The organism is Mycobacterium sp. PTI7 (assembly GCF_056679845.1).
The window spans coordinates 1,311,607-1,421,932 of sequence record NZ_CM155252.1 but is presented as its reverse complement, the minus strand read 5'-3'; the positions used below and the strand labels follow the sequence as shown (position 1 = coordinate 1,421,932).

Genomic DNA, 110,326 nt, shown 5'->3' with positions numbered 1-110,326 from the left:
AGGTCGACGTGGTCGACACCGAGCCGGCGCAGCGACCCCTCGATTGCGCTGCGCACGTACTGCGGGCGACCGTCGAGGGCACGCGGATTCGTGTCGCGGTCCAGTGTGTTGCCGAACTTGGTCGCGATGGTCAGCGCGTCTCGGCGGCCGTGGATCGCCCTGCCCAGCAGTATCTCGCTGACCTCTGGGCCGTAGATGTCCGCGGTGTCGAACAGCGTGACACCCCGATCGATGGCCGCGTCGACGAGGGCCGTGGCCTCCCTCTGGTCCTCGGCGTCGGCCGACGAGCGAAAGCTCATGAAGCCGAGCCCGATCGAGCCGACCTCGGGGCCGTGGGTGCCGAGACGGCGGGTGGATGGTTGCGTCATGTCAGGATCCGTAGAACGGTCGACCGGAGATCGGTTCGGACTCGCGACCGTCGACGCCTCTGGGCACCTCGCCCTCGAGGGTGACGCGGTACAGCACGCGGTCGTAGTCCAGATGTCCGGCGTCGGCGATCGCGAGGTGCGCGGTCGCTCGGTTGTCCCAGAACGCGACACTGCCGGGCGCCCAGCGGAAGCGCACGGTGTACTCGGTACGCGTCGCCTCGTCCCACAGCAGCTGCAGGATGCGTTCGCTCTGGGTGGGCGTGAAGCCGCGGATGTCGCGCGGACCACGCGTGAAGCCGGGGCTGACGAACAGGGCGCGCTCCCCCGTCACCGGGTGCACGCGGACGGCCGGGTGGTACGCCGCGAGGTTGGCCTCCTGGATCTTCCGGTCGCGCTGACTGCCGGCGGCGGCCTTGCTGTTGAACTGGTGCCGGATGTCGAGCGTGTCGGCGAAGTCGCGGAGGTCCTTCGGAAGGTTCTCGTAGGCGGCGACGAGATTCGTCCACGCCGTGTCGCCGCCGAACGGAGGCAGGACGTGGGCACGGAGGATGGACGCCGCGGGAGGGTTGATCAGTGCCGTGACGTCGGTGTGCCAGCTGTTGTCGTACGAGGTCCGCTTGCGGCCGAGTTGGCGTTCGTAGCGCCGGCTGTCGATCGGGAAGATCTCGGGAAAGCCCTCCGGTGGGTTGTCCTCGTGGGGATGCGCCGGGGTGACCCTGCCGAACCGGCGAGCGAACGCGATTTGCTCTGCGTGGCCGATCTCCTGGTTGCGGAAGAACACGACCTTGTGGCGGTGCAGTGCATCCCGGACCTCGTCGATCACCGAGTCGCCCAGCGGACCCCGCAGGTCGATGCCGCCGATCTCGGCGCCGATGTAGCCGGCGAGGGGGACGACGTCGAGTGTCGCGTCGTGGGTGAGCGGTGGGCTGTCCTTGAGTTCGGTCATCCCGTCAGCGTCCAGCGTTACAGCGGGTCGAACAAGCCCGATCGGCTACGGGAACGTTTCAGTCGTCCTTAACTCGACGGCGATCACGGTGATTCCAATCCTTCTGCAAGGCAGACGGTTTGGCAATCATGGTGTGCGTGACTGAACTGGAGACCCGCCGGTTGGGCGACGACGGACCCGAGGTGACGGTTCTGGGCTTCGGAGCCATGGAACTGCGGGGCACGCCGCACCGCAATCCCCGCGTGCTCGACGAGGCGACTGCCGCCGAGGTGCTCACCACCGTTCTCGACGAAGGCATCACCTTCATCGACACGTCGATCGACTACGCATTGAGCGAGGAGCGCATCGGTACGTACATCGGCTCGCGGCGTGACGAGTACGTCCTCGCCTCGAAGGCCGGCTGTCCCCTGGACTTTCAGCCCGACGCGACACCGGGCCGCCCGCTCGACCACGACTACTCGGCGGCGAACATTCGCGCCGGGGTGGAGCAGAGCCTGCGGCGGCTGAGGACCGATCGGTTGGATCTCGTCCAGCTGCACATCAGCCCGTCGGTGGAGGTTTTGCGGCGCGATGCTGCGGTGGAGACGCTGAACAGGCTTCGCGACGAGGGCAAGATCATCGCCTTCGGGGTGTCGTCGACGCTGCCGGCGTTGGACGATCACCTCGGCATCGATGAGTTCTCGGCGTTCCAGGTGCCGTTCTCGGCGTTGGAGCGCGAGTTGGAGAGTCGCATCGAGCTCGCCGGTCGGCGGGGCTTCGGGATCATCGTGCGCGGCGGCGTCGCGCAGGGCGGCAAGCGGGAGAAGACGACTGCCGATGGTCGACCGGTGACGTGGGACGAGACGGGATTGGACGAGTTGCGCGACGGCGACAGCCGGCACGGTTTCCTGCTGAGGTACGCGATCACGACGCCCGGCGTCACGACGGTCATCGCGGGGACGGCCGATCCCGGCCACGTGCGCGACAACGTCGCCGCGGCCCGTCGAGGCGTGCTGGACGAGGACGTGTACGCCGAGGCCCGGCGCCGACTCGATGCGGCGGGAGTTTCGTCCGCCGTGATCGAAGAGGTGCCCGTGCGGTAATCGCAGCTCAGCGTGGGTCGCCGTGTGGACGCACGACCATGCGAACCGTATCGCGCGTGGGGGCTGTGCCATCGTAAGGCCATCTGCTGTCCATCCCCTGCGGAGGTGTCGGATGCTTGATCTGCGTCGCATGATGCTGCTCTGCGACCTCGCCGACCTGGGGTCCGTGACCGCCGTGGCGGAGCGCCGCGGCATCACCAGTTCGGCTGTATCGCAGCAACTCCGGGTACTGGAGGATGAGGCGGACGCGACCCTGTTCCGTAGGGAGGGGCGGACGCTGGGCCTGACCCGCAGCGGCCACGTGCTCGTCGAGCACGTCCGGCGGGTGCTGACGGCCGTCGACGAGGCGGTGAGCGCGGTGGCCGAGAGCCGTGATCACGTCTCCGGGCACGTCGTGGTCTCCGCGTTCAACATGGCGGTGTCCACGCTCGTCGCGCCGATGGTGCAGCGGCTGAGTACGTCCGACCCCGCATTGCGAATTCAGGTCCGGCAAGAGATCAGTGCCGATGGTCTGCGGCTGCTGCGTCAGGGTGAGATCGACGTCGCCATCACGTGCCGCTACGACTTCGTCGGGCAGGAGACGTCGACCGGAGTGGCCGGCGAGGCACTGCTGCTCGAGCCGCTGGTGCTCTTGGCTCCCCCGCGCGAGCACCTGCGGGTCCGCACACACGGACTGGCCGCGCTCGCAGACGGACCATGGATCAGCGGACCGCAGAACTCGGGCCTCAGCGACGCGGTGATGCGGGCCGGCGAAAAGGCAGGGTTCACGCCGCAGGTGAAGCATCGGCTGGTGGGCGCCCGAAACATTTGCGACCTCGCAGCCACGGAGGTGGGGTCCGCGATCGTGCCCCGGCTGTCGGTGCCGCAGTCGCTGGCCGGTCTGATCGTGCCGGATCTCGACCTCGGCGGGCGCACTCTCAGCGCCGTCGTGCGCGAGGGCCGACAGCGGGATCCGAACATCGCGCTCATCCTCCACACACTGCGGGCCGTCGCCGCCGAGACGCTGCAGAGCATGACGGCCGGGGACCTCAGCGTCGCGTCCTGACCGTGCCCGCTCAGAACGGTGGTTCGTCGGGGGTCTGGTCGGGGTCGCGTTCGGATGGTCGCCAGTCCGCGGAGATGTGTTCGTCCTCACGGGGGTCGTTGACCCAGATGCACCACGGGCTGGTGCTCGGTGCGCCGCCCTTGAGGTTGAGCAGTGTGCGGCGCATGTCGTTGCGCCACTTGCGGATGTCGATCTCGGCGAGTCTGGCCCGGTTGAGGGCGAGGGTCGCGTCGTTGGCGGCGCGTTTGGCGTGCATGCCGCGCCGGGCGGCGGCGGTGCGCATCGCCTTCTCCCGCCGCCGATTTCGTTTCCGTGGCCGAGGGATGCCGCACGTGGCGGCGATCCCGTCGAACAGTTCCGCGCCGTCGGGGGTGGTGCGGTACTCCCGTCCGGTCGGCGAGGTCCACACGATCGTCCCGTCGGCGAGTTGCACGTCCCGCCAGCCGCCGGGCCCGCCGAGGAACGTCTTGAGCCGGTGATGCTGACGGCAGTAACAGTCGAGGTTCGCGCACACCGTCCGGCCGCCCGCGCACGGATCGTCGTGGTCGAACGGCACGGTGTGGTCGACGTCGGCGCGCCACGCCGGGCGGTCGCAGCCCGGGAACCGGCAGATCAGATCCCGGCACCTGATCCACCGTTCCACCGCCGCGGACGGCTGATACCGCAGTGACGCCGCGACCTCCCTGCTCGACGGCGGCGGACCGACCGGCCGCAGGATCGCCTTCTTGCCGGCGATCTGGCGGACCTGGTCGGCGTCGATGACGCCGTACCCCTCCAGGTGCCCGGGTTCCTCGTCGTCGCCGTTCAGCGTCGCCTCGCCGGCGATCACGTTGATCACGAATCGCACCCCACCCCGCACCTCGGGGTCGGGCGGTTCGATCGGGCAGTCCGAGCGCCCGCACGCGCACCCCAGTTCGCGGCCCTCGGTGAGCGCCTCGATCGCATCGGCGCGGCGCTGCATCGTGGTGCGCGGGTCCTCGGCGCACACCGCGGCCGCCATCTCGGACACCCGCTTGTCGAACATCGCCGCCGCGGGTGCGGGCACCGACCCGCGGATGTCGGCCATCCCGTTGGGCTTCGCGGTGACCCGCAGGTAGCGATCGGTGTCGGCGGCCTGCCGGCGCTTCTTCGCCGCCTCCGGGTCCAGCCGGGCGATCGCGGCGTCGACGGCGTGGACGACCCGCCGCCGCGACCACGACGGCCAGGTCGAGATGGTGGTCGCCAACCGCTGGTCCAGCTCCACCATCGCGTCGTGGTCGACCAGTTCGCAACGGCGGATGACGACCTCGCAGGTGGGCCAGTCGACGCGGCCGTCGGCGAGCAGTGCGGCGATCTCGGGCAACCGCTCGAGTGCCTCGGCGTGGGAGACGATGGTGCCGGCCGTGGTGGGTGGCAGGTTCAGTGCGGCGCCGATCTCGGCGGTGGTGCGGGCGAACCCGGTGATCATGGCGTAGCCGGGGTCGTCGTCGACGCCCTCGGCCTCGGCGGTGCGGCGGCCCAGGAGTTCCCCGATCGCCGCCATCCGCCGCCCGATGATCGCGGACTCCTCGCGACGGCACTGCTCCACCACACTGAGCAGATCACCGTGTGATGTCTCAGGACATGGGTGACAGTTCTGTGTCAGGACATCGGTGACAGTTGGTGTGTCAGGACTTCGGTGACGGTTGGGTGGTTGTGGGGTGTGGGCCGCGGGGTCGTCCGTTGCCGACGTAGGTGATCCCGGGTGCGGGCCGGGTGTGTTCGATGAGGACTTCGCCGTCGAGATCGGTCGCGATGATGTTGTCGCCGTCGATGACGACCAGGATCTGCTCGAAGCTGCGTCGTCCATCGACTTTGTAGGTGACGCCGGCGAGGACGAAGGCACCGGCGGTGTTGAGGGTCTTGACCGAGGTTCCGTGGGGGAGGTCGGCGGGCGCTGGTGCGGGCCGGTGTGGCTTGACTACGGCATGGTCGAAGGACAAAGGGGCGGGCTTGGGGTGAGGCGCTGACGCTTTCGGGGTGGCTTCCCATGCCGTGCGGGGAGTGACGCGTCCCGGTAGCCCTTGATGGGGGCGCTCGGTGTTGTAGATGTGGTCGAAGGCGTCGACGTGGTGTTGGAGTTCGGTCAGCGACTCGGCGATGGGCTGCTTGTCGAGGTAGCGGAACAGGGTTTGGTGGAACCGTTCGTTCTTTCCTTGGGTGGTCGGCTTGTAGGGCTTGCCGGTGATCGCCTCCACGCCCAGGGCAGCCAGATGGGTGACGAGTTGGCCGACATGCCCGCGGCGCGACGGGTTCAATGCATGCCCGTTGTCGGACAACAATCGTTGTGGCACTCCATGTTCGGCGATGGCCTTGTCGACCACGGCGATCGCCGCCGTGGCGGTCTCGCCGAGCGCGACGTGGGAGGCGAGCGCGTAGCGGGAGTGGTCATCGAGGAGCTGAAAGATCACGCACCGCCGCCCACCGCTCAACACGTACTCGGTGGCGTCGAGTTGCCAGCATGCATTGGGGGCCGGATAGACGAACCGGCGCCACGCCGAGCGGGGCTTCTTCTTCGGCTCCAGGCGAGCCACGCCGGCCTCACGGAACACCCGCGCCAACGACGCCGTGGACGGGACCTGCTCTAGGCCCATCGCGTGCATCTTGTCGTGCACACTGATCGGCCCGTGATCCAGCCCGGTGGCCTCCAGCGCGGCGCGTACCGCAAGGGCCTGGTCCTTGGCCTCGTCACTCAACTTCGACGGGCTCGACTTCGGTCGCCGCGTCCTGGGTTCGAGCACCGCCGCCGGCCCGTCGGTCGCCGCACGCTTGCGCAACTCGTAGAACGACTTACGAGAGATTCCGTACTCGGCACAGAAGGTCGACACCGCACCCCGAGGAGCGTCATCGGGCCACTGCGAGATCGCCAGACGGACCAAAGGATCGATCGGTTCATTGACAGCCACCACCGAAGCCTTGGCGCACGAGTGTCACCACCAAGACCAACAGAACTGTCACCGATGTCCTGATGCAGAACTGTCACCGATGTCTTGAGAGATGACACTGAGCAGATCACCGGGCGAGGATTCGTCGAACACGTGTTCGATTCTACCGCCGCCCACCGACACCGGCCACCTTCCACAGAACTGGATGCTCGAGTGTGAAAGTGACGACGCGACAGGCCGATCCAGCGTCGCCACATTCACACTCGAGCGTCAACCCGCGCGGGCCGCCAGAGCCTTCGCCCGATCGCGCGCCGACATGGCTCCCCACACCCCGTACGTCTCACGCACCGACAGCGCATGCTCGCGGCAACGGTTCAGTACGGGGCAATCGAGGCAGATCTGCTTCGCCCGCTCCTCGCGTGCACGCAGGCCCGTGCGGCCCGAGTCCTCCGGGAAGAACACCTCCGGCGGCAGGCGACGGCAGTTCCCCTCGTACTGCCAGTCCCACTCCTCGATCAACGGACGCGGTCCACCCCGCTCATCCACGTGCGACGTCGTCATGACCGTCAGTGTCACCGCCGGCCCCACCCCCGCAGAAGACATCGACTCGCCGTGAATCGAGACCCGCCACTAAAACCCGGCGCGAGTCGAATGACGACGCGATCGGCACCGAGCGCCGTCATGCCTGGTCGGCATCGCAGAACGGCCTCCGGAAGCGCGTCATCACCGCGGCGGGCAGGATCGAGGCGGAATCAACCCGCCATCGCCCACCGTTGACCTCAGGACCGCGCCAGACGAAAGCGAGCACCGTCCGTGTCCTCACCCGCACCGTCACTGCACCTCGCCGTCGCCCTCGACGGCACCGGCTGGCATCCGGCGTCCTGGCGGGAGGTCGACGCGCGCCCCCACGACCTCCTCACCGCGCGGTACTGGGCCGACCTCGTCACCGAGGCCGAGCGCGGGCTGCTCGACTTCGTCACGATTGAGGACGCGCTCGCGTTGCAGTCCAGAGACGGGATCCGTCCCGACGACCGCACCGACCGCGTCCGCGGGCGCCTCGACGCCGTGCTGATCGCCTCGCGCGTCGCGCCCCTGACCCGGCACATCGGGTTCCTGCCGACCGCCGTCGTCACCCACACGGAGCCGTTCCACCTGTCGAAGGCCATCGCGACCCTCGACTACGTCAGTTCCGGACGCGCGGGCCTGCGGGTGCGGGTGGCGGCCGGCCCGGCGACGGCGCGGCACTTCGGCCGCAGGGACGTCCCCTCGGTCGACGAGCTGTTCGCCGAGGCCGTCGACTACGTCGAGGTCGTGCGACGGCTCTGGGACAGCTGGGAGGACGACGCCGTGATCCGCGACGTCGCCACCGGCCGGTACGTCGACCGCAATCGCCTGCACTACGTGGACTTCGAGGGCGCGTACTTCTCGGTGCGCGGGCCGTCGATCACGCCGCGACCCCCGCAGGGCCAGCCCATCGTCGCCGCGCTCACCCACGGCCGGCAGGCCGACGGCCTCGTCGCCACCAGCACCGACGTCGGCTTCGTCACTCCCCGCGACACGGCTCACGCCATCACGCGGGTCGGTGACATCGCCGCGCTGCGTCCCGACGGGCTCGAACCGGCCCGAGTGTTCGCCGACGTCGAGGTGCTCCTCGCCGACACCGACGCCGCGGCCGCCGCACGCCGTGATCGGCTCGACGAGCGGGCCGGCGCCGAACACCGCAGCGACGCATACAGATTCGTGGGCACGCCGGCGGGACTCGCCGACCTCCTGCAGGAGTGGCACGCCGCCGGCCTGACGGGCTTCCGACTGCGGCCCGCCGTCCTCCCCGACGATCTGACCCGGATCGTCGACGCCCTGGTCCCCGAACTGCAGCGGCGAGGGGCGTTCCGCACCGGGTACGGCGCGCGCACGTTCCGCGACGCCCTGGGACTGCCCCGCCCCGTCAACCGCTACGCCGCCGTCTGAGCGTCAGGGAGTACCGATGACCAAGCCCGTCAAGCAGATTCACCTCGCCGCGCACTTCCCCGGCGTCAACAACACCACGGTGTGGAGCGACCCGGCGTCGGGCAGCCACATCGAGTTCGACTCGTTCGTCCGATTCGCCCAGACCGCGGAGCGCGGCAAGTTCGACTTCATGTTCCTCGCCGAGGGCCTCCGCCTGCGCGAGCAGGGCGGGCAGATCTACGACCTCGACGTCGTCGGCCGGCCGGACACGTTCACGGTCCTGGCCGCGCTGGCGGCGGTCACCGAACGCCTCGGCCTGACGGGCACGATCAACTCCACGTTCAATGAGCCCTACGAGGTGGCCCGCCAGTTCGCCTCCCTCGACCACCTCTCCGACGGGCGGGCGGCGTGGAACGTCGTCACGTCGTGGGATGCGTTCACCGGCGAGAACTTCCGCCGCGGCGGCTACCTCGCCGAGGATCAGCGCTACACCCGCGCCGAGGGCTTCCTCGCGGCCGCCCATACGCTGTTCGACGCGTGGCACGGTGACGAGATCGTCGCCGACAAGGACACCGGGCGGTTCCTCGCCGATCCGCGCGCGGGCGAATTCGCCTACGCCGACGAGCACTTCGACATCGCCGGCCGGTTCGACGTCCCGCGCAGCCCCCAGGGCAGGCCGGTGATCTTCCAGGCCGGCGACTCCGACCGCGGTCGCGAGTTCGCGGCGTCGGCCGCCGACGCGATCTTCTCCCGGCACGGCACGCTGGCCGAGGGGCAGGCGTTCTACGCCGACGTGAAGGGCCGTCTCCACCTCTACGGCCGCAGCCAAGACGAGCTGCTGATCCTGCCCGCCGCCACCTTCGTGCTCGGCGACACCGACGCCGAAGCCGCCGACATCGCCCACGACGTCCGCCTCGCCCAGGTCTCCCCCGCGACCGCCATCAAGTTCCTCGAGCAACTCTGGAATCGCGACCTGTCCGACCACGACCCCGACGGGCCCCTGCCGACCGTCGACCCCGTCGTGGGCGAGAACACCATCGCCAAGGGCCGGGCCAGCGTCCGCATGCACCGCGATCCCGTCGCCGTCGCCAACGAGTGGCGCGCGAGGGCGGAGGCCGAGAATCTGACCACCCGGGAACTCATCATCGAGGTCACCGGCAGGCAGAACTTCATCGGCTCACCCACGACGGTCGCCGCCGAGATCGACCACCTGGTGCAGTCCGACGCCAGCGACGGCTTCATCCTCGTGCCGCACGTGACGCCGACCGGCCTGGATCCGTTCGTGGACCACGTGGTGCCGCTCCTGCAGGAGCGCGGCGTGTTCCGCAGCGAGTACACCGGCACGACGCTGCGCGATCACCTGGGCCTGGCGCAGCCGTCGCGCCGGGTCGGCGTCTGAGGCGTTCGTCGGACGCGTTTGGATGGCCGCACCCCGGCAATCCCGCGGCCATGATCGGATCACTGCGCACCGTCGTCGTCGACTGCCCCGACCCTCGAGCACTCGCCGACTTCTACGCCGGCCTCATCGGTGGGGACATCGACGCCGACGACTCCGACGACGCCTGGGTGGTGCTGAACGAGCCGTCCGGCACCCGGCTCGCGTTCCAGTCGTCACCGGAGCACCGACCGCCGACCTTCCCCGACGCGCATGCGTCCCAGCAGTTCCACCTCGACGTTGCCGTGGCGGACGTCGACGACGCGGAGCGCCGCGTGCTCGAGCTGGGTGCCCACCGGATCCCGGACGTCGGCGACGAGGTCGACGAGAAGTTCCGGGTCTTCCGGGATCCGGCGGGCCACACCTTCTGTCTGGTCTGGGGCGTCCGGGACTGACTCAGCCCCGCAGCTGCGGCAGCACGTCCTTCTCCCAGCTGGTGAAGAACCCCTCCAGGTCGGGCCCGATCTGCTGCACGTAGACCTCGTCGACGCCCGCGTCGAGGTAGGGCCGGATCTGCTGGGCATGCGCGTCCGGATCGGGTCCGCACGTCACCGATTCGCCGACCTTCTCGCGCGGCACCAGGCTCATCGCGTCGGCGAAGTCCTTCGGCCGCGGCAGCGTCTGGGCGAGCTGCCCCGGCAGGCTCTCGTTGGCCCACAGTCGGTGCGCGGCGTCCAGGCCGGCGTCGGCGTCGCGGTCCCAGCTCACCTTGGTGCCGGCCTGCACCGGCTTGCCGCCGCCACCGGACTCGCGGAAGGTCTTGATCAGGTCGGCGTCGGGCATGGTGGTGCAGAAGCCGTCGCCGATGCGCCCGGCGAGTTCGGCGGCCTGGGTGCCGAAGCCGGACACGTAGATCGGCACCGGCTGCTCGGGCAGGGTGTAGATCCGTGCCTCCTGCACCTCGTAGTGCAGGCCGTGATGACTGATCTCCTTGCCCTCGTGCAGCTTTCGGATCACCTCGAGGGATTCCTCCAGCATCTCCAACCGGATCCCCACCGACGGCCACGGATCGCCGAGCACGTGCTCGTTGAGCGCCTCGCCGCTGCCCACGCCCAGCACGAACCGGCCGTCGAGCTGGACGGCCGCGGTCGCCGCGGCCTGCGCGATGATCGCGGGGTGGATGCGGATGGTCGGACAGGTGACCGCCGTCGTCACGGGGAGCGACGTCGCCTCCGACAGCGCGCCGATCACGCCCCACACGAACGGACTCTGGCCCTGTTCGTCGTTCCAGGGGTGGAAGTGGTCCGAGATCCACAGGGCCTCGAATCCCGCCGCCTCGGCGCGCTTCGCCTGGTCGATGAGTTCCTTGGGACCGAATTGTTCACAGGACAGGAAGTAGCCGATCTTCGCCATGAGCGGTGCAGTACCCGCTCTGGTCCGGCGTATTCAGTCGAGGACGACGCGGAGCCGTTCCCAGCCCCGCACCGTCGACGTCGGGGCGAGCCGGGCCGTCGACTCGTCGATCCCCCAGTCGGGCCACCGGTTCAGCATCTCGTCGAGGGCAACGCGCCCCTCCAGCCGGGCGAGGTTCGCCCCGAGGCAGTAGTGCACGCCCTTGCCGAACGTCAGGTGCGAGATGTCGGTGCGGCGCACGTCGAAGACGTCCGGGTCGGCGTAGCGCCGCGGATCGCGGTTGGCGGCGCCGAACAGCAGCAGGACGGCACTGCCGGCCGGGATCGTCCGGCCGTGGCACTCGACGTCCGCGGCCACGAACCGGCCGACGTGCGGCCCGGTGGGTTCGAACCGCAGCGTCTCGTCGATCGCGCGGTCGAGCAGGGTGCGGTCGCGGTGGACGAGGCGGCGCTGGTCGGGGTGGTCGGCGAGCACCTTGGCGAGCCACCCGATGAGGCGGCCGGTGGTCTCGTTGCCCGCACCGGCGACCACCTGGGTGTAGTGCAGCACCTCGCGTCGGGTCAGCGTGCGGGTGACGCCGTCACCGTCGGTGAACTCGACGTTGAGCAGCGCGGTCATCAGGTCGTCGGAGGGGTTCTTCGACCGCCACTCGACGTAATCGGCGTAGATCCGGCCGTCGGCGATCGCATCGGGGTCCGACACCCGCATCGGTGCGCCGGGCCGAGTGCGTAGGCCGGCGTCGTTCGCGTCGCGCACGGCGATCTGCTCGGATTCCGGTATGCCGAGCAGCATCCCGATCACCCGCATCGGCATCATCGCCGCCAGCTCGGCGATCACGTCGAAGCCGTCCGTCCCGACGTGCGGGTCGAGGCAGCGCACGCAGTAGGCCCGGATCTGATCCTCGATGGCGGCCATCCGGCGCGGCGTGAACACCCGCGACACCAGACCGCGCAGCATCGTGTGCACGGGTGGGTCCTCGAACATCATCACGCCCTCCGGCATGTCGAAGTCCGAGGTGATCAGTTCGAGGATGTCGCTGCGGTCGTTCGAGAACGTCCGCCAATCCGCCAGTGCCCGTTCGACGTCCGCGTGCCGGGAGATGGCCCAGAAGCCGTACCGCTCGTTGTGGTAGACCGGCGCCTCGTCACGCAGCCGCGCGTAGACCGGGTACGGATCCGCGACGATGCCGGTGTCGTAGGGGTCGTAGTACACCTCGGCGCCGGCGGACGTCGTGGTCATGTGGCCTCCCTCGAACCTGAGCGACTGCACAGCACTCGTGGGGGAGCCTAGAGGCCGCCGATCCGCCGCACAGCTGTTTCGGGCTGACGGCTCCGGGGTAGCTCGGCTGCACGCCCGACCTCGGATCACCCGCACCCACCGCAGAGAGGCGGCTCGTGTCCGCACGCAGAATCCTGACCCCGATCATCGCGTTGCTCGGCATGCTCGCGCTCGCCGTGCCGCCGCTCGCCAGCCCCGCGCCGCCCACCGACGTCGCGCTCGCGCCCGTCGACCAGGGCCTGCTGTCCACGCAGGTGGAACCCGGCGTCGCCCGCATCGACACCACCATCCCGTTCCAGGGCGCGCTCGGCGCGGGGACAGGGATCGTGCTCACCCCCGGCGGGGAGGTGCTGACCAACTTCCACGTGGTGCAGGGTGCGGAGACCATCGCCGCCACGGTCGCGGGGCGCCGCTTCGACGCCGACCTCCTCGGCTACGACCGGAGCAACGACATCGCGCTGCTGCAGTTGCGCGGAGCCGGCGACCTGCGGGCCACCCCGCTCGGCAGCGTCGACGACCTGACCGAGGGCGAGTCCGTCGTCGCCCTCGGCAACGCCGACGGCACCGCAGGGCCGCTGACGCGCGAACAGGGCACCGTGACGGGGTTCGGACGCGAGATCACCGCCCGTGACGAGCTGACCGGCAACGCCGAGCAGCTCACCGGTCTCATCGAGTTCGGCGCACCCGTGCGCGCCGGCGACTCCGGCGGACCGCTGGTCGACGACGCCGGCCGCGTCGTCGGGATCACCACGGCCGCCTCCCAGACCTTCCAGATGCAGGCCGGGGGCGAGGGCTTCGCCATCCCGATCGACCGCGCCACCGCCATCGCAGGTCAGATCCGGTCCCGGACCGCCACCGACACCGTGCACATCGGTCCGCCCGCCCTGCTCGGCGTCGGCGTGAGCGCCGCCGGTGCCCGGCCCGGCTCCGGCGTCGTCGCACGCCAGATCATCCGCGGCGGTCCCGCCGATCTGGCCGGTCTGCGCCCCGGGGACCTGATCACCAGCGTGGACGGCGCCCCCGTCGACTCCGGATCGCTGCTGACGTCGGTCCTGGACCGGCGATCCCCAGGTGACACGGTCGACGTGACCTTCGTCGCCGTCGACGGCAGCCAGCGATCAGGACGGGCTACGCTCTCTGCCTGACCTGCGGAGTGGACCTTTCGAGCGGTGATCGGCCATCCTGATACGGACAGCCGAAACATCCGCGGAGGATCCCATCACCACGAACGCTCGATGAGCACCCCGCAACGCCTGTCCGACCGCTACGAACTCGGCGACATCATCGGGTTGGGCGGCATGGCAGAGGTGCACCTCGCCCGCGACCTCCGGCTCCACCGCGACGTCGCGGTCAAGGTGCTGCGCGTGGACCTCGCCCGCGACCCGCAATTCCAGCTGCGGTTCAAGCGCGAGGCCAAGAACGCCGCCGCGCTGAACCATCCCGCGATCGTCGCCGTGCACGACACCGGGGACGCCCAGACCTCCCACGGGCTACTCCCCTACATCGTGATGGAGTACGTCGACGGCGTGACGCTGCGCGACATCGTGCGCACCGACGGCCCGGTGGCCCCGCGGCGCGCCATCGAGATCATCGCCGACGTGTGTCAGGCCCTGAACTTCAGCCACCAGCACGGCATCATCCACCGCGACGTCAAGCCCGCCAACATCATGATCAGCAAGACCGGCGCGGTGAAGGTCATGGACTTCGGCATCGCCCGCGCCCTGTCGGATGCGGGCAACAGCCTCACCTCGACGGCGACCGTCATCGGCACCGCGCAGTACCTCTCGCCCGAGCAGGCGCACGGCGAGCCCGTCGACGCCCGCTCCGACGTCTACTCGCTCGGCTGCGTGCTCTACGAACTGCTCACCGGCGACCCGCCGTTCACCGGCGACTCCCCGATCGCGGTGGCCTACCAGCACGTCCGGGTGGAACCCACCCCGCCGTCGCAGCGGCGCCCCGGCATCAGCCCGGCGCTGGACGCCGTGGTGCTCAAGGCGCTGGCCAAGAAGGCCGACAAGCGCTACCAGAACGCAGCGGAGATGCGCGCCGACCTGATCCGGGTGCACGGCGGTGAGTCGCCCAAGGCGCTCGCCGACCCCCAGCCCCGGCAGACCTCCACCGCACGGCACGCCGCCGACACCCAACCGCGGGAACGGGATTCGACCGCGGTCCACGACACGCAGCCCGCGCCGCGACCGCCGGACGAACCGCCCCGGCGGTCGTCCACCCGCCGGCGGTCCATCGTCGCGGTCGCACTCCTCGCGGTGCTCGCCGTCGTCGCCGCCGTCTCGATCACCGTGTTCGGCGGGGTCGAGGACCAACGCGTGCCCGACGTCGGGGGCCGCACCGAGGCCGCCGCCGTCGCCGAGTTGCGCAGCCGTGGCTTCGACACGCGCTCCGAGGAGCAGACCGACGCGAACGTGCCGCGCGGCACCGTGATCGACACCGAGCCCGCCGCCGACGCCCAGGCCGGGTCGGGCGACGAGATCGTCGTGAACGTGTCGTCGGGTCCCCCGCAGCTGCAGATTCCCGACGTGAAGGACCTGACGCCCGCCGACGCCGAGAACCGGCTGCGCCAGGCGGGTTTCGAGAACCTGACCCGCACCACCGACCAGTCCACGCCCGAGATGAAGGACCGAGTGCTGTCCACCAGCCCGCCCGCGGGCTCGTCGACGGGCAACACCACCCGCGTCGAGATCGTCGTGGGCGGGGGCCCGGACAGCAAGCCGGTGCCCGACGTGAAGCGCCGGCCCGCCGAGGTCGCCGAGGAGATCCTGCGCGCCGACGGGTTCACGTCCCCGTTCCGGGTCGGCGTCGACAGCCCGCTGCCCGTCGGCGAGGTGGTCGACACCAGCCCGCCCGCGGGCCAGCTCGCCGCCGTCGACAGCGTGATCCAGATCCAGGTGTCGCTGGCCAATCAGTTCGTCATGCCGGACCTGCGGAACCAGTTCTGGGACGAGGCGCAGCAACGCCTGCTGAGCATGGGCTGGACCGGCGGCATGGACCGCGGCCCGGACGTGACGGGCGGCGACGCCAACCGCGCCAGGGTGGTCGCCCAGGATCCCCCCGCGGGCGCGGGCGTCGCCTTCGGCGGCAAGGTCACGTTGAGCTTCGGGTCCTGACCTCGCCGTCGTCCTCGTCGCCGTCTGATTGCTGCACGTCGTCGCTGCCCGGGACGGGTTCGAGTCCGCCCTTGGCGAGTTCGACGCCCACCGACGCCGGCCGGAACCGTCGCTCGGTCAGTCCCTCGATGAGCCGGGCGAAACTGCGCGTCAACGATTTCGGGACGTGGTCGGGGTCCATCAGGTCGTTCTCCGCCAGCGGGCTGCCCTCGTCGGCCACCGTGCGGCCCGTGAACGGCCGCAGCGTGCGCCCACTGCTGCGCAGCGTCTCGACCGTCGTCAGGAACGACCCGTTGAGCGCGAGTTCGTCGGAGAACTCCGCCACCGGCACCCCCAGGTGCTCGGTGACGAGGCGGTTGCGCAGCGTCGAGATCTCGCGGCGGACGTCGTCCTCCCGGTCGCTGCCCGGCTCGACCTCCAGCGCGACGTCGCACTCGCTGTCGAAGCCCATGGAGCGGTTGTTGAGGTTCGACGAGCCGATGCGCAGCAACCGGTCGTCGATCACCATGACCTTCGAGTGCACGTACACCGGGGTGCCGCCGTCGGTCACCGGCCAGTAGACGCCGAACCTGCCATGCTCGTCGGCCTCCCACAGCAGGTGCAGCAGCAGCTGCCGGGCGCTGTCCATCGACTCCTGCTCCAGGCGACTCTCCGAGCTGCGCGGCAGGACGACGACGATCTCGGGCCCGTCCGGCTCCCGCAGCCGCTCCGCGAGCGCCTCGGCCAGCCGCCGCGAGGCCAGGTACTGGTTCTCCAGGTAGATGGTGTCGCGGGCCGCCGCGATCGCGGCCAGGTTCAGCGCCTCGACCTCGCGCACCTCGTCGCGGTCCTCGAAGGTCGGCAGGGTCCGGGCGATCGCCACGTCGACGTCGGGCAGCGTCGGCGACAGGTCCCGCGGCCACACCACGTGCCGCGCCTCGATCTCTTCGAGCTGCTGCCCGGTCGCCCACTCCCACCGGTCGCGGGCGTGCTCGCCCAGCGCACGGGCCGCGGCGCCGTCCACCCCGAGCCCCACCTCGTGGCGCGGACCGTGGGTGCGGCCGCCGATCTTGCGCGTCTCGTCGTCGTCGGCGTGCTCGGGGGTGTCCCAGCGGTCGAGCGTGAAGTCGAGACCACCGCACAGCGCGAAGGAGTCGTCCACGACGACGATCTTCTGATGGTGCACCGACCCCACCGGATGCGCGGGATCGATCGCGAGGTGCAAGCGCTTGCTGCTGATCCGGTTCATCAGCGACACCGGCGTCACGCCGAACCAGAAGTCGTCGAACGCAGGCAGCAACTTCAGGTTCGACTTGAGTAGGTAGATCTCCAGCGCAGGCCGCTTCCAGACGATCCACTGCAGGAAGGCGCCCAGCTGATTGGGACCGGGAAGTGTTGTGGCGCCACGCTCGAACGGCGTCCTGGCGTCGAAGTCCCAGCCGACGAGCACGATTCGGTGCTGGGCCCGCAGCATCGCCGCCTTTGCGTGTCGGAAGTAGTCCGCCGCGTCGATGATGCAGGCGAATTGGTCCGCTCGGTCGACCCGCCAGCAGGTCTCGCCGGGGGTCAGGATCGGATCAACGCTCACGGTCGACCCACTCACATCGTGGTGTGGCGGGGCACGGACATGGAGTGAGTGAACCACACCCCCGGCGGCGGACAGCTACTCCGTAACGGACGTCACGGTACCGCTGGTACCGCCAACTGCGCGTCGGCGTCACACACGTGCCACCCGATCGACGTTTGGCGGCATCCGCTGGTGGGCAAATCGTCGGTGCACAGTGCTGCGGCCACTCGTTGGCAGCCCACGCAGATTCCCACCGTGCGCACCAAGCTGCCACGGCAGCTCGACGAAGGGATTGCACCATGGCACTCGACGACGACGACATCACCACCTCCGGCGCGGGCGGCGAAGGACCCGCCGACGGCGGCTCCAACCCCGGCGGCCACGACGGCGGCGCGGACGGCTCGGCCGGTGGCGAGGGACCTGCCGACGGCGGCTCGAACCCCGAGGGCCACGACGGCGGAGCCGACGGCAGCGCCGGTGAAGGCCCGGCCGACGGTGGCTCCAACCCCGACGGCCACGACGGCGGAGCCGACGGCACCGCTTAAATAGTCGTCATGCTGAGTCGCTGCATCGCCGCCGATCCTCGCGACTTCGCGGTGCAGCACTGGGGCCGCACGCCGCTGCTCAGCCGGTCCGGTGCGCTACCCCGCGACTTCGCCGATCTCCTGTCGCCCACTGCGGTCGACGAACTGATCGCCGAGCGCGGGGTACGCGCACCGTTCATCCGGATGGCCAGGTCTGGCCAACTCCTCGCCAAGGACTGCTACCTCGGTCCCGCCGGGTTCGGCGCCGAAATGCCCGACCAGGTCGACTCCGCGGGCGTGCTGGCACAGTTCGCGACGGGCTCGACGATCGTGCTGCAGGGATTGCACCGCCTGTGGCCGCCCGTCATCGACTTCGTCCGCGGCATGGTCGACGACCTCGGCCACCCCGTGCAGGCCAACGCCTACGTGACGCCCCGCGGCAGCCGCGGCTTCGACCCGCACTACGACGTGCACGACGTCTTCGTCCTCCAGGTGTCCGGGCAGAAGCGCTGGATCGTGCACGAGCCGGTGCATCCCGACCCGCTGCCGTCCCAACCGTGGACGGACCACCGCGACGCCGTCGAACGCCGGGCTGCCGGCGAACCGGTGATCGACGCGGTGCTGTCGGCCGGCGATACCCTCTACCTCCCGCGCGGCTGGCTGCACTCCGCCGAGGCGCTGGACACCACCTCGATCCACCTGACGATCGGCGTGTCCACGGTGACCGGCCTCGACGTGGTGCGGGAGATCGTCGACTCGCTGGCCGCCGTCGAGGACCTGCGCCGGTCGCTGCCGATGGGGATCGACCTCACCGACCACGACGAGATGGTCGCCACCGCGTCGAAGCTGATGGCCGAACTGGTCACCACCCTGCGCGACCGCAGCACCGAATTCGGCGAGCACGCCGCGACGCGCCTGTCCCGGCGGCACGCCGACCGCACCCGCCCCGTCGCAGTCCGGCCGCTGGCCACACTCGACGCGATCGACGCGATGGGCTCGGCGACCTTCCGCTGGCGCCACGGTCTGGTGGCCACCGTCGACGAAGCGGACGGCCGCGTGCACCTGCGCCTGGCGGATCGGACCATCTCGTTTCCGGACTACTGCGCGTCCGCCGTCCGCGCGCTGCACGCCGGGTCGGCCGCGGGGCCGACGTCACTGCCCGGACTCGACACCGCGGACGCGACGGTGCTGCTGCGCAGGCTGCTGCGCGAGGCCGTCGTCGTCCCCGCGGCGGGACGGTCGGCGACCACGGGATGACGGCGGTTCTCGAATGACGGAAGCGAAGCGGCCGCGGTGCAGCGATCAGTCGCTGCTGCGCGACGACCCCATGTACGGCACCGCGTCGGCCGGCCACTCGTGGGCGATGCTCGAATTGAGCGGCGCCTGGGGACATTCGGCGTTCCTGGGCTCCCCCTCGATCGTCGATCCCCAACTCGGGCGGTCGATCGCCCGGCACTTCGAGACCGCGGGCATGCGCATCGCCGCCATCCGCCGACCCGGCAAGCGCGACACCACGCCGCGATGGCGCTGGTTCATCGCCCACTCCGACGAGGGCCGCGAAGCGCTGTGGACCGGCGAGGTCGGCGGACCGGAGGAGTATCTCGAGTTGGCGCCCGACGGGTCGGACGGCCGACCGTGCCCGGATCCGCTGGTCGCGATCTGCGCGCACGGCAGGCACGACCAGTGCTGCGCGGTGCGGGGACGTGGCGCCTGCGCGGCGATCGCCGCCGACTATCCCGACATCACCTGGGAGTGTTCGCATCTGGGCGGTGACCGGTTCGCCGCGACGATGCTGGTGCTGCCCGAGGGGCTCTGCTACGGCCGGGTCGACTCCGCCGACTCGGCGGACCTGATCCGGCTGTACTTCGACGGGCGACTGCACAACGGCTTCCTGCGGGGACGGACGTCGTTGCCGCACGCGGTGCAGGCGGCGCAGTACTTCGCCCGTGAGGCGACGGGCGAGGACCGCATCCACGCCCTGTCGCCGCTGGACGTGGCGCACGACGACGGTCGGATCACCGTGCGGCTGCGCGGCCGGTCCGGTCCCGTCGACGTGGTGCTGACCGAGAAGATGTCCGATCCGCTGCTGTCGATGTGTTCGGCGAAGGTCGAGGGCAGCGTCCGGACGTTCGTCTTCGAGTCGATGAGCTGACCGGCTAGCGCGACGCCGTCGCGTACGACAGCGCTTCCGCCGCAACGGCTTCCGCGTCGTGAGTGTTGATCTGGATGCTGTCGTAGATGACCTTGAGCCGGTCGGCCTGCTGCGCCGGCGTCACGTCGGTCGACCGGTAGAGAGCGCCCGCCTCGCGCGCCCGGGACCGCACCAGCCGCGTCCGGTCGCGGCGCAGCGACTCGTACAGCGCCAACCGGTCCGGGACGTCCCGCGGCCCCGCGTCGGCCAGTGTCACGGCGAGCGTGATCGCGTCCTCGATCGCCTGGTTCGCGCCCTGCCCCAGGTGCGGCGTGACGGCGTGGGCGGAGTCGCCGAGCAGCGTGACGTGCCCGGCCGACCAGCGGTCGAGGGGCTCGCGGTCGTAGATCCCCCACCGGAACGTCTCGTCCATCGCGTCGATCACGCGCAGCACGCGATCGTCCCAGCCGCGGTAGGCGAGCGCGAGTTCCGCGACGTCGCCCGGTGCGGTCCAGGATTCCTCGACGTCGAGGGTGGTCGGTACGAAGGCGACGAGGTTCATCAGCCGCCCCGACGAGACGGGGTAGAGCAGGAAGCTCTGGCCGGGGCCGAGCCACATGGCGCTGACGTCCATGTCCACCACGCCGCGGACGCGTTCGGCGGGCAGCAGACCGCGGTAGGCCATGACGCCCTCGGACACCGGGCCCGCGGGATCGGTCACCGCGCCCTGCAGTCGCGAGTGGATGCCGTCGGCGCCCACCACCACGTCGGCCTCCACGGCACTGCCGTCGGCGAACTCGATCCGTGCCGCGTCCGGCGTCTGGACGACCCTCGTGCACCGGCGGCCCATCTGGAGAGCTGCGGACGGCAGCGCCTGGGACAGCACCCGCTGGAACTCACCGCGGTGCAGGAACCAGGTGCGCTCCGGGTCGCCGAGGGACAGTTCGGCGGGATCGGCGGGAAGTGCGTCACCGGTCGACGTGCGATAGGCGTAGGCCGAGACGCGACCTGCCACGGCATCGATCGCGTCACCGAGTCCGAGTTCGGTGAGTACGCGAGATCCGTTGGTGGCGATGGCCACACCGGCACCGAGCGCCTTCAGTTCGTGGGCCTGTTCGTAGACCGTGGCGTCGACGCCGCGGGCGCGCAGGGCGATCGCGGCGGTCAGCCCGCCGATGCCGGCACCAACGATTGCTACCCGTAGGGACATGGTCACGCCTCCGTGTTTCTCGTTCGTGTACCGATCGGCACACCATTGACCGTACGTGTACCGATCGGTACGGTAAAGGCGTGCCACGACCACCGGACGCCGACAAGCGCGCCGAACTCCTCCGCGCGATCGTCGACCATCTCGAGCAGACCGGGATCGACGACCTCTCGCTCGCCCCGTTGGCCGAGGCCGTCGGGACCAGCAAGCGCATGCTGCTCTACTACTTCGGCGACCGTGGCGGACTCATCGCGCAGGCCATGGAGTTCAGCCGGCCCGACGTCGGGCAGATGTTCGCGGGCGTCGACGGCCGCGAACGGCTCGCCGCGGCGGCCCGGGACCTGTGGCACGCGCTGACCCGCGACGCCCAGCGCCACCGGGTGCGCCTGCTGCTGCAGGTGCTCGCCCTGTCCACCACAGCACCCGAGACCTACGGCCCCTACGGCCGCCGAGCGGTCGAGGTGGTGCTGGACCCGATCTCGACGGCCTTCCGCGATGCGGGATTCCCGCCGAGCGACGCCGCGAGCCGCGCGACCCTCGTCGTGTCCGGGATGCGCGGACTGTGCCAGGACCTGCTGGTGACGGCCGACCGCACCCGCGTCGACGAGGCCGCCGAACTCCTGGTGCACGCCGCGGTGTTCGTGGACACCCCACCGACGATTGACAGCTAACTCCCAGCGCGAAAACACGATTCGCGGGTAACCAACGGTCATGATTCACGACCTCGTCCTCGCCGCCAGCCAACAGCCCGAGGCCGCGGGCTTCATCCTGCGGGGCATCAAGGGCATCTTCGTCGCGATCGGCAGTGTCATCGCGGCCATCATCTGCGCCGTCGTCGCCGCCACCAAGGGCCGCAGCGCACTTGGCTGGGGACTACTCGGGCTGTTCTTCTCGATCATCACGCTCATCGTGGTGATCGTGATCCCGTCGAAGAAGCGGTGACGACCGCCACGTCCCGGGATGGAATCATCCGGCTCGAACGGGTGTTGCCGCAGAGCGTGTCCCAGCCCCAGAAAGCTCCGCGCTGATGCGCCAGGGCCCCCTCGCCGGCCGCTACCCCGCCGTCGCCGCGATGGTCACCTTCGCGCTCATCCCGTACCTGGCGCTGTCCGCGGCGGTCGATCCGCTGGTGCCGATCATCACCGAGTCGCTGCACATGAGCGAACAGACGATGACCCTGAGTTCAGGACTGGGGAACGCCGCCTACGCCGTGGGCACCGTGCTGGCCGTCCAATTCGCCCAACACCTTCCGCAGCGCCGCATGCTGCTCTCGTACGCCGTACTGCTGGTCGTCGGATCGGTGACCGCCGCCGCGGCCCCGAACGCGCCGGCCTTCATCGTCGGCCACGTCCTGCAGGGCCTGGCCACCAGCATGCTGCTGATCGCCGCCGCGCCGCCGTTGACCATCGGCTTCCCGCGGGACAAGCTCCGCATCACCGCGGTCATCATGAACATGTGCGTGTTCGGCGCCGTGGCGCTCGGACCGTTCATCGGTGGCGCGCAGGCGGAGTCGAACGCGTGGCGTCCGCTGTTCTGGATCGTCGCGGGGATCGCCGGCCTGGCGCTGGTGCTCGCCGTCCTCACGTTCGAGGATGCGCCGCCCGCCGACCGTGACGCCCCGCGCGACCTGCCCGCCATCGCGCTGGCGGCCGTCGGCTGCACCGCGGCCTTCGTGGGTGCCGCGCAGCTGACGAGCCACGACTTCTCCGACCTGGCCGTGACGGTGCCGATGCTGGGTGGCCTCGCGCTCATCGTCGTGCTGATCGTGTACCAGTTCCGGGCCCGCCGCCCGCTGCTGACCGTGCGGACGATGCTCACCAGCGCGATCCCGGTCGCCGGCGTCGGCGTCGCACTGTTCGCCGCCGCCGCGTCGGTCGCGGCCACCGTGCTCACCGCAGCGGTGTTCCTGCAGACCTACAGCCCGGTGCACGTCGGACTGCTCTACCTGCCCGAACTCGGCGGCGCCGTGATCATGGCCTTCGTGTTCGGCTTCGTCATCTCGCGCCGCGCCATCCACTACCTGCCACTGGTGGGCATGTTCCTGCTCGCGGCCGGAATCGTCGTGTTCCGGTTCGCGCTGCCGGCCAACCAGCCACTGGCGCTGCTCGGTTCGACGCTGACGGGCCTGGCGCTCGGCGCCACCGTCGCGCCCGCGCTCTTCGTCGCGGGCTTCTCGCTGAAGTCGAACAGCCTGCAGCGGGTTTTCGCGATCATCGAACTGCTCAGGGCCGTCGCGGCGTTCATGGTGGCGCCGATCTTCGTGCACTTCGCCACCCGCGTGTCCGGCGACCTCGTCGAGGGCACCGGCATCGCGCTGTGGATCGGCTTCGGGCTCGCCATCGTCGGTGCCGTCTTCGGCGTCGCGGTGTACGCGCTCAGCGGGGCCCGCCCCCAGACCCCGGACCTCGACGAGTTCCTCGACGGCGACGAACCGGCCTGGTACTCGCCGCCGCTGTTCGCACGGCTCCGCCCCAACGCGTCGGCGGAACCGCCCGCGCCCGCAGCGCATCCCGATTCGGCGCCCACCCCTCGGCAGCCCGCACCCCACCGTGCCGGACGCGTGCTGTTCGCCTATGACGGATCGGACCGCGCCGCTCGTGCGATCACCCACGCCGTCGGTCGCGTCCCGAGCGGCGATGCGGTGGTGGTGTGCGTGTGGCAGCCCGTCGACGTCGGCTTCACCCCCACCGACGACCGGCACTTCGACGCCGACCGCGCCAGCGAGGTCCGCGCGGCCGCCGAGCGGACCGCGGCGCACGGCGCGTCACTCGCGCGCGACGCGGGCTTCGACGCGACCGGCGTCGCCGTCGAGGCGACGCCCACGTGGAAGGGCATCGTCGCCGCCGCCGAGGACCACGACGCCGCCGTGATCGTGCTCGGACCGCACCGGCGCGCCGGCCTCCTCGGACACCTGCAGGGCAGCGTCGCGTCCGCGGTCGCCGCCCACACGGAGGTCCCGATCCTCCTCGTCCCGGAGTCCGAGACGTCGGAAGTGCCTGCGACGCAGCGGTAGTTGGTGGCGTCGGGCAGCCGTCGAACGTGTGTTCTAATGTTCGGCATGACCGACATCCTGACCGAGGCACCGATCACCGACCTCGTCGCGGAAGCCCCCGCCGAGTCCGCTGCCCCCGCCACCGAGGCCCCCGTCCCCGCCGCCGAGGTGAAGCCCAAGCGGGGCCCGGCCAAGAAGTCGGCCGGACGGACCAAGACCGTCGAGCTGACCCTCACCGTCACCGGCACCGCCGATGGCGAGTGGCGCGCAGAGCTGCGGCACGGCAGCACCTTCCTGGCCCGTGACGTCGCCGTGGCGGCCGCCGCGGTGTCCCGGGCGGCCAAGGAGCTGCACGAGGACCTGGCGACGCCGCTCGACGCCGTCATCGAGGAGGCACGGTCGCAGCAGGCCGCCAGGGTCGCGGCTCTGGAGGCCGAACTCGAGGCTGCCCGACAGGCACTCGCCAACCTGGAGTGAGTCGGCCGGCGGGAGGTCGCTCGCGCCGAACGTGCACTGGTGGCGAGAAATTGGCCGATTCGTCGCCATGGCGTCACGCTCGGCGGGTATCGCGCGTCCGCAACTCCGGACGACGCCACGTGTGGTGGTCCCGGCTGGTTTCGAACCAGCGACCTTCCGCGTGTGAGGCGGACGCTCTCCCCCTGAGCTACGAGACCGGGGACTCCGTCGACACTAGCCCGACGGACGTAGAAGATTAACACGGCCGTGGGTGCGCCCGGGAATCCCGACAGCGGCGGCTCCGACACGACTCGGCTACAGCGGGCTGGTGTCAGCGAGCCCGCCGTAGCGCGGCCGAGACCTTTCGAGTGCGTGAAGAACCGTCCTGGCGAGGGGATTTGTGTCGCCTCGCCGGATTGCACTAGTGTCGTGCTTCGCAACGGCCGACGACCTCGGCCGCAGCGTGCGGACGTGGCGCAGTTGGTAGCGCACAACCTTGCCAAGGTTGGGGTCGCGGGTTCGAATCCCGTCGTCCGCTCGGAGGGTGCAGTGGCATCAACCCCGACGGTGGAGTGGCCGAGTGGTGAGGCAACGGCCTGCAAAGCCGTGCACACGGGTTCGATTCCCGTCTCCACCTCCGACGAATGAACCCCGGCGCGATTAGCTCAGCGGGAGAGCGCTTCCCTGACACGGAAGAGGTCACTGGTTCAATCCCAGTATCGCGCACCAGCACGGCCCAGGCCCGGTTTCGACCGGGCCTTCGTCGTCTCCGGAGCCGCTCTCGCCGAGCCCGGTCGCGCACCACACGACACAATGGACTCATGACCGGCAGCCTCGAATACCGCACGGGCACGGCGTCGGTCACCCTGCCCGCGAGCCTGGGCCCCGCACAGCTGCGCGACGGTGTCCGCGAGGCGCTGCAGTCCCAGCTCGCCGCGACCGGTGAATGGCTCGCACAGTACGACTACGGCCCGCCGCGGCGGGCCGACGACGACTCGTCGCGCAGCTACGACGTCATGTACCGCACCGGCCCGCCCGCGGGCGAGCAGACGGGTCCCGCGCCGGCGGACGTGCCGCCACAGCTCGGCGTCTGATCCGCTACGCGGACTCCCGGTCGAACGCGTCGTACGCGTCGGCGATCAGGTGGACGGTGGCATCGGGGTGCTCGCGGGCGACCGCCGCGAGCGCCTGCTGCGACAGCGGGCCGAGACCGGCGTCGACCGTCGGCACCGCGCCGTACGCGAGCGCAGCCGACAGCAGTTCGGCGAAGGTCCTACGTGAGGTCGGCGGTTCGGCCAGCATGCCGTAAACGCTACGGGCATAGCGCAATTCCGTCTCGTCGAGCCGACCACAATTAACCAGATCGTCAAACTGGCCGCCCCGATCAGGACTGCGATGGACGTCACGTGTCCGGCGATTGACCGGCAGATGAACGGGGTGGGACCCTCTTGCCGTGGCACATACGAGTGAGCAGACCCAGATCGAGCACGTCGTCACCCGGCTCAGCGCCACGTACCCCGCAGTCCCCCCGACGCGCGTCGTCGAGGTCGTCCAGACCATCCACGCGCGATTCGACGGCCGCCCCCTGCGCGACTTCGTGCCGCTCTTCGTCGAGCGCGGCGCCCGCCGCGAACTCGCCGCGCTCGACGCCTGACGTCCGAGCGATCAGTTCACGACCCCGTCACCCCGAAACGGGACACGTCGCGCCGCGGGACTGACACCATCGGGGCATGACCGACCGCATCGAAGTCCAACGCCCCATCGCCGCACCGCCGTCCGAGGTCTTCGCGCTGCTGTGCGACCCGCAGGGACACGTCGCCATCGACGCCACCGGCATGCTGCAGAGCGCCGACGGCGAGCCCGTGACCGCGAACGGCGACAGCTTCGTGGTGCACATGGACCGCGAGGCGCTCAACGACTTCCCGCTCGGCAAGTACGACGTCACCGTGCAGATCACCGACTACGAGAAGGACGCCCTGATCGCCTGGACCATCGAGGGCCAGATCAAGCCGCAGATCGGGCACGTGTACGGCTACCGTCTCGAACCCGACCCGTCGAACCCCGGCGGCACGCTCGTCACCTCGTTCTACGACTGGAGCGAGATCGACCAGCACTGGCGCGACGCAGGCATCTTCCCGGTGATCTCCGAGACGGCTCTGCGCGGCACGCTGGGCATCCTCGACCGCACCGTGCGCCGCGGGTACCCGAAGGGCTGACGTGTCGTCAACCGATGGTTGACGGCATCTGATCGTCAACCTAGGGTTGACGCATGGCTCCGGCACCCGACATCACCCATCCCGTCCGCCTCGACGACCTCATCACCGCCATCCGGCAGGCCCACGACGAACCGCTCGAGCGACTCACCGACGCCGTGATCGCCGGCCAGGCCCTCGGCGACGTCGCCGATCACCTCATCGGTCACTTCGTCGACCAGGCCCGCCGGTCCGGCGCGTCGTGGACGGACATCGGCACGTGCATGGGCGTCACGAAGCAGGCCGTCCAGAAGCGCTTCGTGCCCAAGGCCGGCACCGTACCGATGGATCCCAACGAGGGCTTCGCGCGCTTCACGCCGCGAGCCCGTGCGGCCGTCGTCGAAGCGCAGACCGTGGCACGCGCGGCGGAGAACGTCGAGATCACTCCCGACCACCTGCTGCTGGGCCTCCTCGGCGACGACGAGTCGCTCGCGATCAGGCTGCTGGCGAGCCAGGGCGTCGACGCGGCGGGCATCCGCGGCGCCGTCGAGCTGCCGCCTGCGACCGGGGAACGCCACGAACTGATCCCGTTCAACGGTCCCGCCAAGAAGGTGCTCGAACTGACGTTCCGCGAGGCACTCCGCATGGGACACGACTTCGTCGGCACCGAGCACGTGCTGCTGGCCCTGCTGGAGTCCGAGGAGGCGGACGGACCGCTGCACAGCCTGGGCGTCGACCCGCAGAGGGCCGAGGCCGAACTCGCCGAGGCACTGCGCATCCTCGCCGGCAGCACGGGGGAATAGACGGGCGGCGTCCCCGGTAGTTACACGCATGACCCTCCCGGACTCCGCTCGCGCACTCATCGGCGACGGCGTGGACGCCACGCTCGTCACCATCAACCCCGACGGCAGCCCGCAGGTGTCCCTGGTGTGGGTGGCACTCCGGTCGACGCCCGACGGCGAGGAACTGGTGAGTGCACACCTCAGCGAGTACCAGAAGACCCGCAACGTCCGCCGCGACCCGCGCGTCGCCGTCACGATCGTCGCGCCGCCCGAGCCCGGTCAGCAGCGCAAGTACCTGTCGATCCAGGGCACGGCCCGCATCACCGAGGGCGGCGCACCCGAGCTGCTCACCGAACTCGCCGAGGTGCTGCTGGGCTCCAGCGAGCACTTCCCGCCCGCGGGCGCGCCCGAGGGGTTGCTGACCCGCATCCGCATCGACAAGGTCGGCGGCTCGGGGCCCTGGGCGTCCTGACCGTCGAACCCGTCGTCGGCCGCACCGCGATGTGCCATCATGCGAGGCAGCACACGACGGGAGCGAAGAGTCCATGAGCAGTGGCATCGGCACGGCACCACCCACGCGGACCGCATCGGGACGGTGGCTCGCGCTGGTCGTCACCGTACTGGCCGCGCTCGGACTGGGCGTCGCCCCACCCGCCGCCGCCGACCTCAACCCGATCGGCAACCTGGGCGACACGCTGCGCGTCGAGTACCGCGGCATCGTCGCCGACGTGACCGTGCACGACGTCCTGCCCACCGCTCCCCCGCCCGGCTACGCGCCCACCGGTTCGCCGCGCTGGCGCTACGAGGGCGGACCGTGGCGGGCCGGGGTCACCGTGCACACCATCAAGACGCCCGCCCCCTACGCGCAGTCCCTCGGCTTCGCGTTCAACGGCGTCACGCCGTACGGAGATGCGTACGCGCCCAAGGCCACCGACGCACCCGACGCCCTGCAGTACGCGCTGCTGAACGCGCCGGCGGGATCCACCGTCAACGGCGCCGTCTACTGGCAGGTCTACCGCGACCTCGTCACCAACGTGGTGCTGCTCGACCCCAAGACCGGCGAGCACCTGGCCCAGTGGAACATCTGGCAGCCGGGCGCGCCGCTCCCCTGAGTCCCATGCCCACCCAGGTCACCCCGGCCACCGTCGCCGACCTGTCGGACCTCGCCGACGTCGCCGCCCGCACGTTCCCGCTCGCGTGCCCGCCGTCGGCCACGGCGGCCAACGTCGCCGACTTCATCGCGGCCAACCTGTCCCAGGAGCGCTTCGCCGGCTATCTCGACGACCCCGCCCGCGAGGTGCTCGTCGGCCGCGTCGACCACCGGATCGTCGGCTACGCGATGCTCGTCGACGGCGTCGGAGACGACGAGGACGTGCGCCGCGCGGTGCCCCTGCTGCCCGCCATGGAACTGTCGAAGATGTACGTCCTGCCCGACGCGCACGGCGCCGGCGTGGCGGCCGCGCTGATGACCGCGGCACTCGACCGCTCCCGCGACCGCGGCAACGTGGCGACGTGGCTCGGCGTCAACCAAGACAACGAACGGGCGCAACGCTTCTACTCCAAGCACGGCTTTCTGATCACCGGCACCAAGACGTTCCGGCTCGGCGCGGGCGTCGAGAACGACTACGTGATGCTGCGCAGGGGATGACTACTCCTGGCCGGCGTGCGTCAGCGCCAGCAGCCGCGACGTGGCGCGCAGGTACTTCTTCCGGAACCCGCCCGCCAGCATCTCCTCGCTGAAGACCGTGTCGAGCTTCGACCCCGACGCCACCACCGGGACGCCCGCGTCGTAGAGCCGGTCGGTCAGCGACACCAGGCGCAGCGCCACGCTCTGATCCTCGATGGGGTGCACGCCGGTGATGAACACCTCGGTCACCCCCTCGATCAGCGCGTTGTACCGCGACGGGTGCATGGTCGCCAGGTGGGCGCACAGCGCGTCGAAGTCGTCCAGCGTCGCACCGTCGACGGTCGCCGACCGCGCCCGCACGTCGTCGTCGCTGGGCGGCACCGGCGCGGGCGGCAGGTCGCGGTGCCGGTAGTCCGGGCCCTCGATGCGGACGGTCGTGAAGATCTTCGCCAGCGTGTTGATCTCGCGCAGGAAGTCCTGCGCTGCGAACCGGCCCTCACCGAGTTGCTCGGGCAGCGTGTTCGACGTCGCGGCGATCGACACCCCGCGCTCCACCAGTGCCGACAGCAGCCGCGAGATCAGCGTCGTGTTGCCCGGGTCGTCCAGCTCGAACTCGTCGATGCACACCACCACGTACTCCGACAGCAGCTCGATGCACTCGACGAAGCCGAAAACGCCTGCCAGCTGGGTCATCTCGCCGAACGTCGCGAAGGCCGCGGGGCCGGCGTCGGCGCCCGCCAGCCGGTAGTAGGTGGACGCCAGTAGGTGGGTCTTGCCGACGCCGAACCCACCGTCGAGGTACACGCCCACGCCGGGCAGCACCTCGCGCTTGCCGAACATCTTCTTCTTGCCCGCACGCCGCTGCGCCGCCTGGGCGCAGAACTCCTCGCACGACCGGACCGCGTCGGCCTGCGACGGCTCGCCCGGGTCGGGCCGGTAGGTGTCGAACGAGACGTCGGCGAACGTCGGCGGCGGCACGAGCTGGGCCACCAACCGCTCCGGCGTGACGCTCGGATGGCGATCCACCAGATGTGCGGTGGTGCCGGATGAAGTGGAAGGAGAAGCCCCGTGCATGCAGGCACCCTATCGACGTGTTGCAATTGTCCACGTGTCCGAGGCCGACGCTGCGACAGAGCTCACAGAGCTGGGAGCCGTCGGCTCCACGTTCGACACCGACGACGACGACCGCCTGGCGGCGTTCTACGCCTATCCCGACGGGCTCGAGCGGTGCTGGGTGCGGGCCAACATGCTCTCCAGCCTGGACGGCGCGGCCACCGACGACGGCACGTCCGGCGGCCTGGCCGGCCTAGGCGACCGCGCGATCTTCCACCGCATGCGCCGCGAGGCCGACGTCGTCCTGGTCGGCGCGTCGACCGTGCGGATCGAGAACTACTCGGGCGCCCAGATGTCGCCTGCCGCGCGCCTGGAACGGCAGCGCCGCGGCCAGTCCGAGGTGCCGCCCATCGCGGTCGTCACCCACCACGCCGACTTCGAGCACGACGCCAAGCTGTTCACCCGGTCCGAGGTCCCGCCCCTGATCCTCACCTGCACCGAGACCGTCGACGACGCGTCCCGCCGGTTCACCGACACCGCCGAGGTGATCGACGCCTCCGGCAAGCAGCCCGACCGGGTCGACCCCGTCCGGGTCCTGGAGATCCTCGACGGGCGCGGCCTGCGCCGCGTGCTCACCGAGGGCGGCCCGTCCCTGCTCAGCCTGTTCATCGAACTCGACCTGCTCGACGAGCTGTGCGTGACGATCGCCCCCATCCTGGTCGGCGGCAATGCCCGGCGCATCGCCACCGGCTCCGGCGAGGCGCACACCCGCATGCGCCGCAGCCACCTCCTCACCGACGCCGAGGGCTACCTGTACACCCGGTACGTCAAGGCCGACTGAGCCCAGCGTCCGGGTCGCCACCCCCGCGATCGCTACTGTGGTCAGCATGCGTAGGCGTCGTCACCCATTCCGGGCCCTCTGCCTCGCGACCGTCGCGTCGGCCGTCCTGGCCGGGTGCGCGCCGATCCTCGCGGCCAACCCACGCTTCGCCACCGACTCCGGGGCCGGCCCGCAGGGTCAGCCCGAGACCACCCAGGCACAGGCCGGCCCGCCCCCGATCGAGGCACCCAAGAACGAGCTGGCCTGGCAGGACTGCACCAGCCGGGTGTTCCGCGATGCGCAGGTGGCCGCGCCCCCCGGCGTCACCCTCGACTGCGCCGACTACGACGCCGACCTCGACTCGATCAACGGCGCCAGCGGCAGCGTGACCATCGGCGTGGTGCGCGCCAAGTCGGTCGCCACGCCGGCCGACGCCGGGCCGCTGGTGATGACCACCGGAACCGACCTGCCGTCGTCGGTGCAACTGCCGATGTGGTTGGCGCGCAACGGCACCGACGTGCTGCGGACCAACTCCATCATCGCCGTCGACCGCCGCGGCACCGGCACGTCCGGCGAACTCGACTGCCGCGACCTCTTCGACCGCCAGGAGATGATCGACCAGGCGCAGTTCGAAGCCGGCAACGACCCCGTCGCCAACCTCGGCGCCATCGTGCAGACCGCGACCACGGCCTGCACCGACACCATCGCCCCCGGCGACTCGGCCTACGACAACGCCCATGCCGCCGAGGACATCGAACGCCTGCGCAGCACCCTGGACGTGCCCACGCTCGCGCTGCTGGGCATCGGCAACGGCGCGCAGATCGCCCTCACCTACGCCGGCACGCACGCCAACAAGGTGTCGCGCCTCGTCCTCGACTCACCGCTGCCGCTCGGCATCGGTGCCGAGGCCGCCGTCGAACAGCGGATCAAGGGCCAGCAGGCCGCGCTGGACGCGTTCGCCGCGCAGTGCATCGCCACGGGATGCGCGCTCGGTCCGGATCCGCGCGGCGCCGTCGACGCACTGGTGACCGCCGCCCGCGAGGGCCGCGGACCCGGCGGCGTCTCCGAGTCGTCCCTCGTCGACGCCATCACCACGGCGCTCGCCTTCGACCAGACGGGATCGCGCGGCACCCTCGCCACGGCGCTCGCCGCCGCCCGGGACGGCAACACCGCCGACCTCACCACCCTGATCAACCAGGCCGAGACGTTGCGTCACACCGACGGCCAGTTCGTGAACTCCTGCAGCGACGCGCTGAGCCGGCCGACGCCGGACCGGGTACGCGAACTGGTGGTCGGCTGGGGCCGGCTGTACCCGCAGTTCGGCCGCGTCGGCGCGCTCGACCTCGTCGACTGCCTCAACTGGCCCAGCAGCACGCCGCCCAAGGAACCGCAGAACCTGCGCACCCCGGTGCTGCTCCTGGGCGTCCAGAACGACCCGATCGTCGGCAACGAGGGCGTCGCCGCCGTCGCCGCGACCGTGATCAACGGCGGGGCCGCCAACCGCCGCGTCATCTGGCAGGGCATCGGCCACGGCGCCGCGACGTCGTCGCCGTGCGCGCTCGGCCCGGTCCTCGCGTACCTGCAGAGCGGTGCACTGCCGAGCACCGACACGTACTGCCCCGCCTGACCAGACCCCCGCCGACAGCGTTATAGGGTGCGCTGGTGGCGGTAGCTGACTCCCTGGTACGCGCGTTCCGACCGCGTACGTCCGCGCCCGACACCGCAACCGTGCTGCGGTCGGTGTTGTGGCCCATCGCGATCCTGTCGATCATCCACCGCACCTACGTGCTGGCCACCAACGGCTACATCACCGACGACTTCGGGCCCGTCTACCGGGCGGTCGTCAACTTCAAGCTCGGCTGGGACATCTACAACGAGCACTTCGACTACGTCGACCCGCACTACCTGTACCCACCCGGCGGCACCCTCCTGCTGGCGCCCTTCGGCTACCTGCCAGTCGACGCATCGCGCTACTGGTTCATCTCCTTCAACACCGTGGCGATCCTGCTGGCGGCCTACTTCCTGCTGCGGCTGTTCAAGTTCGGCCTCGCGTCGGTGGCCGCGCCCGCGCTGCTGCTGGCGATGTTCTGCACCGAATCGGTCACCAACACACTGGTGTTCACCAACATCAACGGCTGCATGCTGCTGGCCGAGGTGCTGTTCTTCCGGTGGCTGCTCGACGGCAAGCGCAACCACGAATGGCTGGCCGGCGCCGCCATCGGACTCACCCTCGTCGTCAAACCCTCGCTCGCGCCGCTGCTGCTGATCCCGGTGCTCAACCGCCAGTGGCGGCCGCTGGTGACGGCGATCGGCGTACCGCTGGTCTTCAACGCCGTGGCGTGGCCGATGGTGTCGGACCCGATGAACTTCGTCACCCGCACCATCCCCTACATCCTGTCCACCCGCGACTACTTCAACAGCTCGATCCTCGGCAACGGCGTCTACTACGGCCTGCCGACGTGGCTGATCCTGCTGCTGCGCATCGCCTTCGGACTGCTCGCGGTGGCCACCCTGTGGCTGCTGTACCGCTACTACCGCGAACGCGACCCGCTGTTCTGGATGCTGACGTCCTCGGGCGTACTGCTCATCACGTCGTTCCTGGTGCTCTCGCTGGGCCAGGGCTACTACTCGATGATGCTGTTCCCGTTCCTCATGACGGTGGTGCTGGCGAACTCGACGATCCGCAACTGGGTGGCCTGGCTGGCGATCTACGGCTTCATGACCATGGACCGGTGGCTGCTCGGCCACTGGCCGACGACCGGGCGGTTCCTCGAGTACTCGAAGATCACCTACGGCTGGTCGCTGATGCTCATCGTGGTGTTCAGCGTGCTGTACTTCCGCTACCTCGACGCCAAGTCCGACGGACGCCTCGACGACGGCATCGATCCGCCGTGGATGACGGACGCGCGACCTCGCGCTAGCGTTGAGGGATGACCAGCCCGAAGATCCAGCTCACCGACGACGAGTGGCGCACCAAGCTCAACCCGGCCGAGTTCGCGGTGCTGCGCGAGGCGGCCACCGAGCCGCCGTTCACCGGCGAGTACACCGACGCGAAGACCGAGGGCGTGTACCAGTGCCGCGCGTGCGGCGCCGAACTGTTCCGCAGCACCGAGAAGTTCGAATCCCACTGCGGATGGCCGTCGTTCTTCGACCCGGCCGACTCCGACGCCGTGATCCTGGTGTCCGACGACACGCTCGGCATGCACCGCGTCGAGGTCATCTGCGCCACCTGCCACAGCCACCTCGGACACGTCTTCGAGGGCGAGGGCTACCCGACGCCGACCGACCAGCGGTACTGCATCAACTCGATCTCGCTGAAGCTGGTGCCTGCCGAGGGCTGAACTCCCACTCCGTCCCGCGGGCTGAACTCGAACTCCGTCCCGCGAGCAGACGTGAACTCCCCTGCTCTGCCGCAAAAGAGGGGAGTTGACGTCTGCTCGTCGTGAAGAGCTACGGCAGGCGGGCGATCAGGTCCTCGACGGCCAGGCGCGGGCCGGTGAAGAACGGCGTCTCCTCGCGGACGTGGCGACGGGCGTCGGTGTAGCGCAGCTTCCACATCAGCTCGACGATGCGGCCGAGGTCCGGCCCCTCGAAGGCGAGGATCCACTCGTAGTCACCGAGCGCGAACGCCGGCACCGTGTTGGCCCGCACGTCCGGGTACTCGCGGCCGGCCATGCCGTGCTCGACGAGCATCTTGCGGCGCTCGTCGTCGGGCAGCAGGTACCAGTCCAGCGAGCGGACGAACGGGTAGACGCACACGTAGTCACCCGGATCCTCGCCGGCGATGAACGCGGGCACGTGACTCTTGTTGAACTCGGCTGGCCGGTGCAGCGCCACCACGCTCCACACCGGATCGCTCGCACGGCCCAGCGTGGTCTGCCGGAACGCGCGGTAGGTGGCCTGCAGGTCCTCCACGCGCTCGGCGTGCGTCCACATCATGAAGTCGGCGTCGGCGCGGAAGCCCGCGACGTCGTAGAGACCGCGGACCACGACCCCGCCCTCCTCCTGGTGCTTGAGGAAGGTGGCCATCTCGTCGACGAGTGCGGACCGCTCGTCCTCCAACGCCTCCGGCCGGACCGCGAAGACCGAGATCATCATGTAGCGGGTCACGGAGTTGAGTGCGTCGTAGTCGAGCTTCGCCATGTCTCCTATCGTGCCACGGGCGGGACCGTCAGCCGCGCGGCCGCCCGGGTGCCCGACGCCACACACGCCGGCACGCCGATGCCGTCGAGATAGCCGCCCGCGACCGCCAGCGTCGGCGGCAGCCCGGCCCGCAGTTCGGCGATCAGCTCGGGATGTCCCGGACCGTACTGCGGCAGCGCGTCGATCCAGCGCTGCACGTGACAGTCGACGGGTTCCTGCCGGAGTCCGAACAGGTCGCGCAGATCCTCGGCCGCCCAGGCGAGCAGTTCCTCGTCGCCGGTGTTGCGCGCGATGCCGTCGCCGAACTTGCCGTACGACAGCCGCAGCAGTTCGGCGTTGCCGCGTCTGCCCCACTTGCGCGACGTCAGCGTGACGGCCTTGGCGTGCAGGCGCTCACCGCTGGCCACCAGCACCCCGGACTGCTCGGGCACCGGGGTGCCGCCGGGCAGTGCCAGCACCACCAGCGCACTGGACGCGACCTGGATACGGGTGGCCGCCGCGGCCGTCCGCGGCGCGACGCGCTCGACCAGCCGGGGCAGGCGCGGCGCGGGCACCGCGACCACCACGCCGTCGGCGTGCCAGTGGGATCCGTCGTCGTCGAGCAGGTCCCAGCCGGTGGCCGACCGCTCGATGCGCTGGACGCCGACGTGCATCCAGCGGAACGCGGCGCGGCGGACGAGTTCGTCGATCAGCACCTGGTAGCCACCGTCGACGGCGCCGAACACCGGCGCATTCGTCGGCGGCGGGATGCACTGCCGCACGGCGTCGGTGAGCGACGGCGCGCCGCGGTCCAGGGCCGCCGCGAGCGTCGGCAGCGCCGACCGCAGCCCGATGGTCGCCGCCGAACCGGCGTACACGCCGCCCAGCAGCGGATCGACCGACCGCTCCACCACCTGCCTGCCGAACCGGTCGCCGACGAGTTCGGCCACCGACGGATCCGCGCCCGGCCGCCATGCCAGCGGGCGCCGCGCCTCGCCCGCGACGTGCGCGACGGTGGGATCGTCGACCAGACCGGCCACCGACTCCGCGGTCGCGGGGATGCCCTGCAGCGTGCCCGCGGGCATCGGCAGAAGCCGTCCCCGCGCGTAGATCAGTGGCCGCACACCGGTGGTGCCGACCTGCCTGGACGCCATCCCCAACTCGGCGAGCAACGCCGACACCTCGGGCCTGCGCGCGATGAACGCCTCCGCGCCGACGTCCACCGGCTGGCCGCCCACGCGCTCGGTGCGCAGCACGCCACCGAGCCGATCGGCGGGGTCGAACAGCGCGATCGGCGCGTCCGGTCCTGCCGCCAGCCGCAGGCGGTACGCGGCCACCAGTCCGGAGATGCCGCCTCCCACGACGCAGTAGGCGCGCGGACTCACAACGAATGCACCAGCGCCACTGCATCGGTGACGATGCCGGGATCGGTGGCGGGCAGGACGCCGTGTCCGAGGTTGAACACGTGGCCGGTGGCGCCGGCGTCGACCGCGCGCCTGCCGTCCTCGACCACCGACCGGACCGCCCGGTCCACCGCGGGCCACCCCGCGAGCAGCACCACCGGGTCGAGGTTGCCCTGCAGCGCCTTGCCGGGGCCCACCCGCGGCACGGCGTCCACCAGGGCGGTGCGCCAGTCGACGCCGACGACGGAGGCGCCCGCCTCCCCCATCGCGCCCAGCAGCTCGGCGGTGCCGACGCCGAAGTGCGTCATCGGGACGCGCGGTCCAATACCCGAGTCGCTGCGCTCCTGCCCCAGGTGCTCAGCGAGCTCAGCGAACACCCGCGTGCTGTGCGGCAGCACGAAGCTGCGGTAGTCGGCCAGCGAGAGCGTGCCCGCCCAGGAGTCGAACAGCTGGATGGCGTCCACGCCGGCCTCGAGCTGCGCGCGCAGGAAGCCGATCGTCACGTCGGTGAGCGCGGTCATCAGCGCGTGCCACGTCTGCGGCTCGCCGAGCATCATCGCCTTGGTGTGCTCGTGGTTGCGGCTGGGACCGCCCTCGACGAGGTAGGACGCCAGCGTGAACGGCGCGCCCGCGAAGCCGATCAGCGGCACGTCGCCCAGTTCGCCGGTGAGCATGCCGATGGCGCCGGCGACCGGCGCGACCGTCGCGGGGTCGAGCGGGCGGACCGCGGCGACGTCGGCGGCCGTGCGGATCGGGTGGGCGATCACCGGGCCGACGTCGGGCACGATGTCGAGGTCGATGCCCGCCGCACGCAGCGGAACGACGATGTCGGAGAACAGGATCGCGGCGTCGACACCGTGCCGCCGGACCGGCTGCAGGGTGATCTCACAGATGAGGTCGGCGTCGAAGCAGGCCTGCATCATCGTGTTCTTGGCGCGCAGGGCCCGGTACTCCGGCAGCGAACGTCCGGCCTGCCGCATGAACCACACCGGGACACGGGTGGGCTTGCGGCCGCCGGCCGCAGCCAGGTACGGGGAGTCGGGCAGGTCACGGCGGGTATTCATCGCCATCCATGCTGCCATGCCGCGGCGCTACGGCGCGCCTGCGCCGCCACCAGGGGAGATCGGCTAGCGTCAAACGCCGTGACCTCCGCCGAACCGGCTCCATTCCGTGAAGCGGTCGCGGCGATGAACACCGCGACCGTGCGGCCGGAGATCGAACTCGGGCCCATCCGCCCGCCCCAGCGTCTGGCGCCCTTCAGCTACGCCCTGGGCGCCGAGGTCCGCCACCCCGAGACGGCCGTCGTGTCCGAGGACTCCCTCGGCGGCGAGGCCTTCGGCAGGCTCATCCTGCTGCACGATCCGGAGGGTGCGGAGGCGTGGGACGGGACCATGCGCCTGGTCGCGTACATCCAGGCCGACCTGGACTCCATGGAGGCCGTCGACCCGCTGCTGCCCGAGGTCGCGTGGAGCTGGCTGGCCGACGCCCTCGAGACCAACGCCCACGCGGTCACCGCGCTCGGCGGCACCGTGACGGCGACGACGTCGGTGCGCTACGGCGACATCTCCGGCCCCCCGCGTGCTCACCAGCTCGAACTCCGGGCGTCGTGGACCGCGACCGACCTCGTGCTCGGACCGCACGTGCAGGCCTTCTGCGAGGTGCTCGAGCACGCTGCGGGTCTCCCGCCGGCGGGCGTCACCGACCTGAACTCCCGCACGCGCGCCTGATGACGGACGCACCTCCACCGGAGGCCGACGACGGCCAGGACGACGCAGAACCCGAGATCGAGGCCACGCCGCTGCTGGCCCCCGCCGAGGGCGTTCCGGCGCTGGCGAGCTACCCCAGCGACATCGCCCGCGCCGCGGAGTTCCTCGCGTCCGGCCACGGGCCGTTCGCGATCGACGCCGAACGCGCCTCGGGCTTCCGCTACTCCAACCGCGCCTACCTGGTCCAGATCCGGCGGGCCGGCGCGGGCAGTGTCCTGATCGATCCCGTCAACCACGGCGGGGATGCCCTGACCGTGATGGCGCCCGTCGCCCGCGTGCTGGCCGAGGACGAATGGGTGCTGCACGCCGCGGATCAGGACCTGCCGTGCCTCGCCGAGATCGGCATGACCCCGCCGCGCCTGTACGACACCGAACTCGGGGGCAGGCTCGCGGGCTTCGACCGGGTGAACCTCGCGGCGATGGTGCAGCGCCTGCTCGGCCTGCACCTGGTGAAGGGCCACGGCGCGGCCGACTGGTCCAAGCGACCGCTGCCGGCGGAGTGGCTGAACTACGCGGCCCTGGACGTCGAGGTGCTGCTCGAACTGCGCGCAGCCGTGGCAGCCGTGCTCGAGGAGCAGGGCAAGACCGATTGGGCCGCACAGGAATTCGAGTACCTGCGCACGCTGGCGCCCACGCCGACGCGGCGCGACCGCTGGCGCAAGACGTCGGGTATCCACAAGGTGCGCAACCCGCGGACACTGGCCGCCGTGCGCGAACTGTGGACCACCCGTGACGGCATCGCCCAGCGGCGCGACATCGCGCCCGGACGCATCCTGCCCGACGCGGCGATCGTCAACGCCGCCACCGCCGACCCCGACACCGTCGAGAAGTTGACCGCGCTGCCGATCTTCGGTGGCGGCAAGCAGCGGCGCAGTGCGCAGGTCTGGCTCGACGCCCTCGCCCGGGCCCGCGTCACCGAGGACCTGCCGACGTCGTCGGAGCCGCAGACCGGACCGCCGCCCGCCGCGCGGTGGTCGCGCCGCAAGCCCGAGGCCGCCGCCCGACTGGAGGCCGCACGGGCGGGTCTCACCGAACTGTCGCAACGGGTTTCGGTGCCGCCGGAGAACCTGCTGACCCCCGACACGGTGCGCAGGCTGTGCTGGGACTGGCAGCCGGTGCCCGACGTCGCCGCCCGGGTCGAGGAGTTCCTCACCGAGGCCAGGGCTCGGCCATGGCAGCGGGAACTGACCGTGCCCGTCCTCGCCGCCGCCCTGACCGCCACGGCGGACATTCCGGCAACCGACGCACCCGTCGACGACGAGCCCGCCACCGAGGGGTAGTCAGCCCGCGAGCACGCGATCGACGTGGGCCAGGAAGTGCGTCAGCACCGCGTCGGGCGCCTCGATCTGCGGCCAGTGCCCGATCGCGTCGGCCAGCAGCACCACGTCGGCGTCGGGGATCACCTCGGCGTACCGGCGGGCCATGTGCGCCCCCGAATTCGGGTCGGCCGGGCCGTCGATCAACCGCATCGGCACGTCGGTCTCGCGCATGGCGCGCACCCACCGGTTGCGATGGGTGTACCGGTCGGCGACGAACCGGCCCACCAGATGCGTCACCGCCGCCCCGTCGTTGAACTCCATGATCTGGTGGAACTGTTCGAGCAGTCGCGGGCTGGGCCGGGTGTCGACGCCGAACAACTCGTCGAGGGTGCGGTCCAGCAGGCGACGGACCACCGGGCCGCTCCCGACCCGGGCGAACACGTCACCGAGTGGGGTGCGCGAGAGCAGCTTCTGCACCAGGCGCGGGGTGTACGCCTCGTTGAACATGCCGCCGTTGAGCCAGGTGATCGACTCGAGGTCCACGGGGCGGTGGGACCAGCCACCGAACTCGTGGCGCGCCAACAGTTCCTGGCCCACCGAGTCGCCGAGGTCGTGCGCCAGCACGTGACACTCCGAGACGTCGAGATGCGCGAGCAGCGCCTCGTGCACGTCGGCGTGATCGTGGACCGAGTACTGGTACGTCGACGGCTTGGACGAGAACCCCATGCCCAGCATGTCGGGCGCGACGACGGTGAAGCGTTCGACGAGCGTGGGCCAGATGGGCGCCCAGTCGAACGAGTTGAACGGGTAGCCGTGGATCAGCAGCAGCGTCGGCGCCTCGCCGAGCGGCCTGCCGGCCACGCGGTAGAAGACGTCGAAGCCGAGGTAGTCGAAGTACCGACCCGCGGCCTTCCAGCTCTCGAGTTCGGCGTCCACGTCAGCAGCCTATGCCGCACGGACCGCTAGTCGACCCGTCCGCTGATCTCGGACTCGCCGACCGAGCTGGCCAGGGCCGCCACCCAGCCGGTGATCTGGCGCGACACGTGCTGATCGGTCAATCCCACCGACGTCAGCACCTCGTTGCGGGACGCGTGGTCCTGGAACTCCTGCGGCATGGCCACGTCACGGCACGGCACGTCGACCTCCGCGCGGCGCAGCGCCGACGACACCGCCGACCCGATGCCGCCGTGCACGCCGTTGTCCTCCAGCGTCACCACCAGCTTGTGCGAGGTGGCCAGCTCGACGACGACGTCCGACACGGGCAGCACCCACCGCGGGTCCACGACGGTCACGCCGATGCCCTGCTTGCGGAGCCGCTCGGCCACCGACAGTGCCATCGACGCGAACGACCCGACCGCGACCAGCAGGACGTCGCTCGACAGTTCGTCGGCGGGCAGTGCGAGGACGTCGACACCGGTACGCCGCTCGGCGGCCGGGATGTCCTCGCCCACGGCGCCCTTCGGGAAGCGCACGGCGGTGGGCCCGTCCTTGACGTCGAGGGCCTCGCCGAGTTCCTCGCGCAACCGGGCGGCGTCACGGGGTGCCGCGACGCGCATGCCGGGCACGATCCCGAGCAGCGACATGTCCCAGATCCCGTTGTGGCTGGCGCCGTCGGGACCCGTCACGCCCGCACGGTCGAGGACCAGCGTGACCGGCAGTCGGTGCAGCGCCACGTCCATCATCAGCTGATCGAAGGCGCGGTTGAGGAACGTGGAGTAAATGGCGACGACGGGGTGCATGCCGCCCATCGCGAGACCGGCCGCCGACGTCACCGCGTGCTGCTCGGCGATGCCGACGTCGAAGAACCGGTCGGGGAAGCGCTGCCGGAACGCGCTCAGGCCGGTGGGTCCGGGCATCGCGGCGGTGATCGCGACGACGTCGCGGCGCTTGGCGGCCCGCTTGATCAGCTCGTCGGAGAACACCGACGTCCAGCCCGGCGCCGCCACCGACGTCGACAGCCCGGTGTAGGGGTCGATGATGCCGGTCGCGTGCATCTGCTCGGCCTCGTCGGCCTCGGCGGGGGCGAACCCCTTGCCCTTGCGGGTGACGACGTGAACGATCACCGGCGCGTTGAAGCCGCGAGCGTTGCGCAGGGCGGCCTCGACGGCACGCTCGTCGTGGCCGTCGATGGGCCCGACGTACTTGAGGCCGAGATCGGTGAACATGACCTGCGGCGACAGCGCATCCTTGATGCCGGCCTTGACGCTGTGCATGCACTGGTAGCAGATCTCGCCGATCAGCGGCATGCCGCGCATGGTGTCGCGGCCCTTCTCCAGCAGCTTCTCGTAGCCGGGCTGCAACCGCAGGGCGGCGAGGTGGTCGGCGAAGCCACCGATCGTGGGCGCATAGCTGCGGCCGTTGTCGTTGACGACGATCACCACGGGCCGCTTGGATCCCGCGATGTTGTTGAGCGCCTCCCAGCACATGCCGCCGGTGAGCGCACCGTCCCCGACGACCGCGACGACGTGCCGGTTGCGGTGGCCGCTGAGTTCGAATGCCTTGGCCAGGCCGTCGGCGTAGGACAGCGCGGTGCTGGCATGGCTGGACTCGACCCAGTCGTGCTCGCTCTCCGAGCGCGACGGGTAGCCCGACAGACCGTCCTTCATGCGGAGGTTGTCGAAGTCGTCGCAGCGCCCGGTCAGCATCTTGTGCACGTAGGACTGGTGTCCGGTGTCGAAGATGATCGGGTCGTGCGGGGAGTCGAACACCCGGTGCAGTGCGAGCGTCAGCTCCACCACGCCGAGGTTGGGGCCGAGGTGTCCACCGGTCGCAGCAACCTTGTGAATCAGGAACTGGCGGATCTCGGCGGCGAGACCGTCCAGCTGAGACTGCGACAGGTGTTGCAGATCGGCGGGGCCACGGACCGTCTCGAGCATCCACCCAGTTTACGCACCCGGGCCGTCGGCGACCCTTCATGGCTCATAGACGTCCGCCACAGTTTGAACCGGCCGTCGACCCATCGGTGCACGTCAGGCCAGCCCCCTGGCCGGACAGCACGGGCCCACGACGTTAGACTTCCGTTCCAGGTGTGCCGGGAAGTCTGGTCGGCGAGTCGATTCGCACTGTCCGTGACCCCCTACCGAACGAGGTGTCCCCCGTGACGAACCCCCGCCGTCCCCTGACCGCCGCGCTGCTCAGCCGCGGCTCCTGGGCCGAGACGTCCCGGGTGTCGGACGTGCTCCGCAAGGAGACCGTCGGCGGCGCCCTGCTCATGGTCGGCGCCCTGATCGCGCTCATCTGGGCCAACTCGCCGTGGTCGGAGTCCTACGACGCGCTGCGCGACCTGCACGTGGGCAGCGACGCGCTCGGCCTGCACCTGGACCTCAGTCTCGGCACGTGGGCCGCCGACGGACTGCTCGCCATCTTCTTCTTCGTGGTCGGCCTCGAACTCAAGCGCGAGTTCGTCGCCGGCGATCTGCGCGATCCGCGGCGGGCGGCGCTGCCCGTCGCCGCCGCGGTGGGCGGCATGGTGGTCCCCGCGCTGATCTTCGTGGCGTTCACCGCGCCCGCCGGGGACGGCGCCACCAGCGGCTGGGCCATCCCCACCGCCACCGACATCGCCTTCGCGGTGGCAGTGCTGGCCGTCATCTCGACGCACCTGCCCTCGGCGCTGCGCACGTTCCTGCTGACGCTGGCCGTGGTCGACGACCTGCTGGCGATCACCGTGATCGCCGTGTTCTACACCGAGGACATCGACGCCCGCGCCCTCGGTCTGGCGCTGATCCCGCTGGCCTTGTTCGCGGTGTGCGTCCAGCGGCGCATCCGGTCCTGGTGGCTGCTCGTGCCGCTGGCCGTCGCGACGTGGGCGCTGGTGCACGAGTCCGGCATCCACGCGACGGTGGCCGGCGTGCTGCTCGGCTTCGCGGTGCCGGTGCTGCGCAGCGAGCGGGCGGGCGGACCGGACGCCGGGCCAGGCCTGGCCGAGCACTTCGAGCACCGCATCCGTCCGCTCTCGGCGGGCATCGCGGTGCCGGTGTTCGCGTTCTTCGCCGCGGGCGTGACCGTCGGCGGTCTCACCGGGCTCACCGCCTCGCTGACCGATCCGGTGGCGATCGGCATCGTCGTCGGGCTGGTGGCGGGCAAGGTGATCGGCATCTTCGGCACCACCGCGATCCTCGCGGCCGTCACCCGCGCGTCGCTGGACAGCGCGCTCAAGTGGATCGACGTGTTCGGCATGGCGATGCTCGCGGGCATCGGGTTCACGGTGTCGCTGCTGATCGGCGAACTGGCCTACGGCCCGGACTCCGACCGCGCCGAACACGTCAAGATCGGCGTCCTCACCGGCTCGCTGACCGCGGCGATGCTGGCATCGATCGTCCTGCGGCTGCGCAACCGGCACTACCGCGCCGTGCACGAGGAGGAGTCGCGGGACGCCGACCTCGACGGCATCCCCGACGTCTACCAGCGGTCCGAGGACCTCAGGACCGACTGAGCACCGCGACGCACTCCACGTGGTGGGTCAGCGGGAACGAGTCGAAGACGCGCAGCTCCTCCACCTCGTAGCCGTTCTCCCGGTACAGGCCGACGTCGCGGGCGAACGACGCCGCCTCGCAGCCGATGTGGATGATCCGCGGCACCGCGGCGGCCGCCAGCTGGTCGATGACCTCGCGCCCGGCGCCGGTGCGCGGCGGGTCGAGGACGGCCACGTCGGCCCGGTCCTTCTCCGCGGCCAGCGCGCGTCGCACCGAGTCGGTCACGACCGACACCCAGCCGAGGTCGGCGAGTGCCGCCCGCGCCGCGCGCGCCGATCCGCGGGAGGTGTCGACGGTGACCACGCGGCCCGACTCGCCGACGCCGTCGGCCAGCACCGCCGCGAACACCCCGGCGCCGCCGTACAGGTCCCACGCGGTCATGCCAGGTTCCAGGCGGGCGTGGCGGGCGATCAGGTCGCTGTACAGCGCGGCCGCGCCGCGGTGCGCCTGCCAGAACGCGGTGACCGGTACGCGCCACACCCGGTCCCCCACCCGCTGCACCGCCTCGTAGTCGCCCTCGATCACCTGCGTCGGAGACGCCTTGCCGCGCTTGGCCTTCGGGCCGGTCCGGACGACGTGGCGCGCACCGTCGTCGTCGACCGCGACGTGCACCTCCGCGCCGGGCGGCCACCGCGACCCGTCGAGCCCGTCGAGCATGCCGTCGGGGAGTTGCGCGCACGACAGGTCGGTGACCAGGTCGGCGCTGTGATAGCGGTGGAACCCCGCCTGGCCGTCGGACGTCGTGTCGAGCCGCACGCGGGTGCGCCACCCGGTCGCGCCGTCGTCGCCGACGGCCTCGGCCGTCCCCGACCATTCGAACCCGCCCAGCCTGCCGAGCTGATTGCCCACCACGTCGCCCTTGATCCGCCGGGCGGCCGCGGGATCGGCGAAGGCGAGGTCGCAGCAGCCGGACCCGTCGACGCCGGCGATGGGACACAGGGAGTCGACCCGGTCGGGCGACGCGTCGAGGATCTCGATCGCCGACGCATGCCAGAGCTTGGCCCGTTCGTCGGTCACCCGCGCGATCACCCGTTCGCCAGGCAGCGCGTAGCGCACGAACACGACGCGGCCGTCGTGGCGGGCGATGCAGCTGCCGCCGTTCGCCGCGGCCTCGACGGTGAGTTCGAGCGTGGTGTCGCTCATTCCAGGAACCCGCGGCGCGCGTCGCCGGGCGCCGACTTGGGCTCCAGGTCCTTGAGCCGCTCCGACGAGTTCAGCTGGTAGGGCACCGACGTGACCATCACCTGCGGTTCGAACAACAGCCGTCCCTTCAGGCGCAGCGCACTCTGGTTGTGCAGCACCTGCTCCCACCAGTGCCCCACGACGTACTCGGGGATGAACACCGTGACGACCGTGCGCGGCGCGTCGCGGGTGATCCGCTTGACGTAGTCGAGCACCGGGCGGGTGATGTCGCGGTAGGGCGAGGCGACGATCTTCAGCGGCAGCGAGATGTCCGACGCCTCCCAGCGGGTCTTCAGTTCCCGCGCCTCCCCGTCGTCGATGCTGACGTGGATGGCCTCGAGTTCGTCGGGCCGGGTCGCGCGGGCATAGGCCAGCGCGCGCTTGGTGGGCAGCGTCGTATTGGACACCAGCACGATGGCGTGGTTGCGGCTGGGCAGCACCACGTCGTCGCCCGCCTCCTCGTCCGCGGCGGCGAGTTCGGTTCGGACGCTGGCGTAGTGCTTGTGGATCATCCGCATCACCACGAAGAAGAAGCCCATCACCAGGATCGCGATCCACGCACCCGCCATGAACTTGGTGACCACCACGATCACCAGGACGGTGCCGGTGCACACGCAGCCGATGGTGTTGATCACCCGGGACCGCTGCATCCGGCTGCGTTCGTCGCCGTCGGTCTCGACCGACAGCAGCCGCGTCCAGTGCCGCACCATGCCGATCTGGCTGAACGTGAACGACACGAACACCCCGACGATGTAGAGCTGCAGGAGCGCGGTCACCTCGGCCTGGAAGGCGACGACGAACGCGATCGCGGCGAACGCCAGGAACAGGATGCCGTTGGAGAAGGCCAGCCGGTCGCCGCGGGTGCGCAGCTGGTGGGGCAGGTAGCTGTCCTGCGCGAGGATCGAGCCGAGCACCGGGAAGCCGTTGAACGCGGTGTTGGCCGCCAGGCCCAGGATCAGGGCCGTGACGAACGCGATCAGGAACAGGCCCAGCGGGAAGTCGTGGAACACCGCGTCGGCGAGCTGCGCGATCAGCGTCTTCTGCTGGTAGCCCTCGGGCGCGCCGCCGAGCTGCTCCAGCGGGCGCTCGGCGATCTGCACGCCGGTCTCCTTGGCCAGCAGCGTGATTCCCATGAGCAGCGTGACGGAGATGCCGCCAAGCAGGAGCAGCGTGGTGGCCGCGTTGCGGGACTTCGGCTTCCGGAACGCCGGCACGCCGTTGCTGATCGCCTCGACACCGGTGAGCGCCGCCGATCCGGACGAGAAGGCCCGCGCCACCAGGAAGACGAGCGCGAAGCCGAGCACGTCGCCGTGCTCGGAGTGCATCTCGAAGTCGGCGGACTCGGCCTTGAGCGGCTGGTCAAGGGCGAAGATCTGGAAGAAGCCCCAGCCCAGCATCACGAACATGCCGATCATGAACGCGTACGTGGGAATCGCGAACGCCGTTCCCGATTCCCGGATGCCGCGCAGGTTCAGCGAGGCGAGGATCAGGATGAGCACCACCGCGAACCACACCTTGTGCTGGGCGATGAACGGCACCGCGGAACCGATGTTGGACATCGCCGACGACATCGACACCGCCACCGTCAGCACGTAGTCCACCATCAGCGCGCTGGCCACGGTGAGACCCGCCGTGCCGCCCAGGTTGGTGGTGACCACCTCGTAGTCACCACCGCCCGACGGATAGGCGTGCACGTTCTGCCGGTAGCTCGCGATCACGACGAGCATGACCGCGACGACCGCGAGCGCGATCCACGGCGCCATCGTGTACGCCGCGACACCCGCCACCGACAGCACCAGGAAGATCTCCTCGGGCGCGTACGCGACCGACGACAGCGCGTCGGAGGCGAACACCGGGAGGGCGATCCGCTTGGGCAGCAGGGTGTGCGCGAGCTTGTCGCTGCGGAACGGCGTTCCTAGGACCAGTCGCCGGGCGACGGTCGAGAGCTTGGACACGAGTGCCAAGGGTAAGCCCATGGGTGGCGGGCCGTCCGAATAGCTGTAGCGTTCTTCGTGCCCAGGCGTGGACATGGGGTGATCGACACACCCGCAGGAAGGACCGACGCGTGCGTGTTGTGGTGATGGGATGCGGCCGGGTGGGCGCATCGTTGTCCGACGGGCTGGCCCGCATCGGCCACGAGGTGGCCGTCATCGACCGGGACGGCACGGCCTTCCACCGGCTGTCCCCCGAGTTCCCCGGCGAGCGGGTGCTCGGCATGGGGTTCGACCGTGACGTGTTGCTGCGCGCGGGCATCGAGGAGGCCGGCGCCTTCGCCGCGGTGTCCTCGGGCGACAACTCGAACATCATCTCCGCCCGCGTGGCCCGGGAGACGTTCGGCGTCGAACGCGTCGTGGCCCGCATCTACGACGCCAAGCGCGCCGCCGTCTACGAGCGGCTCGGCATCCCCACGGTCGCGACGGTGCCCTGGACCACCGACCGGCTGCTCAACGTCCTGACCCGCGAGACCGAGACCACCAAGTGGCGCGACCCGTCGGGCAACGTCGGCGTGACCGAGCTGCCGCTGCACGAGGAGTGGGCCGGCCACCGCGTCACCGCGCTGGAGCAGGCGACCGGCGGCCGCGTCGCGTTCCTGATCCGGTTCGGCAGCGGGCTGCTGCCGGACGCGAAGACCGTGATCCAGGCCGGCGATCAGGTGTACCTGGCCGCCGTGTCCGGTCACGTCGCCGAGGCCATGGCCATCTCGGCCCTGGCGCCCTCCCCCGACGTCGACGACGAGTGAGGAAGCCGTGAAGGTCGCCATCGCAGGGGCCGGCGCCGTCGGCCGCTCCATCGCCCGCGAACTCGTCGAGAACCACTCCGTGACGCTGCTGGAGCGCAACCCCGACCACCTCGACGTCGACGCCATCCCGGCCGCGCAGTGGCGTCTCGGCGACGCGTGCGAGCTGAGCCTGCTCGAGTCGGTCAAGCTCGAGGAGTTCGACGTGGTGATCGCCGCCACCGGCGACGACAAGGCCAACGTGGTGCTCAGCCTGCTGGCCAAGACGGAGTTCGCCGTGGCCCGCGTCGTGGCACGCGTCAACGACCCCCGCAACGAGTGGCTGTTCGACGAGAACTGGGGCATCGACGTCGCCGTCTCGACACCCCGCATGCTGGCCTCGCTCGTCGAGGAGGCCGTGTCGGTCGGGGATCTGGTGCGGCTCATGAGCTTCCGCAAGGGCCAGGCCAACCTGGTCGAGATCACGCTGCCCGACGACACGCCGTGGGGCGGCAAGGCCGTCAAGCGCCTCGAACTACCCCGTGACGCGTCGCTGGTGACGATCCTGCGCGGGTCCCGGGTGATCGTGCCCGAGGACGACGAGCCGCTCGAGGGCGGCGACGAGCTGCTGTTCGTCGCGGTCGCCGAGGTCGAGGAGCAGCTCCGCGAGCTGATCCTGCGCACCGTCACCTGACCGGGTCACGGCCGCGGGCGCGCCACCCGTGCGGGCGGCGGCGTGACCCTGTCGTGGCACTGCGCGGTGACGTCGACCGGGACGTCGGCGACGCCGGGCCCGTTGCGGATCCCGATCGCGCTGATCACGCCGGCGAGCGCGAACAGTCCGGCCACGACGAGCACGACGCGATGGAAGCCCGCGAGGTCGAGCGCTCCGCCCGCGATGAGGCTCATCATCGCCACCGCGATGAGTCCCGCGATGCGCGAGACCGCGTTGTTGACCGCCGACCCGATGCCGCTCTGCCCGGCGTCGACGGCCGCGAGGATGGCCGCCGTCAGCGGTGACACCGTGATCGTCAGGCCCAGACCGAACACGACCACGCCGGGCAGCAGCTGGGTCCAGAAGTCGAACGGCTCGCCGGCGCGGGTCATCAGGACGAAGCCGAGCGCCGCGACCAGCGGCCCGACCGCCATGAACACCCGCGGCCCGTACGTGCCGGCCAGGCCGCCGAAGCGTGACGCCAGCAGGAACGACAGCACCGGCACCGGCAAGGTGGCCAGCCCCGCGAGCGTCGCCGACATGCCGACGGTCTCCTGCAGGAACAGCGCGACGACGAGCAGCCCCAGTGACACCGCGGCGTAGAAGAACACCGTGGCGAGGTTGCCGACGGCGAAGTTGCGCCGGGCGAACAGGCCCAGCGGCATCATCGGGTGCGGTGTCCGGTGCTCCCACCACGGGAACGCCGCGAGGCACAGCACGCCGACGGCGAGGCTCGCCGCGACCGCCGGATGCGCGAGCCCCAGCCGCTGCTGCTCGATGAGCGCGAAGACCGTGCCCGCCAGGCCGACGGCGCCCAGCACCGCGCCCACCACGTCGATCCGGCGGGCGGCGCCGACCCGCACGGGATCCGGCGGCAGGCGGGCGACGAAGAACAGCGTCACCGCCAGCGGGACCACGTTGATCCCGAAGACCCAGCGCCAGTTCAGCGCGTCCACCAGGATCCCGCCCAGCGGCGGCCCGATCACGAACGCGGTACCCGTCCACGCCGTCCACGTGCCGATCGCCCGGGCCTGCGCGGTGCCGGTGAACGTCGCGTTGATCATCGCCAGCGAACTGGGCACGAGGAACGCCGCGCCGACGCCCTGCAGGCACCGCGCCGCGACGAGGACGGCACCGGTGGGCGCCAGTGCGCACAGCACCGAGGCGACGGCGAACACCGCGAGCCCTACCCGCAGGACCCGCACGCGGCCGTACTCGTCGGAGATGGCCCCGGCGACCAGGATCAGGGCGCCGAGGGTGAGCAGGTAGCCGTCGAGCACCCACTGCTGCAGGGCGATTCCCCCGCCCAGGTCGGCGGAGATGGCGGGCAGCGCGAGGTTGACCACCGAACCGTCGAGGAAGGCGACGAAGGATGCGAGCACCGCGACGGCGATGACCGATCGCCCGGCCTCGGGCGCTGCTGGCATGGGTGCCCGTCAGTCGGTGGCGGCCGCGGTCTCGTGGGCGCTCAGCGCGCGCTGTGCGGCCCGGATCGCGAGGTAGGTGACCAGCGCGGCGATGGCCGTCAACGGCCACCCCATGGCAATGCGGGCGACGCCGAGCAGCCCGGTCTGATCCTCGTCGTAGAGCCGGTTCTGCACGATGAAGCGGGCGCCGAACACCACGGCCCAGAACAGCGTCGCGACGTCGAAGGCGCGGACCGCCTTGCGCACCCGCCGCCAGTCCCGGTCGTGGTTACCGACCCAGCCCCACACGTAGCCGACCAGCGGCCTGCGGATCACCACCGAGAGCGTGAACACGCCTGCGTAGACCAGCGAGGACCAGATGCCGAGCAGGAAGTAGCCCTTGGACTCGCCCACGACGTAGGCGATCAGCGCACTGATGCCGACGGCGAAGAAGCCCGATACCGCGGGCTGCAGCGATTCCCGGCGGATCATGCGCCAGATCAGGATGAGCGTCGCGACGCCGAGCGCGGAGTAGATGGCGGGCATCAGCCCGAACAGCGACGACACCGGCACGAAGACCAGCACGGGCAGCGACGAGTAGATCAGGCCGCTGACGCCACCCATCTGCTGCAGTACGGCCTGCGCGCTGAGCTTGTTCTCCGGCTCCGGCTGCTCGCCTGCACCGGCGTCGGTGTCCTCCGTCCCCGTGTCGGGGCGGGTCACTTCTGAATCTCGTAGTGCGGGTTGTAGATCGCCTTGCTGCCGTTCTCCAGCGTGCCGAGGCGACCGTGCACCCGGAGCGTGCGACCCGATTCGATGCCCGGGATGCGGCGCTGGCCCAGCCAGACGAGCATCACCGAGTCGGTGCCGTCGAACAGCTCGGCGCGCACGCCGCCTGCGCATCCCTTGGATGCCGTCTCGACGCACCTGAGCGTGCCCACCATCGTGACCTCCTGGCCGCGACGACAGTCGATGGCCTTCTGGGCGCCGGTGTGGGTGACCTCGTCGGACAGCTCTTCGACGTCGAGTTGTTCTGGGTCCTCCGTCAACCGACGGGTGAGTCGACGCAGATAACCTTCGGCCGTGGCCATGGTCTCTCCTGACCGCTGTGGCGGATCCACCGTGGATCCTCCCTGACCAACGCCACGGTAGACCTCTTGGTTCCGATTTGCCACGCCGCTCCCCGGGTGTCGGGAGCCCGTGCGCGCGGCCCGCACGGCACCATCGACGGATGGCCCTGGACCTGCGTGGGAAGACCGTCGTCGTGCTGCCCGGGACCGGCTCCGACGACGACTACGTCAACCGTGTGTTCTCCCCCACACTGCACGATCTCGGCGCTGCGGTGATCACCCCGCGGCCCGATCCGGGCGCGCTGGTCGCCGGGTACCTCGCTGCGCTGGACGACGCCGCACGCAGCGGTCCGATCGTGGTCGGCGGCGTCTCGATCGGCGCCGCGGTGGCCACCGCGTGGGCGCTGGATCACCCGGCGGACGCGGTGGGCGTCCTGGCCGCGCTGCCCGCGTGGACCGGGCCGTCACACACCGCGCCCGCCGCGGCCGCCGCCCGCCACACCGCCGAGCTGCTCCGCCGCGACGGACTGGCCGCCACGATCACCGACATGCGGGCGACGAGCCCGGCATGGCTGGCCGACGAGCTGACGAGGTCGTGGGCCGGCCAGTGGCCGGGGCTGCCCGACGCGATGCTGGAGGCCGCGGGGTACGGCGCGCCGACGGTCGACGACTTGACCGGACTGGCGGTGCCGCTGGGCGTGGCCGCCGCCACCGACGACGCCGTACACCCGATCGAAGTGGCGCTGGAGTGGGTGGCCGCCGCACCGCGGGCGGCGTTGCGCACCGTCACCCTCGACGACATGGGCGCCGACCCCGCCGTGCTGGGCGCGGCGTGCGTCGCTGCACTTCTGGAAGCCTGAGCACTTCTGGAAGCCTGAGCGTTTCTGGAAGCCTGAGCCGCCCGGGACTCAGCCGCCGGTGATGGTCCGCAGCTGCTGCATGGCCGAACCCTGCTCGCTGCGACGGGCCGCGGGCTCCGGCGGCGCCATCGGGTCCGGCGTCGGCGGCTGCACCTGGGCCTGCGCCTCGACCATCTGCTGGGCGCGGGCACGGAGGCGGTTGACCAGGGTCTCAGACAGCTGGAGCGGCAGCATCGCACGCACCGGCTGCGGCGTGTCGCCACGTCGGATCACCGTGTCCGCCAACGCCTTCCGCGTCTCGGCGGCGATCTGGTCGGCCAAGGGCGGCGGTCCGATCGCGGCGCCGCGCACCATCCAGCGGTAGCCGTCGACGCCGATGAAGCGCATCACGACCGGCTCGGGACCGTTGGTGACCACGCCGACGACCTCGCGCCCCCAGGGGCCGTCCTCGATCGTGACCTGCGCGCCGTCCTTGCGCAGCGAGTCGGCGATCTCGGTGACCACCTCGCGCCACAGGCCGCCGGTCTTCGGCGCCGCCCACGCGGTGACGTTGTAGCGCCCGTTGGGGGTGACCATCCACACCGCGGACGGCACGCCCTGCTGATTGACCTCGAACACCAGCTCGGCGGTCTCGTTCTCGGGGATGAGCACGGACCCGAGGTCGTGCCTGCCGACGGTGGCGACCGCGACGTCGTCGAAGTCGGTGATGTCGAACGGCCCGTCGAGGTCGTCGTCGGCGGCCACGTCCGTGGTGGCCGGCGTCTCCGATCCGCGAACCGCGTCGTCCTCGTCGCTGCGCTTGCGTCTACCCAGTGCCATTACAAACTCTCGTGTCCGCCGGAGGAACCGTGGCCGCCTGCGCCACGGGTGGTGTCTGCCAACCCTGCCTCATCGAAGGACATGACCTCGACGAGTTCGGGGAGTTCGACCCGCTGCACCAGTAGCTGTGCGATGCGGTCGCCGCGCGCGATCGCGATCGCCGCGTCGGGGTCGAGGTTGATCAGTGCCACCTTGATCTCGCCGCGGTAGCCCGCGTCGATGGTGCCGGGACTGTTGACGATCGACAGACCCACCCGGGTCGCGAGTCCCGAGCGCGGGTGGATCAAGCCGACCATCCCGTGCGGGACGGCCACCGCGATGCCGGTGGGTACCAGTGCGCGGTGTCCCGGCGCGAGGTGCACGTCGACGGCGCTGTAGAGGTCGACGCCGGCATCACCGTCGTGGGCGCGGGCGGGCATCGGCAACTCGGGATCGAGCCGCACGACCGCCAGAGAGGTGGACACGATGCACGAGATTACTCTTGGCCGGGTGTCCGAGACGCGTGCCGCCGCCGATTCCGTGCGCTACCGCGAGCGCCTCCGGGTGCCGTGGTGGTGGTGGCTGCCCGGGCTCGGCCTGGCGGGGATCATCGCGTTCGAGGTGAACCTCGGAATCGAGTCCATCCCGATGTGGATTCCGTTCGTGGTGCTGGGACTCGTCGCCGCCGCGGCGCTCACGTGGCTCGGCCGCGTCGACGTGCGGGTGGTCTCGGGTGCCGGTCCGGGCGGCGAGACGGAACTGTGGGCCGGGGGCGCCCACCTGCCGGTCAGCGCGATCGCACGCACCGCCGAGGTGCCGCGCACGGCGAAGTCGGCCGCACTCGGTCGGCAGCTCGACCCGGCGGCCTACGTCGTCCACCGCGCATGGGTCGGTCCGATGATCCTGGTGGTGCTCGACGATCCGGACGACCCGACGCCGTACTGGCTCGTCAGCTGCCGCCATCCGGACCGGTTGCTCGCCGCGCTGAACGCCTGACGCCGCTCAGGCCGCGCAGTCGGTGCAGACCAGCTGGCCGTTCTTCTCGCTGGCGAGACGGCTGCGGTGGTGCACCAGGAAGCAGCTGGAGCAGGTGAACTCGTCGGCCTGCTTCGGCACGACGCGCACCGACAGCTCCTCGCCGGACAGGTCCGCACCGGGCAGCTCGAAGGATTCGGCCGATTCGGATTCGTCGACGTCGACGGCGGCCGACTGGGCTTCGTTGCGCCGAGCCTTGAGTTCTTCGAGGCTGTCCTCGGAGACGTCATCGGTCTCGGTGCGCCGTGGCGCGTCATAGTCGGTGGCCATGTACCTCTTCCCCTCCAGAAATGCTGCGACAGAGCTTTGTACCAGCGCTGAACGCATCCACCAAACGATTCGTGCCCCGCAGGCCGTCGGATTGGTTGTGATTTATATCACAACCCAAAACGCCAGGTAGCGGTCGGTGGTGCCGAATGCCCTTAAGGTGACGGGGTGGTCGCGCACATCACCTCCGGAACCGCCTTCGACAAGCACGGCAGGCCGTTCCGTCGACGCAACTACGTCCCCGGGCTGGCCCTGCTCGCCGTGCTCGCCGTCGCCTCGCTGATGGTCTGGGTCGTCGCGTTCAACCAGCCCACCGACGTGCAGGAGGTGGCCGCCTGCAATGCGCCGCCCGCGCCCGCCAACGGCGACCAGCCGATCCTCGGCGACCGGGTCACCGGCGCGACGATGTCCGAGGTGGTCCCCGCCAAGCTCGCCGACACCAAGATCCGGGTGCTCAACGCGAGCGGCCAGGGCGGGCAGGCCGGCGAGGTCGCGGGCGCACTGCGCGATCTCGGCTTCGCGCCGCCGACCGCTGCCAACGACACCGTCTACGCCGAGAGCCGTCTGCAGTGCCAGGGCCAGATCAGGTTCGGCCCCTCGGGTCGCGCCGCCGCCGCAGCCCTGTGGCTCGTCGCGCCGTGCACCGAGCTGTACCAGGACCAGCGCGGCGACGACACCGTCGACCTCGCGATCGGCACCGAGTACTCCGAGTTGAGCAGCAACGACGACATCGAGGCGATGCTGTCGAGCCTGCGGCCCGACGCCACGCAACCGCCCGACGCGACGCAGCTCGAGAAGATCCACGCGTCGGCCTGCTGACCCGCCGCTAGCGCAGCGGCGCACCCGCCTCGCGCAACGCGGCACGCAGACCGTCGGACACTCCTGGCGCCGCGGCGATGATCAGTTCGCCCTCGCTGCCGTCCACCGGCGGCAACTCGACCATCGCGCCGGCCTCCTGCGCCACCAGTGCGCCCGCCGCCCAGTCCCACACGTGGACGCCGTCCTCGTAGTACGCGTCGAGCCGGCCGGCCGCGACCATGCACAGGTCGAGTGCGCAGGACCCGATCCGCCGCACGTCGCGGATCGCGGGCACCAGTCGGGCCATCACGTGCGCCTGCCGCTCGCGGCGGTCACGGTCGTACGCGAAGCCGGTCCCCACCAGCGCCAGCGACAGATCCGTCAGCGGCGTGCAGCGCAGGGGCGTGACCACCGAGCCGCGCCGCACCGTCGCCCCCTGCCCGCGCGCCGCCGAGAACACCTCGCCGGTGGCGACGTTGGCGACGGCGCCGGCCACCGACACGCCGTCGACCTGCACGCCGATCGACACCGCGTACGCCTCGACGCCGTAGACGAAGTTCACCGTGCCGTCGATCGGGTCGAGCACCCACAGCGGGCTGCCGGGACGGCCGAGCGCCGAACCGCCCTCCTCCTCGCCGAGCACGTCTTCCCCCGGCCGCACCTCCGCGAGACGCTCGCGCAGCAGCCGTTCGGTCTCGGTGTCGACGATGGTCACGGGGTCGGTGGGGCTGCTCTTGGACCGCACCGCCGACTGCACGCCCTCGACGCTCGCGTCGGCGCCGAACACCTCGGTGCGGCGGCGGCGGACGTAGTCGGCGGCCTCGGCCGCGAGGGCCTCGGCGACGCGGCGAAGTTCGGTCGGTTCGGTGTCTATGTCCGTCACCATCACATCGCAGCACAAAACCCGATCCGGTTGCGCGGCAGCCCGACGTCGCCCGAGGTGACGCACTAGTGTTGTGAGTCGCGTCGCACCTGCCGGCCACCTAACCCAGGAGTGCACATGACCGCCACCGACACCCCGTCCGCCGAACCCTCACAGCACCGCGGGTTCGGTGTCGACGTCGGAGGGAGCGGGGTCAAGGGCGGCATCGTCGACCTCGACACCGGCGCGCTGATCGGTGAACGGTTCAAGCTCGACACGCCGCAACCCGCCACCCCCGAGGCGGTCGCCAAGACCGTCGCGGCCGTGGTGCGGGAGTTCGGCTGGACCGGCGGCCTCGGCGTCACCTATCCCGGCGTGGTGACCGACGGGATCGTCCGCACCGCCGCCAACGTCGACAAGGGGTGGATCGGCACCAGCGCCCGCGACGTCATCTCCGCCGAACTCGACGGCCAGCAGGTGACGGTGCTCAACGACGCCGACGCGGCAGGCCTCGCGGAGGAGAAGTTCGGTGCGGGCCGGGACAACACCGGCGTGATCGTGCTGCTCACGTTCGGCACCGGCATCGGGTCCGCGGTGATCCACAACGGACTGCTGCTGCCCAACACCGAGTTCGGGCACCTCGAGGTCGGCGGCAAGGAAGCCGAGCACCGTGCCGCGTCGTCGGTGAAGGAACGCAAGGAGTGGAGCTACGAGCGCTGGAGCCAGGAGGTGACGAAGGTCCTGGTGGCGGTCGAGAACGCGATCTGGCCCGATCTGTTCATCGCCGGCGGCGGCATCAGCCGCAAGGCCGACAAGTGGATCCCGCTGCTGAAGAACAGGACCCCCGTCGTCGCCGCGACGCTGCAGAACAGCGCGGGCATCGTCGGTGCGGCGATGGCCGCGGACGTCGACGTCACCACGCCCTGACGCCTCAGACCGGTGCCGGCAGACCCAGCCCGATGTCGGACGTCACCCGCTGCGGTGGCAGGCCGGCACCGCGGCAGACGTCGACCACGTGGTCGGACTCGCGCGCGCTGAACACCACGTAGACCACCTCGTCGCTCGGCACCGACAGCGACACCAGCACGCGCACCGGGTGATCGGCCGGATCCGCATCGGAGGCGGCCCGCAGCGCGTCCACCAGTTCGCCGGCGACGGCGTCGGTCAGGTCGGCGCGGTACCACTCCGCGAGGTGACACCGTTGCGCATCCATCGGTCCGACGCTAATGCCGGCGAGGGTCCCGACGAATCGGGGATAACCCCAGCTTTGCCGGACGCGCGGATGATCAGTCCGCGATGGCGTCGGCGTGCCTGGCCAGTTCCGCCCGGGCCCGGACGCCCAGCTTGCGGTACACCCGACTGAGGTTGTGTTCGACGGTCTTCGGGCTGATGAACAGCGCCGCCGCGATGTCGCGGTTGCTCATGCCCGCGACCGCGAGCCGGGCCACGCTCGCCTCCGACGGCGTGAGCGCCGAGTCCCGTCCGCGGGCGACGTTGACCCGGGTCAGTTCGGTCCGCGCGCGCTCGACCCACGACGTGGCGCCCAGCGACTCGAAGGTGGTCATCGCCTCGGTGAGGGCGCGCGAGGCGACCTGCTTGCGCCGCTGCCGCCTCGCGAGCTGACCGAGGAACAGTCCCGTCCGCGCGCGCTCGAAGGGCATCGGCAGCCGCTCGTGCGCGTCCATCGCTTGACCGATCGCCTTCTCGGCGGCCACCAGGTCGCCCCGGGCGGCGAGCACCATGGCCCGGCACCGCGCGCCCACCGCGAGCATCCACGCGCGGTCGTGGAGGGCGCCGTTGCGCTCCAGCGCCGCGACGAGCGGCTCGGCCTCGTCGAGCCGTCCCACGGCCACCATCGCCTCGACGGCGTTCGGGATCCATTCGGCCGTGACGATCTCGGTGCCCTCGAGTTCGGCGGCGAGGTCGAGCACGGGCCGCAGAGCGATCAGCGCCGCGGCGTAGTCCCCCCGCGACACCTCGAGGAAGCCCAGAATGGTCGATTCCAGTCCGGCGAGGATGGGCTGCCCGAGGCGGGCGGACTCGTCGACGGCACGGCGGAGGTCGGCGCGCGCCTCATCGTCACGGCCGAGGTGGGTCTCGACCAGGGCGAGCTGGGTGCGGGCCATCACGATCGAGTGCGGGCTGCCCAGCTGTTCGGCGCGCTCCATCGCGTCGGCGGCGATCATGTGGGCGTCCCGGTAGCGGGCCAGCCAGACGTTGATCGTGATCAGATGCCATGACACCCACAGCATGTCGGCATCCGAGCCCTGCTCCCCGCAGCGCCGCCGGACGGCCAGCATCGCGCTGCGCGCCTCCTCGAGCCGGCCCGTCCAGGCCAGGGTGATCGCGTCGACCGCGCGGGCCCGGAACGGTGCGGGAACGTCGGCGTCGAGATCCTCGAGGTTCAGCGCCCGCCGCACCGCCTCCTCGTCGCGGCCCCTGCCCAGTCCGCACGCGACGTGCGCGTGCAGGGCCAGCGCCTGACTGATCAGCGGTCCGGAGCCGAACTCCTCGGCGCGGGCGACGGCGGCCCCCGCGTGCACCTCCGCCTCCTGCTGTCGGCCGGTCATCGTGTAGGCCAGCGCCAGTCCGAGTTCGGCCTGGATCCGCTGCAGCGGCAGGTCGGCCGCGTCCTGGGCCGCCCGCGAGAGCAGCTCGATGGCGCCGGCGTAGTCGTGGTCGTAGATGAGCGAGCCGCCGGCGATGATGCACGCCATCGCCCGCACCCGGCCCGGGGGGTGCGTGGTGAGGGACGGGTGGACGAGACGGCGGGAGCGGTCGGTGTCCCCCGACCGGAAGTGCTCCGCGGCGCCGCGCAGCCGTCGCGCCGGGGTGTCGCCACCCAAACCGATTGCCAGCTCGCACAATTCAGCGGCAGCCGCGGCCGCGCCGCGGACTCCGGCGGCACGGGCCGCCGTGTCGAGCGCGACCAGCGTGTCCGGATCGGCACTGGCGGTACCGAGTGCCAGGTGCCGCGCCTTGAGTTCGGGCTGGGCCTCGACCGCCGCGAGTGCGCGGTGCATGCGCCTGCGCCGCCCCGGTCCGGCCTGGGTGTACACGCCGCGTGCCAGCAGTGGGTGGGTGAAGCGGACGTGATCGCCGTCGATCGTGACGATGCCGTCGCGGGCCGGCTCGGCCAGCAGTTCCAGCACCCGCTGGGACGACGATCCGGTGGCCTCGGCGAGCAGGTCCACCGTCGGGTCCGCCACGCAGCCGGCCGCCAGCAGCATGTCGCTGACCGCCTCGCCGAAGTGGCCGGTGCGCAGCCGCATCAGTTCGGCGAGCGTGCTCGGCAGCACGTCGTCGCCGGCGACCGAGCGGCCGTCGACCGCACGGGCGAGTTCGAGCGCGTAGAACGGATTGCCGCCCGACGCCTCGGCGATGCGGACCAGCGTCGGCCGGGGCACGGCGCGGCCCAACCGGTGGTGGATGACGGCGGTCAGCGCGCCCAGGCTCATAGGTCCCACCCGGATCCGGTAGGCCACGTCGGGTGCGGTCATCTTCAGCCACGGCGCGGCGACCGCGCCCTCGGACGGCGTGCGCTCGGTCAGCACCATCCCGACGCGACCGGACAGGCGGCGGGCGACGTAGGCGAGCACCGGCTGGCTCGACGAGTCCAGCCACTGGGCGTCGTCGATCGCCAGCAGGACCGGCGTGCGCTGCGCGAGCGCGGTCACGATCGACACCAACGCCGCCCCCGTGACGCGCTGATCGGTGGGCGGGCCCTCGCCGTCGGCCCGGAGCAGCACCCGGTCGATCGCCAGCCGGTGCAGGTCCGGCAGCGCGTCGAGCACCTCGTCCTCGACGTCGGCGAGCAGGTCGGCGACGGCGGTGTAGGCCAGCACGGACTCGGCCTCACCCGCGCGCGCCGCCAGCACGCGGAATCCGGCCGCACGCGCCTGCTCGATCGCGGCGTTCCACAGCGTGGTCTTGCCGATCCCGGCCTCGCCGGCGACCACGAGGGCGCACGGGCGCGCGGCGGCGTTCGTCAAGAGGGCGTCGACTGCCTTCGATTCGGCAGTGCGAGCGACGGCTGCGACGGACACGTCGTCAATTGTGTCATCTAGCAAAGGAAAGGGCATCCGGTACGACGATCCGCCGATCATGGTCCGGTCCGGCATAACACCACTTACAATCGCAGGTCGCACGTCATGAGTCGATCGCACTCGCCTCGACGGTGCAATCATGGCTATGAAGTGTCTCGATCGGCAATCCGGCCACCCCGCGGTACGTCAGGGGGCACAATGGGCACGATGGAGGGCACGATCCGCGCCGACGGTCGCCTGAACCGCCCACGCCGCTGCCGTTCGACGCGACGCCACGATCGGATAAATGTCGCTCGAGGCGGGCGGGTGGCCGCTCTGTCGTTACAATGGACACCGGCGGCCGCACGACGGATAGCGGCGAGTATCCGAATTGATATCGACGCCACCATCTGACAGCCGACATACTTTTCGGTGGCGCACGCCCACGCCCCCGATTCCGCACGACCGAAGGGGTGCCCGTGGCAGCGACGAAGGCAAGTCCGGCAACAGAGGAGCTGGTGAAGCCGGTGGCCGCCAAGGCACCTGCGAAGGCCCCCGCGAAGAAGGCCGCTACGAAGACCGCGAACGGCGCCGCGCCCGTGAAGCGCGCGACCAAGACCGCAGCCAAGGGACCCGCGAAGAAGGCCGCCGCCAAGAAGGCCGGCCCCGCCACCCGCGGCAAGAAGGGTGAGGGCGACGACGTCGACGCCGCCGACGACACCGCGGGCGCCGAGGACATCGCGCCCGAGGACATCGACGAGGCCGACATCGAACTCGAGGAGATCGACGAGGACGAGGTCGTCGTCGAGGGCGCGGCCACCGGCGAAAAGGCCCCCGCCGCCAAGGTCACCGAGGCGGGCAAGGCCGAGACCGAGGACGGCGACGAGGACATCTCCGAGCCGTCCGAGAAGGACAAGGCGTCGGGCGACTTCGTCTGGGACGAAGAGGAATCCGAGGCGCTGCGGCAGGCTCGCAAGGACGCCGAGCTCACGGCCTCGGCCGACTCCGTCCGCGCCTACCTCAAGCAGATCGGCAAGGTCGCGCTGCTCAACGCCGAGGAGGAGGTCGAACTCGCCAAGCGCATCGAGGCCGGCCTGTACGCCACGCAGAAGTTCGCGGAGTTCGCCGAGAAGGGCGAGAAGCTCACCACCCAGGTCCGTCGCGACTACCAGTGGATCCAGCGTGACGGCGACCGCGCCAAGAACCACCTGCTCGAGGCCAACCTGCGCCTCGTCGTCTCGCTGGCCAAGCGCTACACCGGCCGCGGCATGGCGTTCCTGGACCTGATCCAGGAGGGCAACCTCGGCCTGATCCGCGCGGTCGAGAAGTTCGACTACACCAAGGGCTACAAGTTCTCGACGTACGCCACCTGGTGGATCCGTCAGGCGATCACCCGCGCGATGGCCGACCAGGCCCGCACCATCCGCATCCCCGTGCACATGGTCGAGGTCATCAACAAGCTTGGCCGCATCCAGCGCGAGCTGCTCCAGGACCTGGGCCGCGAGCCCACGCCCGAAGAGCTGGCCAAGGAAATGGACATCACGCCGGAGAAGGTGCTGGAGATCCAGCAGTACGCGCGTGAGCCCATCTCGCTGGATCAGACCATCGGCGACGAGGGCGACAGCCAGCTCGGCGACTTCATCGAGGACAGCGAAGCCGTCGTCGCGGTGGACGCGGTGAGCTTCACGCTGCTGCAGGATCAGCTGCAGTCAGTGCTGGAGACGCTGTCCGAGCGCGAGGCCGGCGTGGTCCGGCTGCGCTTCGGCCTCACCGACGGTCAGCCGCGCACGCTCGACGAGATCGGCCAGGTCTACGGGGTGACGCGCGAGCGCATCCGTCAGATCGAGAGCAAGACCATGTCGAAGCTGCGCCACCCCAGCCGTTCCCAGGTGCTGCGCGACTACCTGGACTAAGCGCTAGGCGCGCTCGCGCACCTTGTACGACACCGGCCACGACTCTCGCGACTCGTCGCCGGTGAGCGGGGTGCCCTTGCCGCCCACCTGCACGGCGTAGGCCTCCATGCCCGCGCCCACCTCGCGGTCGGCCTTCTCCTTGGCGAGGTAGAGGAGTTCGTCGATGCCGAGTTCCTTGAACGCCACGAACGTGCTGCGCCGCACCACGTGGGGACTCGTCGCCTCGGCCACCATCCGGTCGACGAGCAGCCGACCGCCGAGCACCGCGGCGCCCAGCAGTGCGAACGGGATCAGCCAATAGCAGACGAACGACAACGGCGTCCTGGTGTCCAGGATGGTGGCGTCGCCCTGCACGATCGGCGGGATGGCCGACGACACCGTCATGCCCGCGAACGCCGCGACCCAGATCCACGTGACCCGCGTGGTGACCTCGGCGAACAGTTCGCTCTTGACCACCTCCTTGGGCTGGTCGACCTCGGCGATCTCCCGCACGAAGGGCCGTCCCACGAGCACCCCGACGAGGGCGACGAGGAGGATGCCCGCACTGCTCAGCGGCTGGATCCAGCGCTCCATGAACGTCTGACTCGTCGTGACCGTCACGATCACGAGCACGAGAAACGTTGCGACCGCGCCGAATTCGAGCGACCCGCCGGGTGGTCGCCGCGCCCGGCTCAGCAGCAGCGACACGACGGCCACCGCGAGCGCCACCAGCACCGCCGCCAGGAAGGGCACGTTGCCGACCAGCACCCAGTAGACGATCCACGGCGCGAAGCCGGACAGGATTCCCATGCCGCCAGTCTAGGCAACGACCGTTACACCCGGACGCGTTCCTGTCACCCTCGCCGCGAGTGACCGGCTCCCCCGATAGCGTCGCCGCCATGCCAGGACAGCGGATGAACGTCTCGTCGGGGTCCCCGTTCGAGGACCAGGTCGGGTACTCGCGGGCGGTACGCGTCGGACCGCTCGTCGCGGTCGCCGGTACGACGGCACCCGGGGACGGCGTGGCCGCTCAGACCCGCGCCGCGCTCGAGCGCATCGAGACCGCGCTGTCGGACTGCGGCGCGTCGCTGGCCGACGTGGTGCGCACCCGCATGTTCGTCACCGACATCGGCCGGTGGCCCGAGGTGGCCGCCGTCCACGCCGAGGTGTTCGGCGACGTGCGTCCGGTGGCCACGATGGTGGAGGTGTCGGCACTCATCGCTCCGGACCTGCTGGTGGAGATCGAGGTCGACGCCTACGTGTCGGATTGACCGATCTCGCCGAAGCGGCCGTCGTCGCCCGGCAGGTAGGGCGTGACGTCGGTCACGGCCGCGGCCGGCAGTGGACCGTAGAGGTGCGGGAAGCGCATCGACTCGGGATCGCCCGGTACGCCCGGTTCCCACTCGATCGGCGCTCCCAGCCGGGAGGGGTCGCACCACAGCAGCAGCATGTCCGTGCGGCCCGCATAGAGGCGGTTGGCGGGCAGGTGCACCTGTGCGGGGGCGGACAGGTGGACGAAGCCGACCTCCGCGAGCGACGGCGGCCTCCGCTCGCCGGCGGCGCGTGCGACGTCCCATTCGTCGACGGAGCAGAGGTGAACCAGCAACGCGCCGGGTGTGACCATCAGCCCAGTGTGCGGTGCCCGCAACCGGGGTACTAGGTGAGACACGACACACCGGTGAACCCCCAGGGAACAACACCGGAACCGAAAACGTCTGACACAGTAGACCTACGCGAGTTTTGGAGGAGGAGCCATGAACGCAACTCTGACCAGTCCTGAACTGACCCGGGCTGATCGCTGCGACCGTTGCGGTGCTGCCGCTCGCGTCAGGGCGAAGTTGCCATCGGGTGCAGAACTGCTTTTCTGCCAGCATCACGCCAACGAGCACGAGGCGAAGCTGGTCGAGTTGGCGGCCGTCATCGAGATGAGCCCGCTCGACTCCTGAGGGACGCGCCGGGTGCCGAATCGGCATGACGGCGCGACTTCATGGATGCTGGTCTGGTCATGAGTGACCAGCCCCCTCGCGTGAAGCCGTCCAAACACCACGTCTGGCGCGTCTTCAAGCGCACCCTGTCGAAGAGCTGGGACGACTCCATCTTCTCGGAGTCGGCGCAGGCCGCCTTCTGGTGCGCGCTGTCCCTGCCGCCGCTGCTGCTCGGGATGCTCGGCAGCCTCGCCTATGTGGCGCCACTGTTCGGGCCCAACACGCTGCTGACCATCGAGAACCAGTTGATCTCGACGGCCGGCAATCTGTTCTCGAGCAACGTGGTCACCGAGATCATCGAGCCCACCATCAACGACATCGTCGCGGGTGCCCGCGGCGAGGTGGTGTCGGTGGGCTTCGTCATCTCGCTGTGGGCCGGGTCGTCCGCCATCTCGGCCTTCGTCGACTCGGTGGTGGAGGCACACGATCAGACCGACCTGAGACATCCGGTGCGCCAACGTTTCTACGCGCTCGGCCTCTACATCGTGATGCTGGTCGGGATCATCGTCTCGGCGCCGTTCCTGGCACTCGGTCCGCTCAAGGTCGCGGAGTACATCCCCCAGAGTTGGGACAACGTGCTGCGCTACGGGTACTTCCCCGTGCTCCTGCTGGCGCTGGTGATCATCTTCACCATCCTCTACCGGGTGGCGCTGCCCCGTCCGCTGCCATCGCACCGGCTCGTCTACGGCTCGGTGCTGGGGGCCGTGGTGTTCCTGGTCGCGACCCTGGGCCTGCGGATCTACCTCACCTGGATCACGGCGACGGGATACACGTACGGCGCGCTGGCCACCCCGATCGCGTTCCTGCTGTTCGCGTTCTTCCTGGGCTTCGCCGTGATGATGGGCGCCGAACTCAACGCCGCCATCGAGGAGGAGTGGCCGGCACCCACCACCCACGCACGCCGGTTGCGCGGATGGCTCGAGGACAAGGCCGAGACGCGCAGCGGCGCCGCCACTCCGAAGAAAGACGGGGCCGAGGCCGCCGCGCCGGCCCCCGACGAGCCCGCCGTTAGGTCTTGAGCGACTCGTAGATCCGCTTGCAGTCCGCGCACACCGGGGAGCCGGGCTTGGCGGACTTCGTCACCGGGAACACCTCGCCGCACAGGGCCACGACGTGGGTCCCCATGACGGCGCTCTCGGCAATCTTGTTCTTCTTGACGTAGTGGAACACCTTGGGGGCGTCGTCATCGGTGCCGTCGTCGACCTGTTCGTCGGTGTCGGTCCGTTCGAGAGTCTCGGTCTGCATGGGTCCATTGTGCCCGGCCATACTTCGGTAATGAACTGGGCAGTTTGATATGTCCAGGGTGTGGAACAGTGGAGTATATGAAACACGGCCAGGAGCTGAGTTTCGACGACGATGGTCGCCCGGTTCTCATCACACGCGCAGCAATTCCCTACGAAGAGCAGCACCGTGAGCGGGTGCGCAAGTACCTCCGGATCATGTCCTTCCGGATCCCCGCACTCATCCTCGCGGTCTGGGCCTATAGCGTCTGGCACAACGGGCTGATCTCGCTGGCGATCCTCATCGCGTCGGCTCCGCTGCCGTGGATCGCCGTGCTGATTGCCAACGACCGTCCGCCGCGCACGGCCGACGAGCCGCGGCGGTACGAGTCGCGACGCAAGATCCCCCTCTTCCCCACCGCCGAGCGGCCTGCCCTGCAGGGCTATCGACCGCCGCTGTCGGAACGCCCCGAGCCGGAGCCGACCGAAACCCCGCACGATGTTCCGCACTGACCGAGAAGTTCCCGCCTTCTCAGGACATTCTCAGGTCATCGGCGAAAAACTGCAGGTCAGAAGGGGTTAGACCGGCAGGCTTTGGGAACTCTTTGGACTACCACGACGTTGTAGTTCATGACAGTTCCAGCCGAGCAGGAGGCCATTGAATGGTTGCCACCGCAAGCCGCATTGATTCCGACCTGGACAGCCAGAGCCCAGCCGCCGACCTCGTCCGCGTGTACCTGAACGGCATCGGCAAGACCGCCCTCCTGAATGCCGCCGACGAAGTCGAGTTGGCCAAGCGCATCGAGGCCGGCCTGTACGCACGGCACCTGCTGGCCACCAAGAAGCGGCTCGGCGACGCCCGCAAGCGCGACCTCGCGGCGATCGTCCGCGACGGCGAGGCGGCCCGCCGCCACCTGCTCGAGGCGAACCTCCGCCTGGTGGTGTCACTGGCCAAGCGCTACACCGGTCGCGGCATGCCGCTGCTCGACCTGATCCAGGAGGGCAACCTCGGACTCATCCGCGCGATGGAGAAGTTCGACTACGCCAAGGGATTCAAGTTCTCCACCTACGCCACGTGGTGGATCCGTCAGGCCATCACGCGCGGCATGGCCGACCAGAGCCGCACCATCCGGCTGCCCGTCCACCTCGTCGAGCAGGTGAACAAGCTCGCCCGCATCAAGCGCGAGATGCACCAGAACCTCGGCCGCGAGGCCACCGACGAGGAGCTGGCCGAGGAATCGGGCATCCCCGCCGAGAAGATCGCCGATCTCCTCGAGCACAGCCGCGACCCGGTGAGCCTGGACATGCCGGTCGGCAGCGACGAGGAGGCGCCGCTCGGCGACTTCATCGAGGACGAGAACGCCATGTCGGCCGAGAACGCCGTCATCTCGGAGCTGCTGCACACCGACATCCGGCACGTGCTCGCCACGCTCGACGAGCGCGAGCAGCAGGTGATCCGGCTCCGCTTCGGCCTGGACGACGGTCAGCCCCGCACGCTCGACCAGATCGGCAAGCTCTTCGGGCTGTCCCGTGAGCGCGTCCGCCAGATCGAGCGCGAGGTCATGGCCAAGCTGCGCCACGGCGATCGCGCCGAGCGGCTGCGTTCGTACGCCAGCTGACCCCAGACCGCCAGACCCCGTGATGCCCGCCGCCACCCGCGGCGGGCATCACACTGTGACGCGACGGGCGATGGAGCCCAGTTCAGCCGCCTGCACCGGTAGACTGGGCGATCGACGGAGGGCGGCACCATGAACGATCTGATCGACACCACCGAGATGTACCTACGGACCATCTACGACCTCGAGGAAGAGGGCGTGGTGCCGCTGCGCGCCCGGATCGCGGAACGCCTCGAACAGAGCGGTCCCACCGTGAGCCAGACGGTGTCGCGGATGGAGCGCGACGGGCTGCTGCACGTCGCCGGTGACCGTCACCTCGAACTCACCGACAAGGGCCGCGCCCTCGCCGTGTCGGTCATGCGCAAGCACCGACTCGCCGAGCGGCTGCTGGTCGACGTCATCGGCCTCCCTTGGGAGGAGGTGCACGCCGAGGCCTGTCGCTGGGAGCACGTCATGAGCGAGGACGTCGAGCGGCGCCTGGTGCGCGTGCTGGACAACCCCACGACGTCGCCCTTCGGCAACCCGATTCCCGGCCTGTCCGACCTCGGGGTCACGATGTCGAATCCCGAGGACGTCAACCTGGTTCGACTCACCGAGCTGCCGAACGGCTTCCCGATCGCGGTGCGGGTCCGACAGCTGACCGAACACGTCCAGGGTGACGCCGACCTGATCAGCCGGCTCAAGGACGCGGGCGTGGTGCCCAACGCGCGCGTGACCGTCCAGGTCAGCGAGCACGGCAGCGTGCTGATCGTCATCCCCGGCCACGAACAGGTCGAACTCCCCCACCACATGGCACACGCCGTCAAGGTCGAAAAGGTCTAACCCGCTAACCCGCTCTGCTGCCCCAGGTTTCGCGGGGCGGCAGGTCGACGCCCAGGCGCGCGGCGACGCGGAAGCCGCTGAGCCCCAGCTCGCGGATCTGATCGGGACGCATCGCCTTGTGCAGCGCCTCGTCCAGCATGCCCGCCATGTTGTGGTTCGGATCGCCGTGCAGGGCGGCCTCCAGCGCGATGCCCGCGAGCGGCCCGTCCCCCCTGGCGTAGGCGGAGAACGCGAGCAGCGCGAGCGCGTCGGCCCGCCACGGCTCCGGAAGCGCCCGCGCGAGCATCGCCCACAGCGACTCGGCAAGCGCGGCATGGCTTCCCACCGCCAGGGCGTACAGCATGTCGCGCACCCGGGGATCGGTCAGCACGCAGGCCAGACGTGCCAGGTGCGCATCCGGCGGCCCCTCCGCGGTCCACCGTCCGACGGTCCTCGCCGCCCCGATCGCGTACTCCGCGTCGGCCCTCGTCCGGGCGTCGCGATCGGCGTCGGATCCGGTCTCGTCACGGGTGGCCGCCGCTGCGGCGATCGCCTCCCGCAGCGCCGCGGTGCGCTCGGGGTCGACGATCGCGATGACCTCCTGCAGGTCGGACCGGCGCTGATACAGCCGGCGGCCGTCGAGCACCGCCGCGGCCGCCATCGGCGTCGCCGACGGATCCTCGACCAGGCCGCTGCTGCCGCACCCGTCGGCACAGTGCCACCTGCCACCGGCCGCGATGCGGTCCACGACGTGCACGGCCCACAGCGTGATGCCGTGCCGGTCGAGTGCCTCGGTGAGGGCGTCGGAGAGCAGCGCGTGCTCGTCCCCGCACATCCGGCACGCGGCGCCGTCGTCGTCGACGATCACCGCGATCGCCGCGTCGGCGCGGTTCCGCGCGGCGACCGTCGCGATCTCGTCGACGCCGTCGATCAGGGCGTCGGACAGGTCGACGCGCATGACGGCGTCGAGATCGCCCCGGTCGAGGGTGACGAGGACGAGCGAGTCCTCGGGGATGAAGCCGAGGACGGCGGGCACTGCGGCGATCAGGGCGCCGGGGCGGTCGAGGTGGAAGTCGGGATTCGGTGAGGAGGTCATGAGCCGAAGTTGTCAGCCGCCGCCGACGCCCGGGCCCTCGTCACCTGGGGTCTCCGGCACCCTCGTGGATGAACGCGCGTCTGTGGATGGATGGGATGTTCACCCGCTGGTGACGTCGTCGCCATGCGGATTCACCCCAGCGGGCGTAGGACTACACCCATGGGTTCCACGCAGGACTACGACCTCGTCGTCATCGGTTCCGGCCCGGGCGGCCAGAAGGCCGCCATCGCCGCCGCCAAGCTGGGCAAGACGGTCGCGGTGATCGAACGCGGCCGCATGCTCGGCGGCGTGTGCGTCAACACCGGCACCATCCCCTCGAAGACGTTGCGCGAGGCCGTCGTCTACCTCACCGGCATGAGCCAGCGCGAACTGTACGGCGCGAGTTACCGCGTCAAGGAGAAGATCACCCCCGCCGACCTCCTCGCGCGCACGCAACACGTCATCGGCAAGGAGATCGACGTCGTCCGGTCGCAGCTGATGCGCAACCGCGTCGAGTTGTACGTCGGGCACGCCCGCTTCGTCGACGCGCATTCACTGGTGATCGAGGAGCCGGGCGGGTCGGAGAAGATCACCGTGTCCGGTCGGCACGTCGTGATCGCCACCGGCACCAAGCCGCTGCGGCCCGCAGGCGTCGAGTTCGACGATTCGCGGGTCCTGGACTCCGACGGCATCCTCGACCTCAAGTCGATCCCCGGTTCGATGGTCGTGGTCGGCGCGGGCGTGATCGGCATCGAGTACGCGTCCATGTTCGCCGCGCTGGGCACCAAGGTCACCGTCGTCGAGAAGCGCGCCAACATGCTCGAGTTCTGCGATCCGGAGATCATCGAGGCGCTGAAGTTCCACCTGCGGGACTACGCCGTGACGTTCCGCTTCGGCGAGGAGGTCACCGCCGTCGACGTCGGCGCCTCGGGCACCGTCACCACCCTGGCCAGCGGCAAGCAGATCCCCGCGGAGACCGTCATGTACTCGGCGGGACGGCAGGGCCAGACCGAGCACCTCGACCTCCCCGCCGCGGGTCTGGAGGCCGACGCCCGCGGCCGCATCTTCGTCGACGACGACTACCGGACCAAGGTCGACCACATCTACGCCGTGGGCGACGTGATCGGGTTCCCCGCGCTGGCCGCGACGTCGATGGACCAGGGCCGTCTTGCCGCTTACCACGCGTTCGGCGAACCCTGCAAGCACATGACCGAACTCCAGCCCATCGGCATCTACTCCATCCCCGAGGTGTCCTACGTCGGCGCCACCGAGGTCGAGCTGACCAAGGACTCGGTGCCCTACGAGGTCGGGGTCTCGCGCTACCGCGAACTGGCCCGCGGGCAGATCGCCGGCGACTCCTACGGCATGCTCAAGCTGCTGGTCGCGACCGACGACCTGCGACTGCTGGGCGTGCACATCTTCGGCACCAACGCCACCGAGATGGTGCACATCGGCCAGGCGGTCATGGGTTGCGGCGGCACGGTCGAGTACCTCGTCGACGCCGTCTTCAACTATCCGACGTTCTCCGAGGCGTACAAGGTGGCGGCCCTGGACGTGATGAACAAGCTGCGTGCACTGAGCCAGTTCCGGCTCTAGCAGTCGTCCCCGAACGCGCTCGGCGGCGCATCGCCCGGCCCGCCCTGGTCCGCGCGCCGCAGCAGCGCGGCGACCGCCCCGTCGAACGGCGGGGAGAACGAGACGTCGTCCTCGCAGCCGCCCCCGTCGAGGCCGCCGGTCAGCCCCAGCACCGCGTTCCCGGCCACCCAGGGCGATCCGCTGGTGCCGTCGGCCATGCCCGCGCACGGCAGCGACGGAAAGCCCTGATCGGCCGACGTCGTCGCCGTGCGGCACCCGATGGGGCCGCCACCGACGCCCAGTTCGTATCCGGTGATCGCCACCTCGGTGCCGGGCCCCGGCGCCGCACCGAGCGCAAGACCGCCGCCCGCCGCCTGCTCGAGCGTGCCGTCCCCGTCGCGGCTGACCCGGGCGATCGCGAAGTCGGCCAGCGGGTCCTGATCGTCGAGCCAGCGCGGGTCGAGGTACACGGCGTCGACGTGCCACGGGTCATCGGGCAGCAGGTCGCCCGAGTAGCCCGGCACGAAGTAGGCGTCGACGCCGTCGGCCATGCAGTGCGCGGCGGTGAGGATCAGGTCACCGCCCGCCGAATCGAGCACCGAACCCGAACACGTGTGCAGCGTCTCGCTGCCCAGGAACACCGCCCCCACCCGCCGGTCGGCGGCGACGGGTGATGCCCCGGCCTCGTCGGTCGGCATGGCCGCGCTCGACGTCGACGTCGACGTCGCGCCGGATGCGTCGCCCGTAGGGCGGCCCTGCTCGGGACGTCCACCGCACGACGCGGCCAGCAACGCCACCGCCGCGAGCGCCACCCACCGAGTCCACATCTGATCGATCTTGCCCGACGACCCACGACCCGGCACGACGGCGGAATGCTCACCCGCCCCATTGCGTTCGATGGATTGACCGGGGCAGACGCGGCAGCGGTCCCGGCGTACGGGACACTTGAGGTCACCGGTTCGAACGGCGCAGCCGTGGGAAACCGTGGTGAGGAGGCAGACATGACGGACGACAAACCAGAACAGCAGTATCAGCCCGAGCAGACCGGGATGTACGAGTTGGAGTTCCCCGCTCCACAACTGTCCGCAGCGGACGGTCGCGGGCCGGTGATGATCCACGCCCTGGAGGGTTTCTCCGATGCCGGGCACGCCATCAAGCTGGCCGCCGACCACCTCAAGAACTCGCTCGACACCGAACTCGTCGCGTCGTTCGCGATCGACGAGCTGCTCGACTACCGGTCACGGCGGCCGCTGATGACGTTCAAGACCGACCACTTCACGCACTACGACACCCCCGAGCTGAACCTCTACGCCCTGCACGACAGCGTCGGCACGCCGTTCCTGCTGCTCGCGGGGCTGGAGCCCGACCTCAAGTGGGAGCGGTTCATCACCGCGGTGCGGCTGCTGTCCGAGCGCCTCGGCGTGCGCCGGGTCATCGGGCTCGGCACGATCCCGATGGCGGTGCCGCACACCCGGCCGGTGTCGATGACGGCGCACGCGTCGGACAAGTCGCTGATCACCGACCACGAGCCGTGGGTCGGCGAGGTGCAGGTGCCCGGCAGTGTGTCCAACCTGCTCGAGTACCGGATGTCGCAGCACGGCCACGAAGCGATGGGCTTCACCGTGCACGTGCCGCACTACCTGGCGCAGACCGACTACCCGCCGGCCGCGGAGGCGTTGCTGGCGGAGGTGTCGCGCGCAGCGGCCCTACAGCTGCCGCTCGCCGCGCTCAGCGAGGCCGGTGCGGAGGTGCGCACCAAGATCGGCGAGCAGGTCGAATCGAGCGAAGAAGTCGCTCAGGTGGTGACGGCGCTGGAGCGACAGTACGATGCGTTCGTCGCCGCACAGGAAAACCGGTCTTTGCTGGCACGCGACGAGGACCTTCCGAGCGGCGACGAGATCGGCGCCGAGTTCGAGAAGTTCCTCGCCGAGCAGGTCGGTGAAGAACCCTCCGACGGGGACGACGGCACCGCAGCGCCCTGACCCCCGGGGCCCGATGATGAAGTCGGCGAGGAGTGGCCATGACGGACCGCAAGCCCAACCTGCGAACGGTGCGCGAGGTCACGCCCACGCTGCAATACCGCACGATCCACGGCTACCGGCGGGCGTTCCGCATCGCGGGCTCCGGGCCGGCGATCCTGCTGATCCACGGCATCGGTGACAACTCGACGACGTGGAGCACCGTGCAGGCCAAGCTGGCCCAGCGGTTCACCGTCATCGCGCCCGATCTGCTGGGCCACGGCAAGTCCGACAAGCCGCGCGCCGACTACTCGGTGGCGGCCTATGCCAACGGCATGCGGGACCTGCTGAGCGTGCTCGACGTCGAACGGGTCACCGTCGTGGGCCACTCGCTCGGCGGCGGGGTCGCCATGCAGTTCGCCTACCAGTTCCCGCAACTGGTGGACCGGCTGATCCTGGTCGGTGCCGGCGGGGTCACCAAGGACGTCAACGTGGCGCTGCGGATCGCCTCGCTGCCGATGGGCACCGAGGCGCTGGCGCTGCTGCGACTGCCGATGGTGTTGCCCGCGGTTCAGGTCGCCGGCCGGATCGGTGGACTGCTGCTCGGCAAGACCGCGGTGGGTCGTGACATCCCGAACATGCTGCGGATCCTCGCCGACCTGCCCGAGCCCACCGCCTCGTCCGCCTTCGCCCGCACCCTGCGCGCCGTCGTCGACTGGCGCGGCCAGGTGGTGACCATGCTCGACCGGTGTTATCTGACCGAATCGGTTCCCGTGCAACTGGTCTGGGGATCGCACGACTCGGTGATCCCCGTCGGCCACGGCCGGATGGCGCACGCGGCGATGCCGGGCAGTCAGCTCGAGATCTTCGACGGCTCCGGCCACTTCCCCTTCCACGACGACCCCGACCGGTTCGTCGAACTCCTCGAGAAGTTCATCGACACCACCACGCCCGCCGTCTACGACCAGGATCTGCTGCGCAGTCTGCTGCGGGACGGCACGGGCGAGAACACGATCAGCGGCCCCATCGACACGCGCGTGGCGGTGCTCGACGCGATCGGCGCCGACGAGCGCAGCGCCACCTGAACCGCCGTCCCGCGGGCCACCCGGCGACGTAAAATCTCGGCATGGCCATCGACGTGACCGTGCTGCGGGTCTTCACCGACGCCTCCGGCGCTCTCGGCAATCCGCTGGGCGTGGTCGACGCCGCCGCGGTGGCGCCGTCGGACCGTCAGGCACTCGCGACCGACCTCGGCTACAGCGAGACGATCTTCGTCGACCTGCCCGCGGCGGGTTCGGCGGCCGCGTCGGCGCACATCTTCACCCCCGCAGTCGAGATGCCCTTCGCCGGCCACCCGACAGTCGGCGCCGCCTGGTGGTTGAGGCAGCAGGGCACACCCGTGCACACGCTGCGGGTGCCCGCGGGCATCGTCCAGGTCGCCTACGAGGATCTGCCCGACGGCGCGTTCACGGTGATCACCGCCCGGCCGGCGTGGGCACCGGAATTCGCGATCCACGACATGGCATCCGTGGACGAGGTGCTCGCCGCGGACCCCGACGACTACGACGCCGACGTCGCCCATTATCTGTGGGCGTGGGAGGACCACGAGGCGGGCGCCATCCGGTCACGCATGTTCGCGAGCCACCTCGGTGTGCGGGAAGACGAGGCGACCGGTGCGGCCGCCGTTCGGATCACCGACCATCTGAGCCGTGACCTCGCGATCACCCAGGGCAAGGGTTCGCAGATCCGCACCTGGTGGGATCCGCAGGGGTGGGTCAAGGTCGCCGGGCGCGTGGCCGACGACGGACACCGCCGGATCGACTAGCGCGGTCGAGACGTCAGCTCTGCGAGGACACTTCGCGATGCGCGCGCAGCGCCTCGATCTCGCGCTCGAAGTCCTCGGCCGATGAGAAGGACCGGTACACCGACGCGAACCGCAGGTAGGCCACCTCGTCGAGGTCGCGCAGCGGTCCGAGGATCGCGAGACCGACCTCGTTGCTGGGCACCTCGGGTGATCCCGTGCCCCGCACGGCGTCCTCCACCTTCTGCGCGAGCAGGTTCAGGGCATCGTCGTCGACGTCGCGGCCCTGACAAGCCCGTCGGACACCCTTGATGACCTTCTCCCGACTGAACGGCTCGGTCACGCCGCTGCGCTTGACCACGGCCAGCACGGCGGTCTCGACGGTGGTGAAGCGCTTGCCGCACTCGGGGCACGACCGCCGGCGGCGGATCGCCTGGCCCTCGTCGGCCTCGCGGGAGTCCACCACCCGGGAATCGGGGTGGCGGCAGAACGGACAGTGCATCTCCGCTCCTTCCCCTACCGGCCCGGGCGTTCCGGACGGATACGAGCCTACCGTCGTTCGGCAGCGGATCCCGTGGCGCATGGCGCGGTCAGCCGACCGGCGCGATCAGCGTCTGCCCGGCGGCGAGCGCCGGAGAGTCGAGTTCGTTGAGTTCGCGGATCTCGGCGACCATCGCACCGACCGGCGCATCGGGGGCCACGCGCTGCGCGAGCTGCTGCAGCGACTCCCCCATCTGCACCTGAACGACCGCCAGCTGGCCCGGCACCGCGGCCGGTTCCTCGGTGGCGCCGCCGAACTGCGCGACCAGGCCGAGCCACACCGTGATGCCCGCGGCGACGAGGGCCAGCAGCACCGTGGTGGCCGGGGTGATGGGCTTGCGCCGGTGCGACGCCCGCGACATCAGCACTCCCGTGCCGCGGTAGCGCAGCGGCTCGCCGGCCGGCCGGCGACGCTGCGGGCCGCGCCGTGCGTCGGGGCGCGGCCGCACCGGGCGGGCGACCAGTTCGGTGGGGTATTCGCGGGTGATGATGGTCATGTCAGGGCCTTCCGTCGTCGCCGGTGAAGAGTGATCGTTCGCTCTTGTGTTCGAACCATAATCGATCAGGTGTTCGATGAATAGAACATGTGATCGAACTGTTGCAAACGATATCGGCGACCACCGACAAGCCGGATCTGTGATGTCTCAGGACATGGGTGACAGTTCTGTGTCAGGACATCGGTGACAGTTGGTGTGTCAGGACTTCGGTGACGGTTGGGTGGTTGTGGGGTGTGGGCCGCGGGGTCGTCCGTTGCCGACGTAGGTGATCCCGGGTGCGGGCCGGGTGTGTTCGATGAGGACTTCGCCGTCGAGATCGGTCGCGATGATGTTGTCGCCGTCGATGACGACCAGGATCTGCTCGAAGCTGCGTCGTCCATCGACTTTGTAGGTGACGCCGGCGAGGACGAAGGCACCGGCGGTGTTGAGGGTCTTGACCGAGGTTCCGTGGGGGAGGTCGGCGGGCGCTGGTGCGGGCCGGTGTGGCTTGACTACGGCATGGTCGAAGGACAAAGGGGCGGGCTTGGGGTGAGGCGCTGACGCTTTCGGGGTGGCTTCCCATGCCGTGCGGGGAGTGACGCGTCCCGGTAGCCCTTGATGGGGGCGCTCGGTGTTGTAGATGTGGTCGAAGGCGTCGACGTGGTGTTGGAGTTCGGTCAGCGACTCGGCGATGGGCTGCTTGTCGAGGTAGCGGAACAGGGTTTGGTGGAACCGTTCGTTCTTTCCTTGGGTGGTCGGCTTGTAGGGCTTGCCGGTGATCGCCTCCACGCCCAGGGCAGCCAGATGGGTGACGAGTTGGCCGACGTGCCCGCGGCGCGACGGGTTCAATGCATGCCCGTTGTCGGACAACAATCGTTGTGGCACTCCATGTTCGGCGATGGCCTTGTCGACCACGGCGATCGCCGCCGTGGCGGTCTCGCCGAGCGCGACGTGGGAGGCGAGCGCGTAGCGGGAGTGGTCATCGAGGAGCTGAAAGATCACGCACCGCCGCCCACCGCTCAACACGTACTCGGTGGCGTCGAGTTGCCAGCATGCATTGGGGGCCGGATAGACGAACCGGCGCCACGCCGAGCGGGGCTTCTTCTTCGGCTCCAGGCGAGCCACGCCGGCCTCACGGAACACCCGCGCCAACGACGCCGTGGACGGGACCTGCTCTAGGCCCATCGCGTGCATCTTGTCGTGCACACTGATCGGCCCGTGATCCAGCCCGGTGGCCTCCAGCGCGGCGCGTACCGCAAGGGCCTGGTCCTTGGCCTCGTCACTCAACTTCGACGGGCTCGACTTCGGTCGCCGCGTCCTGGGTTCGAGCACCGCCGCCGGCCCGTCGGTCGCCGCACGCTTGCGCAACTCGTAGAACGACTTACGAGAGATTCCGTACTCGGCACAGAAGGTCGACACCGCACCCCGAGGAGCGTCATCGGGCCACTGCGAGATCGCCAGACGGACCAAAGGATCGATCGGTTCATTGACAGCCACCACCGAAGCCTTGGCGCACGAGTGTCACCACCAAGACCAACAGAACTGTCACCGATGTCCTGATGCAGAACTGTCACCGATGTCTTGAGAGATGACACCGACAAGCCGGATCGGCGCGACACGCGTCGAACACATGTTTGATTATCGGTCCGCCGACGACTAGATTCGGCGCCATGGTTGACAGCAGCGACACGCGAACCGGCTCCGAGTCACGTCGTGACGCCGACCTCACCGAACGCCAGCGCACCATCCTCAACGTGATCCGCTCGTCGGTCACGACCCGCGGCTATCCGCCCAGCATCCGGGAGATCGGCGACGCCGTCGGCCTGACGTCGACGTCGTCGGTGGCCCATCAGCTGCGCACGCTCGAGAAGAAGGGCTTCCTGCGCCGCGATCCCAATCGCCCACGCGCCGTGGACGTCCGCGGCGCCGACGACCACGTGACGCCCGTCGTCACCACCGACGTCGCGGGGTCGGACTCGCTGCCCGAGCCCACCTTCGTGCCCGTGCTGGGCCGCATCGCGGCCGGCGGGCCCATCCTCGCCGAGGAGGCGGTGGAGGACGTGTTCCCCCTGCCGAAGGTCCTCGTGGGCGAGGGTTCGCTGTTCCTGCTCAAGGTCGTCGGCGAGTCGATGATCGACGCCGCGATCTGCGACGGCGACTGGGTGGTCGTCCGCCAGCAGAACGTCGCCGACAACGGCGACATCGTCGCCGCCATGATCGACGGCGAGGCAACGGTCAAGACGTTCAAGCGAACTCGCGGTCAGGTGTGGCTGATGCCGCACAACCCGGCGTTCGATCCGATCCCCGGCAACGACGCGGCCATCCTCGGCAAGGTCGTCACCGTCATCCGCAAGATCTGAGCGCGCTCAGCCCCTGACGAAGCCGTTCGTGAGGGCGAATTCCTCGCTGGCGAACCAGATTTCGGCACCGACACGGTCGTAGTGCGGTGAGTCCGGGAGGAAGTACAGCCCGGTCTTGGTGTCGGCCTTGATGGGATAGCCGTCCGGCGCGTCGAACGGATTGTTCATCGCCAGCTGCAACGAGGTCTGCGACGGTCCGGTCGCGTCGCGCGAGATCGCCGCGTGCCGCCCGCTCGGCGGTCCGCTCACCGCGTCCACGTCGTACGGCGAGGGGATCACCGGATCGGGGTCGGGATCGGGCTCCGCCGCGATGACGTGCTCCGGCACCCCGGTCGCAGGCACCTCAGTCGCAAGCACCCCGGTCGCGTCCTCGGGGGCGTCCGGTTCGGCCGGGACGTCGTCGGCCGGTTCCCGTGCGGGGGCGTCTGCTGCCGCGACCTCGGCCTCGGTCACCACGCGGGTCGGCGTCGTGTCGATGGCGTCCTGGTCGTCGGGGAAGCTGCTGGGGAACACGCCACCGCGCGGCACCCCGGCGGGATCGGCGGCCTTGTCGTCGTCGCTCTGCATCGCCCACGCGCTGAGCGGCACGTAGGGCGGCTGGCCCACCGTGGACTGATCGTCGGTCGGGATCGGACCCGAATCGGCGTCGTGGTCCTCGTCGTCGTCATAGTCGTCGTCGTAGTCGTCGAAGTGGTTGAGCGGGGGCCGGTCGTCGTTGCGGCGGCGGTTGAGCACCACGGCCGCGACCACGGCGCCGACGAGGACGAGCACCGGGATGATCGCCAGCACCCACCACCACTGCCGGTACCACTTCTGGCCGCCCCCGGTGTCGGAGTCCTCGGCCTGCGGGGCCTGCGGGGCGGTCTGCCCCGGCACCTCGAGACCGGACAGCTGCGACGCGAGGTTCGGCGGCTCCGTGGTGAACGCACCCGTGGCGCGATTCCAGGAGATGGCGCCGTTCGCGAACTTCTGCGTGACGAGGTCGTCGCTCTCGGTCTGGTCCGCGGTCGGCGCGCCCAGCTCCCCCTCGGCGCCGCCGAGCTTGCTCCAGGCCGCGTTCATGGCGCCGCGCACGATCATCGCGCCGAAGTCGGGGGTCCAGAAGATCACCGGCCGGTCCTCGGCCGCGAAGGTGGCGAAGCGGCTCGCCGGGGCGAGGCCGCCGTCGGCCTCGTTGGCGGTCGGGAACCCGAGGTCGCCGCCGGGGCCGCCGACGCTCTCGTACTTGGCGAGCACCTGACCGGTGATCACAGTGGCGCCGGTGGCGGGACTGTAGAAGATCTTGCCGCCGGCGAACGTCTGCTCGAGGCCGTCGGCACCCACGGAGGTGGGCGGTCCCTCGGCCGCGCCGAGCGGGCCGAGCGGTCCGCCGGCCGCGCGTCGTGCCGCGGCGATCTCCGTGGTGGCGTCGCCGGGGATCTCGAGACCCTCGAGCTGGGCGGCCAGTTCAGGCGGCGTCGTGGTGAACGCCTTGGTCACGCGGTTCCAGGAGATCTCGCCGCCGCTGAACGTCTGGGACACCACGTCGCCGCGGTAGACCTCGTCCTCGGTGGGCACGCCGAGCGCGGCCGCCGATCCGCCGAGCCGGTCCCATGCCGCGTTGATCGCACCGCGCACGACGTGCGCGCCGGTGTCCGGTGTCCAGAAGATGACCGGGTTGTCGGCGGCGCTGAACGTGGTGTTGCGGCTGTTCGGGGCGCGGCCCGCGCCCTCGTCGATGTTCGGGAAGCCGAGGTCGCCGTCGCCGGGCCCGCCCAGCGCCAGGTACTTGTCGAGGATGGCGCCCTGCATGACGCGCGCCCCGGTGTCCGGGGTGAAGAAGATGCGGCCACCGGCGAAGTTCTGCCCGAAGCCCGCGCCGACCGGATAGACGCCGCCGTCCTTGGGGCCCAGCGGACCGGTGGGACCACCACCTGCTTCCCAGGCCTGGGTCATCGCGACGTCGGCGTCACCGTCCGGCGTCGCCGACGCGAGCGGGACCATGGGCGCCAACGCGACCACCGCCACCGCCATCAGCACGGCGACGCTCGCGCGTCCCGTGAACCTGCGGAGCAGGGTGTGAAGCCCAGTCATCAGTCCCTCCCGTGGTCCGCTCACGGTTCCCTCGAAGTATCGTGTGCGTCAACTCTGCGTCAGTCGACGTCCATCTTGAGGGATATCCAAGCGGTCGCGGGTGAGTGTCGCGCCACCGGTCCCGTCGAACGGCCGCCGCGCGACGTGCGACGGAGGGCTAGACGCCCATGCTCCGGCCGATGATCTCCTTCATGATCTCAGTGGTGCCGCCGTAGATCGTCTGGATCCGGGAATCGAGGTAAGCCCTGGCCACGGGGTATTCGCGCATGTATCCGTACCCGCCGTGGATCTGCAGGCACCGGTCGTTGAGACGCACCTGGGCCTCGGTGGCGTACCACTTGGCCATCGCCGCCTGCTCGACCGTCAACTTGTCCTCGAGGTGGAGGGCGAGGAATTCGTCGACCATGATCCGGACGACGGTGGCCTCGGTGGAGAGTTCGGCGAGCGTGAAGCGGGTGTTCTGGAAGCTGCCGATCGGCTTGCCGAACGCCTTGCGCTCCTTGGTGTACTGCAGCGTCTGCTCGAGGACCGCCTCCATGCCGGCGGCGGCCATGACGGCGATGCTGATCCGCTCCTGCGGGAGGTTCTCCATCAGGTAGACGAAGCCGGATCCCTCGTCGCCCAGCAGGTTCTCGGCGGGCACGACGACGTCGGTGAACGACAGCTCGGCGGTGTCCTGGGCGTCGAGACCGATCTTGTCGAGGTGCCTGCCGCGCTCGAAGCCGGGCATGCCGCGCTCGACCACCAGCAACGAGAACCCGAGGGCACCCTTCTCCGGGTCGGTGCACGCGACGACGATGACCAGGTCGGCGTGGATGCCGTTGGTGATGAACGTCTTCGAGCCGTTGAGCACCCAGCTGCCGTCGTCCTGCTTGACCGCCCTGGTCTTGATGCCCTGCAGGTCGCTGCCGGTGCCGGGCTCGGTCATCGCGATCGCGGTGATCAGATCGCCGGAGCAGAAGCCGGGCAGCCAGCGCTGCTTCTGCTCCTCGGTGCCCAGCCGCAGCAGGTACGGCGCGATGATGTCGTTCTGCAGCGCGAAGCCCAGGCCGCTGAACCGGCCGGCGCTGGACTCCTCGGTGACGATGACGTTGTAGCGGAAGTCGGGGTTGCCGCCGCCGCCGTACTCCTCCGGGACGGCCATGCCGAGGAAGCCCTGCTTACCGGCCTCGAGCCAGACACCGCGGTCGACGATCTTGTCCTTCTCCCACTGATCGTGGAACGGCGCCACGTGCCGGTCGAGGAACGAGCGGTACGCCTCGCGGAACATGTCGTGCTCGGGTTCGAAGAGCGTGCGCTCGAACTTGACTACCTGGCTGGCCGCGCTCATGGAGAACCTCCGGATCGGCGTACGGGATGTGTCTTCGACCCTATACCACCCAACCGGATGGTTGGTACCCGTGGTACCGGTGTCGTCGCCCCTAGGATCGTCACCATGACCGGCAGCCTCGCCCACTGGGGCGCGTTCACCGCCGACGTCGTCGACGGTGACATCGAGGCCGTGCGCCCGATGCGCGGCGACGCCGATCCCTCCCCCCTGCTGGGCAACCTGCCGGGGTCGCTGAAGCACCGGTCGAGGGTCGACGGCCCCGCGGTGCGCCGCGGCTGGCTGGAGGACGGGCCCGGCCCGACCGACCGGCGCGGCGCCGACGAGTTCGTCGCCGTGTCGTGGGACGAGCTGACCGAACTGCTCGCGACCGAGCTGCGCCGCGTCGTGGACACGCACGGCAACGAGGCGATCTACGGCGGCTCGTACGGGTGGTCCAGCGCCGGCCGCTTCCACCACGCCCAGAGCCAGGTGCACCGGTTCCTCAAGCTGCTCGGCGGCTACACCTACTCGCGGCACTCCTACAGCCTGGGCGCGACCGGCGTGATCATGCCGCGCGTCGTGGGCACGCACGACGACCTGTTCAAGCGCTCCACCGACTGGGACGTCATCGCCGCCCACACCGACCTGCTGGTGTGCTTCGGCGGCGTACCCATGAAGAACACCGGCATCAACGACGGCGGCACCACGGCCCACCCGACGCGGGACGCGCTGCGGCGGCTACGGGACCGCGGCGGCCGCATCGTGTCGTTCTCGCCGCTGCGCGACGACGTCGACGGCGACTGCGAATGGCTGGCCCCGGTCCCGGGAACCGACGTCGCCGTCATGCTCGCCCTGGCCCACGTGCTGGCCACCGAAGGCCTGGCCGACCGGGCGTTCCTCGAGCGGTACTGCACGGGCTACGACAGGTTCGAGCGCTACCTGCTGGGCGTCGAGGACGGCGTCCCGAAGTCGCCGCACTGGGCCGAGGGCATCTGCGGACTGCCCGCCGCCCAGGTGGGCGACCTGGCCCGCCGGATGGCCGCGAGCCGCACCCTGGTCACCATCAGCTGGTCGCTGCAGCGGACTCGGCACGGCGAGCAGGCACCGTGGATGGGTCTGACCTTGGCGGCCATGCTCGGCCAGATCGGCGTCCCCGGCGGCGGTTTCGGCCACGGCTACGGCTCGATGAACGAGGCGGGCCTGCCGCCGCTGCGCTGCCGGCTGCCCTCGTTGCCGCAGGGCCCGAACCCGGTGCGGACGTTCATCCCCGTCGCGGCGGTCAGCGACATGCTGCTGCATCCCGGAGAACCGTTCGACTACAACGGGTTACGGCCCACCTATCCCGACATCCGGCTGGTCTACTGGGCCGGCGGGAACCCGTTCCACCACCACCAGGACATCGGCCGGCTGCGCCGCGCGATGGCCCGACCGGACACCGTCGTGGTGCACGATCCCTATTGGACCGCGATGGCCAAGCACGCCGACGTGGTCGTGCCGTCCACCACGCCGTACGAGCGCGACGACTACTCCGGCTCGCACAACGATCCGCTGCTGGTGGCCATGCCCGCGCTGGCCGAACCGCACGCCGACTCGCGCGACGACTACGCGACCTTCTCCGCGCTCGCCCACCGCCTCGGGTTCGGCGCCGAGTTCACCGAGGGACGCACGGTCCGCGAGTGGCTCGAGCACATGTATCAAACCTGGTCGTACGGACTGACGTTCGAGGTTCCGCCGTTCGAGGAGTTCTGGCGCGCCGGTTCGGTGCGGCTGCCGACCGAACCCGGCCTCACGCTGCTGGCCGACTTCCGCGCCGACCCCGTCGCGCACCGCCTGCACACCCCGAGCGGCCGCATCGAGATCTTCTCCGACGACATCGACGGGTTCGGCTACGACGACTGCCGTGGCCACCCGGCGTGGCTGGAGCCCGACGAGTGGCTCGGTGGTCCTCGCGCCCAGGAGTTTCCGCTGCACCTGCTGGCCAACCAGCCCGCGACGCGGCTGCACGGTCAGCTCGACGGCGGCGCGGTCAGCCAGGCCTCGAAGGTCCAGGGCCGCGAGCCCATCCGCATGCACCCCACCGATGCGGCCGCGCGCGGCGTCGACGACGGCGAGGTGGTGCGGGTGTTCAACGACCGCGGCGCGTGCCTGGCCGGGGTCGTGGTGGACGACGGCCTGCGTCCCGGCGTGGTGCAGCTGTCGACCGGCGCCTGGTACGACCCCGAGGATCCGGCCGACGTGAATTCACTGTGCGTGCACGGCAATCCGAACGTGCTCACCGCCGACGTCGGCACCTCGGCGCTGGCCCACGGGTGCACCGGTGCGCACGTGCTGGTGCAGATCGAGCGGTACGACCGCCCGCTGCCGCCCGTCCGGGCGCACCAGCCGCCGGTGATCGTCCGGCGGCCCGACGCTCAGTAGGTGGCGAAGTCGCCGAGGCTGGCCGCCAGCGCCGCGGGCACGCGCGCCTTGACGCGCGTCCCGTCGGGGGTGTGCTCGGTGGCGTCGATGCGCCCGTCGGCGTGCATGCGGGCCACCAGGTCACCCCGGTCGTAGGGGATCGTCACGTCGACGGCCTCGTCGGTGGCGATCACCATCTCCCCCATCCGGCGACGCAGCTGGTCGAGGCCGTCACCGGTGCGCGCGGAGACGAACACCGCGTCCGGCAGCGCCGAGCGCAGCTGCGCCAGGATCAGACCCGACGCGGCGTCGGTCTTGTTGACCACCACCAACTCCGGCGGCGGGGCGATGTCGTAGTCGGCGACGACGTCGTTGACCACCTTGCGGACCGCGTTGATCTGGGCCAGCGGGTTGGTGTCGGACCCGTCGATGACGTGCACCAGCAGGTCGGCGTCGACGACCTCCTCCAGCGTGCTGCGGAACGCCTCCACGAGTTGGGTCGGGAGGTGCCGGACGAATCCGACGGTGTCGGTGAGCACGAACGGCCGGCCGTCGTCGAACGTGCCACGGCGCGTGGTCGGTTCGAGCGTGGCGAACAGCGCGTTCTCCACCAGTACGCCCGCGCCGGTGAGCGCGTTCAGCACACTGGACTTGCCGGCGTTGGTGTAGCCGACGATGGCGACCGACGGCACCTCGCTGCGACGGCGTCCGCCGCGCTGGGTGTCGCGGATCTTCTTCATGTCCTTGATCTCGCGGCGCAGCTTGCTCATCCGCTCGCGGATCCGACGGCGGTCGGTCTCGATCTTGGTCTCACCGGGGCCGCGCGTACCCACGCCGCCACTGCTGCCGCCGGCGCCACCACCCTGGCGGGACATCGACTCGCCCCAGCCACGCAGCCTCGGCAGCATGTACTCCATCTGCGCGAAGGCGACCTGCGCCTTGCCCTCCGCGGACGTGGCGTGCTGGGCGAAGATGTCGAGGATCAGCGCGGTGCGGTCGATGACCTTGACCTTGACGGCCTTCTCGAGCGCGTTCAGCTGCGCGGGGCTCAGCTCGCCGTCGCAGATGACGGTGTCGGCGCCGGTGGCCTCGACGACGTCGCGCAGTTCCTGGGCCTTGCCGGACCCGATGTAGGTGGACGGGTCGGGCTTGTCGCGGCGCTGTATGAGGCCCTCGAGCACCTCGGAGCCCGCGGTCTCGGCCAGTGCGGCCAGTTCGGCGAGGCTGGCGTCGGCGTCGGCGGCGCTGCCGTCGGTCCACACGCCGACCAGCACGACGCGTTCGAGGCGCAGCTGGCGGTACTCGACCTCGGACACGTCGGCGAGTTCGGTGGACAGACCGGCGACGCGACGCAGCGCGACGCGGTCCTCGAGCGCGAGTTCACCGGTACTCGGGACGGAGTTGGAGAAGAAATCGGACGTCATGGGCGAATACACGTTCGCACGGAGATCACTGTTCATGCACCTCGATTAACGCAGATGGGAGCGCCACCATTCCTCCGCGAGGTCCCCGTGTGCCAGGAGCACCGAGGGACCGCGCAGGAAGCTGGTGGCATCGGTGACGGTGACGGTCACCTCGCCGCCGGGGATCCGGACCAGCAGCGCCCCGGTCTGGACGCCTCGATGCTCGAGGGCGGCGACGGCTGCCGCCACGGTTCCCGTTCCGCAGGAACGGGTTTCGCCCACACCTCGTTCGTGGACGCGCATGGTGACGGCGCCGTCCAGCTCCTCGGTGAGGACCTCGACGTTGACGCCGTCGGGGAACTGGGCGGCGTCGAACCGGACGGGCGCCGCGACGTCGAGCGCGGCCAGGTCGTCGAGTGTCAGGGTCTCGTCGACGCAGGCGAGGTGCGGGTTGCCGACGTCGACGGCCGTGCCGGTGAAGGTGCGCCCACCCACCACGGCGGTGCCGGTGCCGGTGGTGTTGGCCTTGCCCATGTCGACGGTGACGTCGGCGTGCACGTCGTCGACGCGGTGCAGGACCACCGGTCGCGGACCGGCCAGCGAACCGACGACGAACTCGTCGCGCGACTCGAGGCCGCTGGCGCGCAGGTAGTGGGTGAACACCCGGACGCCGTTGCCGCACATCTGCGCGATCGACCCGTCGGCGTTGCGGTAGTCCATGTACCAGTCGCCGGCGGCCACGCCCTCCGGGATGCGGTCGAACACGCCGGCCGCCAGGGCTGCGCCGGCCGTCGTCACCCGCAGGACGCCGTCGGCGCCGAGGCCGCGCCGGCGGTCGCACAGCGCGGCGACCGAGTCGGCGGCGAGGTCGATCCGCGCGTCGAGGTCGGGCAGCACGACGAAGTCGTTCTGCGTGCCGTGCCCCTTCGCGAACCTCATCCGACCAGGATAGGCGTCAACCTGCGCGGACGGCCGCCAGCACCGCCTCGGGGTTCCCCTCGGCCGCACCGTCCAGCCAGAGGATGCGGTGGTCCCGGCGGAACCACGACCGCTGCCGGCGCACGTACCGCCGCGTCCCGATGAACGTGCGCTCGCGGGCGGCGGTCAGCGCCTCGGCGCTCCCCCCGGCGTCGAGCGCCTCGAGCACCTGCGCGTAGCCGAGCGCGCGGGCTGCGGTGACCCCCTCGCGCAGCCCCCGCGCGGACAGCGTCGTCACCTCGTCGACGAGGCCCTGGTCGAACATCAGGTCGGTGCGCCGGGCGAGCCGGTCGTCGAGCACGGCGGTGTCCCAGTCCAGCCCGACGATGAGGGTGTCCCACCGGGGTTCGCCGATGGTGGGTGCGCTGGCCGCGAAGGGCAGGCCCGTCAGCTCGACCACCTCCAGCGCGCGCACGATGCGGCGGCCGTCCGTGGGCAGGATCGAGGCTGCGGCGTCGGCGTCGACCCGGGCCAGCTCCCCGTGCAGCGCGGCGACGCCCACCTCGGCGAGCCGGGCCTCCCACCGCGCCCGCACGTCCGGATCGGTCGCCGGGAACGCCCACTCGTCCAGCAGCGACTGCACGTAGAGCATGGACCCGCCGACGATGACCGGCACCGCACCGCGTGCGGCGATCGCCTCGACGTCGGCGGCGGCCGCCTGCTGGTAGTTCGCGACGGTCGCGGTCTCGGTGACGTCGAGGACGTCGAGCCGGTGGTGCGGGACGCCGCGGCGCTCGCCGACGGGCAGCTTCGCGGTGCCGATGTCCATGCCCCGGTACAGCTGCATGGCGTCGGCGTTGACGATCTCGCCGCCGAGCCGCTCGGCGACCTCCAGCGCGAGCGCCGACTTGCCCGTGCCGGTGGGCCCGACGATCGCGACCGGTCGCGTCATGGCCTCAGCACACCCACGAAGTACCCCACCCCGTACGGTGCGCCGCGGTACAGCTCGGTGGCCGACGCCGCGCGCTCGCCCAGCAGCCCGGCCAGCACCTGGTGGGCGACGCGACCAACGATGCGCGCGTCGGTCGCGGCCAGCGCGGCCGCGTCGCCGGCGGCGAGCGCGTCGTCTAGTGCGGCCTGCACCGGAATCGCATCGGGGTCGTGGCCGCCGGGAGCGGACGGGATCAGGGTGTTGGCGCCGTCGGCGACCACCAGCACGCCCACCGGCTCGGCGAGTGCGTCGACCTCGACGCGCAGCTTCCGACCCGCTGTCACGGCGGCGTCGGCGTCGAGTCCGGCGGCGTAGGCGCGGACCTCGGCGGCAGCACGCGGGTTCGCCTGCGCCCGAAGCCATCCCGCGATCAGGGCGCACAGCGGTAGGTCGCGCGGCTCGTCGGCGGGGTCGGGTCCCAGCGCGACGGGCACGTCCACGCCGTAGCCGGCGAAGGTGCCGCGGGCGGTCGCGGGGACGATCTCGCCGGTGTCCGCCACGCCGACCACCACCCAGCGGTCCGGCAGCCCGCGCGCCGCCCGGATCACCGCGTCCCGCAGGTCGACCAGTTCGGCCGCGGCGCCGGTGGCGAGTTCGGGTATCAGCACGGGCGCGGAGGGGACGACGGCGATGGCGCTCAGCACGTCTCCACGCTAGTCAGCGCCGCGGCCGGCGGGGTCCGCCATACCGGCGGCCTGCGTGTTGGCGGCCTCGCCGCGAGCGAGTGCCGCGGTCGCGAACACCATGACGCCGAAGGCGATCGACAGCGTGATCCAGCCCGCCTCGCCGGGCCGCAGCGCCTCCCCGAGGAGCACCACGCCCAGCACCGAACCGACGACGGGTTCGGTGACGGTCATCGTCGGCAGCGACGCGGTCAGCGCGCCCGCGCGGAACGCCGACTGCTGCCACGCCGTCCCCAGCACGGCGACCACCGCCGCCGCGTACATCTCGGGGGTCTTGAGCAGCTCCCACACCCCGTCGTCGAGCCGGTCCATCACGCCCTTGAGCAGGACGGCGAACATGCCCCAGAGCGCGCCCGACACCAGCGCCAGGAGCACCGCACCCGCCGACCCTGGCAGGAACCGCGCGGCGACCACGCAGACGACCATCGCCGGGACCAGCACCGCGAGCACCAGCGACCACGTCTCGACGTCGGCGCGCGACTGGCCCTCGGTCGGATTGCCGATGGTCACGATGACGGCGATGGCGACCGCGAGCAGTGCCGCCCACGTCCACTGGAAGCGCGTCACCGAACGGCCGGTGACGCGGGCGCTGATCGGCAGGGCGAACAGCAGCGACGTCACCATCACCGCCTGGACCAGCAGCACGGAGCCGAGCCCGAGCGCTGCGGCCTGGCAGGCGAACCCCGCCGCGGACACCCCGCTGCCCAGCCACCACTGCCCGTCCCGCAGCAGCCGGAGGAAGAGTTGCACGTGGCCGACGGGCTCGTCGGTGACGTCGTGCGCGGACCGCTGGTGGATGACGTCGCCGATCGCGATGAACAACGCCGCCGCGAGCGCGAGGAGCGCGGCGACGTCGGCACGGTTCACGTCCACACCGTCCTCCTCCCGGGCCCTCGGACCACCGATGACCGGCCCGCGAAGGTCGAGCCTAGGCAACCGCTCGTGCGAAGGCGTGCGCACGCCGCACGGCGACCTGTTTGAATAGCGGGCGAGACAGACGGCGCCGCGTCGCGCGGCAGGAGCGTGGACAGCCACGCAGAGTGCACGGAGATGACGGACATGACGATCAGCGAGTCAGGCGGAACACCCAAGCCCGCGCCCCGACCCGGACCCCCTCGGCCCGGCCCCAGGCCCGGACCCGCCGCGGCGGTGGCACCCGCTGCCCCGACCGTGGCGCCGACCGCGGATCCGCACCGGTTCGGCCGGGTGGACCCGGACGGCACGGTGTGGCTGATCACCTCGTCCGGCGAGCGGCAGATCGGGTCCTGGCAGGCCGGCGACACCGAGGCCGCCTATGCGCACTTCGGTCGCCGGTTCGACGACCTGCACACCGAGATCGCGCTGATGGAGCACCGGCTGTCGTCCGGCACCGGCGACGCCCGCAAGATCAAGACCGCCGCCGCCGCGCTGGCGGAGACGCTGCCCACCGCATCGGTGCTCGGCGACGTCGACGCACTCGCCGCGCGACTCGCGACCATCGTCGAGACGGCCGACTCCCACGCCAGCGAGGAAAGGCAGCGCCGCGACGAGCACCGCGCCGCGCAGACCGCGCGCAAGGAGGCCCTCGCCGTCGAGGCCGAGGAGATCGCCGCGTCGTCCACCCAGTGGAAGGCCTCCGGCGACCGACTCCGGGAGATCCTCGACGAGTGGCGGACCATCACCGGGCTCGACCGCAAGACCGACGACGCGCTGTGGAAGCGCTACTCGTCGGCGCGTGAGACGTTCAACCGCCGCCGCGGCTCGCACTTCGCCGAACTGGACCGCGAGCGGGCCGGCGTCCGGCAGGCCAAGGAGGCGCTCTGTGAGCGCGCCGAGGCACTCGCCGACTCGACCGACTGGGGACCCACCGGCGCGACGTTCCGCGACCTGCTGGTGCAGTGGAAGGCCGCGGGCCGGACCGCCAAGGACGTCGACGACGCGCTGTGGAAGCGCTTCAAGGGCGCGCAGGACAAGTTCTTCAAGGCGCGCAACGCCGTCAACGCCGAGCGCGACGCCGAGTTCGCGGGCAACGCCACCGCCAAGGAGGCCCTGCTCGCCCAGGCCGAGGCCATCGACCCGACCGACGTCGACGCCGCGCGGGCAGCGCTGCGGGCGATCGGCGACAAGTGGGATGCGATCGGCAAGGCGCCGCGCGACCGCGACGCCGACCTGGAACGCCGCCTGCGCAACATCGAGAAGAAGGTCCGCGACGCCGCGTCCACCGGGTGGACCGATCCGGAGGCCAAGGCCAGGGCCGATCAGTTCCGCGAGCGCGCCGAGCAGTTCGAACGCCAGGCGGAGAAGGCCGAGGCGGCCGGGCGCGCGAAGGACGCCGAGCAGGCCAGGACCAGCGCGGCGCAGTGGCGTCAGTGGGCCGAGACCGCCGTCGAGGCGCTCGGCAAGAAGCGCTAGCCGGTCGGCGGTCGGCCGGCGTCGCCGTCGTCCAGCAGGGTGGGCCGCTGCTGCTGGGCCACCATGCGGCGGCGCTCCTCCTCGGCCGCCAACTGCACGGCCGTGCGCGCCCACACCACGCGGATCCAGTGGAACGTCAGCAGGATGACCGCGACCCACGCCACCACCAGGCCGTAACTCGGGCCGGGATTCCCGTCGGAGACGGTCTGGCGCGACCACACCGCGAGCATGCCGATCGGGCATGCGATGGCCGATCCGGCGGCGGCGATCCAGGCCAGTGCCCAGCGGCGCGTCAGCAGGGCCAGCATCGAGAACCCGACGCCGAACACCAGGACGAGCCAGGTGAACACCCGCGACGGCAGCGCGACCGCTTCGCGGACGGCGGCGTCGCTGCCGACCAGCGCGTCGAACCCGCGGGCCGATCCGGTGTGCGGCAGCAGGAACGACAGCAGCAGCACGAACACCAGGATGGCGACGACGACCGCGCGGGCGCCCGGGTCGATCTCGCGTGACACGCGGCGTTCGGCGTCCTCGAGGTCGCCCTTGAAGTCGTCGAAGTCGCCTCCGGCGGAGGCGCCGCCGGTGGAGGCGCGGTCTTTGGTCACAGGCTGCATCCCGTCGAGAGGGGTTGGACGGCGGGCACACCGATGGCGGGCATGCCCAGACCGACGTTCGTGGTCACGCGCCGGCCGGCCTCGTGGCTGTCGCCGGCCCGGGTGCGCCGGTGGTCGACGACCTCGGCGTCGGCGGTCAGGTGGTGCGGCGCCGCGGCGGTCACGGTGGTGACCACCACGTCGCCGGGTCGCACGTCGCGGCCGCCGGGTGCGAAGTGCACCAGCCGGCCGTCTCGGGCCCGTCCGGACATCCGGGCGGTGGCGACGTCCTTGCGTCCCTCGCCGGCGGCGACGAGCAGTTCGACCTCGCGGCCGATCAGCGCGCGGTTCTCCTCGAGGGAGATCCGCTCCTGCAGGTCGACGAGCCGTTGATAGCGTTCCTGCACAACGGCTTTCGGCAGCTGATCCGGCAGGTCGGCCGCCGGCGTACCGGGCCGCCTGGAGTACTGGAAGGTGAAGGCGGTCGCGAAGCGGGACCGCTCGACCACGTCGAGGGTCGCCGCGAAGTCCTCCTCGGTCTCACCGGGGAAGCCGACGATGACGTCGGTGGTGATGGCGGCGTGCGGGATCGCGGCGCGGACCCGGTCGATGATGCCGAGGTAGCGCTCGGCGCGGTAGGAGCGGCGCATCGCCTTGAGCACGCGGTCGGAGCCGGATTGCAGCGGCATGTGCAGCGTGGGACACACGTTGGGCGTGACGGCCATGGCCTCGATGACGTCGTCGGTGAACTCGGCGGGGTGCGGTGAGGTGAACCGGACGCGCTCGAGGCCGTCGACCTCACCGCAGGCGCGCAGCAGCTTGGCGAAGGCGCCGCGGTCGCGGTCGAGGTGCGGATCGGCGAACGACACGCCGTAGGCGTTGACGTTCTGGCCCAGCAGCGTCACCTCGAGGACGCCCTGCTCGGCCAGCGCGCGCACCTCCGCCAGCACGTCGGAGGGGCTGCGGTCGACCTCCTTGCCGCGCAGCGCGGGCACGATGCAGAACGTGCAGGTGTTGTTGCATCCCACCGAGACCGACACCCACGCGGCGTAGGCCGATTCGCGCGTCGCGGGCAGCGCGGACGGGAACTCCCGCAGCGCGTCGGCGATCTCGACCTGCGCCTCGCGGTTGTGCCGCGCGCGCTCGAGCAGCACCGGCAGCGAGCCGATGTTGTGGGTGCCGAACACGACGTCGACCCAGGGCGCCTTGCGGAGCACCGCCTCGCGGTCCTTCTGCGCGAGGCAGCCACCCACCGCGATCTGCATGCGGGGATCGGACTGCTTGCGGGGGGCCAGGTGGCTGAGGTTGCCGTACAGCTTGTTGTCGGCGTTCTCGCGGACGGCACAGGTGTTGAACACCACCACGTCGGCGTCGATGCCGTCGGCGGCCCGACGGTAGCCGGCCTCCTCGAGCAGTCCCGCGAGTCGCTCGGAGTCGTGCACGTTCATCTGGCAGCCGTAGGTGCGAACCTGATAGGTGCGTCCCTCGACGTCCGCGTCGACCGCGGGTCCGACGCCGGCCGCCACCGAGGGGTCGCGCGTCATGGAGGAGGTCACCCATCAATGGTATCGGCGCCACCGACGACACCAAATTCCTCGGATTGCGCAGACCTCGGCGGTCTGGGCGTTACCTGGGTAAGGTCTGTCCGCATGGAATCGATGGGTCGCGGTCCGCGCCGGGGCGGTTCATGAGCGAACCGGCTTCCACCACCCAGCCGATGATCTCAATGCGGAACGTCGACAAGCACTTCGGCGAACTGCACGTCCTCAAGGACATCAACCTCGAGGTCGACCGTGGCCAGGTCGTCGTCGTCCTCGGCCCCTCGGGGTCGGGCAAGTCGACGCTCTGCCGCACCATCAACCGCCTCGAACCGATCGACTCGGGCACCATCGCCGTCGACGGTCAGCCGCTGCCTGCCGAGGGGCGCAAGCTCGCCGAACTGCGGTCCGAGGTCGGCATGGTGTTCCAGTCGTTCAACCTGTTCGCCCACAAGACGATCGTGGACAACGTCGCGCTCGCACCGATGAAGGTGCGCAAGAAGAACAAGGCCGAGGCCCGCGCGCACGCCATGACGCTGCTCGAGCGGGTCGGGGTGGCCAACCAGGCCGACAAGTACCCCGCCCAGCTGTCCGGCGGCCAACAGCAGCGCGTCGCCATCGCCCGGTCCCTCGCCATGAACCCCAAGGTGATGCTGTTCGACGAGCCGACCAGCGCCCTGGACCCCGAGATGATCAACGAGGTCCTCGCGGTCATGACGTCGCTGGCGTCGGACGGCATGACGATGGTCGTCGTCACCCACGAGATGGGGTTCGCCCGGCGGGCCTCGCACCGCGTCGTCTTCATGGCCGACGGGGCCATCGTCGAGGACGCGAAACCCGAAGAGTTCTTCTCCAACCCGAAATCCGATCGAGCCAAGGACTTCCTCGGCAAGATCCTCAACCACTGAGCATTGGCGAAAGGAAACATCACCGTGTCCTCCCCTAGGCCGTTCATCAAGATGGCCGCCGTCGTCGCGGTCGCCGTCGCACTGCCCCTGTCCCTCACCGCGTGTGGCGGCGGGAGTGGTTCCGACGAGGGCAAGATCGTCATCGGCACCAAGTTCGACCAGCCGGGTCTCGGCTTGAAGAACCCCGACGGCACCTACAGCGGGTTCGACGTCGACGTCGCCACCTACGTCGCGAAGGAACTGGGCTACGAGCCGGACAAGATCGAGTGGAAGGAATCACCGTCGAGCCAGCGCGAGACGCTGATCCAGAACGGCCAGGTCGACTACGTCGTGGCCACCTACTCGATCACCGATGCGCGCAAGGAGAAGGTGTCCTTCGCCGGGCCCTACCTGGTCACCGGTCAGAGCCTGCTCGTCAAGGCCGACAACACCGACATCACCGGCAAGGACTCGCTGGCCAACAACAAGAAGCTGTGCTCGGTGTCGGGTTCGACGCCGGCGCAGAAGATCAAGGACGAGTTCCCCAGCGTGCAGCTGCAGCAGTACGACACGTACTCGGCGTGCATCGAGGCGCTCAAGAACGGCGCCATCGACGCCGTGACCACGGACGAGGTGATCCTGGCGGGTTATGCCGCGCAGAGCCCCGGCGTGTTCAAGATCGTCGGCGACACCTTCTCCGAGGAGAACTACGGCATCGGCCTGAAGAAGGACGACACCGAGATGCAGACCAAGATCAACGACGCGCTGGCCAAGATGGAGTCCGACGGCGCGTGGGCGGCCGCGTTCGAGAAGAACCTCGGCCCCGCGGGCATCCCGACGCCCGCTCCGCCGGCGATCGCCAAGAGCTGACCCGGCGCTAGACGAGCTGATCAGGAGCCGGCGGATCTCACGTGGAGGTGTTCTCCGAGTATCGCGACCAGATCTTCGAGGCGTTCTGGACGACGATCCAGTTGACGGTGTTCTCCGCCGTCGGCGCCCTGATCCTCGGCACGCTGCTGGCCGCGATGCGGCTGTCGCCCGTGCCGATGCTGAACTGGCTCGGGACGTCGTACGTCAACGTCGTGCGCAACACGCCGCTGACGCTGATCATCCTGTTCTGCTCGTTCGGGTTGTCGCAGACGCTGGGCATCACGCTGGTGGACTCGCAGTCCACGACGTCGATCGAGGACAGCAACTTCCGGCTGGCGGTGCTCGGATTGACCGTCTACACGGCGTCGTTCGTCTGTGAGACCATCCGCTCCGGGGTGAACACCGTGCCGCTCGGACAGGCCGAGGCAGCTCGGTCGCTGGGCCTGTCGTTCGGACAGAACCTGCGAATCATCCTGCTGCCGCAGGCATTTCGCGCGGTGCTCATCCCGTTGGGGTCCGTGCTGATCGCGTTGACGAAGAACACGACCATCGCCTCGGCGATCGGCGTGGCCGAGGCCGCGCTGCTCATGAAGGAGATGATCGAGAACACGGCAGCGCTGCTCGTGATCGGCACGATCTTCGCCCTCGGGTTCATGGTGCTGACGCTGCCGCTGGGCCTGCTGTTCGGGTGGCTGGGCAAGAGATTGGCGGTCGCACGGTGATGAGCGCCTGCGCGAAGAACAGAGGGTCATGACGGGTTCATCGGTCCTCTTCGACGCGCCGGGCCCCCGCGCCCGGGTGCGCAACAGGATCATCAGCGCGATCACGGTCGTCGTCCTGCTGCTCGTCGCGGGGATCGTCCTCGCGCGCCTCAACAGCAAGGGGCAGTTGGACTCGGCGAAGTGGGAGCCGTTCCTCACCCCGGAGCTGTGGACCACCTACGTCCTTCCCGGCATCGAGGGCACGCTGACCGCGGCGGCCGTGTCGATCGTGCTGGCGCTGGTCCTCGGGTTCGTGCTGGGCGTCGGGCGGCTGTCGACGCACACGCCCATCCGGTGGCTGTGCTCGGTGATCGTCGAGGTCTTCCGCGCCATCCCGGTGCTGATCATGATGATCTTCGCGTACTTCCTCTTCGCGCTGTACGACGTGTTCCCGTCGAAGTACCTGGCACTGGCCGGCGTGATCACCGGTCTGACGCTCTACAACGGTGCCGTGATCGCGGAGATCGTGCGAGCGGGCGTCAACGCGCTGCCGCGCGGCCAGGCGGAGGCCGCCGAAGCGCTGGGCCTGCGGTGGAGTCAGACGATGCGGTCGATCCTCCTGCCACAGGCGGTGACGTCGATGCTGCCGGTGCTGGTGTCGCAGATGGTGGTGGTGCTCAAGGACACCGCGATCGGCTACCAGATCACGTTCGTCGAGATGGTGCGCCAGGGCACGGTGGTGGGCTCGTCGTACGGCAATTACGTGCCCGCCCTGATCGTCATCGCGCTGCTGATGATCAGCGTCAACTTCGCGCTGTCGGCGTTCGCGACCCGGCTGGAGGGCCGACTACGACGTTCACGCCGTGGGCCCGCTCCCCTCGCGAGCCAAGCCGTCGAGCAGGAGGGCGCGCCCGGCGCGAAGGCGGTCTAGCGCCGCCATGACCTCGACCATCGCCTTCGACATCCTCCCGGAGTCGATGCTGCGCAACGTCGTGGACGTGATGGCGCGCCTCGTCGAGGCGTGCGGGGCCGTGGTCATCGTGACCGGCGCGCTGGTCGCGATCGTCCGGTTCGTACTGGTGCTGGCACGCCGCGACGTGGTCGAATTCTCCTCCGTGCGGCTCACACTCGGCCGCTTCCTGGCACTGGGCCTGGAGTTCCAACTCGCGGCCGACGTGCTGCGGACGGCCATCTCGCCGTCGTTCGAGGAGATCGGCAAGCTGGCGGCGATCGCCGCGATCCGCACCGCCCTCAACTACTTCCTGGCCAAGGAGATCGCCCAGGAGCAGGCCGCCGTCGAGCGCGAGAGGGCCGCGGCGGCACCGCCGGACCCCACACCGCCGTGATCGCGGTCTCGTGGCTGGTGGCCGTGTCGGCGATCCTGCTGGCGGGGGCCGCGCTGGTGGTGTTCGGTCGGCCGGTGCTCGCGCTGCACGTGCTGCTCGACCTGTTCCTCGCCGCCGGCCTGCTGCGGCTCAGCGCCGACGCGTCGTGGCCGACGATCACGGCCACGGCGGGAGTGGTGGTGCTGCGCCGGGTGGTGACCCGGGGATTGGTGGCGGCGGACTACACCCGGCGCCGCTCCCGCTCGCCGGCCAATGCGACCTTGACGACGTCGAGCGCCATCGACTGCCCGTAGCCGCGTCGCGCGAGCATTCCGACCAGCCGCCGCATCACCTTGGCCTCGGAGGCCTCGTCGTCGAACCGTTCCCGCCGGAGCCGGTCGGCCACCAGCTGTTCGGCACGCACGCGTTCGGTGTCGGCGTCGATTCCCGCCAGGGCGTCCTCGATGATCTCCTTGTCGACGCCCTTGGTGCGCAATTCGGCAGCCAGGGCGCGGCGTCCCTTGCCCGCGTTGACCTGTCGGGACCGCACCCACTGCTCGGCGAAGTCCTCGTCGTCGATCAGACCGACGTCGGTCAACCGGTCGAGCGAGCGGGCGATCTCCTCCTCGGCGAAGCCGCGACCGGCCAGCTTGGTCGCCAGTTCGGCGCGGGTGCGTGCCCGCACGGTGAGCAGGCGCAGGCAGATCGCCCGCGCCTGCTCGTCGCGCGACGGGGAATCCGCCGGATCAGAAGTCGACGGGAGCGGGAAGGACGTCATCGTCGTTGGTCAACACGGCACCGATGCCGAGCTTCTCCTTGATCTTCTTCTCGATCTCCGCGGCGGTCTCCGGGTTCTCCATCAGGAAGTTACGGGCGTTCTCCTTGCCCTGCCCCAGCTGCTCGCCCTCGTAGGTGAACCAGGAGCCCGACTTGCGGACGAAGCCGTGCTCGACGCCCATGTCGATGAGCGAGCCCTCCTTGGAGATGCCCTTGCCGTACAGAATGTCGAACTCGGCCTGCTTGAACGGCGGCGCCATCTTGTTCTTGACGATCTTGCAGCGCGTCCGGTTGCCGACCGCGTCGGTGCCGTCCTTGAGGGTCTCGATGCGACGCACGTCGAGACGCACCGAGGCGTAGAACTTCAGCGCCTTGCCGCCCGTGGTGGTCTCCGGCGAGCCGAACATCACGCCGATCTTCTCGCGCAGCTGGTTGATGAAGATCGCCGTCGTGTTCGAATTGCTCAGGGCGCCGGTGATCTTGCGCAGCGCCTGGCTCATCAGGCGGGCCTGCAGACCGACGTGGCTGTCGCCCATCTCGCCCTCGATCTCGGCGCGGGGCACGAGTGCGGCGACCGAGTCGATGACCAGGATGTCGAGCGCGCCCGACCGGATCAGCATGTCGGCGATCTCGAGGGCCTGCTCACCGGTGTCCGGCTGGCTGACCAGCAGGGAGTCGGTGTCGACACCCAGCCTCTTGGCGTAGTCGGGGTCGAGCGCGTGCTCGGCGTCGATGAACGCCGCGATGCCGCCTGCGGCCTGGGCGTTGGCCACCGCGTGCAGGGCGACGGTGGTCTTGCCCGACGACTCCGGGCCGTAGATCTCGACGACTCGGCCGCGCGGCAGACCGCCGATGCCGAGCGCCACGTCGAGCGCGATCGATCCGGTCGGGATGACCGAGATCGGCTGGCGCACCTCCTCGCCGAGGCGCATCACCGAGCCCTTGCCGTGACTCTTCTCGATCTGCGCGAGGGCCAGCTCTAGGGCCTTCTCGCGATCCGGTGCTTGCGGCATGGTGTGTCTCCGTCCTGGTGGGTTCTCGATCGGTTTCCGATCGGTTGGCCGCGACGTTAGAGGAGGCCACCGACAAGTCCCGCGTTCGAACGATTCCCACAGTAGACGAACACGTGTTCGATTCAAGTGGACACGCCGTCGGACCCGCCGACGTCAGACCGGGACGGTCGTCACCACTCGTCGCGCGGCACGTCGAAGTCCGCGCACAGCGCGCGCCACACGTCCCGGGGCTCGACGCCGGCCTCGATGGCCTGGGCGGACGTGCGCCCGTCCAGCGCGCTCAGCACGTGGTCGACGAGCAGCGAGGTGGCCCGCACCTCACCGAACCGCTCGTAGACCAGCTCGTGGAATTCCGTCAACCGCACGCCCACCAACTTACCGAGCGACCCCGAGCGCGTCATGGCACACCCGTACCGGATCGGCGACGCGGTCGGCGTCGTCGCCGGCCCGCCGCGCGGCGTCCCGGTAGCGCGGATGGGCGAGCACGTCGGCCACCCTGGCCACCAGCGCCTCCTCGCCCAGGGGTCGGATCAGCTCCGCACTCCCCTGCCGCACAAGGCGATTGGCGATCTCCCACTGGTCTCCCCCGCCGGGCACCACGACCATCGGCACGCCGGCCAGCAGCGTCTTGGCCACCATGCCGTGCCCGCCGCCGCAGATCACCAGGTCCGCCCGGCGCAGCAGTTCGTCCTGCCTGCCCAGCCCGACGACCGCCCACGGCGGCACCGTCACGTCCGCGCCGCCGAGCCGCGACACCACCACCCGCGACCCCGCGGGCAGCGTCCGACCCGGGACCAGCGTGCGCAGCGCGAGTTCGGCGAGACCCTCCGTGCCCGTCGTCGCGGTCGACGGCGCGACCAGGACCACGGGCCCGTCGCCGGCGGGTACCTCGAGTACCGCGTCGGTGGGCTCGAAGTGCAGCGGGCCGACCACGACGGCCTCGGCGGGCCAGTCCGGGCGGTCCACCTCGAGAGCCGGCAGCGTCGCGATCAGGCGTCGCGCCGGACCCGGATCCGCGGCGGGCAGCCCGATGCCGATCCGCGCCGACGTCCGCTGCGCCAGACCCTGGCGGACCGATCGCGCCGACAGCGTGCGCATGACGGCGTCGCGGAGATGACCCCGCACTCCCGTCCCCGGCGCCAGTCCGCTGCCGATCGGTGGCAGCCCCTTCGACGGCCGGTACAGCGGATGGGGGTTCAGCTCCACCCAGGGCAGACCGATCATCTCGGCGGCCATGCCACCGCACGCCGTGATGACGTCCGAGACGATCAGGTCCGGGGCGAGGTCGCGCAACCGTGGCTCGTTCAGCGCCGCCATCGTGGCCGCGCGACGGTGGATCTTGGCGCCGGCGTCGGTGTCGTCGTCGGCGTCGGTGGCGTCGAGGCCCGCCAGCTCGACGGCGTCGATGCCCGCCGCTCGGGCGGTCTCCAGCCACTGCCTGCCGGTCAGCAGCGTGGGACGGTCGCCGGCGGCGAGGAACCGCAGACACAGCGCGATGGCCGGGAACGCGTGCCCCGGATCGGGACCGGCCACGACCGCGACGTGCATCGGCCTACCCTGCCACAGCCCGCGTGACTACTCTTCGAGTCATGAGCGAGCAGACATCGGCGTTGACCAACACGACCAACGCACGCATCGTGGAGAGGTTCCTCTTCGCCCTGTCCGACCAGGACTTCGCCACGGCCGACGACCTTCTCGCCGACGACGTCGCCTATCAGAACGTCGGCCTCCCGACGATCCACGGCCGCGCCCGCGTCGTGAAGCTGCTGAGCGGCATGGAGGGGCGGATGGCGTTCGAGGTGAAGTTCCACCGCAACGTCGCCGAGGGCACGACCGTGCTCAACGAGCGCACCGACGCCCTGGTGCTGGGACCGCTGCGCATGCAGTTCTGGGTGTGCGGCGTCTTCGAGATCCGCGACGGCAAGATCACGCTGTGGCGGGACTACTTCGACTTCTTCGACTTCACCAAGTCGTTCGTGCGGGGCCTGGCCGGGATCGCGATCCCGGCGCTCCGACCCGCCATGTGACCCGGGGTCAGGCGCCGCGCAGGTGGCCCAGCTCGTCGAACGCGTGCGCCCACCCGGCGAGCCGGTCGGTGGCCGACACCAGTTCCCGGCGGTAGCGGTCGGCCGACATCGCCGACGTCGACATCGAGCCGCTGTTCGCCGCCGACACCAGCCGGGCCGCCGCCGTCACCATCTCGTCGTACTGCCGCGCGCCGGTGTGCAATTGGCCGGTGAACGCGCCGATCGTCGGCGCCAGGTGCGCCCGCGCCTGGGGCGCCGAGGCGATCGCGCGTTCCATCGACACGATCTCCGTGGCGGTCGACGCCATGGCCGCCGAGGTCTGGTTGGCGGCCTCGGTGATCTCGCGCAGTTCGTCGGGCGGCAGCATCCGGCCGCGCTCCATCACGCCCAGCAGCGAGAACAGGCCGCGCTCGGCGGATGCCAGCGACGCCATCGGCTGACGCGCCGCCGAACCCCACTGCGGGAGGCGGCGACTCGGACGCTCCGCGGGCAGCGGCGCCCGCTTCAGCCAGCGGTACCGGGAGAACGCCAACGTCGCGAGGAACGCCGCACCCACCGCGATCGGGCTGGGGATCAGCAGCGCCCAGGCCGGCGTGCTCCACGACGCCAGGACCAGGGTCACCGCCACCCAGAACGCCGTCGCGAACGCGAAGAACACCGTCGCACGCAACGCCCACCGCCGCTTCCGCAGCAGCTTCGCACGGGGGTCGGCCGCCGCGCCGAGGCGCTGCGCCGCCACGTCGGACCACTCGGCGGCGGTGTCCACACCGCGTTGCAGCAGCGTCGTCCAGGTACGACTTCGGGCGTTCGGCATGAGGCAGACCGTTCGTGAAAGTTACTGTGACAGCGGAGGTTCCGGCGCCGCCGCGGGCGGGTTGACCGCCGGCGTCGCCGGGTTGGTGGCCGAGGTGCCGGTGCCGAGCGAGTCGCCGCGCATCGAGGCGCGGATCTGCTCCAGCCGGCTGTGACCGGCCATCTGGACGCTGGCCTGCTGGACTTCCTGCATCCGACCCTGCACCGAGTTCTGCGCCAGCTCGGCGGCACCCATCGCGTTGGCGTAGCGGCGTTCGATCTTCTGCCGCACCTCGTCGAGGCTGGGCGTGGTGCCCGGCGCGGACAGCTCGCCCATCGACTGCAGCGAAGCGCTGACCTGCTCCTGCATCTTGGCCTGCTCGAGCTGGCTCAGCAGCTTGCTTCGCTCGGCGATCTTCTGCTGCAGCATCATCGCGTTCTGCTCGACGGCCTTCTTCGCCTGACCGGCGGCCTGCAGGGCCTGATCGTGCAGACCCTTGAGGTCCTCGACGCTCTGCTCGGCGGTGACGAGCTGCGCGGCGAACGCCTCGGCGGCGTTGGTGTACTCGGTCGCCTTGGCCGCGTCACCCGAGGAGGCGGCCTGGTCGGCCAGCGTGAGCGCCTGACGGACGTTGACCTGGAGCTTCTCGATGTCGGCGAGCTGACGGTTCAGCCGCATCTCGAGCTGGCGCTGATTGCCGATGACCTGCGCGGCCTGCTGCGTCAGCGCCTGGTGCTGGCGCTGCGCGTCCTCGATGGCCTGCTGGATCTGCACCTTCGGGTCCGCGTACTCGTCGACCTTGGAGCTGAACAGCGCCATGAGGTACTTCCAGCCCTTGACGAAAGGATTGGCCATGAGTGCATTCCCGCCTTATGAGTCGATGTCGTGTCGTTCGTGCCTGCAGGATCGGGGGTCGCCCGCCCGCCTGCGTTACGTGCCAACCTATCGGTTTCGCGCAGACGACTACACCCCTGCGGTCGATTCGCCGGTGCGGACGGGCCTGCGCGCGTGGCGCTAGGCGACGGCCATGGTGACGGCGTGCGGGATGACGACCTTGGTCGTGACGTCGACGATCCCCGCACCCGTCGCGCCCGCGACCGGCCGTTCCTCGCGCTCGAGCACCTGGCCGGCGTCGGTCAGCACCCGCGACAGCGGCACCTCGAGCGCGGTGCAGATGGCGCCGAGCAGTTCGCTCGAGGCCTCCTTGCGACCGCGCTCCACCTCCGACAGGTATCCGAGGCTCACCCGGGCGTCGTCGGACACCTCGCGCAGCGTGCGCCCCTGAGCGGTCCTGGCTTGACGCAATACGTCGCCGATCACTTCACGCAGCAATGCAGTCATCGGAGGCTCCTTCGGCTCGAACGCTTGGCGGTCATCTCTGAAGTGAAACGCCCACACGCGTCGGTTTGGTTCCCGACCGGTCGCAGAGATCCGAAGACGTCACGCCGTGCGGGCGCCCCGCACGGCGGACAGCAGGTAGTCCAGGCCCGTGAGCACGGTCAGCACCACCGCAGCGATCATCAGGACCCAGGCGGCGGCCAGCCACGCGCCGGTGAGCGGCAGCACGAACAGGCCGATGGCGACCGCCTGGACGAGGGTCTTGAGCTTGCCGCCGCGGCTGGCGGGGATCACGCCTCGCCGGATGACGACGAGCCGCAGGATGGTGACCGCCACCTCACGCAGCAGGATCACCACGGTGACCCACCACGGCAGGTCGCCGAGCATCGACAGCCCGATCAACGCCGCGCCGATCAGCGCCTTGTCGGCGATCGGGTCGGCCAGCTTGCCGAACTCCGTCACCATCCCGTAGCTGCGGGCGATCTCGCCGTCGAGCCGGTCGGTGATGACGGCGGCGGTGAACACTATGAAAGCGACCACTCGCCAGAACGTTTCGTGGCCGTCGCCGACGAACAGGGCGGCCAGGAACACCGGCACCAGGACGATGCGCAACCCGGTGAGCATGTTGGCGACGTTGACGACGCTGACGTGCGGAACCACTGGATTGCTCTCAGACTGGCTCTGCACCGCATCAGAATATCCGTTGCCGGGACCGATACCCTCCACCTGTGAGCGAGGCACCCGAAAGCGACGCGTTGGTGGTCCGCCGCGCCCGCACGTCCGACGTTCCGCGGATCAAGGAACTCGTCGACATCTACGCGGGCAGGATCCTGCTCGAGAAGAACCTCGTCACCCTCTACGAGGCGGTCCAAGAGTTCTGGGTGGCCGAGGTCGACGGCGAGGTCGTGGGCTGCGGCGCATTGCACGTCCTGTGGTCCGACCTCGGCGAGGTGCGCACCGTCGCGGCGCATCCGAAGGTGCGGGGCAGGGGTGTCGGCCACGCCGTCGTCGAGTGTCTGCTCGACGTCGCCCGTGAGCTTCGTCTCGAACGGATCTTCGTGCTGACCTTCGAGACGGATTTTTTCTCGGCGCACGGCTTCGAGGAGATCGACGGCACGCCGGTCACCGCCGAGGTGTACGAGGAGATGTGTCGCTCCTACGACATCGGCGTGGCGGAGTTCCTCGACCTGTCGTACGTGAAGCCGAACACGCTCGGCAACACGCGGATGCTGCTGCACCTCTGACGGGGTGCCGCCGCTAGAAGTCGGGCTCCTCGTCCCCGCCGCCCGCGTCGGAGCCACCGCGGATGAGCGCGAGCGTGCCGGCCAGTTCGTCGGGCTTGACGAGCACCTCGCGCGCCTTGGACCCCTCGGACGGCCCGACGATCTGCCGGGTCTCCATGAGGTCCATCAGGCGGCCCGCCTTCGCGAAGCCCACCCGCAGCTTGCGCTGGAGCATCGAGGTGGAGCCGAACTGCGACGACACGACGAGTTCGACGGCCTGCAGCAGGACGTCCATGTCGTCGCCGATGTCGGGGTCGACGTCGGTGCGCTCGCCGCTGGGCTTGGCCGCGGTGACGCCGTCGATGAACTCCGGCTCCGCCTGCGCCTTGGTGGCCTCGACGACGGCGTGGATTTCCTCGTCGCTGATGTAGGCGCCCTGCAGACGGGTCGGCTTGTTGGCGCCCATCGGCAGGAACAGGCCGTCGCCCATGCCGATGAGCTTCTCGGCGCCGGGCTGGTCGAGGATGACGCGGCTGTCGGTGAGCGACGAGGTGGCGAACGCCAGCCGCGACGGCACGTTGGTCTTGATCAGGCCGGTGACGACGTCGACGGACGGACGCTGCGTGGCGAGCACCAGGTGGATGCCGGCGGCGCGCGCCTTCTGCGTGATCCGCACGATGGCCTCCTCGACGTCGCGGGGCGCCGTCATCATCAGGTCGGCCAGCTCGTCGACGATCGCGAGGATGTAGGGGTACGGCTTGTACACCCGCTCGCTGCCCAGCGGCGTGGTGATCTCACCGGAGCGCACCTTCTCGTTGAACACGTCGATGTGCCGCACCCGCGACGCCTGCATGTCCTGGTAGCGCTGCTCCATCTCCTCGACGAGCCACGTCAGTGCCGCCGCAGCCTTCTTCGGCTGCGTGATGATCGGGGTGATGAGGTGCGGGATGCCCTCGTACGGCGTCAGCTCGACCATCTTCGGGTCGATCAGGATCATTCTGACCTCGTCGGGCGTGGCACGCGTCAGCAGCGACACCAGCATGGAGTTGACGAAGCTGGACTTGCCCGAGCCCGTCGACCCCGCGACCAACAGGTGCGGCATCTTCGCCAGGTTCGCCGAGATCATCTCGCCCTCGATGTCCTTGCCGAGGCCGATGACCAGCGGATGGTGGTCGCTGCGGGTCACCGGATCGGTGAGGACGTCGGCCAGGCGGACCATCTCGCGGTCGATGTTGGGCACCTCGATGCCGACGGCGGACTTGCCCGGGATGGGCGCCAGCATGCGGACGCTCTCGGTGGCCACGGCGTAGGCGATGTTGCGCTGCAGCGCGGTGATCTTCTCGACCTTGACGCCGGGGCCGAGTTCGACCTCGTAGCGCGTGACGGTGGGCCCGCGGGTGCATCCGGTGACCGCCGCGTCGACCTTGAACTGCTCGAGGACCGAGTTGATCGAGTCCATCATCTTGTCGTTGGCGGCGCTGCGCCGCTTGGGCGGATCGCCGGCGACGAGGAGGTCCAGCGCGGGCAGCACGTACGACCCGTCGACGACGCGGTCGATGACCAACGTCTCCTGCTTCTTGGGCGCGGGTGCGGGCTCGGCGTCGGCGACCGGCGCCGGCGTCCTCTTCCGGCGGACGGGCGCGGGCGCCGGTGCCGGCTCGGGCGCCGTGGGCGTCTCGTCGTCGAGCGGGTAGTTGTCGAGTGGGGTGCCAGAGGTGGGCTTGCTTGCCCCCGGCCATGCGGCCGCCTCGTCACCGCGGTAGCCGGCGGGATCGTCGTAGTAGCCGTCGGAGAAGTCGTCGACCGCGGCGGCGGGACGGTCGGCGTCCTGCTCGTCGACGTACTCGTCCTCGTCGTAGTAGTCGTCGTCGTCGCGGTAGCCGGCGCCGAACAGTTCGCGCAGGGCCGTGGGCACCTCGCGGATGGTGGTCCCGGTGAGCAGCAGTACGCCGAAGAGCGCCGCCATGACGAGCAGGGGTGCGGCAATCCAGGGGGTCAGGCCGTCGGACAGCGGTCCCCCGATGGCGAACCCGACGAAGCCGGCGGCGTCGCGCCGCGCGGTCGGATCCGCGGGCGAGTCCGACCACAGGTGCCAGAGGCCGAGCACCGGCAGCGCGATCATCGCGGTGCCGAGGATCAGGCGCGGACGCGTCTCGGGTTGCGGCTCGGTCCGCATGAGGACGACGGCGATGACGGCCAGTGCGATCGGGACCAGGACCACCGCGGCACCGATGACGGTGCGCACCGCGGTGTCGATCCAGCCGCCGACCGGACGTGCTGCGTCGAACCACGAGCTGGCGGCGACGACGACGGCGAGGCCCAGCAGGGCGAGCGCGATTCCGTCGCGACGGTGTCCCGGTTCGAGGTCGCGGGCGCGGCCGATCGACCGCGCCGTGCTGCCCGCCCCCTTGGCGAGCACGAGCCAGCCGGCTCGGGCGCCCCTGCCGACGGCTGCCCCCGCCGTCCCGACGGCTGCGCCGGAGCTGCTCCGCTTGGCCGGCTTGCGGCGCGGCGGCGCGGGCTTCTTCTTCGGCGGGGCCGGTCGAGCCGCATTCCGCGCACCCGCCCCTGAGCTGGGCTTTCGCGATCCCGAGCGGCTCACGGTCTTACTTGCCATGCGGGTAAGACTAGTCGCAGGCAACCCATTTGCACCATCAGCCACACAGGTAACAAACGGCTAACCATCGGACTACGAAATGCGCGGCGCTGCGGCGTGGCGCCCCACCTGCGGACGACCCGAACGTGCTCAGCGTCACCGATCGGTAACACGACGGATTCCGTCGTCGCCGCTACTGTCGGAGCCGTGAGCCAGCAGACGGAATCCCGCCATGTTAAGCCCTTGTTACACAATGTCTTTCGCTATGACGTTCCCGCCTCACTGGTCGTGTTCCTCGTGGCGCTGCCGTTGTCGATCGGCATCGCCGTCGCCTCCGGGGCACCCGTGGTCGCAGGCCTGATCGCCGCCATCGTCGGCGGCATCGTCTGCGCCGTCGTCGGTGGGTCGCCGTTGCAGGTCAGCGGTCCCGCCGCGGGACTGACGGTCGTCGTCGCCGAACTCGTCGCCCAGTTCGGCTGGAAGGCGACGTGCGCGATCACCGCCGCCGCAGGCGTGGCGCAGATCCTGCTGGGGCTGAGCCGGATCGCCCGCGCCGCCCTCGCCATCGCCCCGATCGTCGTGCACGCCATGCTCGCGGGCATCGGCATCACCATCGCGCTGCAGCAGGTGCACGTCCTGCTCGGCGGCGGGCCCCGGAGCAACGCCTGGGCGAACCTCACCGCACTGCCCGGCGAACTGGCCTCACCGCAGTGGTCGGAGGTGCTCATCGGCGGGCTGGTGATCGCCATCATGCTGTCGTGGCGCTTCGTGCCCTCCGCGGTCCGCGTGATCCCCGCGGCGCTGGTCGCGATCGTGGTCGCCACTGCGGTCAGCTACCTGCCCGGCCTGGGCACCGATCGCATCGCGCTCGACGAGTCCGTGATCGACGCGATCGGCCTGCCCGAGATGCCGCAGGGTTCGTGGAGCGTGATCGCCATGGCCGTGCTCACCGTGGCGCTCATCGCCAGCGTGGAGAGCCTGCTCTCGGCCAGCGCGGTCGACAAGATGCACAGCGGCGTCCGCACCGACTTCAACCGGGAACTGGTCGGCCAGGGCACGGCGAACGTGTCGTCCGGCCTGCTCGGCGGGCTGCCGATCACCGGCGTGATCGTCCGCAGCACCGCGAACGTCACCGCCGGCGCCAAGACCCGGGCGTCGGCCGCCCTGCACGGCGTGTGGCTCCTGCTGTTCTCCGTGTTCCTCGTCAACGTCGTCGAGATGATCCCCAACGCCGCACTCGCGGGCCTGCTGATCGTCATCGGCGTCCAGCTGGTCAAGCTCGCGCACATCGACCTGGCGCGGCGCACCGGGGAGCTGATCATCTACGGCGTGACCCTGGTGGCGGTCGTCTTCCTCAACCTGCTCGAGGGCGTCCTGATCGGGCTCGTCCTCGCGATCGCGATCGCCGCGTGGCGCATCGTCCGGGTGTCGATCGTGGCCGAGGACCTCACCAACCGGATCGGGGCCGGCGGGCCGCCACGGTGGCACGTCGCCATCACCGGGTCGTGCAGCTTCCTCGCACTCCCCCGCCTCACGGCCGCACTCGCCACCATCCCGCCCGGCGCCGAGACCTCCATCGACCTCAACGTCGACTATCTCGACCACGCCGCGCTCGACACGCTCGACGAGTGGATCCGGCAGCGCCGCGCCAACGGCGACGAGGTCACCGTCACCGAGACCGGCACCGCCCGAATGGAGTTCGCGCACGCCCAGCCACCGCGTCGCAACACCGAAGGGCGTCGGGTGATCTCGGCCCTGCGCCAGATCCTGCCCCCGCAGTTCGCGGGCGGCGTCGACCGCTTCAGCAGCGGGCTGGCCCCGCTGCTGCGCGACAACGCCAACAGCGCGGCCTCCGACCACGATCCGCACACGATGCTGCTGACGTGCGCCGACGCCCGCATCCTGCCGAACCTCATCACCGACAGCGCACCCGGTGAACTGCTCAACGTGCGCAACGTCGGCAACCTGGTCGGCGGCGATCTGTCGGTGGAATCCGCACTGAGCTACGCGGTGGGGCGCCTGTCGGTGTCGACCATCGCGATCTGCGGCCATTCGGGCTGCGACGCCATGCACGACCTGATGCACGGTTCCGCCGACGGGTCCGTCGGTCGCTGGCTCGACCTGGGCGCCGACAGCCTCGCCGCGTTCCGCGACTACCACCCCGTCGCGAAGGCGGCGGCCGACGCCGGCTTCGTCGGCGCCGACCAGCTGAGCGTCGTCAACGTCGCCACGCAGGTGCAGGCCGTGCAGCGGCACCCCCAGGTGGCCGAACGCCTCGCCGAGGGCACGGTGACCGTCGTCGGGCTGTTCCTCGACCTGGCGTCGGCCCGGCTCTACCTCGTCGGGGCCGACGAGATCACCGAGATCGACCAGCGCGGAGCCGGTGTCGCCGGCGTCGAGGAGGTCGTCGGGTGAGGTCGCCCGTCCCTCGGTAAGGTGTGCGCCGGATCACTCGCCGGAGAGTATGAGGAGCACCAATGCCCGTCGTCGTCGTCGCCACCATGACCGCCAAGCCCGAATCCGTCGACGCGGTGCGCGACGCCTGCACGACGGCGATCGAGGCGGTGCACGGCGAGCCCGGCTGTGAGCTGTACTCCCTGCACGAGGCCAACGGCACCTTCGTCTTCGTCGAGCAGTGGGCCGACGAGGAGGCGCTGAAGGTGCACAGCACCGCACCCGCGATCGGCGCACTGTTCGGCGCGATCGGTGAGCTGCTCGACGGCGCACCCGACATCAAGATGCTGACGCCGGTGGTGGCCGGCGATCCCGCCAAGGGCCGGCTGCGTCCCTGACGTGGCTGCGCCCGACGGCCCGCTGACGGGCAAGGTCGCCTTCATCACCGGTGCGGCCCGCGGACAGGGTCGTGCACACGCGGTACGGCTGGCGTCGGACGGCGCCGACGTCATCGCCGTCGACCTCTGCGACCAGATCGCCTCGGTCCCCTACCCGATGGCCACGCCCGACGACATGGCCGCGACGGTGAAGCTCGTCGAGGACACCGGTGCGCGGATCGTCGCGGCCCATGCCGACGTGCGCGACCGCGACGCGCTCAAGGCCGCGCTGCGGGCGGGCGTCGACGAGCTGGGTGGCCGGCTGGACATCGTCATCGCCAATGCGGGCATCGCACCGATGGCGGGTGAGAACGCCTGGCACGACGTGATCGACGTGAACCTCACCGGCGTCCACCACACCGTCGACGTCTCGATGCGTCCGATGATCAAGGCAGGCAACGGCGGTGCGATCGTCCTGATCAGCTCGGTCATGGGACTCGTCGGTCTTGCGTCGCCGTTCGCCGGCTCGATCGGCTACGCGGCCGCCAAACACGGCGTCGTCGGACTGATGCGCTCGTACGCGAATCTGCTGGGGCCACAGGGCATCCGGGTCAACTCGGTGCACCCCGCGGGGGTGCGGACCCCGATGATCGACAACGAGTTCACCCGGCAGTGGCTCAGCGAGATGACCGGCGCCGAGGAGGGGTCGCAGACCATGGCGAGCGCGGCCAACATGGAGACCGTCGAGCCGGAGGTCATCGCCGACACCGTCGCGTGGCTGGTGTCGGACACCGGCAAGCACATCTCGGGGGTCGCCCTGCCCGTCGACGACGGGTTCGTCAACAAGCGTTAGGACCGGCCCGCCAGCTCCAGGGCGGCGTCGAGGATCGTCTGCTCGGACAGCAGCACCTCGAGGGCCGCGTCGCCGAGAGGGATGAAGCTGTCGTGGCTGGCGACCCGGGCCATCGCGCCGCGGAAGCCGCCGTCGATCAGCGCGGTCAGGACGCCCTCGCTGACGCCGCCGCTGCGCCGGGTCTCGTCGACCACCAGCACCCGCCCCGTCGCCGCGGCCTCGGCGAGCACGTCGGCCACCGGCAGCGGCGCGAGCCAGCGCAGATCGACCACCCGGGCCGCGACGTCGTGCTCCGCCAGCGTGCGGGCCACCCGCAGGCTCATCGGCACGCCGTTGCCGAACGTGAGGATGGTCAGGTCGCCGCCGTCACCGTAGGTGCGGGCGCGGCCGATCGGCACCACACCGCCGGAATCCGTTGCCAGCCAACCGTCGTCGCCGTCGGAGTGCAGATCGCGGGTGTGGTACAGCGCGATCGGTTCGAGGTATACGCAGACCAGGCCGGCGGTGCGCGCCGCGACGACGCACGACCGCAGCATCGCCGCGGCGTCGTCGGGCCGCGACGGCGAGGCGACCACCACGCCGGGGATGTCGCGGATGGCGGTGATCGAGTCGTCGTTGTGGAAGTGCCCGCCGAAGCCCTTCTGGTACCCGTACCCCGCGATGCGCACCACCATCGGATTCCGGTACTGGCGGTTGGAGAAGAACTGCAGTGTCGCGCCCTCGCCGCGAATCTGGTCGGCGGCGTTGTGCAGGTAGGCCAGGTACTGGATCTCCGGGATCGGCAGCATCCCGGAGACGCCCGCGCCCAGCGCGAGCCCGAGGATCGACTGCTCGTCCAGCAGTGTGTCGAACACCCGTGCCGTGCCGAACGCCGCCTGCAACCCCCGGGTCACCCCGTAGACGCCGCCCTTGCGCGCGACGTCCTCGCCGAACACCAGGGCGTCCCGGCTGTCGGCCAGGATCCCGTGCAGCGCGCCGTTGATGGCCTGCGCCAACGTCATCGGCGCACCGTCGCCACCGGCCGGCGCAGTCCGCGCACCCGCCTCGGTGGCGGCGACGGCCTCGTCGAGCGCGTCCCGCAGCGGCGTCATCACCGCGGCCGCGCTATCCAGCTGATCGAGTTCGGCGACCTCGCGGGCGATGTCGAGCACCGCGGTGCGCTTCGCCTCGTAGGCGTCGAGCACGTCCGCCGGTGTCAGCACACCGGCATCGATCAGGAGGCGCGCGGTGCCCAGCAGCGGGTCCCGGGCGTAGTCGGCGGTGATGTCGCTCGGCGTGCGGTAGGAGGGCTCGTAGTCCGAGCCGGCGTGCCCCATCAGCCGCACCGTCCGCAGGTGCAGGAACGCGGGCCGCCGCTGCGTCCGTACGAAGGCGGCTGCCTCCGCGGCCGTCGCGAGCACGGCGGGCAGATCGGCGCCGTCGGCGGAGAAGTACTGCAGGCCTTCGCGATTCGAGTAGGTCCGCGCGATCCAACCCTGCGGCGTCCTGGTGCTGATGCCGATGCCGTTGTCCTCGCACAGCAGCAGCAGCGGCATCGGAAGCCCCTGGTAGGCGGTGTGCATGGCGGCGTTGATGGCGCCCACCGCGGTCGAGTGGTTCGCCGACGCATCTCCGAAGCTGCACACCGTCACGGCATCCGACGGCCATGCCGACTCGACGCCCAGCTTGCGCGCCCGCGCGATCGAGAACGCCACGCCCAGCGCCCGCGGCAGGTGTGAGGCGATCGTCGACGTCTGCGGGATCACGGCGAGGTCGTGCCGTCCGAACACCTTGTGCCGACCACCGGAGATCGGTTCCTCCGTCGCGGCGACCAGACCGAGCAGCACGTCGCGCAGGGCGTCACTGCCCGACTGCTGCTGAGCCCGGGCGAGGAAGAAGCCACCCGAACGGTAGTGCAGCAGAGCGGGATCGGTGGGTCGCAGCGCCGCGGCCACCGCCGCGTTGCTCTCGTGACCGGACGAGCCGATGGTGTAGAAGCCCTTGCCCTTCGAC

At 70.4% G+C, this 110,326-nt stretch carries 113 protein-coding genes and 4 tRNA genes (2 of these 117 running past the window's edge); 62 read left to right on the top strand and 55 right to left on the bottom strand.

From position 1 onward, the window contains the following. A protein-coding gene (locus tag AC1MEY_RS06950) for an aldo/keto reductase (protein WP_480229954.1) crosses the window boundary here: on the bottom strand, nt 1–368 show its 5' portion. It extends 637 nt beyond the left edge of the window; 368 of the gene's 1,005 nt are visible here — the first part of the coding sequence; it begins with the start codon at nt 366–368; its stop codon lies beyond the left edge, outside the window. Nucleotide 369: 1 nt separating this feature from the next. Then, nucleotides 370–1,314 (bottom strand): TauD/TfdA dioxygenase family protein, encoded by a 945-nt coding sequence (locus AC1MEY_RS06945; protein WP_480229953.1) that lies wholly within the window; start codon nt 1,312–1,314, stop codon nt 370–372. A 137-nt stretch (nt 1,315–1,451) separates the two neighbouring features. On the opposite strand from AC1MEY_RS06945, the gene AC1MEY_RS06940 reads away from it, so the two are divergent. Together AC1MEY_RS06940 and AC1MEY_RS06935 are read left to right on the top strand one after the other, a co-directional pair. Further along, nucleotides 1,452–2,396 (top strand): aldo/keto reductase, encoded by a 945-nt coding sequence (locus AC1MEY_RS06940; protein ID WP_480229952.1) that lies wholly within the window; start codon nt 1,452–1,454, stop codon nt 2,394–2,396. Between the two features lie 112 nt (nt 2,397–2,508). Continuing rightward, on the top strand, nt 2,509–3,441 hold the full coding sequence (locus AC1MEY_RS06935; RefSeq protein ID WP_480229951.1) for a LysR family transcriptional regulator: 933 nt from the start codon (nt 2,509–2,511) through the stop codon (nt 3,439–3,441). A gap of 10 nt (nt 3,442–3,451) precedes the next feature. Here AC1MEY_RS06935 and AC1MEY_RS06930 read toward each other — a convergent pair whose 3' ends face one another. The 3 genes from AC1MEY_RS06930 to AC1MEY_RS06920 form a co-directional block, all read right to left on the bottom strand. Further along, nucleotides 3,452–4,963, bottom strand: a complete 1,512-nt coding sequence (locus AC1MEY_RS06930; protein ID WP_480231342.1) for an HNH endonuclease signature motif containing protein — start codon at nt 4,961–4,963, stop codon at nt 3,452–3,454. Between the two features lie 124 nt (nt 4,964–5,087). Beyond that, on the bottom strand, nt 5,088–6,368 hold the full coding sequence (locus tag AC1MEY_RS06925) for an integrase core domain-containing protein (protein ID WP_480229881.1): 1,281 nt from the start codon (nt 6,366–6,368) through the stop codon (nt 5,088–5,090). A gap of 246 nt (nt 6,369–6,614) precedes the next feature. Then, entirely contained in the window at nt 6,615–6,905 is a 291-nt protein-coding gene (locus AC1MEY_RS06920) for a WhiB family transcriptional regulator (protein WP_480229950.1), read from the bottom strand. Between the two features lie 252 nt (nt 6,906–7,157). Between AC1MEY_RS06920 and AC1MEY_RS06915 the strand changes: the two genes are divergently transcribed. From AC1MEY_RS06915 to AC1MEY_RS06905, 3 genes are read left to right on the top strand one after another with little or no spacing between them, the layout of a single operon-like run. Beyond that, the gene (locus AC1MEY_RS06915; protein ID WP_480229949.1) at nt 7,158–8,312 is read left to right on the top strand and encodes an LLM class flavin-dependent oxidoreductase; all 1,155 of its coding nucleotides are present in this window, start codon (nt 7,158–7,160) and stop codon (nt 8,310–8,312) included. A 16-nt stretch (nt 8,313–8,328) separates the two neighbouring features. Then, the gene (locus AC1MEY_RS06910) at nt 8,329–9,690 is read left to right on the top strand and encodes an NtaA/DmoA family FMN-dependent monooxygenase (protein WP_480229948.1); all 1,362 of its coding nucleotides are present in this window, start codon (nt 8,329–8,331) and stop codon (nt 9,688–9,690) included. Between the two features lie 50 nt (nt 9,691–9,740). Next, the gene (locus AC1MEY_RS06905) at nt 9,741–10,121 is read left to right on the top strand and encodes a VOC family protein (RefSeq protein WP_480229947.1); all 381 of its coding nucleotides are present in this window, start codon (nt 9,741–9,743) and stop codon (nt 10,119–10,121) included. Nucleotide 10,122: 1 nt separating this feature from the next. On the opposite strand, the gene AC1MEY_RS06900 is transcribed toward AC1MEY_RS06905, so the two are convergent. Both AC1MEY_RS06900 and AC1MEY_RS06895 read right to left on the bottom strand, forming a co-directional pair. After that, a complete protein-coding gene (locus AC1MEY_RS06900) occupies nt 10,123–11,079 on the bottom strand; it encodes an LLM class F420-dependent oxidoreductase (protein ID WP_480229946.1) in 957 nt (318 codons plus the stop codon). A 33-nt stretch (nt 11,080–11,112) separates the two neighbouring features. Beyond that, the gene (locus tag AC1MEY_RS06895; RefSeq protein ID WP_480229945.1) at nt 11,113–12,318 is read right to left on the bottom strand and encodes a cytochrome P450; all 1,206 of its coding nucleotides are present in this window, start codon (nt 12,316–12,318) and stop codon (nt 11,113–11,115) included. 155 nt (nt 12,319–12,473) lie between these two features. Between AC1MEY_RS06895 and AC1MEY_RS06890 the strand changes: the two genes are divergently transcribed. Continuing rightward, complete coding sequence (locus AC1MEY_RS06890; RefSeq protein ID WP_480229944.1) at nt 12,474–13,502, top strand: S1C family serine protease; 1,029 nt, start codon at nt 12,474–12,476, stop codon at nt 13,500–13,502. Between the two features lie 90 nt (nt 13,503–13,592). Next, the gene (pknB, locus tag AC1MEY_RS06885; protein WP_480229943.1) at nt 13,593–15,479 is read left to right on the top strand and encodes a Stk1 family PASTA domain-containing Ser/Thr kinase; all 1,887 of its coding nucleotides are present in this window, start codon (nt 13,593–13,595) and stop codon (nt 15,477–15,479) included. Here the strand turns inward: pknB and AC1MEY_RS06880 are convergent. After that, nucleotides 15,457–17,046 (bottom strand): phospholipase D-like domain-containing protein, encoded by a 1,590-nt coding sequence (locus AC1MEY_RS06880; RefSeq protein WP_480229942.1) that lies wholly within the window; start codon nt 17,044–17,046, stop codon nt 15,457–15,459. The genes pknB and AC1MEY_RS06880 overlap by 23 nt on opposite strands. 278 nt (nt 17,047–17,324) lie before the next feature. Here AC1MEY_RS06880 and AC1MEY_RS06875 point away from each other — a divergent pair, with 278 nt between their 5' ends. The 3 genes from AC1MEY_RS06875 to AC1MEY_RS06865 are packed head-to-tail and all read left to right on the top strand — an operon-like array spanning nt 17,325 to nt 19,701. Next, a complete protein-coding gene (locus tag AC1MEY_RS06875; protein ID WP_480229941.1) occupies nt 17,325–17,570 on the top strand; it encodes a BatC protein in 246 nt (81 codons plus the stop codon). Between the two features lie 9 nt (nt 17,571–17,579). Continuing rightward, nucleotides 17,580–18,806, top strand: a complete 1,227-nt coding sequence (locus AC1MEY_RS06870) for a cupin domain-containing protein (RefSeq protein ID WP_480229940.1) — start codon at nt 17,580–17,582, stop codon at nt 18,804–18,806. A gap of 13 nt (nt 18,807–18,819) precedes the next feature. Beyond that, nucleotides 18,820–19,701 carry a sucrase ferredoxin gene (locus AC1MEY_RS06865; protein ID WP_480229939.1) on the top strand — a complete coding sequence of 294 codons (882 nt, stop codon included), beginning with the start codon at nt 18,820–18,822 and terminating at the stop codon, nt 19,699–19,701. 4 nt (nt 19,702–19,705) lie between these two features. Here AC1MEY_RS06865 and AC1MEY_RS06860 read toward each other — a convergent pair whose 3' ends face one another. Then, nucleotides 19,706–20,890: an FAD-dependent monooxygenase gene (locus AC1MEY_RS06860; protein ID WP_480231341.1), complete on the bottom strand. Its 1,185-nt coding sequence runs from the start codon at nt 20,888–20,890 to the stop codon at nt 19,706–19,708. A gap of 80 nt (nt 20,891–20,970) precedes the next feature. On the opposite strand from AC1MEY_RS06860, the gene AC1MEY_RS06855 reads away from it, so the two are divergent. The 4 genes from AC1MEY_RS06855 to AC1MEY_RS06840 all read left to right on the top strand — a co-directional run bounded on the left by AC1MEY_RS06855 (nt 20,971) and on the right by AC1MEY_RS06840 (nt 24,356). Further along, a complete protein-coding gene (locus tag AC1MEY_RS06855) occupies nt 20,971–21,558 on the top strand; it encodes a TetR/AcrR family transcriptional regulator (protein WP_480229938.1) in 588 nt (195 codons plus the stop codon). Between the two features lie 40 nt (nt 21,559–21,598). Then, nucleotides 21,599–21,829 carry a deoxyribodipyrimidine photolyase gene (locus AC1MEY_RS06850; protein ID WP_480229937.1) on the top strand — a complete coding sequence of 77 codons (231 nt, stop codon included), beginning with the start codon at nt 21,599–21,601 and terminating at the stop codon, nt 21,827–21,829. A gap of 85 nt (nt 21,830–21,914) precedes the next feature. Next, nucleotides 21,915–23,900: an MFS transporter gene (locus AC1MEY_RS06845; protein ID WP_480229936.1), complete on the top strand. Its 1,986-nt coding sequence runs from the start codon at nt 21,915–21,917 to the stop codon at nt 23,898–23,900. A 45-nt stretch (nt 23,901–23,945) separates the two neighbouring features. Continuing rightward, nucleotides 23,946–24,356: a DUF6319 family protein gene (locus tag AC1MEY_RS06840; RefSeq protein WP_480229935.1), complete on the top strand. Its 411-nt coding sequence runs from the start codon at nt 23,946–23,948 to the stop codon at nt 24,354–24,356. Between the two features lie 122 nt (nt 24,357–24,478). Here the strand turns inward: AC1MEY_RS06840 and AC1MEY_RS06835 are convergent. Then, nucleotides 24,479–24,553: transfer RNA gene (locus AC1MEY_RS06835), tRNA-Val, on the bottom strand. Between the two features lie 247 nt (nt 24,554–24,800). Between AC1MEY_RS06835 and AC1MEY_RS06830 the strand changes: the two genes are divergently transcribed. The 4 genes from AC1MEY_RS06830 (at nt 24,801) to AC1MEY_RS06815 (ending at nt 25,429) form a co-directional block, all read left to right on the top strand. Beyond that, a tRNA-Gly gene (locus tag AC1MEY_RS06830) sits at nt 24,801–24,873 on the top strand. 28 nt (nt 24,874–24,901) lie between these two features. Further along, nucleotides 24,902–24,972: transfer RNA gene (locus AC1MEY_RS06825), tRNA-Cys, on the top strand. 17 nt (nt 24,973–24,989) lie between these two features. Beyond that, nucleotides 24,990–25,064: transfer RNA gene (locus tag AC1MEY_RS06820), tRNA-Val, on the top strand. Nucleotides 25,065–25,156: 92 nt separating this feature from the next. Further along, nucleotides 25,157–25,429, top strand: coding sequence for a hypothetical protein (locus AC1MEY_RS06815; RefSeq protein WP_480229934.1), 273 nt, complete (start codon nt 25,157–25,159; stop codon nt 25,427–25,429). 4 nt (nt 25,430–25,433) lie between these two features. On the opposite strand, the gene AC1MEY_RS06810 is transcribed toward AC1MEY_RS06815, so the two are convergent. Beyond that, a complete protein-coding gene (locus tag AC1MEY_RS06810) occupies nt 25,434–25,637 on the bottom strand; it encodes a hypothetical protein (protein WP_480229933.1) in 204 nt (67 codons plus the stop codon). 151 nt (nt 25,638–25,788) lie between these two features. On the opposite strand from AC1MEY_RS06810, the gene AC1MEY_RS06805 reads away from it, so the two are divergent. The 6 genes from AC1MEY_RS06805 (at nt 25,789) to AC1MEY_RS06780 (ending at nt 28,957) form a co-directional block, all read left to right on the top strand. Next, the gene (locus tag AC1MEY_RS06805) at nt 25,789–25,989 is read left to right on the top strand and encodes a three-helix bundle dimerization domain-containing protein (RefSeq protein ID WP_480229932.1); all 201 of its coding nucleotides are present in this window, start codon (nt 25,789–25,791) and stop codon (nt 25,987–25,989) included. Between the two features lie 76 nt (nt 25,990–26,065). Then, nucleotides 26,066–26,551: an SRPBCC family protein gene (locus AC1MEY_RS06800; protein ID WP_480229931.1), complete on the top strand. Its 486-nt coding sequence runs from the start codon at nt 26,066–26,068 to the stop codon at nt 26,549–26,551. Nucleotides 26,552–26,604: 53 nt separating this feature from the next. Next, nucleotides 26,605–27,330 (top strand): Clp protease N-terminal domain-containing protein, encoded by a 726-nt coding sequence (locus AC1MEY_RS06795; RefSeq protein WP_480229930.1) that lies wholly within the window; start codon nt 26,605–26,607, stop codon nt 27,328–27,330. 28 nt (nt 27,331–27,358) lie between these two features. Continuing rightward, nucleotides 27,359–27,781, top strand: a complete 423-nt coding sequence (locus AC1MEY_RS06790) for a PPOX class F420-dependent oxidoreductase (protein ID WP_480229929.1) — start codon at nt 27,359–27,361, stop codon at nt 27,779–27,781. A gap of 73 nt (nt 27,782–27,854) precedes the next feature. After that, nucleotides 27,855–28,421 (top strand): hypothetical protein, encoded by a 567-nt coding sequence (locus AC1MEY_RS06785; RefSeq protein WP_480229928.1) that lies wholly within the window; start codon nt 27,855–27,857, stop codon nt 28,419–28,421. A 5-nt stretch (nt 28,422–28,426) separates the two neighbouring features. Further along, nucleotides 28,427–28,957, top strand: coding sequence for a GNAT family N-acetyltransferase (locus AC1MEY_RS06780; protein WP_480229927.1), 531 nt, complete (start codon nt 28,427–28,429; stop codon nt 28,955–28,957). Here the strand turns inward: AC1MEY_RS06780 and zapE are convergent, their stop codons facing one another. Beyond that, the gene (gene zapE / locus AC1MEY_RS06775; protein WP_480229926.1) at nt 28,958–30,010 is read right to left on the bottom strand and encodes a cell division protein ZapE; all 1,053 of its coding nucleotides are present in this window, start codon (nt 30,008–30,010) and stop codon (nt 28,958–28,960) included. On the opposite strand from zapE, the gene AC1MEY_RS06770 reads away from it, so the two are divergent. The 4 genes from AC1MEY_RS06770 to msrB are packed head-to-tail and all read left to right on the top strand — an operon-like array spanning nt 30,009 to nt 34,150. Continuing rightward, nucleotides 30,009–30,830 (top strand): pyrimidine reductase family protein, encoded by an 822-nt coding sequence (locus tag AC1MEY_RS06770; RefSeq protein WP_480229925.1) that lies wholly within the window; start codon nt 30,009–30,011, stop codon nt 30,828–30,830. The two genes, zapE and AC1MEY_RS06770, sit on opposite strands and share 2 nt — an antisense overlap. Nucleotides 30,831–30,876: 46 nt before the next feature. Then, complete coding sequence (locus tag AC1MEY_RS06765; RefSeq protein WP_480229924.1) at nt 30,877–32,436, top strand: alpha/beta hydrolase; 1,560 nt, start codon at nt 30,877–30,879, stop codon at nt 32,434–32,436. Between the two features lie 32 nt (nt 32,437–32,468). Then, the gene (aftC, locus tag AC1MEY_RS06760) at nt 32,469–33,743 is read left to right on the top strand and encodes an arabinofuranan 3-O-arabinosyltransferase (protein ID WP_480231340.1); all 1,275 of its coding nucleotides are present in this window, start codon (nt 32,469–32,471) and stop codon (nt 33,741–33,743) included. After that, nucleotides 33,740–34,150, top strand: coding sequence for a peptide-methionine (R)-S-oxide reductase MsrB (msrB, locus tag AC1MEY_RS06755; protein ID WP_480229923.1), 411 nt, complete (start codon nt 33,740–33,742; stop codon nt 34,148–34,150). Before aftC ends, msrB begins: the two co-directional genes overlap by 4 nt. A gap of 109 nt (nt 34,151–34,259) precedes the next feature. Here the strand turns inward: msrB and hemQ are convergent, their stop codons facing one another. From hemQ to hemE, 3 genes are read right to left on the bottom strand one after another with little or no spacing between them, the layout of a single operon-like run. After that, nucleotides 34,260–34,952, bottom strand: coding sequence for a hydrogen peroxide-dependent heme synthase (gene hemQ, locus AC1MEY_RS06750; RefSeq protein WP_480229922.1), 693 nt, complete (start codon nt 34,950–34,952; stop codon nt 34,260–34,262). 5 nt (nt 34,953–34,957) lie between these two features. Further along, nucleotides 34,958–36,316 carry a protoporphyrinogen oxidase gene (locus AC1MEY_RS06745; RefSeq protein ID WP_480229921.1) on the bottom strand — a complete coding sequence of 453 codons (1,359 nt, stop codon included), beginning with the start codon at nt 36,314–36,316 and terminating at the stop codon, nt 34,958–34,960. Then, complete coding sequence (gene hemE / locus AC1MEY_RS06740) at nt 36,313–37,398, bottom strand: uroporphyrinogen decarboxylase (protein ID WP_480229920.1); 1,086 nt, start codon at nt 37,396–37,398, stop codon at nt 36,313–36,315. The genes AC1MEY_RS06745 and hemE overlap by 4 nt, the downstream gene beginning before the upstream one ends. 123 nt (nt 37,399–37,521) lie before the next feature. Between hemE and AC1MEY_RS06735 the strand changes: the two genes are divergently transcribed. Continuing rightward, nucleotides 37,522–38,061 carry a DUF3000 domain-containing protein gene (locus AC1MEY_RS06735; RefSeq protein ID WP_480231339.1) on the top strand — a complete coding sequence of 180 codons (540 nt, stop codon included), beginning with the start codon at nt 37,522–37,524 and terminating at the stop codon, nt 38,059–38,061. Continuing rightward, nucleotides 38,061–39,380, top strand: a complete 1,320-nt coding sequence (locus tag AC1MEY_RS06730; RefSeq protein ID WP_480229919.1) for an HRDC domain-containing protein — start codon at nt 38,061–38,063, stop codon at nt 39,378–39,380. The genes AC1MEY_RS06735 and AC1MEY_RS06730 overlap by 1 nt, the downstream gene beginning before the upstream one ends. Here AC1MEY_RS06730 and AC1MEY_RS06725 read toward each other — a convergent pair whose 3' ends face one another. Both AC1MEY_RS06725 and dxs read right to left on the bottom strand, forming a co-directional pair. Beyond that, on the bottom strand, nt 39,381–40,295 hold the full coding sequence (locus tag AC1MEY_RS06725; RefSeq protein WP_480229918.1) for an alpha/beta fold hydrolase: 915 nt from the start codon (nt 40,293–40,295) through the stop codon (nt 39,381–39,383). Nucleotides 40,296–40,321: 26 nt separating this feature from the next. Continuing rightward, nucleotides 40,322–42,235 carry a 1-deoxy-D-xylulose-5-phosphate synthase gene (gene dxs, locus AC1MEY_RS06720; protein ID WP_480229917.1) on the bottom strand — a complete coding sequence of 638 codons (1,914 nt, stop codon included), beginning with the start codon at nt 42,233–42,235 and terminating at the stop codon, nt 40,322–40,324. Nucleotides 42,236–42,447: 212 nt separating this feature from the next. Between dxs and nhaA the strand changes: the two genes are divergently transcribed. Next, a complete protein-coding gene (gene nhaA, locus AC1MEY_RS06715; RefSeq protein ID WP_480229916.1) occupies nt 42,448–43,791 on the top strand; it encodes a Na+/H+ antiporter NhaA in 1,344 nt (447 codons plus the stop codon). Here the strand turns inward: nhaA and AC1MEY_RS06710 are convergent. Continuing rightward, nucleotides 43,778–44,974 carry a class I SAM-dependent RNA methyltransferase gene (locus AC1MEY_RS06710; RefSeq protein ID WP_480229915.1) on the bottom strand — a complete coding sequence of 399 codons (1,197 nt, stop codon included), beginning with the start codon at nt 44,972–44,974 and terminating at the stop codon, nt 43,778–43,780. The two genes, nhaA and AC1MEY_RS06710, sit on opposite strands and share 14 nt — an antisense overlap. Then, the gene (locus tag AC1MEY_RS06705; RefSeq protein WP_480229914.1) at nt 44,971–46,977 is read right to left on the bottom strand and encodes an APC family permease; all 2,007 of its coding nucleotides are present in this window, start codon (nt 46,975–46,977) and stop codon (nt 44,971–44,973) included. The genes AC1MEY_RS06710 and AC1MEY_RS06705 overlap by 4 nt, the downstream gene beginning before the upstream one ends. A gap of 101 nt (nt 46,978–47,078) precedes the next feature. Between AC1MEY_RS06705 and AC1MEY_RS06700 the strand changes: the two genes are divergently transcribed. Then, a complete protein-coding gene (locus AC1MEY_RS06700; RefSeq protein WP_480229913.1) occupies nt 47,079–47,753 on the top strand; it encodes a potassium channel family protein in 675 nt (224 codons plus the stop codon). Between the two features lie 7 nt (nt 47,754–47,760). After that, on the top strand, nt 47,761–48,423 hold the full coding sequence (locus AC1MEY_RS06695) for a potassium channel family protein (RefSeq protein ID WP_480229912.1): 663 nt from the start codon (nt 47,761–47,763) through the stop codon (nt 48,421–48,423). A gap of 5 nt (nt 48,424–48,428) precedes the next feature. On the opposite strand, the gene AC1MEY_RS06690 is transcribed toward AC1MEY_RS06695, so the two are convergent. From AC1MEY_RS06690 to AC1MEY_RS06680, 3 genes are all read right to left on the bottom strand, one after another. Beyond that, nucleotides 48,429–49,871, bottom strand: a complete 1,443-nt coding sequence (locus AC1MEY_RS06690; protein WP_480229911.1) for an MFS transporter — start codon at nt 49,869–49,871, stop codon at nt 48,429–48,431. 9 nt (nt 49,872–49,880) lie between these two features. Beyond that, nucleotides 49,881–50,474 carry a DUF3159 domain-containing protein gene (locus AC1MEY_RS06685; protein ID WP_480231338.1) on the bottom strand — a complete coding sequence of 198 codons (594 nt, stop codon included), beginning with the start codon at nt 50,472–50,474 and terminating at the stop codon, nt 49,881–49,883. 95 nt (nt 50,475–50,569) lie between these two features. Further along, complete coding sequence (locus AC1MEY_RS06680) at nt 50,570–50,941, bottom strand: OB-fold nucleic acid binding domain-containing protein (RefSeq protein WP_480229910.1); 372 nt, start codon at nt 50,939–50,941, stop codon at nt 50,570–50,572. 140 nt (nt 50,942–51,081) lie between these two features. Here AC1MEY_RS06680 and AC1MEY_RS06675 point away from each other — a divergent pair, with 140 nt between their 5' ends. Next, nucleotides 51,082–51,780, top strand: a complete 699-nt coding sequence (locus tag AC1MEY_RS06675) for an alpha/beta fold hydrolase (protein WP_480229909.1) — start codon at nt 51,082–51,084, stop codon at nt 51,778–51,780. A 48-nt stretch (nt 51,781–51,828) separates the two neighbouring features. Here the strand turns inward: AC1MEY_RS06675 and AC1MEY_RS06670 are convergent, their stop codons facing one another. Next, nucleotides 51,829–52,599 (bottom strand): DUF3710 domain-containing protein, encoded by a 771-nt coding sequence (locus AC1MEY_RS06670; protein ID WP_480229908.1) that lies wholly within the window; start codon nt 52,597–52,599, stop codon nt 51,829–51,831. Continuing rightward, the gene (gene dut / locus AC1MEY_RS06665; RefSeq protein WP_480229907.1) at nt 52,599–53,063 is read right to left on the bottom strand and encodes a dUTP diphosphatase; all 465 of its coding nucleotides are present in this window, start codon (nt 53,061–53,063) and stop codon (nt 52,599–52,601) included. The genes AC1MEY_RS06670 and dut overlap by 1 nt, the downstream gene beginning before the upstream one ends. A gap of 25 nt (nt 53,064–53,088) precedes the next feature. On the opposite strand from dut, the gene AC1MEY_RS06660 reads away from it, so the two are divergent. Beyond that, nucleotides 53,089–53,574: a DUF3093 domain-containing protein gene (locus AC1MEY_RS06660; protein WP_480229906.1), complete on the top strand. Its 486-nt coding sequence runs from the start codon at nt 53,089–53,091 to the stop codon at nt 53,572–53,574. A gap of 6 nt (nt 53,575–53,580) precedes the next feature. On the opposite strand, the gene AC1MEY_RS06655 is transcribed toward AC1MEY_RS06660, so the two are convergent. Next, nucleotides 53,581–53,883, bottom strand: coding sequence for a DUF4193 domain-containing protein (locus tag AC1MEY_RS06655; protein WP_480229905.1), 303 nt, complete (start codon nt 53,881–53,883; stop codon nt 53,581–53,583). 165 nt (nt 53,884–54,048) lie between these two features. Here AC1MEY_RS06655 and cei point away from each other — a divergent pair, with 165 nt between their 5' ends. After that, nucleotides 54,049–54,699, top strand: coding sequence for an envelope integrity protein Cei (gene cei / locus AC1MEY_RS06650; protein ID WP_480229904.1), 651 nt, complete (start codon nt 54,049–54,051; stop codon nt 54,697–54,699). Nucleotides 54,700–54,706: 7 nt separating this feature from the next. Here cei and AC1MEY_RS06645 read toward each other — a convergent pair whose 3' ends face one another. Further along, nucleotides 54,707–55,561: an inositol monophosphatase family protein gene (locus tag AC1MEY_RS06645; protein WP_480229903.1), complete on the bottom strand. Its 855-nt coding sequence runs from the start codon at nt 55,559–55,561 to the stop codon at nt 54,707–54,709. A 117-nt stretch (nt 55,562–55,678) separates the two neighbouring features. On the opposite strand from AC1MEY_RS06645, the gene ppgK reads away from it, so the two are divergent. Beyond that, complete coding sequence (gene ppgK / locus AC1MEY_RS06640) at nt 55,679–56,467, top strand: polyphosphate--glucose phosphotransferase (protein ID WP_480229902.1); 789 nt, start codon at nt 55,679–55,681, stop codon at nt 56,465–56,467. 4 nt (nt 56,468–56,471) lie between these two features. Here the strand turns inward: ppgK and AC1MEY_RS06635 are convergent, their stop codons facing one another. Together AC1MEY_RS06635 and AC1MEY_RS06630 are read right to left on the bottom strand one after the other, a co-directional pair. Beyond that, entirely contained in the window at nt 56,472–56,753 is a 282-nt protein-coding gene (locus AC1MEY_RS06635; RefSeq protein WP_480229901.1) for a hypothetical protein, read from the bottom strand. A gap of 73 nt (nt 56,754–56,826) precedes the next feature. Beyond that, the gene (locus tag AC1MEY_RS06630; protein ID WP_480229900.1) at nt 56,827–59,586 is read right to left on the bottom strand and encodes an AAA family ATPase; all 2,760 of its coding nucleotides are present in this window, start codon (nt 59,584–59,586) and stop codon (nt 56,827–56,829) included. A gap of 458 nt (nt 59,587–60,044) precedes the next feature. Between AC1MEY_RS06630 and AC1MEY_RS06625 the strand changes: the two genes are divergently transcribed. Continuing rightward, nucleotides 60,045–61,478: an RNA polymerase sigma factor gene (locus AC1MEY_RS06625; protein ID WP_480229899.1), complete on the top strand. Its 1,434-nt coding sequence runs from the start codon at nt 60,045–60,047 to the stop codon at nt 61,476–61,478. 3 nt (nt 61,479–61,481) lie between these two features. On the opposite strand, the gene AC1MEY_RS06620 is transcribed toward AC1MEY_RS06625, so the two are convergent. Continuing rightward, the gene (locus tag AC1MEY_RS06620) at nt 61,482–62,267 is read right to left on the bottom strand and encodes a hypothetical protein (protein WP_480229898.1); all 786 of its coding nucleotides are present in this window, start codon (nt 62,265–62,267) and stop codon (nt 61,482–61,484) included. 89 nt (nt 62,268–62,356) lie between these two features. Here AC1MEY_RS06620 and AC1MEY_RS06615 point away from each other — a divergent pair, with 89 nt between their 5' ends. Further along, nucleotides 62,357–62,728 carry a RidA family protein gene (locus tag AC1MEY_RS06615; RefSeq protein WP_480229897.1) on the top strand — a complete coding sequence of 124 codons (372 nt, stop codon included), beginning with the start codon at nt 62,357–62,359 and terminating at the stop codon, nt 62,726–62,728. Here the strand turns inward: AC1MEY_RS06615 and AC1MEY_RS06610 are convergent. After that, nucleotides 62,713–63,081, bottom strand: coding sequence for a DUF952 domain-containing protein (locus tag AC1MEY_RS06610; protein WP_480229896.1), 369 nt, complete (start codon nt 63,079–63,081; stop codon nt 62,713–62,715). The two genes, AC1MEY_RS06615 and AC1MEY_RS06610, sit on opposite strands and share 16 nt — an antisense overlap. Nucleotides 63,082–63,211: 130 nt before the next feature. Here AC1MEY_RS06610 and AC1MEY_RS06605 point away from each other — a divergent pair, with 130 nt between their 5' ends. Both AC1MEY_RS06605 and AC1MEY_RS06600 read left to right on the top strand, forming a co-directional pair. After that, on the top strand, nt 63,212–63,403 hold the full coding sequence (locus AC1MEY_RS06605; RefSeq protein ID WP_480229895.1) for a DUF7455 domain-containing protein: 192 nt from the start codon (nt 63,212–63,214) through the stop codon (nt 63,401–63,403). 59 nt (nt 63,404–63,462) lie between these two features. Beyond that, nucleotides 63,463–64,461 (top strand): YihY/virulence factor BrkB family protein, encoded by a 999-nt coding sequence (locus AC1MEY_RS06600; protein ID WP_480229894.1) that lies wholly within the window; start codon nt 63,463–63,465, stop codon nt 64,459–64,461. On the opposite strand, the gene AC1MEY_RS06595 is transcribed toward AC1MEY_RS06600, so the two are convergent. Beyond that, nucleotides 64,451–64,687 carry a DUF3039 domain-containing protein gene (locus AC1MEY_RS06595; protein WP_480229893.1) on the bottom strand — a complete coding sequence of 79 codons (237 nt, stop codon included), beginning with the start codon at nt 64,685–64,687 and terminating at the stop codon, nt 64,451–64,453. The two genes, AC1MEY_RS06600 and AC1MEY_RS06595, sit on opposite strands and share 11 nt — an antisense overlap. Nucleotides 64,688–64,764: 77 nt before the next feature. Here AC1MEY_RS06595 and AC1MEY_RS06590 point away from each other — a divergent pair, with 77 nt between their 5' ends. From AC1MEY_RS06590 to AC1MEY_RS06580, 3 genes are all read left to right on the top strand, one after another. Then, nucleotides 64,765–65,175, top strand: a complete 411-nt coding sequence (locus AC1MEY_RS06590) for a DUF3099 domain-containing protein (RefSeq protein WP_480229892.1) — start codon at nt 64,765–64,767, stop codon at nt 65,173–65,175. A gap of 149 nt (nt 65,176–65,324) precedes the next feature. Continuing rightward, entirely contained in the window at nt 65,325–66,281 is a 957-nt protein-coding gene (locus AC1MEY_RS06585; protein WP_480229891.1) for a sigma-70 family RNA polymerase sigma factor, read from the top strand. A gap of 129 nt (nt 66,282–66,410) precedes the next feature. Next, on the top strand, nt 66,411–67,100 hold the full coding sequence (locus tag AC1MEY_RS06580; RefSeq protein WP_480229890.1) for an iron-dependent transcriptional repressor DtxR: 690 nt from the start codon (nt 66,411–66,413) through the stop codon (nt 67,098–67,100). 4 nt (nt 67,101–67,104) lie between these two features. Here the strand turns inward: AC1MEY_RS06580 and AC1MEY_RS06575 are convergent, their stop codons facing one another. Next, nucleotides 67,105–68,175, bottom strand: coding sequence for a DUF4192 domain-containing protein (locus AC1MEY_RS06575; RefSeq protein ID WP_480229889.1), 1,071 nt, complete (start codon nt 68,173–68,175; stop codon nt 67,105–67,107). A 159-nt stretch (nt 68,176–68,334) separates the two neighbouring features. Between AC1MEY_RS06575 and sthA the strand changes: the two genes are divergently transcribed. Beyond that, nucleotides 68,335–69,750, top strand: coding sequence for a Si-specific NAD(P)(+) transhydrogenase (gene sthA, locus AC1MEY_RS06570; protein WP_480229888.1), 1,416 nt, complete (start codon nt 68,335–68,337; stop codon nt 69,748–69,750). Here sthA and AC1MEY_RS06565 read toward each other — a convergent pair. Continuing rightward, on the bottom strand, nt 69,747–70,556 hold the full coding sequence (locus AC1MEY_RS06565) for a trypsin-like serine peptidase (protein WP_480229887.1): 810 nt from the start codon (nt 70,554–70,556) through the stop codon (nt 69,747–69,749). The two genes, sthA and AC1MEY_RS06565, sit on opposite strands and share 4 nt — an antisense overlap. 174 nt (nt 70,557–70,730) lie before the next feature. On the opposite strand from AC1MEY_RS06565, the gene AC1MEY_RS06560 reads away from it, so the two are divergent. The 3 genes from AC1MEY_RS06560 to AC1MEY_RS06550 are packed head-to-tail and all read left to right on the top strand — an operon-like array spanning nt 70,731 to nt 73,512. Further along, entirely contained in the window at nt 70,731–71,711 is a 981-nt protein-coding gene (locus tag AC1MEY_RS06560; protein WP_480229886.1) for a proteasome assembly chaperone family protein, read from the top strand. 38 nt (nt 71,712–71,749) lie between these two features. Continuing rightward, nucleotides 71,750–72,772 (top strand): alpha/beta fold hydrolase, encoded by a 1,023-nt coding sequence (locus tag AC1MEY_RS06555; RefSeq protein WP_480229885.1) that lies wholly within the window; start codon nt 71,750–71,752, stop codon nt 72,770–72,772. Between the two features lie 41 nt (nt 72,773–72,813). Continuing rightward, nucleotides 72,814–73,512: a PhzF family phenazine biosynthesis protein gene (locus AC1MEY_RS06550; RefSeq protein WP_480229884.1), complete on the top strand. Its 699-nt coding sequence runs from the start codon at nt 72,814–72,816 to the stop codon at nt 73,510–73,512. A gap of 13 nt (nt 73,513–73,525) precedes the next feature. Here AC1MEY_RS06550 and nrdR read toward each other — a convergent pair whose 3' ends face one another. From nrdR to AC1MEY_RS06535, 3 genes are all read right to left on the bottom strand, one after another. Continuing rightward, nucleotides 73,526–73,990, bottom strand: coding sequence for a transcriptional regulator NrdR (nrdR, locus tag AC1MEY_RS06545; protein ID WP_480229883.1), 465 nt, complete (start codon nt 73,988–73,990; stop codon nt 73,526–73,528). Between the two features lie 88 nt (nt 73,991–74,078). Continuing rightward, nucleotides 74,079–74,525: a LysM peptidoglycan-binding domain-containing protein gene (locus AC1MEY_RS06540; RefSeq protein ID WP_480229882.1), complete on the bottom strand. Its 447-nt coding sequence runs from the start codon at nt 74,523–74,525 to the stop codon at nt 74,079–74,081. A 198-nt stretch (nt 74,526–74,723) separates the two neighbouring features. After that, a complete protein-coding gene (locus AC1MEY_RS06535; protein WP_480229881.1) occupies nt 74,724–76,004 on the bottom strand; it encodes an integrase core domain-containing protein in 1,281 nt (426 codons plus the stop codon). A 170-nt stretch (nt 76,005–76,174) separates the two neighbouring features. On the opposite strand from AC1MEY_RS06535, the gene lexA reads away from it, so the two are divergent. Then, nucleotides 76,175–76,864 (top strand): transcriptional repressor LexA, encoded by a 690-nt coding sequence (gene lexA, locus AC1MEY_RS06530; protein WP_480229880.1) that lies wholly within the window; start codon nt 76,175–76,177, stop codon nt 76,862–76,864. 6 nt (nt 76,865–76,870) lie between these two features. Here the strand turns inward: lexA and AC1MEY_RS06525 are convergent, their stop codons facing one another. Both AC1MEY_RS06525 and AC1MEY_RS06520 read right to left on the bottom strand, forming a co-directional pair. Beyond that, nucleotides 76,871–78,937, bottom strand: coding sequence for an LGFP repeat-containing protein (locus AC1MEY_RS06525; RefSeq protein WP_480229879.1), 2,067 nt, complete (start codon nt 78,935–78,937; stop codon nt 76,871–76,873). 157 nt (nt 78,938–79,094) lie between these two features. Further along, the gene (locus tag AC1MEY_RS06520) at nt 79,095–80,267 is read right to left on the bottom strand and encodes an acyl-CoA dehydrogenase family protein (RefSeq protein ID WP_480229878.1); all 1,173 of its coding nucleotides are present in this window, start codon (nt 80,265–80,267) and stop codon (nt 79,095–79,097) included. 105 nt (nt 80,268–80,372) lie between these two features. On the opposite strand from AC1MEY_RS06520, the gene AC1MEY_RS06515 reads away from it, so the two are divergent. Continuing rightward, a complete protein-coding gene (locus AC1MEY_RS06515; RefSeq protein WP_480229877.1) occupies nt 80,373–82,664 on the top strand; it encodes a molybdopterin guanine dinucleotide-containing S/N-oxide reductase in 2,292 nt (763 codons plus the stop codon). On the opposite strand, the gene hflX is transcribed toward AC1MEY_RS06515, so the two are convergent. From hflX to AC1MEY_RS06490, 5 genes are read right to left on the bottom strand one after another with little or no spacing between them, the layout of a single operon-like run. Next, entirely contained in the window at nt 82,658–84,067 is a 1,410-nt protein-coding gene (hflX, locus tag AC1MEY_RS06510; RefSeq protein WP_480229876.1) for a GTPase HflX, read from the bottom strand. The two genes, AC1MEY_RS06515 and hflX, sit on opposite strands and share 7 nt — an antisense overlap. Before the next feature lie 45 nt (nt 84,068–84,112). Further along, nucleotides 84,113–84,985 (bottom strand): diaminopimelate epimerase, encoded by an 873-nt coding sequence (gene dapF / locus AC1MEY_RS06505; RefSeq protein WP_480229875.1) that lies wholly within the window; start codon nt 84,983–84,985, stop codon nt 84,113–84,115. 16 nt (nt 84,986–85,001) lie between these two features. After that, nucleotides 85,002–85,916 (bottom strand): tRNA (adenosine(37)-N6)-dimethylallyltransferase MiaA, encoded by a 915-nt coding sequence (gene miaA / locus AC1MEY_RS06500; RefSeq protein ID WP_480229874.1) that lies wholly within the window; start codon nt 85,914–85,916, stop codon nt 85,002–85,004. Beyond that, on the bottom strand, nt 85,913–86,599 hold the full coding sequence (locus AC1MEY_RS06495; RefSeq protein WP_480229873.1) for a class III extradiol ring-cleavage dioxygenase family protein: 687 nt from the start codon (nt 86,597–86,599) through the stop codon (nt 85,913–85,915). The genes miaA and AC1MEY_RS06495 overlap by 4 nt, the downstream gene beginning before the upstream one ends. Nucleotides 86,600–86,608: 9 nt before the next feature. Beyond that, nucleotides 86,609–87,505: a DMT family transporter gene (locus tag AC1MEY_RS06490; RefSeq protein ID WP_480231337.1), complete on the bottom strand. Its 897-nt coding sequence runs from the start codon at nt 87,503–87,505 to the stop codon at nt 86,609–86,611. Nucleotides 87,506–87,697: 192 nt separating this feature from the next. On the opposite strand from AC1MEY_RS06490, the gene AC1MEY_RS06485 reads away from it, so the two are divergent. Beyond that, a complete protein-coding gene (locus tag AC1MEY_RS06485) occupies nt 87,698–89,029 on the top strand; it encodes a DUF349 domain-containing protein (protein WP_480229872.1) in 1,332 nt (443 codons plus the stop codon). Here the strand turns inward: AC1MEY_RS06485 and AC1MEY_RS06480 are convergent. Together AC1MEY_RS06480 and miaB are read right to left on the bottom strand one after the other, a co-directional pair. Further along, a complete protein-coding gene (locus AC1MEY_RS06480) occupies nt 89,026–89,643 on the bottom strand; it encodes an Rv2732c family membrane protein (protein WP_480229871.1) in 618 nt (205 codons plus the stop codon). The genes AC1MEY_RS06485 and AC1MEY_RS06480 overlap by 4 nt on opposite strands. Further along, nucleotides 89,631–91,166, bottom strand: a complete 1,536-nt coding sequence (gene miaB / locus AC1MEY_RS06475) for a tRNA (N6-isopentenyl adenosine(37)-C2)-methylthiotransferase MiaB (RefSeq protein ID WP_480231336.1) — start codon at nt 91,164–91,166, stop codon at nt 89,631–89,633. Before miaB ends, AC1MEY_RS06480 begins: the two co-directional genes overlap by 13 nt. A 173-nt stretch (nt 91,167–91,339) precedes the next feature. On the opposite strand from miaB, the gene AC1MEY_RS06470 reads away from it, so the two are divergent. Genes AC1MEY_RS06470 through AC1MEY_RS06445 form a run of 6 tightly spaced genes read left to right on the top strand, consistent with a single transcriptional unit; the run spans nt 91,340 to nt 95,257 of the window. Then, on the top strand, nt 91,340–92,068 hold the full coding sequence (locus tag AC1MEY_RS06470; protein WP_480231335.1) for an amino acid ABC transporter ATP-binding protein: 729 nt from the start codon (nt 91,340–91,342) through the stop codon (nt 92,066–92,068). 51 nt (nt 92,069–92,119) lie between these two features. Next, complete coding sequence (locus AC1MEY_RS06465; protein WP_480231334.1) at nt 92,120–92,917, top strand: glutamate ABC transporter substrate-binding protein; 798 nt, start codon at nt 92,120–92,122, stop codon at nt 92,915–92,917. 41 nt (nt 92,918–92,958) lie between these two features. Next, entirely contained in the window at nt 92,959–93,639 is a 681-nt protein-coding gene (locus AC1MEY_RS06460; protein ID WP_480229870.1) for an amino acid ABC transporter permease, read from the top strand. Between the two features lie 28 nt (nt 93,640–93,667). Further along, nucleotides 93,668–94,549 carry an amino acid ABC transporter permease gene (locus tag AC1MEY_RS06455; RefSeq protein WP_480229869.1) on the top strand — a complete coding sequence of 294 codons (882 nt, stop codon included), beginning with the start codon at nt 93,668–93,670 and terminating at the stop codon, nt 94,547–94,549. Between the two features lie 7 nt (nt 94,550–94,556). Further along, on the top strand, nt 94,557–94,964 hold the full coding sequence (locus AC1MEY_RS06450; RefSeq protein WP_480229868.1) for a DUF1622 domain-containing protein: 408 nt from the start codon (nt 94,557–94,559) through the stop codon (nt 94,962–94,964). Then, on the top strand, nt 94,961–95,257 hold the full coding sequence (locus AC1MEY_RS06445; protein WP_480229867.1) for a hypothetical protein: 297 nt from the start codon (nt 94,961–94,963) through the stop codon (nt 95,255–95,257). The genes AC1MEY_RS06450 and AC1MEY_RS06445 overlap by 4 nt, the downstream gene beginning before the upstream one ends. Here the strand turns inward: AC1MEY_RS06445 and recX are convergent. The 4 genes from recX to AC1MEY_RS06425 all read right to left on the bottom strand — a co-directional run bounded on the left by recX (nt 95,185) and on the right by AC1MEY_RS06425 (nt 98,281). Further along, a complete protein-coding gene (gene recX, locus AC1MEY_RS06440; RefSeq protein WP_480229866.1) occupies nt 95,185–95,721 on the bottom strand; it encodes a recombination regulator RecX in 537 nt (178 codons plus the stop codon). The two genes, AC1MEY_RS06445 and recX, sit on opposite strands and share 73 nt — an antisense overlap. Beyond that, the gene (recA, locus tag AC1MEY_RS06435) at nt 95,690–96,733 is read right to left on the bottom strand and encodes a recombinase RecA (protein WP_480229865.1); all 1,044 of its coding nucleotides are present in this window, start codon (nt 96,731–96,733) and stop codon (nt 95,690–95,692) included. Before recA ends, recX begins: the two co-directional genes overlap by 32 nt. Nucleotides 96,734–96,903: 170 nt before the next feature. Then, nucleotides 96,904–97,098: a DUF3046 domain-containing protein gene (locus AC1MEY_RS06430; protein WP_480229864.1), complete on the bottom strand. Its 195-nt coding sequence runs from the start codon at nt 97,096–97,098 to the stop codon at nt 96,904–96,906. A gap of 10 nt (nt 97,099–97,108) precedes the next feature. Continuing rightward, entirely contained in the window at nt 97,109–98,281 is a 1,173-nt protein-coding gene (locus AC1MEY_RS06425; protein ID WP_480229863.1) for a glycosyltransferase, read from the bottom strand. Nucleotides 98,282–98,322: 41 nt separating this feature from the next. On the opposite strand from AC1MEY_RS06425, the gene AC1MEY_RS06420 reads away from it, so the two are divergent. Then, entirely contained in the window at nt 98,323–98,760 is a 438-nt protein-coding gene (locus tag AC1MEY_RS06420) for a limonene-1,2-epoxide hydrolase family protein (RefSeq protein WP_480229862.1), read from the top strand. Nucleotides 98,761–98,767: 7 nt separating this feature from the next. Here the strand turns inward: AC1MEY_RS06420 and pspM are convergent, their stop codons facing one another. The 4 genes from pspM to pgsA all read right to left on the bottom strand — a co-directional run bounded on the left by pspM (nt 98,768) and on the right by pgsA (nt 101,515). After that, a complete protein-coding gene (pspM, locus tag AC1MEY_RS06415; protein WP_480229861.1) occupies nt 98,768–99,574 on the bottom strand; it encodes a phage shock envelope stress response protein PspM in 807 nt (268 codons plus the stop codon). A gap of 21 nt (nt 99,575–99,595) precedes the next feature. Further along, nucleotides 99,596–100,408 carry a phage shock protein PspA gene (gene pspA / locus AC1MEY_RS06410; RefSeq protein ID WP_480229860.1) on the bottom strand — a complete coding sequence of 271 codons (813 nt, stop codon included), beginning with the start codon at nt 100,406–100,408 and terminating at the stop codon, nt 99,596–99,598. Between the two features lie 159 nt (nt 100,409–100,567). Beyond that, nucleotides 100,568–100,894: a transcriptional regulator ClgR gene (gene clgR / locus AC1MEY_RS06405; protein WP_480229859.1), complete on the bottom strand. Its 327-nt coding sequence runs from the start codon at nt 100,892–100,894 to the stop codon at nt 100,568–100,570. A 99-nt stretch (nt 100,895–100,993) separates the two neighbouring features. Continuing rightward, a complete protein-coding gene (pgsA, locus tag AC1MEY_RS06400) occupies nt 100,994–101,515 on the bottom strand; it encodes a CDP-diacylglycerol--glycerol-3-phosphate 3-phosphatidyltransferase (protein WP_480231333.1) in 522 nt (173 codons plus the stop codon). Between the two features lie 104 nt (nt 101,516–101,619). Here pgsA and AC1MEY_RS06395 point away from each other — a divergent pair, with 104 nt between their 5' ends. Next, on the top strand, nt 101,620–102,135 hold the full coding sequence (locus AC1MEY_RS06395) for an amino-acid N-acetyltransferase (RefSeq protein ID WP_480229858.1): 516 nt from the start codon (nt 101,620–101,622) through the stop codon (nt 102,133–102,135). 13 nt (nt 102,136–102,148) lie between these two features. On the opposite strand, the gene AC1MEY_RS06390 is transcribed toward AC1MEY_RS06395, so the two are convergent. Further along, nucleotides 102,149–104,731 (bottom strand): FtsK/SpoIIIE family DNA translocase, encoded by a 2,583-nt coding sequence (locus AC1MEY_RS06390; RefSeq protein ID WP_480229857.1) that lies wholly within the window; start codon nt 104,729–104,731, stop codon nt 102,149–102,151. 222 nt (nt 104,732–104,953) lie between these two features. On the opposite strand from AC1MEY_RS06390, the gene AC1MEY_RS06385 reads away from it, so the two are divergent. The 3 genes from AC1MEY_RS06385 to AC1MEY_RS06375 all read left to right on the top strand — a co-directional run bounded on the left by AC1MEY_RS06385 (nt 104,954) and on the right by AC1MEY_RS06375 (nt 108,334). Further along, the gene (locus AC1MEY_RS06385; RefSeq protein ID WP_480229856.1) at nt 104,954–107,125 is read left to right on the top strand and encodes a SulP family inorganic anion transporter; all 2,172 of its coding nucleotides are present in this window, start codon (nt 104,954–104,956) and stop codon (nt 107,123–107,125) included. Nucleotides 107,126–107,187: 62 nt separating this feature from the next. After that, nucleotides 107,188–107,502: a putative quinol monooxygenase gene (locus AC1MEY_RS06380; protein ID WP_480229855.1), complete on the top strand. Its 315-nt coding sequence runs from the start codon at nt 107,188–107,190 to the stop codon at nt 107,500–107,502. Between the two features lies 1 nt (nt 107,503). Beyond that, on the top strand, nt 107,504–108,334 hold the full coding sequence (locus AC1MEY_RS06375; RefSeq protein ID WP_480229854.1) for a mycofactocin-coupled SDR family oxidoreductase: 831 nt from the start codon (nt 107,504–107,506) through the stop codon (nt 108,332–108,334). Here the strand turns inward: AC1MEY_RS06375 and AC1MEY_RS06370 are convergent. Next, nucleotides 108,331–110,326, bottom strand: the 3' portion of a protein-coding gene (locus tag AC1MEY_RS06370; RefSeq protein WP_480231332.1) for a thiamine pyrophosphate-dependent enzyme. Its footprint extends 89 nt past the window's final position; 1,996 of the gene's 2,085 nt are visible here — the last part of the coding sequence; the start codon falls outside the window, past its right edge; its stop codon occupies nt 108,331–108,333. The genes AC1MEY_RS06375 and AC1MEY_RS06370 overlap by 4 nt on opposite strands.

Excerpts from the sequence above, each read along its gene's own strand:
- AC1MEY_RS06945 (WP_480229953.1), bottom strand. The coding sequence starts at position 1,314 with ATGACCGAACTCAAGGACAGCCCACCGCTCACCCACGACGCGACACTC.
- AC1MEY_RS06935 (WP_480229951.1), top strand. The coding sequence starts at position 2,509 with ATGCTTGATCTGCGTCGCATGATGCTGCTCTGCGACCTCGCCGACCTG.
- AC1MEY_RS06930 (WP_480231342.1), bottom strand. The coding sequence starts at position 4,963 with ATGGCGGCGATCGGGGAACTCCTGGGCCGCCGCACCGCCGAGGCCGAG.
- AC1MEY_RS06920 (WP_480229950.1), bottom strand. The coding sequence starts at position 6,905 with ATGACGACGTCGCACGTGGATGAGCGGGGTGGACCGCGTCCGTTGATC.
- AC1MEY_RS06910 (WP_480229948.1), top strand. The coding sequence starts at position 8,329 with ATGACCAAGCCCGTCAAGCAGATTCACCTCGCCGCGCACTTCCCCGGC.
- AC1MEY_RS06905 (WP_480229947.1), top strand. The coding sequence starts at position 9,741 with ATGATCGGATCACTGCGCACCGTCGTCGTCGACTGCCCCGACCCTCGA.
- AC1MEY_RS06900 (WP_480229946.1), bottom strand. The coding sequence starts at position 11,079 with ATGGCGAAGATCGGCTACTTCCTGTCCTGTGAACAATTCGGTCCCAAG.
- AC1MEY_RS06895 (WP_480229945.1), bottom strand. The coding sequence starts at position 12,318 with ATGACCACGACGTCCGCCGGCGCCGAGGTGTACTACGACCCCTACGAC.
- pknB (WP_480229943.1), top strand. The coding sequence starts at position 13,593 with ATGAGCACCCCGCAACGCCTGTCCGACCGCTACGAACTCGGCGACATC.
- AC1MEY_RS06875 (WP_480229941.1), top strand. The coding sequence starts at position 17,325 with ATGGCACTCGACGACGACGACATCACCACCTCCGGCGCGGGCGGCGAA.
- AC1MEY_RS06870 (WP_480229940.1), top strand. The coding sequence starts at position 17,580 with ATGCTGAGTCGCTGCATCGCCGCCGATCCTCGCGACTTCGCGGTGCAG.
- AC1MEY_RS06865 (WP_480229939.1), top strand. The coding sequence starts at position 18,820 with ATGACGGAAGCGAAGCGGCCGCGGTGCAGCGATCAGTCGCTGCTGCGC.
- AC1MEY_RS06860 (WP_480231341.1), bottom strand. The coding sequence starts at position 20,890 with ATGTCCCTACGGGTAGCAATCGTTGGTGCCGGCATCGGCGGGCTGACC.
- AC1MEY_RS06850 (WP_480229937.1), top strand. The coding sequence starts at position 21,599 with ATGATTCACGACCTCGTCCTCGCCGCCAGCCAACAGCCCGAGGCCGCG.
- AC1MEY_RS06845 (WP_480229936.1), top strand. The coding sequence starts at position 21,915 with ATGCGCCAGGGCCCCCTCGCCGGCCGCTACCCCGCCGTCGCCGCGATG.
- AC1MEY_RS06840 (WP_480229935.1), top strand. The coding sequence starts at position 23,946 with ATGACCGACATCCTGACCGAGGCACCGATCACCGACCTCGTCGCGGAA.
- AC1MEY_RS06815 (WP_480229934.1), top strand. The coding sequence starts at position 25,157 with ATGACCGGCAGCCTCGAATACCGCACGGGCACGGCGTCGGTCACCCTG.
- AC1MEY_RS06810 (WP_480229933.1), bottom strand. The coding sequence starts at position 25,637 with ATGCTGGCCGAACCGCCGACCTCACGTAGGACCTTCGCCGAACTGCTG.
- AC1MEY_RS06800 (WP_480229931.1), top strand. The coding sequence starts at position 26,066 with ATGACCGACCGCATCGAAGTCCAACGCCCCATCGCCGCACCGCCGTCC.
- AC1MEY_RS06795 (WP_480229930.1), top strand. The coding sequence starts at position 26,605 with ATGGCTCCGGCACCCGACATCACCCATCCCGTCCGCCTCGACGACCTC.
- AC1MEY_RS06790 (WP_480229929.1), top strand. The coding sequence starts at position 27,359 with ATGACCCTCCCGGACTCCGCTCGCGCACTCATCGGCGACGGCGTGGAC.
- AC1MEY_RS06785 (WP_480229928.1), top strand. The coding sequence starts at position 27,855 with ATGAGCAGTGGCATCGGCACGGCACCACCCACGCGGACCGCATCGGGA.
- AC1MEY_RS06780 (WP_480229927.1), top strand. The coding sequence starts at position 28,427 with ATGCCCACCCAGGTCACCCCGGCCACCGTCGCCGACCTGTCGGACCTC.
- AC1MEY_RS06770 (WP_480229925.1), top strand. The coding sequence starts at position 30,009 with ATGCAGGCACCCTATCGACGTGTTGCAATTGTCCACGTGTCCGAGGCC.
- zapE (WP_480229926.1), bottom strand. The coding sequence starts at position 30,010 with ATGCACGGGGCTTCTCCTTCCACTTCATCCGGCACCACCGCACATCTG.
- AC1MEY_RS06765 (WP_480229924.1), top strand. The coding sequence starts at position 30,877 with ATGCGTAGGCGTCGTCACCCATTCCGGGCCCTCTGCCTCGCGACCGTC.
- msrB (WP_480229923.1), top strand. The coding sequence starts at position 33,740 with ATGACCAGCCCGAAGATCCAGCTCACCGACGACGAGTGGCGCACCAAG.
- hemQ (WP_480229922.1), bottom strand. The coding sequence starts at position 34,952 with ATGGCGAAGCTCGACTACGACGCACTCAACTCCGTGACCCGCTACATG.
- hemE (WP_480229920.1), bottom strand. The coding sequence starts at position 37,398 with ATGAATACCCGCCGTGACCTGCCCGACTCCCCGTACCTGGCTGCGGCC.
- AC1MEY_RS06735 (WP_480231339.1), top strand. The coding sequence starts at position 37,522 with ATGAACACCGCGACCGTGCGGCCGGAGATCGAACTCGGGCCCATCCGC.
- AC1MEY_RS06730 (WP_480229919.1), top strand. The coding sequence starts at position 38,061 with ATGACGGACGCACCTCCACCGGAGGCCGACGACGGCCAGGACGACGCA.
- dxs (WP_480229917.1), bottom strand. The coding sequence starts at position 42,235 with ATGCTCGAGACGGTCCGTGGCCCCGCCGATCTGCAACACCTGTCGCAG.
- AC1MEY_RS06710 (WP_480229915.1), bottom strand. The coding sequence starts at position 44,974 with ATGAGCGACACCACGCTCGAACTCACCGTCGAGGCCGCGGCGAACGGC.
- AC1MEY_RS06690 (WP_480229911.1), bottom strand. The coding sequence starts at position 49,871 with ATGCCAGCAGCGCCCGAGGCCGGGCGATCGGTCATCGCCGTCGCGGTG.
- AC1MEY_RS06685 (WP_480231338.1), bottom strand. The coding sequence starts at position 50,474 with ATGGGTGGCGTCAGCGGCCTGATCTACTCGTCGCTGCCCGTGCTGGTC.
- AC1MEY_RS06680 (WP_480229910.1), bottom strand. The coding sequence starts at position 50,941 with ATGGCCACGGCCGAAGGTTATCTGCGTCGACTCACCCGTCGGTTGACG.
- AC1MEY_RS06675 (WP_480229909.1), top strand. The coding sequence starts at position 51,082 with ATGGCCCTGGACCTGCGTGGGAAGACCGTCGTCGTGCTGCCCGGGACC.
- AC1MEY_RS06670 (WP_480229908.1), bottom strand. The coding sequence starts at position 52,599 with ATGGCACTGGGTAGACGCAAGCGCAGCGACGAGGACGACGCGGTTCGC.
- AC1MEY_RS06655 (WP_480229905.1), bottom strand. The coding sequence starts at position 53,883 with ATGGCCACCGACTATGACGCGCCACGGCGCACCGAGACCGATGACGTC.
- ppgK (WP_480229902.1), top strand. The coding sequence starts at position 55,679 with ATGACCGCCACCGACACCCCGTCCGCCGAACCCTCACAGCACCGCGGG.
- AC1MEY_RS06635 (WP_480229901.1), bottom strand. The coding sequence starts at position 56,753 with ATGGATGCGCAACGGTGTCACCTCGCGGAGTGGTACCGCGCCGACCTG.
- AC1MEY_RS06620 (WP_480229898.1), bottom strand. The coding sequence starts at position 62,267 with ATGGGAATCCTGTCCGGCTTCGCGCCGTGGATCGTCTACTGGGTGCTG.
- AC1MEY_RS06615 (WP_480229897.1), top strand. The coding sequence starts at position 62,357 with ATGCCAGGACAGCGGATGAACGTCTCGTCGGGGTCCCCGTTCGAGGAC.
- AC1MEY_RS06610 (WP_480229896.1), bottom strand. The coding sequence starts at position 63,081 with ATGGTCACACCCGGCGCGTTGCTGGTTCACCTCTGCTCCGTCGACGAA.
- AC1MEY_RS06605 (WP_480229895.1), top strand. The coding sequence starts at position 63,212 with ATGAACGCAACTCTGACCAGTCCTGAACTGACCCGGGCTGATCGCTGC.
- AC1MEY_RS06600 (WP_480229894.1), top strand. The coding sequence starts at position 63,463 with ATGAGTGACCAGCCCCCTCGCGTGAAGCCGTCCAAACACCACGTCTGG.
- AC1MEY_RS06595 (WP_480229893.1), bottom strand. The coding sequence starts at position 64,687 with ATGCAGACCGAGACTCTCGAACGGACCGACACCGACGAACAGGTCGAC.
- AC1MEY_RS06590 (WP_480229892.1), top strand. The coding sequence starts at position 64,765 with ATGAAACACGGCCAGGAGCTGAGTTTCGACGACGATGGTCGCCCGGTT.
- AC1MEY_RS06585 (WP_480229891.1), top strand. The coding sequence starts at position 65,325 with ATGGTTGCCACCGCAAGCCGCATTGATTCCGACCTGGACAGCCAGAGC.
- AC1MEY_RS06580 (WP_480229890.1), top strand. The coding sequence starts at position 66,411 with ATGAACGATCTGATCGACACCACCGAGATGTACCTACGGACCATCTAC.
- AC1MEY_RS06575 (WP_480229889.1), bottom strand. The coding sequence starts at position 68,175 with ATGACCTCCTCACCGAATCCCGACTTCCACCTCGACCGCCCCGGCGCC.
- sthA (WP_480229888.1), top strand. The coding sequence starts at position 68,335 with ATGGGTTCCACGCAGGACTACGACCTCGTCGTCATCGGTTCCGGCCCG.
- AC1MEY_RS06565 (WP_480229887.1), bottom strand. The coding sequence starts at position 70,556 with ATGTGGACTCGGTGGGTGGCGCTCGCGGCGGTGGCGTTGCTGGCCGCG.
- AC1MEY_RS06560 (WP_480229886.1), top strand. The coding sequence starts at position 70,731 with ATGACGGACGACAAACCAGAACAGCAGTATCAGCCCGAGCAGACCGGG.
- AC1MEY_RS06555 (WP_480229885.1), top strand. The coding sequence starts at position 71,750 with ATGACGGACCGCAAGCCCAACCTGCGAACGGTGCGCGAGGTCACGCCC.
- AC1MEY_RS06550 (WP_480229884.1), top strand. The coding sequence starts at position 72,814 with ATGGCCATCGACGTGACCGTGCTGCGGGTCTTCACCGACGCCTCCGGC.
- nrdR (WP_480229883.1), bottom strand. The coding sequence starts at position 73,990 with ATGCACTGTCCGTTCTGCCGCCACCCCGATTCCCGGGTGGTGGACTCC.
- AC1MEY_RS06540 (WP_480229882.1), bottom strand. The coding sequence starts at position 74,525 with ATGACCATCATCACCCGCGAATACCCCACCGAACTGGTCGCCCGCCCG.
- lexA (WP_480229880.1), top strand. The coding sequence starts at position 76,175 with ATGGTTGACAGCAGCGACACGCGAACCGGCTCCGAGTCACGTCGTGAC.
- AC1MEY_RS06525 (WP_480229879.1), bottom strand. The coding sequence starts at position 78,937 with ATGACTGGGCTTCACACCCTGCTCCGCAGGTTCACGGGACGCGCGAGC.
- AC1MEY_RS06520 (WP_480229878.1), bottom strand. The coding sequence starts at position 80,267 with ATGAGCGCGGCCAGCCAGGTAGTCAAGTTCGAGCGCACGCTCTTCGAA.
- AC1MEY_RS06515 (WP_480229877.1), top strand. The coding sequence starts at position 80,373 with ATGACCGGCAGCCTCGCCCACTGGGGCGCGTTCACCGCCGACGTCGTC.
- hflX (WP_480229876.1), bottom strand. The coding sequence starts at position 84,067 with ATGACGTCCGATTTCTTCTCCAACTCCGTCCCGAGTACCGGTGAACTC.
- dapF (WP_480229875.1), bottom strand. The coding sequence starts at position 84,985 with ATGAGGTTCGCGAAGGGGCACGGCACGCAGAACGACTTCGTCGTGCTG.
- miaA (WP_480229874.1), bottom strand. The coding sequence starts at position 85,916 with ATGACGCGACCGGTCGCGATCGTCGGGCCCACCGGCACGGGCAAGTCG.
- AC1MEY_RS06485 (WP_480229872.1), top strand. The coding sequence starts at position 87,698 with ATGACGATCAGCGAGTCAGGCGGAACACCCAAGCCCGCGCCCCGACCC.
- AC1MEY_RS06480 (WP_480229871.1), bottom strand. The coding sequence starts at position 89,643 with ATGCAGCCTGTGACCAAAGACCGCGCCTCCACCGGCGGCGCCTCCGCC.
- miaB (WP_480231336.1), bottom strand. The coding sequence starts at position 91,166 with ATGACGCGCGACCCCTCGGTGGCGGCCGGCGTCGGACCCGCGGTCGAC.
- AC1MEY_RS06470 (WP_480231335.1), top strand. The coding sequence starts at position 91,340 with ATGATCTCAATGCGGAACGTCGACAAGCACTTCGGCGAACTGCACGTC.
- AC1MEY_RS06465 (WP_480231334.1), top strand. The coding sequence starts at position 92,120 with ATGGCCGCCGTCGTCGCGGTCGCCGTCGCACTGCCCCTGTCCCTCACC.
- AC1MEY_RS06455 (WP_480229869.1), top strand. The coding sequence starts at position 93,668 with ATGACGGGTTCATCGGTCCTCTTCGACGCGCCGGGCCCCCGCGCCCGG.
- AC1MEY_RS06450 (WP_480229868.1), top strand. The coding sequence starts at position 94,557 with ATGACCTCGACCATCGCCTTCGACATCCTCCCGGAGTCGATGCTGCGC.
- recX (WP_480229866.1), bottom strand. The coding sequence starts at position 95,721 with ATGACGTCCTTCCCGCTCCCGTCGACTTCTGATCCGGCGGATTCCCCG.
- recA (WP_480229865.1), bottom strand. The coding sequence starts at position 96,733 with ATGCCGCAAGCACCGGATCGCGAGAAGGCCCTAGAGCTGGCCCTCGCG.
- AC1MEY_RS06425 (WP_480229863.1), bottom strand. The coding sequence starts at position 98,281 with ATGCACGTCGCGGTCGTGGCCGGTCCCGATCCGGGGCACGCGTTCCCG.
- AC1MEY_RS06420 (WP_480229862.1), top strand. The coding sequence starts at position 98,323 with ATGAGCGAGCAGACATCGGCGTTGACCAACACGACCAACGCACGCATC.
- pspM (WP_480229861.1), bottom strand. The coding sequence starts at position 99,574 with ATGCCGAACGCCCGAAGTCGTACCTGGACGACGCTGCTGCAACGCGGT.
- pspA (WP_480229860.1), bottom strand. The coding sequence starts at position 100,408 with ATGGCCAATCCTTTCGTCAAGGGCTGGAAGTACCTCATGGCGCTGTTC.
- clgR (WP_480229859.1), bottom strand. The coding sequence starts at position 100,894 with ATGACTGCATTGCTGCGTGAAGTGATCGGCGACGTATTGCGTCAAGCC.
- pgsA (WP_480231333.1), bottom strand. The coding sequence starts at position 101,515 with ATGCTCACCGGGTTGCGCATCGTCCTGGTGCCGGTGTTCCTGGCCGCC.
- AC1MEY_RS06390 (WP_480229857.1), bottom strand. The coding sequence starts at position 104,731 with ATGGCAAGTAAGACCGTGAGCCGCTCGGGATCGCGAAAGCCCAGCTCA.
- AC1MEY_RS06380 (WP_480229855.1), top strand. The coding sequence starts at position 107,188 with ATGCCCGTCGTCGTCGTCGCCACCATGACCGCCAAGCCCGAATCCGTC.